This window comes from Spiroplasma floricola 23-6, from assembly GCF_002813555.1.
GTDB classification, from domain to species: Bacteria; Bacillota_I; Bacilli_A; order Mycoplasmatales; family Mycoplasmataceae; genus Spiroplasma_A; species Spiroplasma_A floricola.
The window spans coordinates 1-115,343 of the sequence record NZ_CP025057.1; the positions used below are offsets into that span (position 1 = coordinate 1).

Annotated in this window: 109 protein-coding genes, 2 other RNA genes, 1 pseudogene and 1 other annotated feature (1 of these 113 running past the window's edge); of the genes and pseudogenes, 104 read left to right on the top strand and 8 right to left on the bottom strand. The window is 25.7% G+C overall.

Annotation, left to right across the window (positions count from 1 at the left end):
• From dnaA to rpoC, 48 genes and pseudogenes are all read left to right on the top strand, one after another.
• Entirely contained in the window at nt 1-1,332 is a 1,332-nt protein-coding gene (dnaA, locus tag SFLOR_RS00005; protein ID WP_100916060.1) for a chromosomal replication initiator protein DnaA, read from the top strand.
• 132 nt (nt 1,333-1,464) lie between these two features.
• Entirely contained in the window at nt 1,465-2,589 is a 1,125-nt protein-coding gene (dnaN, locus tag SFLOR_RS00010; RefSeq protein ID WP_100916061.1) for a DNA polymerase III subunit beta, read from the top strand.
• A 67-nt stretch (nt 2,590-2,656) separates the two neighbouring features.
• Nucleotides 2,657-4,561, top strand: coding sequence for a DNA topoisomerase (ATP-hydrolyzing) subunit B (gene gyrB / locus SFLOR_RS00015; protein ID WP_100916062.1), 1,905 nt, complete (start codon nt 2,657-2,659; stop codon nt 4,559-4,561).
• Nucleotides 4,562-4,587: 26 nt separating this feature from the next.
• Nucleotides 4,588-7,020, top strand: coding sequence for a DNA topoisomerase (ATP-hydrolyzing) subunit A (gene gyrA, locus SFLOR_RS00020; RefSeq protein ID WP_100916063.1), 2,433 nt, complete (start codon nt 4,588-4,590; stop codon nt 7,018-7,020).
• 1 nt (nt 7,021) lies between these two features.
• On the top strand, nt 7,022-8,287 hold the full coding sequence (serS, locus tag SFLOR_RS00025; RefSeq protein ID WP_100916064.1) for a serine--tRNA ligase: 1,266 nt from the start codon (nt 7,022-7,024) through the stop codon (nt 8,285-8,287).
• A 105-nt stretch (nt 8,288-8,392) separates the two neighbouring features.
• An RNA gene (gene ffs / locus SFLOR_RS00030) (signal recognition particle sRNA small type) lies at nt 8,393-8,490 on the top strand.
• A 19-nt stretch (nt 8,491-8,509) separates the two neighbouring features.
• A complete protein-coding gene (locus tag SFLOR_RS00035; protein ID WP_100916065.1) occupies nt 8,510-8,935 on the top strand; it encodes a nucleoside deaminase in 426 nt (141 codons plus the stop codon).
• 33 nt (nt 8,936-8,968) lie between these two features.
• Nucleotides 8,969-10,957: a DNA polymerase III subunit gamma/tau gene (gene dnaX, locus SFLOR_RS00040; RefSeq protein WP_100916066.1), complete on the top strand. Its 1,989-nt coding sequence runs from the start codon at nt 8,969-8,971 to the stop codon at nt 10,955-10,957.
• Nucleotides 10,957-11,529 carry a toprim domain-containing protein gene (locus tag SFLOR_RS00045; protein ID WP_100916067.1) on the top strand — a complete coding sequence of 191 codons (573 nt, stop codon included), beginning with the start codon at nt 10,957-10,959 and terminating at the stop codon, nt 11,527-11,529. Before dnaX ends, SFLOR_RS00045 begins: the two co-directional genes overlap by 1 nt.
• Before the next feature lie 12 nt (nt 11,530-11,541).
• Nucleotides 11,542-12,171, top strand: a complete 630-nt coding sequence (gene tmk, locus SFLOR_RS00050) for a dTMP kinase (RefSeq protein ID WP_100916068.1) — start codon at nt 11,542-11,544, stop codon at nt 12,169-12,171.
• Nucleotides 12,171-12,917, top strand: a complete 747-nt coding sequence (locus tag SFLOR_RS00055) for a hypothetical protein (RefSeq protein WP_100916069.1) — start codon at nt 12,171-12,173, stop codon at nt 12,915-12,917. The genes tmk and SFLOR_RS00055 overlap by 1 nt, the downstream gene beginning before the upstream one ends.
• Nucleotides 12,917-13,639, top strand: coding sequence for a tRNA1(Val) (adenine(37)-N6)-methyltransferase (locus tag SFLOR_RS00060; RefSeq protein ID WP_100916070.1), 723 nt, complete (start codon nt 12,917-12,919; stop codon nt 13,637-13,639). The genes SFLOR_RS00055 and SFLOR_RS00060 overlap by 1 nt, the downstream gene beginning before the upstream one ends.
• A complete protein-coding gene (gene tilS / locus SFLOR_RS00065; RefSeq protein WP_169919174.1) occupies nt 13,632-14,777 on the top strand; it encodes a tRNA lysidine(34) synthetase TilS in 1,146 nt (381 codons plus the stop codon). Before SFLOR_RS00060 ends, tilS begins: the two co-directional genes overlap by 8 nt.
• 39 nt (nt 14,778-14,816) lie before the next feature.
• Nucleotides 14,817-16,736 carry an ATP-dependent zinc metalloprotease FtsH gene (ftsH, locus tag SFLOR_RS00070; protein ID WP_100916072.1) on the top strand — a complete coding sequence of 640 codons (1,920 nt, stop codon included), beginning with the start codon at nt 14,817-14,819 and terminating at the stop codon, nt 16,734-16,736.
• Nucleotides 16,737-16,812: 76 nt separating this feature from the next.
• On the top strand, nt 16,813-17,664 hold the full coding sequence (locus SFLOR_RS00075) for an Hsp33 family molecular chaperone HslO (RefSeq protein WP_100916073.1): 852 nt from the start codon (nt 16,813-16,815) through the stop codon (nt 17,662-17,664).
• 52 nt (nt 17,665-17,716) lie between these two features.
• A complete protein-coding gene (locus tag SFLOR_RS00080) occupies nt 17,717-18,682 on the top strand; it encodes an ATP-binding cassette domain-containing protein (RefSeq protein ID WP_100916074.1) in 966 nt (321 codons plus the stop codon).
• Nucleotides 18,683-18,780: 98 nt separating this feature from the next.
• Nucleotides 18,781-19,095, top strand: coding sequence for a DUF1904 family protein (locus SFLOR_RS00085; protein WP_100916075.1), 315 nt, complete (start codon nt 18,781-18,783; stop codon nt 19,093-19,095).
• Complete coding sequence (dusB, locus tag SFLOR_RS00090; RefSeq protein ID WP_100916076.1) at nt 19,095-20,081, top strand: tRNA dihydrouridine synthase DusB; 987 nt, start codon at nt 19,095-19,097, stop codon at nt 20,079-20,081. The genes SFLOR_RS00085 and dusB overlap by 1 nt, the downstream gene beginning before the upstream one ends.
• Nucleotides 20,082-20,085: 4 nt before the next feature.
• The gene (gene lysS, locus SFLOR_RS00095) at nt 20,086-21,594 is read left to right on the top strand and encodes a lysine--tRNA ligase (RefSeq protein ID WP_100916077.1); all 1,509 of its coding nucleotides are present in this window, start codon (nt 20,086-20,088) and stop codon (nt 21,592-21,594) included.
• Nucleotides 21,594-22,601: a class-II aminoacyl-tRNA synthetase family protein gene (locus SFLOR_RS00100; protein ID WP_100916078.1), complete on the top strand. Its 1,008-nt coding sequence runs from the start codon at nt 21,594-21,596 to the stop codon at nt 22,599-22,601. The genes lysS and SFLOR_RS00100 overlap by 1 nt, the downstream gene beginning before the upstream one ends.
• 46 nt (nt 22,602-22,647) lie before the next feature.
• Nucleotides 22,648-23,247: an IspD/TarI family cytidylyltransferase gene (locus SFLOR_RS00105; RefSeq protein WP_100916079.1), complete on the top strand. Its 600-nt coding sequence runs from the start codon at nt 22,648-22,650 to the stop codon at nt 23,245-23,247.
• 124 nt (nt 23,248-23,371) lie between these two features.
• The gene (gene rpsF / locus SFLOR_RS00110; protein ID WP_100916080.1) at nt 23,372-23,839 is read left to right on the top strand and encodes a 30S ribosomal protein S6; all 468 of its coding nucleotides are present in this window, start codon (nt 23,372-23,374) and stop codon (nt 23,837-23,839) included.
• A gap of 21 nt (nt 23,840-23,860) precedes the next feature.
• A complete protein-coding gene (locus SFLOR_RS00115) occupies nt 23,861-24,307 on the top strand; it encodes a single-stranded DNA-binding protein (protein WP_100916081.1) in 447 nt (148 codons plus the stop codon).
• 18 nt (nt 24,308-24,325) lie between these two features.
• Nucleotides 24,326-24,547 carry a 30S ribosomal protein S18 gene (gene rpsR, locus SFLOR_RS00120; RefSeq protein WP_100916082.1) on the top strand — a complete coding sequence of 74 codons (222 nt, stop codon included), beginning with the start codon at nt 24,326-24,328 and terminating at the stop codon, nt 24,545-24,547.
• Nucleotides 24,548-24,609: 62 nt separating this feature from the next.
• Complete coding sequence (rplI, locus tag SFLOR_RS00125; RefSeq protein ID WP_100916083.1) at nt 24,610-25,056, top strand: 50S ribosomal protein L9; 447 nt, start codon at nt 24,610-24,612, stop codon at nt 25,054-25,056.
• Nucleotides 25,056-26,402 carry a replicative DNA helicase gene (gene dnaB / locus SFLOR_RS00130; protein WP_100916084.1) on the top strand — a complete coding sequence of 449 codons (1,347 nt, stop codon included), beginning with the start codon at nt 25,056-25,058 and terminating at the stop codon, nt 26,400-26,402. The genes rplI and dnaB overlap by 1 nt, the downstream gene beginning before the upstream one ends.
• 58 nt (nt 26,403-26,460) lie before the next feature.
• Nucleotides 26,461-27,798, top strand: a complete 1,338-nt coding sequence (locus tag SFLOR_RS00135; RefSeq protein ID WP_100916085.1) for a hypothetical protein — start codon at nt 26,461-26,463, stop codon at nt 27,796-27,798.
• Between the two features lie 42 nt (nt 27,799-27,840).
• Nucleotides 27,841-29,700, top strand: a complete 1,860-nt coding sequence (locus tag SFLOR_RS00140) for a hypothetical protein (protein WP_100916086.1) — start codon at nt 27,841-27,843, stop codon at nt 29,698-29,700.
• Nucleotides 29,701-29,719: 19 nt separating this feature from the next.
• Complete coding sequence (locus SFLOR_RS00145; protein ID WP_425443401.1) at nt 29,720-30,379, top strand: uracil-DNA glycosylase; 660 nt, start codon at nt 29,720-29,722, stop codon at nt 30,377-30,379.
• An 11-nt stretch (nt 30,380-30,390) separates the two neighbouring features.
• Nucleotides 30,391-31,296, top strand: coding sequence for a hypothetical protein (locus SFLOR_RS00150; protein ID WP_100916088.1), 906 nt, complete (start codon nt 30,391-30,393; stop codon nt 31,294-31,296).
• 15 nt (nt 31,297-31,311) lie between these two features.
• Nucleotides 31,312-32,643: a cysteine--tRNA ligase gene (cysS, locus tag SFLOR_RS00155; protein WP_100916089.1), complete on the top strand. Its 1,332-nt coding sequence runs from the start codon at nt 31,312-31,314 to the stop codon at nt 32,641-32,643.
• Nucleotides 32,643-33,362 (top strand): 23S rRNA (guanosine(2251)-2'-O)-methyltransferase RlmB, encoded by a 720-nt coding sequence (rlmB, locus tag SFLOR_RS00160; RefSeq protein ID WP_100916090.1) that lies wholly within the window; start codon nt 32,643-32,645, stop codon nt 33,360-33,362. Before cysS ends, rlmB begins: the two co-directional genes overlap by 1 nt.
• A 22-nt stretch (nt 33,363-33,384) precedes the next feature.
• Nucleotides 33,385-33,999, top strand: coding sequence for a hypothetical protein (locus SFLOR_RS00165; RefSeq protein WP_100916091.1), 615 nt, complete (start codon nt 33,385-33,387; stop codon nt 33,997-33,999).
• Nucleotides 34,000-34,026: 27 nt separating this feature from the next.
• The gene (gene rpmG, locus SFLOR_RS00170) at nt 34,027-34,188 is read left to right on the top strand and encodes a 50S ribosomal protein L33 (protein WP_100916092.1); all 162 of its coding nucleotides are present in this window, start codon (nt 34,027-34,029) and stop codon (nt 34,186-34,188) included.
• Between the two features lies 1 nt (nt 34,189).
• On the top strand, nt 34,190-34,600 hold the full coding sequence (gene secE / locus SFLOR_RS00175; protein WP_100916093.1) for a preprotein translocase subunit SecE: 411 nt from the start codon (nt 34,190-34,192) through the stop codon (nt 34,598-34,600).
• A 12-nt stretch (nt 34,601-34,612) separates the two neighbouring features.
• Entirely contained in the window at nt 34,613-35,242 is a 630-nt protein-coding gene (nusG, locus tag SFLOR_RS00180) for a transcription termination/antitermination protein NusG (protein WP_245858720.1), read from the top strand.
• 90 nt (nt 35,243-35,332) lie between these two features.
• Nucleotides 35,333-35,845: a peptidylprolyl isomerase gene (locus tag SFLOR_RS00185; RefSeq protein ID WP_100916095.1), complete on the top strand. Its 513-nt coding sequence runs from the start codon at nt 35,333-35,335 to the stop codon at nt 35,843-35,845.
• Nucleotides 35,846-35,970: 125 nt separating this feature from the next.
• A complete protein-coding gene (gene rplK / locus SFLOR_RS00190) occupies nt 35,971-36,408 on the top strand; it encodes a 50S ribosomal protein L11 (RefSeq protein WP_100916096.1) in 438 nt (145 codons plus the stop codon).
• Nucleotides 36,408-37,094 carry a 50S ribosomal protein L1 gene (gene rplA / locus SFLOR_RS00195; RefSeq protein ID WP_100916097.1) on the top strand — a complete coding sequence of 229 codons (687 nt, stop codon included), beginning with the start codon at nt 36,408-36,410 and terminating at the stop codon, nt 37,092-37,094. The genes rplK and rplA overlap by 1 nt, the downstream gene beginning before the upstream one ends.
• Before the next feature lie 67 nt (nt 37,095-37,161).
• Complete coding sequence (locus tag SFLOR_RS00200) at nt 37,162-37,959, top strand: Cof-type HAD-IIB family hydrolase (RefSeq protein ID WP_100916098.1); 798 nt, start codon at nt 37,162-37,164, stop codon at nt 37,957-37,959.
• Between the two features lie 77 nt (nt 37,960-38,036).
• On the top strand, nt 38,037-38,405 hold the full coding sequence (locus SFLOR_RS00205) for a MerR family transcriptional regulator (protein ID WP_100916099.1): 369 nt from the start codon (nt 38,037-38,039) through the stop codon (nt 38,403-38,405).
• A gap of 12 nt (nt 38,406-38,417) precedes the next feature.
• Nucleotides 38,418-39,409: pseudogene (locus tag SFLOR_RS00210) on the top strand (aldo/keto reductase).
• Between the two features lie 80 nt (nt 39,410-39,489).
• Nucleotides 39,490-40,722 (top strand): serine hydroxymethyltransferase, encoded by a 1,233-nt coding sequence (locus SFLOR_RS00215; protein WP_211282850.1) that lies wholly within the window; start codon nt 39,490-39,492, stop codon nt 40,720-40,722.
• A 69-nt stretch (nt 40,723-40,791) separates the two neighbouring features.
• Nucleotides 40,792-40,945: a sequence feature (ribosomal protein L10 leader region), on the top strand.
• A 36-nt stretch (nt 40,946-40,981) separates the two neighbouring features.
• Nucleotides 40,982-41,482 (top strand): 50S ribosomal protein L10, encoded by a 501-nt coding sequence (gene rplJ / locus SFLOR_RS00220; RefSeq protein ID WP_100916100.1) that lies wholly within the window; start codon nt 40,982-40,984, stop codon nt 41,480-41,482.
• A 61-nt stretch (nt 41,483-41,543) separates the two neighbouring features.
• Nucleotides 41,544-41,909, top strand: coding sequence for a 50S ribosomal protein L7/L12 (gene rplL, locus SFLOR_RS00225; protein WP_100916101.1), 366 nt, complete (start codon nt 41,544-41,546; stop codon nt 41,907-41,909).
• 54 nt (nt 41,910-41,963) lie between these two features.
• Nucleotides 41,964-42,545: a CatB-related O-acetyltransferase gene (locus SFLOR_RS00230; RefSeq protein WP_100916102.1), complete on the top strand. Its 582-nt coding sequence runs from the start codon at nt 41,964-41,966 to the stop codon at nt 42,543-42,545.
• 123 nt (nt 42,546-42,668) lie between these two features.
• On the top strand, nt 42,669-46,484 hold the full coding sequence (gene rpoB, locus SFLOR_RS00235) for a DNA-directed RNA polymerase subunit beta (protein WP_100916103.1): 3,816 nt from the start codon (nt 42,669-42,671) through the stop codon (nt 46,482-46,484).
• 17 nt (nt 46,485-46,501) lie between these two features.
• Nucleotides 46,502-50,251: a DNA-directed RNA polymerase subunit beta' gene (gene rpoC, locus SFLOR_RS00240; protein WP_100916104.1), complete on the top strand. Its 3,750-nt coding sequence runs from the start codon at nt 46,502-46,504 to the stop codon at nt 50,249-50,251.
• 55 nt (nt 50,252-50,306) lie between these two features.
• Here rpoC and SFLOR_RS00245 read toward each other — a convergent pair whose 3' ends face one another.
• Nucleotides 50,307-50,660, bottom strand: a complete 354-nt coding sequence (locus SFLOR_RS00245) for a hypothetical protein (RefSeq protein WP_100916105.1) — start codon at nt 50,658-50,660, stop codon at nt 50,307-50,309.
• A gap of 144 nt (nt 50,661-50,804) precedes the next feature.
• Between SFLOR_RS00245 and rpiB the strand changes: the two genes are divergently transcribed.
• The 11 genes from rpiB to SFLOR_RS00300 all read left to right on the top strand — a co-directional run bounded on the left by rpiB (nt 50,805) and on the right by SFLOR_RS00300 (nt 58,720).
• A complete protein-coding gene (gene rpiB, locus SFLOR_RS00250; RefSeq protein WP_100916106.1) occupies nt 50,805-51,230 on the top strand; it encodes a ribose 5-phosphate isomerase B in 426 nt (141 codons plus the stop codon).
• 14 nt (nt 51,231-51,244) lie between these two features.
• Nucleotides 51,245-51,868, top strand: a complete 624-nt coding sequence (gene upp / locus SFLOR_RS00255; RefSeq protein ID WP_100916107.1) for a uracil phosphoribosyltransferase — start codon at nt 51,245-51,247, stop codon at nt 51,866-51,868.
• Nucleotides 51,869-51,974: 106 nt separating this feature from the next.
• A complete protein-coding gene (locus SFLOR_RS06135; protein ID WP_100916108.1) occupies nt 51,975-52,328 on the top strand; it encodes an MG406 family protein in 354 nt (117 codons plus the stop codon).
• Between the two features lie 45 nt (nt 52,329-52,373).
• Nucleotides 52,374-53,150 carry a F0F1 ATP synthase subunit A gene (locus SFLOR_RS00265; protein WP_100916109.1) on the top strand — a complete coding sequence of 259 codons (777 nt, stop codon included), beginning with the start codon at nt 52,374-52,376 and terminating at the stop codon, nt 53,148-53,150.
• 81 nt (nt 53,151-53,231) lie between these two features.
• Nucleotides 53,232-53,501 carry an ATP synthase subunit c family protein gene (locus tag SFLOR_RS00270; protein ID WP_100917127.1) on the top strand — a complete coding sequence of 90 codons (270 nt, stop codon included), beginning with the start codon at nt 53,232-53,234 and terminating at the stop codon, nt 53,499-53,501.
• Nucleotides 53,502-53,517: 16 nt separating this feature from the next.
• The gene (gene atpF / locus SFLOR_RS00275) at nt 53,518-54,036 is read left to right on the top strand and encodes a F0F1 ATP synthase subunit B (RefSeq protein ID WP_100916110.1); all 519 of its coding nucleotides are present in this window, start codon (nt 53,518-53,520) and stop codon (nt 54,034-54,036) included.
• A 4-nt stretch (nt 54,037-54,040) separates the two neighbouring features.
• Nucleotides 54,041-54,586, top strand: a complete 546-nt coding sequence (locus tag SFLOR_RS00280; protein ID WP_100916111.1) for a F0F1 ATP synthase subunit delta — start codon at nt 54,041-54,043, stop codon at nt 54,584-54,586.
• Between the two features lie 10 nt (nt 54,587-54,596).
• Entirely contained in the window at nt 54,597-56,171 is a 1,575-nt protein-coding gene (atpA, locus tag SFLOR_RS00285) for a F0F1 ATP synthase subunit alpha (protein ID WP_100916112.1), read from the top strand.
• A gap of 1 nt (nt 56,172) precedes the next feature.
• Nucleotides 56,173-57,024: an ATP synthase F1 subunit gamma gene (gene atpG / locus SFLOR_RS00290; protein ID WP_100916113.1), complete on the top strand. Its 852-nt coding sequence runs from the start codon at nt 56,173-56,175 to the stop codon at nt 57,022-57,024.
• Nucleotides 57,025-57,038: 14 nt separating this feature from the next.
• Entirely contained in the window at nt 57,039-58,433 is a 1,395-nt protein-coding gene (atpD, locus tag SFLOR_RS00295; RefSeq protein WP_100916114.1) for a F0F1 ATP synthase subunit beta, read from the top strand.
• On the top strand, nt 58,433-58,720 hold the full coding sequence (locus tag SFLOR_RS00300; protein ID WP_100916115.1) for a hypothetical protein: 288 nt from the start codon (nt 58,433-58,435) through the stop codon (nt 58,718-58,720). Before atpD ends, SFLOR_RS00300 begins: the two co-directional genes overlap by 1 nt.
• A 41-nt stretch (nt 58,721-58,761) precedes the next feature.
• Here SFLOR_RS00300 and SFLOR_RS00305 read toward each other — a convergent pair whose 3' ends face one another.
• The gene (locus SFLOR_RS00305) at nt 58,762-59,691 is read right to left on the bottom strand and encodes a 5'-3' exonuclease (RefSeq protein WP_100916116.1); all 930 of its coding nucleotides are present in this window, start codon (nt 59,689-59,691) and stop codon (nt 58,762-58,764) included.
• Between the two features lie 13 nt (nt 59,692-59,704).
• Nucleotides 59,705-60,301: an IMPACT family protein gene (locus SFLOR_RS00310; RefSeq protein WP_157806906.1), complete on the bottom strand. Its 597-nt coding sequence runs from the start codon at nt 60,299-60,301 to the stop codon at nt 59,705-59,707.
• 159 nt (nt 60,302-60,460) lie between these two features.
• On the opposite strand from SFLOR_RS00310, the gene secA reads away from it, so the two are divergent.
• The 12 genes from secA to SFLOR_RS00370 all read left to right on the top strand — a co-directional run bounded on the left by secA (nt 60,461) and on the right by SFLOR_RS00370 (nt 77,101).
• A complete protein-coding gene (gene secA / locus SFLOR_RS00315) occupies nt 60,461-63,361 on the top strand; it encodes a preprotein translocase subunit SecA (RefSeq protein WP_100916118.1) in 2,901 nt (966 codons plus the stop codon).
• Nucleotides 63,362-63,512: 151 nt separating this feature from the next.
• Nucleotides 63,513-65,498, top strand: coding sequence for an excinuclease ABC subunit UvrB (uvrB, locus tag SFLOR_RS00320; protein WP_100916119.1), 1,986 nt, complete (start codon nt 63,513-63,515; stop codon nt 65,496-65,498).
• A gap of 8 nt (nt 65,499-65,506) precedes the next feature.
• Nucleotides 65,507-68,350 carry an excinuclease ABC subunit UvrA gene (uvrA, locus tag SFLOR_RS00325; RefSeq protein WP_425443402.1) on the top strand — a complete coding sequence of 948 codons (2,844 nt, stop codon included), beginning with the start codon at nt 65,507-65,509 and terminating at the stop codon, nt 68,348-68,350.
• Nucleotides 68,343-69,440, top strand: a complete 1,098-nt coding sequence (locus tag SFLOR_RS00330; protein WP_100916121.1) for a bifunctional folylpolyglutamate synthase/dihydrofolate synthase — start codon at nt 68,343-68,345, stop codon at nt 69,438-69,440. The genes uvrA and SFLOR_RS00330 overlap by 8 nt, the downstream gene beginning before the upstream one ends.
• A gap of 1 nt (nt 69,441) precedes the next feature.
• Nucleotides 69,442-70,107, top strand: a complete 666-nt coding sequence (locus tag SFLOR_RS00335; RefSeq protein ID WP_100916122.1) for a folate family ECF transporter S component — start codon at nt 69,442-69,444, stop codon at nt 70,105-70,107.
• Nucleotides 70,108-70,160: 53 nt separating this feature from the next.
• Complete coding sequence (hprK, locus tag SFLOR_RS00340; protein WP_100916123.1) at nt 70,161-71,090, top strand: HPr(Ser) kinase/phosphatase; 930 nt, start codon at nt 70,161-70,163, stop codon at nt 71,088-71,090.
• Nucleotides 71,080-72,483 carry a prolipoprotein diacylglyceryl transferase gene (locus tag SFLOR_RS00345; RefSeq protein ID WP_100916124.1) on the top strand — a complete coding sequence of 468 codons (1,404 nt, stop codon included), beginning with the start codon at nt 71,080-71,082 and terminating at the stop codon, nt 72,481-72,483. The genes hprK and SFLOR_RS00345 overlap by 11 nt, the downstream gene beginning before the upstream one ends.
• The gene (gene trxB / locus SFLOR_RS00350; protein WP_100916125.1) at nt 72,467-73,399 is read left to right on the top strand and encodes a thioredoxin-disulfide reductase; all 933 of its coding nucleotides are present in this window, start codon (nt 72,467-72,469) and stop codon (nt 73,397-73,399) included. The genes SFLOR_RS00345 and trxB overlap by 17 nt, the downstream gene beginning before the upstream one ends.
• Before the next feature lie 65 nt (nt 73,400-73,464).
• Nucleotides 73,465-74,763: a prolipoprotein diacylglyceryl transferase family protein gene (locus tag SFLOR_RS00355; RefSeq protein WP_100916126.1), complete on the top strand. Its 1,299-nt coding sequence runs from the start codon at nt 73,465-73,467 to the stop codon at nt 74,761-74,763.
• 9 nt (nt 74,764-74,772) lie between these two features.
• Nucleotides 74,773-75,720 (top strand): DNA-binding protein WhiA, encoded by a 948-nt coding sequence (whiA, locus tag SFLOR_RS00360; RefSeq protein WP_100916127.1) that lies wholly within the window; start codon nt 74,773-74,775, stop codon nt 75,718-75,720.
• Nucleotides 75,721-75,723: 3 nt separating this feature from the next.
• On the top strand, nt 75,724-75,945 hold the full coding sequence (locus SFLOR_RS00365; RefSeq protein WP_100916128.1) for a helix-turn-helix domain-containing protein: 222 nt from the start codon (nt 75,724-75,726) through the stop codon (nt 75,943-75,945).
• A gap of 121 nt (nt 75,946-76,066) precedes the next feature.
• Nucleotides 76,067-77,101 carry a hypothetical protein gene (locus tag SFLOR_RS00370; RefSeq protein ID WP_100916129.1) on the top strand — a complete coding sequence of 345 codons (1,035 nt, stop codon included), beginning with the start codon at nt 76,067-76,069 and terminating at the stop codon, nt 77,099-77,101.
• 66 nt (nt 77,102-77,167) lie between these two features.
• Here SFLOR_RS00370 and SFLOR_RS00375 read toward each other — a convergent pair whose 3' ends face one another.
• A complete protein-coding gene (locus SFLOR_RS00375) occupies nt 77,168-77,563 on the bottom strand; it encodes a rhodanese-like domain-containing protein (protein WP_100916130.1) in 396 nt (131 codons plus the stop codon).
• 272 nt (nt 77,564-77,835) lie between these two features.
• Here SFLOR_RS00375 and SFLOR_RS00380 point away from each other — a divergent pair, with 272 nt between their 5' ends.
• The 5 genes from SFLOR_RS00380 (at nt 77,836) to SFLOR_RS05830 (ending at nt 82,011) form a co-directional block, all read left to right on the top strand.
• Nucleotides 77,836-78,873: a hypothetical protein gene (locus tag SFLOR_RS00380; RefSeq protein ID WP_100916131.1), complete on the top strand. Its 1,038-nt coding sequence runs from the start codon at nt 77,836-77,838 to the stop codon at nt 78,871-78,873.
• Between the two features lie 68 nt (nt 78,874-78,941).
• Nucleotides 78,942-79,235 carry a preprotein translocase subunit SecG gene (gene secG / locus SFLOR_RS00385; RefSeq protein ID WP_100916132.1) on the top strand — a complete coding sequence of 98 codons (294 nt, stop codon included), beginning with the start codon at nt 78,942-78,944 and terminating at the stop codon, nt 79,233-79,235.
• A gap of 27 nt (nt 79,236-79,262) precedes the next feature.
• On the top strand, nt 79,263-81,359 hold the full coding sequence (gene rnr / locus SFLOR_RS00390; protein ID WP_100916133.1) for a ribonuclease R: 2,097 nt from the start codon (nt 79,263-79,265) through the stop codon (nt 81,357-81,359).
• A 15-nt stretch (nt 81,360-81,374) separates the two neighbouring features.
• Complete coding sequence (gene smpB / locus SFLOR_RS00395) at nt 81,375-81,818, top strand: SsrA-binding protein SmpB (RefSeq protein ID WP_100916134.1); 444 nt, start codon at nt 81,375-81,377, stop codon at nt 81,816-81,818.
• Between the two features lie 55 nt (nt 81,819-81,873).
• The gene (locus tag SFLOR_RS05830; protein ID WP_157806907.1) at nt 81,874-82,011 is read left to right on the top strand and encodes a hypothetical protein; all 138 of its coding nucleotides are present in this window, start codon (nt 81,874-81,876) and stop codon (nt 82,009-82,011) included.
• A 39-nt stretch (nt 82,012-82,050) separates the two neighbouring features.
• Here SFLOR_RS05830 and SFLOR_RS00400 read toward each other — a convergent pair whose 3' ends face one another.
• From SFLOR_RS00400 to SFLOR_RS00410, 3 genes are all read right to left on the bottom strand, one after another.
• A complete protein-coding gene (locus SFLOR_RS00400; RefSeq protein WP_100916135.1) occupies nt 82,051-82,419 on the bottom strand; it encodes a hypothetical protein in 369 nt (122 codons plus the stop codon).
• Between the two features lie 68 nt (nt 82,420-82,487).
• Nucleotides 82,488-82,892: a hypothetical protein gene (locus SFLOR_RS00405; RefSeq protein WP_100916136.1), complete on the bottom strand. Its 405-nt coding sequence runs from the start codon at nt 82,890-82,892 to the stop codon at nt 82,488-82,490.
• A gap of 82 nt (nt 82,893-82,974) precedes the next feature.
• A complete protein-coding gene (locus SFLOR_RS00410; RefSeq protein WP_100916137.1) occupies nt 82,975-83,229 on the bottom strand; it encodes a hypothetical protein in 255 nt (84 codons plus the stop codon).
• 88 nt (nt 83,230-83,317) lie between these two features.
• Here SFLOR_RS00410 and ssrA point away from each other — a divergent pair.
• The 4 genes from ssrA to trmB all read left to right on the top strand — a co-directional run bounded on the left by ssrA (nt 83,318) and on the right by trmB (nt 87,852).
• Nucleotides 83,318-83,730: a transfer-messenger RNA gene (gene ssrA, locus SFLOR_RS00415) on the top strand.
• A gap of 43 nt (nt 83,731-83,773) precedes the next feature.
• Entirely contained in the window at nt 83,774-85,720 is a 1,947-nt protein-coding gene (locus SFLOR_RS00420) for an EAL domain-containing protein (RefSeq protein ID WP_100916138.1), read from the top strand.
• 14 nt (nt 85,721-85,734) lie between these two features.
• Entirely contained in the window at nt 85,735-87,186 is a 1,452-nt protein-coding gene (gene mgtE / locus SFLOR_RS00425; RefSeq protein WP_100916139.1) for a magnesium transporter, read from the top strand.
• 15 nt (nt 87,187-87,201) lie between these two features.
• Nucleotides 87,202-87,852 (top strand): tRNA (guanosine(46)-N7)-methyltransferase TrmB, encoded by a 651-nt coding sequence (gene trmB, locus SFLOR_RS00430; RefSeq protein ID WP_100916140.1) that lies wholly within the window; start codon nt 87,202-87,204, stop codon nt 87,850-87,852.
• On the opposite strand, the gene SFLOR_RS00435 is transcribed toward trmB, so the two are convergent.
• Entirely contained in the window at nt 87,849-88,400 is a 552-nt protein-coding gene (locus tag SFLOR_RS00435; RefSeq protein ID WP_100916141.1) for a hypothetical protein, read from the bottom strand. The genes trmB and SFLOR_RS00435 overlap by 4 nt on opposite strands.
• A 370-nt stretch (nt 88,401-88,770) precedes the next feature.
• Here SFLOR_RS00435 and deoD point away from each other — a divergent pair, with 370 nt between their 5' ends.
• The 24 genes from deoD to SFLOR_RS00550 form a co-directional block, all read left to right on the top strand.
• Nucleotides 88,771-89,490 (top strand): purine-nucleoside phosphorylase, encoded by a 720-nt coding sequence (deoD, locus tag SFLOR_RS00440; protein ID WP_100916142.1) that lies wholly within the window; start codon nt 88,771-88,773, stop codon nt 89,488-89,490.
• 147 nt (nt 89,491-89,637) lie between these two features.
• Nucleotides 89,638-90,603, top strand: a complete 966-nt coding sequence (gene tsaD / locus SFLOR_RS00445) for a tRNA (adenosine(37)-N6)-threonylcarbamoyltransferase complex transferase subunit TsaD (protein WP_100916143.1) — start codon at nt 89,638-89,640, stop codon at nt 90,601-90,603.
• Between the two features lie 3 nt (nt 90,604-90,606).
• Entirely contained in the window at nt 90,607-91,386 is a 780-nt protein-coding gene (locus tag SFLOR_RS00450; RefSeq protein ID WP_100916144.1) for a MurR/RpiR family transcriptional regulator, read from the top strand.
• Nucleotides 91,387-91,410: 24 nt separating this feature from the next.
• The gene (locus SFLOR_RS00455; protein ID WP_100916145.1) at nt 91,411-92,520 is read left to right on the top strand and encodes an alpha/beta hydrolase; all 1,110 of its coding nucleotides are present in this window, start codon (nt 91,411-91,413) and stop codon (nt 92,518-92,520) included.
• 64 nt (nt 92,521-92,584) lie between these two features.
• The gene (gene asnS / locus SFLOR_RS00460; protein WP_100916146.1) at nt 92,585-93,946 is read left to right on the top strand and encodes an asparagine--tRNA ligase; all 1,362 of its coding nucleotides are present in this window, start codon (nt 92,585-92,587) and stop codon (nt 93,944-93,946) included.
• A gap of 99 nt (nt 93,947-94,045) precedes the next feature.
• Nucleotides 94,046-95,011, top strand: a complete 966-nt coding sequence (locus SFLOR_RS00465; protein WP_100916147.1) for a glycosyltransferase family 2 protein — start codon at nt 94,046-94,048, stop codon at nt 95,009-95,011.
• A 12-nt stretch (nt 95,012-95,023) separates the two neighbouring features.
• Nucleotides 95,024-95,704, top strand: coding sequence for an RDD family protein (locus SFLOR_RS00470; protein WP_100916148.1), 681 nt, complete (start codon nt 95,024-95,026; stop codon nt 95,702-95,704).
• Entirely contained in the window at nt 95,697-96,899 is a 1,203-nt protein-coding gene (locus tag SFLOR_RS00475) for a serine hydrolase domain-containing protein (protein ID WP_100916149.1), read from the top strand. The genes SFLOR_RS00470 and SFLOR_RS00475 overlap by 8 nt, the downstream gene beginning before the upstream one ends.
• A 12-nt stretch (nt 96,900-96,911) precedes the next feature.
• Entirely contained in the window at nt 96,912-99,086 is a 2,175-nt protein-coding gene (locus tag SFLOR_RS00480; RefSeq protein WP_100916150.1) for an ATP-dependent helicase, read from the top strand.
• Nucleotides 99,087-99,163: 77 nt separating this feature from the next.
• Entirely contained in the window at nt 99,164-99,427 is a 264-nt protein-coding gene (locus tag SFLOR_RS00485) for an HPr family phosphocarrier protein (protein ID WP_100916151.1), read from the top strand.
• A 511-nt stretch (nt 99,428-99,938) separates the two neighbouring features.
• Entirely contained in the window at nt 99,939-100,961 is a 1,023-nt protein-coding gene (gene nrdF / locus SFLOR_RS00490; RefSeq protein WP_100916152.1) for a class 1b ribonucleoside-diphosphate reductase subunit beta, read from the top strand.
• 3 nt (nt 100,962-100,964) lie between these two features.
• On the top strand, nt 100,965-101,432 hold the full coding sequence (nrdI, locus tag SFLOR_RS00495) for a class Ib ribonucleoside-diphosphate reductase assembly flavoprotein NrdI (protein ID WP_100916153.1): 468 nt from the start codon (nt 100,965-100,967) through the stop codon (nt 101,430-101,432).
• Nucleotides 101,425-103,590 carry a class 1b ribonucleoside-diphosphate reductase subunit alpha gene (gene nrdE / locus SFLOR_RS00500; RefSeq protein WP_100916154.1) on the top strand — a complete coding sequence of 722 codons (2,166 nt, stop codon included), beginning with the start codon at nt 101,425-101,427 and terminating at the stop codon, nt 103,588-103,590. Before nrdI ends, nrdE begins: the two co-directional genes overlap by 8 nt.
• Nucleotides 103,591-103,695: 105 nt before the next feature.
• Nucleotides 103,696-104,442, top strand: a complete 747-nt coding sequence (locus tag SFLOR_RS00505) for an ABC transporter ATP-binding protein (protein WP_100916155.1) — start codon at nt 103,696-103,698, stop codon at nt 104,440-104,442.
• Nucleotides 104,442-106,505: a hypothetical protein gene (locus tag SFLOR_RS00510; protein WP_100916156.1), complete on the top strand. Its 2,064-nt coding sequence runs from the start codon at nt 104,442-104,444 to the stop codon at nt 106,503-106,505. The genes SFLOR_RS00505 and SFLOR_RS00510 overlap by 1 nt, the downstream gene beginning before the upstream one ends.
• A gap of 17 nt (nt 106,506-106,522) precedes the next feature.
• Nucleotides 106,523-107,275: an ABC transporter ATP-binding protein gene (locus tag SFLOR_RS00515; RefSeq protein WP_100916157.1), complete on the top strand. Its 753-nt coding sequence runs from the start codon at nt 106,523-106,525 to the stop codon at nt 107,273-107,275.
• A 1-nt stretch (nt 107,276) separates the two neighbouring features.
• On the top strand, nt 107,277-109,184 hold the full coding sequence (locus SFLOR_RS00520; RefSeq protein WP_100916158.1) for a hypothetical protein: 1,908 nt from the start codon (nt 107,277-107,279) through the stop codon (nt 109,182-109,184).
• 220 nt (nt 109,185-109,404) lie between these two features.
• On the top strand, nt 109,405-111,123 hold the full coding sequence (ptsP, locus tag SFLOR_RS00525; protein WP_100916159.1) for a phosphoenolpyruvate--protein phosphotransferase: 1,719 nt from the start codon (nt 109,405-109,407) through the stop codon (nt 111,121-111,123).
• Between the two features lie 57 nt (nt 111,124-111,180).
• Complete coding sequence (locus SFLOR_RS06070; protein ID WP_211282851.1) at nt 111,181-111,387, top strand: DNA-3-methyladenine glycosylase I; 207 nt, start codon at nt 111,181-111,183, stop codon at nt 111,385-111,387.
• A gap of 71 nt (nt 111,388-111,458) precedes the next feature.
• Nucleotides 111,459-111,740: a DNA-3-methyladenine glycosylase I gene (locus SFLOR_RS06075; protein WP_281253776.1), complete on the top strand. Its 282-nt coding sequence runs from the start codon at nt 111,459-111,461 to the stop codon at nt 111,738-111,740.
• Between the two features lie 58 nt (nt 111,741-111,798).
• A complete protein-coding gene (locus SFLOR_RS00535) occupies nt 111,799-112,275 on the top strand; it encodes a PTS sugar transporter subunit IIA (RefSeq protein WP_100916160.1) in 477 nt (158 codons plus the stop codon).
• A gap of 85 nt (nt 112,276-112,360) precedes the next feature.
• On the top strand, nt 112,361-113,362 hold the full coding sequence (locus SFLOR_RS00540) for a CPBP family intramembrane glutamic endopeptidase (protein WP_100916161.1): 1,002 nt from the start codon (nt 112,361-112,363) through the stop codon (nt 113,360-113,362).
• Between the two features lie 24 nt (nt 113,363-113,386).
• On the top strand, nt 113,387-114,280 hold the full coding sequence (locus SFLOR_RS00545; protein ID WP_100916162.1) for a pseudouridine synthase: 894 nt from the start codon (nt 113,387-113,389) through the stop codon (nt 114,278-114,280).
• Between the two features lie 39 nt (nt 114,281-114,319).
• On the top strand, nt 114,320-115,343 hold the 5' portion of the coding sequence (locus SFLOR_RS00550) for a hypothetical protein (RefSeq protein ID WP_100916163.1). The gene runs 881 nt beyond the window's last position; 1,024 of the gene's 1,905 nt are visible here — the first part of the coding sequence; its start codon is at nt 114,320-114,322; its stop codon lies beyond the right edge, outside the window.

Consider the following 115,343-nt stretch of genomic DNA (forward strand, 5'->3'; position numbering starts at 1 on the left):
ATGACTAACACAATCTTATGAAAAGAAATTAAAAAATGACTAATTTCTTCGGACTTAATAGAGCCAAATGTATATGAAGAGTATGTTAAAAACGCTTCAATTGAAGATCTTTCTGATAATCAAAAGGCTATTGTTGTCAACAAAGATCTTTCAAAATATTATTTAGAAAATATTGGTAATGAACTTAAACAAAAAATAAGTAGTATTTTGGAAAAAGATACTACAATTGTCTTTTTATCAAAAGAAGAATATAAAAAAGAAAAAAAAATAAATGAAATTATTACCAATAAAAAGAAAAATAATAATGGAAAAGAGTTTATATTTGATAGTTTTATTTCAGGAAAAAGTAACAGTGAAGCTTATAATGCTTCAAAAGCAGTTATTAATAATTTAGGAAATAAATGAAATCCTTTATTTATTTACGGAGATTCAGGGCTAGGAAAAACTCATTTGCTTAAGGCTATAAGCAATGAATTGAGCAATATAAACAGTGATCTAATTGTTAAATATTATGCTTCAAATGACTTTAGAAGAGAAATATTAGATTCATTATTAGGTGGTTTTAAAGAAATAGAACAAACTAAAAGTGAAATGACTGAAATAGATGTGTTATTAATTGATGATATTCAATTTTTGGCAAACAGCGGTAAAACAAATGAAATTTTCTTTAATATATTTAATACTTTCATAGAAGAAGGAAAACAAATAGTAATTTCCTCAGATAAATTCCCTGAACTTTTAAATGGTTTTGATAAAAGACTTGTTTCAAGATTTAATCAGGGTTTAAGTGTAAAAATTGAAACTCCAGATTTAGATACTGCATTAAAAATAATTGAATATAAAATGCAAGTAGCAAATTTAAAACTTGGAGAAGATTCAAAAAAGTATATCGCATCTCATTTTGGATCAGATGTTAGGAAAATCGAAGGAATTATTAATAAAATTGAGTTTAAATTAATTCAAGAAAAGGAAACTATTAATGAAATTATTGAATTAGATACAATTCAAAAGTTACTTGAAGATTATTCATATGCTCCTGGAGGAGAAATAACTGTACAAAAGATTAAAAATGTTGTTGCTCAAAACTATGGTGTTAATGTTAAATCAATTGATGCTAAAAATAAAGTATCAAGTGTTGTTCTTGCAAGACATGTTTCAATGTATTTAACAAATGAATTAATGAAAAAAAACTACTCAGAAGTTGGTATTTTATTTGGTGGTAAAGACCATACAACTGTAATTAATGCATGTAATAAAATTAAAAAGATAGTTGCTGAAGATAAAATTTTTAAAGCTACTATAAATAAAATTAAAAAGGAAATAACTTCTTAATTTTATTAAGAGTTAATAAGTGATAAGATTAATTTATATTTCTCTTTATTTGTTTAGCTTATTTAAAGTTATCCACAATTTAAGAGCATAATAATAATATAAATAATTATTAATAAATATGGAGGTATTTAAATGTTTTTTAGTATAAATAGATTAGTGTTTATAGAAGAAATCAATAAATGTAATAGAATTATTGATGCAAAAACACCAACACCTAGTTTATCTGGAATTTTATTAGAAGTTGAAGCTGACAAAGTATCGTTAATATCTTCTAATACTTCTATGTCTATTAAAACAATTATAGATATAGGAACTAGTGATTTATTAATTAAAGAAACTGGTTCAATTTTAATAAGAGGAAAATACTTTATTGAAATTTTAAGAAGAATGGATGATGAAACTATTAATATTTCAAGTGTTGAAGATAATCTTGTTTTTTTATCAGGAGAAAAATCAGAATTCTCACTTAATATTTTAAATTATACTGATTATCCTTTAATTGCTTTTAGAGAAAAAGGAAACACTGTAGTTGTTAATAATATGGATCTTAAAAAGAGTCTTAATCAAACAATCATCTCGGTTAATGAATGAAATCAGAAAATAGTATTAGCTGGATTAAATTTTTCATTAGATGATTCAATGTTTTATATTACAGGAACAGATGGTTTTAGAGTTTCAAGAAAAAGAACTAATATATTAGATAAAATTCCTGAAAAATTTGAAACAAATATTCCTCACAAAAGTATTTTAGAAATTATTAAGTTACTTCCTGAAAAAGGTGAATGTAAAATTGTTTCAACAGAAAGTCATGTTACTTTTATAATTAATAATACAATCTTTCAAACTATAATATTAGAAGGACAATTTCCAAATGTGAATGCAGTGTTTCCAACTGATTTTAATACAACATTATATATGGAAAATAAGAAATTCTTTAAATTAATCTCTAGAGCAGATATTCCAAGTGAAGATAATGCTTCAACAGTTGTAAATTTAATTTTAAACAATGATAGTATTTTTATTAAATCTAATATTCATCAAATAGGAAGTTTTGAAGAAGTTTTTAAAGACTTTGAATTAAAGGGATTGGATGAACAAAATATTTGTTTTAACTCGAAATATTTAATTGACTCTTTAAAAACTTTTGAAACAAAAAATATAGAAATTAATTTAATTGATTCTAAAAAGCCAATAGTAATTTCTTCATCAGAAGATATTAACCTAAGTCAAATAATATTACCTATGTTTTCAAATTAACTCATAACTAGACTACATTTTTGACTGACTTAAATGATATAATTAAGTTTGTGAGAGGTATTTTATTATGGAAAATAATAAGTATGGAGCTGGCCAAATTCAAGTTCTTGAAGGGCTGGAAGCTGTTAGAAAAAGACCTGGTATGTATATTGGAAATACAAATAAAGCAGGTCTTCATCATATGATTTGAGAAGTATTAGATAACTCTGTTGATGAAGCATTAGCAGGTTTTTGTAATGAAATATCTATTTTTATAACTGAAGATAATGAAATTATAATTCAAGATAATGGTAGAGGTATTCCAGTTGATATACATCCTAAAACTGGAAAAACAACTTTAGAAACAATTTTTAATGTTTTACATGCTGGTGGTAAATTTGATGAGTCTACTTATAAAGTTTCAGGTGGACTGCATGGAGTTGGAGCATCAGTAGTTAATGCACTTTCTTTGTATGTTGAAGCAATGATTTTGAGAGATGGAAAAATTTATTATCAAAAATTTTCAGAAGGTGGAACTAAAGCAACTGAAATTGAAGTGATAGGAATTTCGGACTCAAATGGTTCAATTATTAAATTTAAACCAGATCCAGAAATTTTTAAAGAAACTACAGAATTTGATTTTAAAGTAGTTCAAGGAAAAATTAGACAATTAGCTTTTTTAAATAAAAAACTTAAATTAAATTTATATGATCAAAGAACAGATAAATATATAAGCTATATTTTTGAAGATGGAATTAAAGATTATATAAAAGAAATTAATAGTGGAAAAGAAAAAGTACATGATGAAATTTTTTATGTGTCTAGTAGTTCAAATGACATTGAAGTTGAAGTATCAATTCAATATAATGAAACATACGATGAAAATGTATTTTCATTTTGTAATAATATTTTTACATCTGAAGGTGGTTCACATGAGGAAGGATTTAAAAGTTCACTTATAAAATCAATTAACTCATATGTAAATGACTCAAAAAGTTTTAAAGGTAATAAATTTACTTGAGATGATTTAAAAGAAGGAATTGTTTCTGTTATTTCTATAAAACACAGAGATCCATTATATGAAGGACAAACAAAAGCTAAACTTTCTAATAATGATGCTAAAGATGCAGTCTCAGATGTTTTAAATGAAGCATTTAAAGAATTTTTATTAAAAAATCCTAATGATGCCAAAAAAATAATAGAAAAAGTTTTAATTTCTCAAAAAGCAAGAAAAGCAGCACAAAGAGCTAGAGAAGATACAAGAAGAAAATCTGCAATCGATAATTTTTCACTTCCAGGAAAATTAGCTGATTGTGAATCTAAAGACATAGAAGAATGTGAACTATATTTGGTTGAGGGAGATTCAGCTGGTGGAAGTGCAAAAACAGGTAGAAATAGAAAAACTCAAGCTATACTTTCTCTAAGAGGAAAAGTTTTAAACGTAGAAAAAGTAAAACAATCAAAAGTATTTGATAATAATGAAATTCAATCAATTATAGCAGCAGTTGGTATTGGTGTTAAAAAAGATATTAATCTTAAAAAACTAAGATATGGAAAAATAATAATTATGACTGATGCAGATGTAGATGGAGCTCATATTAGAGTTTTACTATTAACATTCTTTTATAGATATATGAAAGAATTAATTTTAAATGGAAATGTATATATTGCTCAACCTCCTCTTTATAAAATTGATGCTGGAAAAAATAATATGGATTATGCATATAACGATATGGAATTAGAACAACTAAAAGTAGAAAAATATAAAGATTTAAAATATACAATTCAAAGATATAAAGGACTTGGAGAAATGGATCCAATTCAATTGTGAGAAACAACAATGGATCCAAATAGAAGAACAATGATACAAATTAAAGTAGAAGATGCTTTTCTTGCAAATGAAGTTTTCTCAAGTTTAATGGGAGAAAATGTTGATTTAAGAAAACAATTTATTACTGAAAATGCTCAATTTGTAGAAAATATAGATATTTAAAAAAAAAAAAAAAAGAAGGTGAAAAAATGAGCGATATTAAGCATGGCCGTATTTTGGAAATGGATATTAAAAATGAAGTAGAAAAAGATTTTTTAGAATATTCAATGAGCGTTATTGTTAGTCGTGCTCTTCCTGATTTAAAAGATGGTTTAAAGCCAGTTCATAGAAGAATTATTTACGCTATGAATGATTTAAAAATAACATCAGATACACCTCATAAAAAGTCTGCACGTATTGTTGGAGAAGTTATAGGTAAATATCATCCACATGGAGATACTTCAGTTTATGAAGCTATGGTAAGAATGTCGCAAGATTTTTCATATAGATATCCTCTTGTTGAAGGACATGGTAACTTTGGGTCAATTGATGGTGATGGAGCTGCTGCTATGCGTTATACTGAAGCAAGACTTGCAAAAATTGCATCAGTTTTATTAAAAGATATTGATATGGATACTGTTCCATTTGTTGACAACTATGATGCCTCTGAAAAAGAGCCAAAATATCTTACAGGTTATTTTCCAAATCTTTTAGTAAATGGAGCAACTGGTATTGCAGTTGGTATGGCAACAAATATACCACCTCATAATTTAAGAGAAGTTATTCAAGCAATTGTTGCTTATATTAAAGATGATCAAATTACTATTGATGATATTTTAAAATACATTAAAGGACCAGATTTTCCAACAGGAGCTTTAATGACAAATGGAAAAAGCATGATTGATGGTTATAAAACTGGTAGAGGTAATTTAATTATTAGATCTAAAATTGATATTGAAGAAACTAATAAAGGTCAAAGAATTGTTATTAGTGAAATCCCATATCAAACTAATAAATTAAAAATTGTTGAAAAAATAGCAGAACTTTATAAAAATAAATTGATAAGTGGAATATCAGATATTAGAGATGAATCAAACTATGAAGGTATTAGAATTGTAGTTGAACTTCAAAAGAATTCTAATCCACAATTAATTATTAAAAAGCTATATAAGTATACGAATTTGCAATCAAGTTTTGCAATTAATATGTTGTCTTTAAATAATGGAATCCCTGTTGTTTTGAACATAAAAGATATAATTAAATTTTATGTTAAATATCAAATCGAAATTATTGTTAAAAGAAGTATTTTTGAAAAAAATAAATTAAATGCAAGATTACATATTTTGAATGCAATTAGAATTACTTTGGATAATATAGATAAAATTATAAAAATAATTAAAGAATCTAAAACAACTGAAATAGCACATCAAAGATTATTTGAAGAATTTGGTTTTGATGAAAAACAATCAAAAGCAATATTAGATATGAGACTTCAAAGATTAGTTGGATTAGAAAGAGAAAAAATTGAACTAGATATTAAAAATATTGAAATAAGAATTTCTGAGTTAGAAGAAATTTTAGCATCAAAAGAAAAACAAAATAATCTTTTAATTGAACAACTTGAAGATATTGCTCAAAAATTTGGAGATGAAAGAAGAACAAAAATTATTGAAGAAGATGAAACTCAAATTGATGAGGAAGAGTTAATTCAAGACTCACAAATGTTAATTACTCTATCTGAACAAGGTTATATTAGAAGATTATCTAATGAGGAGTTCAAAACGCAAAAACGTGGTGGTAAAGGTATTATCATTAACAACAACCAAGATGATAATCTTGTTATAGCTAAAATTGGTAAAACTAAAGATGATGTTTTATTTTTTACAGACGAAGGAAAAATTTATAGAATCAAAGGTTATAATATCACTCAATTCTCAAGAAATGCTAGAGGTGTACCAGTAATTAACTTTATTGGAATAAACTCTTCTGAAAAAGTAACATCGATACTCTCACTAAAAGATAAAAAAAATGTTTATAAATATTTATTATTTGTAACTCAAAATGGAGTAGCAAAAAAAGTTGAAATTAACGAATTTAGCAGAATTAATAATTTTGGAAAAATTGCAATTAACTTAGATGAGGGAGATAAACTTGTTTCAGTTATTCCTACTGTTGGAGAAACTGAAATTTTAATCGCATCTCAAAATGGAAAAATAGTTAAGATAAATGAAAATGTATTTAGACCAATGTCGAGATCCTCAAGAGGAGTTAAGGGTATGGGACTAGATAAAAATGATATTGTTGTATCAGCATGCTCTAATTATAAAAATGAGTGTATAGCAACAATATCGGAAAAGGGTATTGTAAAGAAAACACTTATAAGTGATTATAACATTTTTGGTCGTGGTACTAAAGGTGTTGTTGGAATGAAATTAAGCAATAAAACTGGTAAATTTAAATCAATTCTTCCTATTAGAGAAACTGATGAAATTTTAATGGTATCTTCAAAAGGTAAAATTATAAAAATTGGAGCTCAAGATATTAATCTTCAATCTAGAAATTCTACAGGAGTTATTGGGTTTAGTTTAGAACATGATGAAAAAATTACAGCAGCAACATTAGAATGAAATAAAGGTGAGTAAAATGTTAGACATAAATAAAATAGAAAATGATTTTGAAAAAATATGTTTAGATCTATCTAAAAGAAATAAAAATTTTAAAAAAGAAATGGATGAAATTTTAAAATTAAATCAACTTAGAAAAAAAATAACTTTTGAAGTTGAGGAATTAAAATCTCAAAAAAATAAAATCTCAAAAGATATTGGAGTTTTTATAAAGGACAATAATCAAAAAGAAGTAGAAAAATTAAAAAATACTATTTCAGAAATTAGCATTAAGATTGAAAAATTAGATGCAAATTTAAAAGAAGTCAAAGATGATTTAAATTTAAAATTAAGTTATATTCCAAATATTCCAAATGAAAACATTCCATTAGGAAAAGATGATGAAGAAAATGTTGAAATTAAAAAATGAAGTTCAAAAGAATTAAAAGTTGGGGGAGAAGCTCATTGGGAAATAGCTTCAAAACTGGGCTTAGTAGATTTTGAATTAGGTTCAAAGTTATCTGGATCAAGATTTGTTGTTTATACAGATAAGGGAGCAAAAATGATTAGAGCTCTTACAGATGTATTAATTACAAGACACACACAAAATGGATATAAAGAAATGTGACTTCCATTAATTGTTAATAAAGAGAATATGTATGGAACAGGACAACTTCCAAAATTTGAAGAAGATGCGTATAAAATAGAAGAACAATATTTAATACCAACATCAGAAGTTCCTTTAACAAATACTGTAAGAGATAAAATTTTGGATAAAAAAGATCTACCACTTTACTTAACTTCTTTTACACAATGTTTTAGAAAAGAAGCAGGTAGTGCAGGAAGAGATACAAAAGGAATGATAAGACTACACCAATTCAACAAAGTTGAAATGGTTAAAATAACAGATAGTAACTCTTCATATGAAGAATTAGAAAAAATGCTATTAGATGCAGAAAACTGTTTACAATTATTCAATTTACCATATAGAGTTGTTGAATTGTGTGGTGGAGATATAGGCTTTTCATCTGCAAAAACTTATGATTTAGAAGTTTGATTCCCTAATCAAAATAAGTATAGAGAAATATCATCATGTTCAAATTGTTTAGATTTTCAAGCAAGAAGAATTATGGCAAGATATAAAACTGATGAAGGAAAAAATGAATATGTTCATACATTAAATGGTTCTGGATTAGCAGTAGATAGATTATTTGCAGCTATTATAGAAAACTATTATGATGGAGAAAAGCTAATTATTCCAGATATTTTAAGACCGTATTTTAATAATTTGGAGTTTATTAAATAATGTTTCACGTGAAACATTATTTTTATTTTTTTTATAAAATTGTTTCACGTGAAACAATTTTATAAAAAAAATAAAAGGTTCAATTTTACTTAAAAAATGTTATTATATATTTGTCATTGTAAGGGTGACGTTCGAATTTGGTCAGGACCGGAAGGTAGCAGCCATAAGAATCTAGTGCCCTGTACAGTGACTTTTTTATTTTTTGGGAGAAAAACAATTTATATGGAATTAATTTTTAATACGCTTTTAAAAGAGCTAAAAAAATGCAGTAAAAGTCAAGATGTACCTGTATCTGCATTATTAATAGATAAAAATAATAAAATAGTAACTAAATGTTTTAATAGTAGACAAAAAAAATACAATTTTACTAACCATGCAGAAATAAGAGTTTTAAATAAAATGTTTAAAAAAACAAAAAATAAAAATTTATCTGATTATACATTGGTAACCACATTAAAACCTTGTTTAATGTGTATTACAGTTATTGAGCAATCTAATATAACAAAAGTACTATATTATCTTGAAAATATAAAATGCAATTATAGTAGATTAGAAACAGATTTAAATTTTAAAAAAATTGGTAGTGATGATGAGGCAAGAACTTTTGAAAAAGAATTAAAAGATTTTTTTTCAAATTTGAGAAAATAACTATGTAAAATATTTATACAGAGGTATAGAATTATGGAAAACAAAAAATCACTTTATAGAGAATATAGACCCAAAAATTTTGATCAAGTAGCAGGACATGAAGGAATAAAAGAAATATTAATATCTCAAATAAACTCAAACTCATTTGGTCATGCTTTATTATTTTCTGGTCAAAGAGGAACAGGGAAAACATCTGTAGCAAAGATTTTTTCTAAGATTGTTAATTGCCAAAATCTAAATGGTTATAATCCTTGTGATGAATGTTTAAGTTGTAATGAGTTTAATAATAATTCACATGCTGATATTTTTGAAATTGATGCGGCTTCAAATAATGGTGTAGAAGAAATTAGAAACATTAAAGCAAATGTATCATTGATGCCTAATTTTTCTAAATATAAAGTTTACATTATAGATGAAGTTCATATGTTATCTAATTCTGCTTTTAATGCTTTGTTAAAAACTTTAGAGGAACCGCCTAAACATGTAATTTTTGTTTTAGCTACAACAGAGTTTTCAAAAATTCCCTCTACAATAATTTCAAGATGTCAATTATTTAATTTTAAAAAAATTGATCAAAAATCTTTAGAAAATAAAATTGAAGAAATTTGTAATAAAGAAGGTAAAAAAATAACAAAAGAAGCTCTTGATGAAATATATTATATGTCTGATGGTTCATTAAGAGATGCATTAAATTACTTAGAACAATCTTTAATAATTTCAGGAGATGAAGTATCCACTGAAATCATAAAAAAAATATTTTATATTGCAACTAAAAATGAAAAAATTAGTATTATTAAAAACGTTATTGATGGAAACTCTAAAGAAATAATTGATTATTTTGAAACATCAAATAATCAAGGAATAGATTTTCAAACTATGACTTTAAGCTTACTTGATATTTTAAAAGAAATAATTGAAGTTAAATTAACAGATGATTATCAGTTTTTATTAAATTTAACTCAAAAGGATTTTGAATATTTTAAAGATAAAGATATAAAAATACTGTTTGAGTTATCAGACAATATTGCTGATTCCTATACAAAGTCAAAAAACTCAAATATAAGTTTTCAATATATTTTAATTAATATATTGAAAACTATATCTAAAAATAAACTTATAAGTGTTGAAAAACAAATTGGTGAACTTTCTATTAATCAATTAAAAAATCAGGTAAATTATGCTGAAAAATTACAAAATAATGAAAATATAAATACAACTGAGAAAATAAATCATATAGAAGAAGCAAATCATATAGAAGAAGCAAATCATATAGAAGAAGCAAATCATATAGAAGAAGCAAATCATATAGAAGAAGCAAATCATATAGAAGAAGCAAATCATATAGAAGAAGCAAATCATATAGAAGAAGCAAATCATATAGAAGAAGCAAATCATATAGAAGAAGCAAATCATATAGAAGAAGCAAATCATATAGAAGAATTTTTTAGTTCTGAAGATGAATCTAAATTTTTAAAACTGCAAATGAAGTTATTAATTTCAGAATCTATTCTTTACAAAAAAAATATTAATTTTTCAAATGATCAAATAATAAATGTTCTTGTTGGTGCAAATAAGCAAATTAGAAGTTATTATGATGAAAAGTTAAGTTTAATTTTAAGTAAAGAGTCTATAAATCAAAATTCAGATTTAATTAAAAATTTTATAATGTTTTTCGGATCAAAAATTACTGCTGCAAGTAATGACTCAATAATTTTAGTTTGTGAAGAAAGAACTATTTCAAAATGAATAAATAATAGATTGCAAAATGAAAAAATTCGAAACTCAGTTTTTAAATATTTTGGAAAAGAGCTAAAAATTATCTCAATAGATAAAAAAAGATGATCAGAAATTAAAATTGATTTTATGGAAAGAAAACAAAATAATAAACTTGAGCCTTATAAAGAAATAAATGTGAACGACTTTTATAATAATTTAATTTTAGAGATTGATGAAAAAGAAAATGAATATTTGAAAAGAGCTAAAGAACTTTTGGGCTCTAAAAATATTAAGGTTGTGAATTAATGGAAAAAATAATAGAGGAATTAAAAAAAATTAATGGAATTAGCAAAAAAGCTGCTGAAAAAATAGTTTTTGATTTAATAATTGATAAAGAAAAAATTAACTCTCTTGAAGAACTACTTGAACAAATTAAAAACACTTATACTGAATGTGAAAAATGTTTCTTTTTTAAAGAAAACAATAAATGTGGTTTCTGTGATAATAAAAATAGAAATGCAAATATTATCTGTGTAGTTTCTACAAAAATGGATGCAATTAAAATTTTGGACAGTAGTTACAATGGATTAATTCATATTTTAAATGGAGAAATAAATTTAAATAAAAATATAGGTCCAGAAAAATTAAAATTGAGTGAATTATTTGTTAGAATTAATAAAGAAATTGAACTATTGTTAGCGTTAAATCTAACCTTTGAAGGAGAAGTTACTTCAAATTATATTGCAACTAAGGCTAAAAGTATAACTGAGAAAATTTCTAGAATAGCAAGAGGTATTCCTTTAGGAGGAGTTATTGATTATATTGATCAAGAAACTCTTAATGATGCTATTCTTAATAGAAAAAAATTAGAGAGTTAAGAGGATAATATTATGATATTTATTTCATTAGAAGGAATTGACGGTTCTGGTAAAACAACAATTGCAAAAATGATAAAAGATAATTTAATTCAAAAAGGATATGATGTTTTACTAACTAGAGAACCTGGTGGAGAACCATTAGCAGAAGAAATTAGAAGAATTATTCTTGATGAAAAAAATAAAATAAATCCATGAGCAGAAACTTTACTATATGTTGCAGCTAGAAAACAACATTTAGATTCAATAATCTTGCCTGCTCTAAAAGAAGGAACAATTGTTATCTGTGATAGATTTATGGATTCTACTTCAGCTTACCAAGGTTATGCAAGAAATATAGGTATGGCAGATGTTACTGAATTACAAAATATAGTTTTAGGTTCAACAAAACCTGATCTAACAATTTTTTTTGATATAACACCAAAGGAATCTCAAATAAGATTAATGAATAGAAAAAGAAGTGCTGATAGAATTGAACAAGAAAATCAAAAATTTCATGAAGCAGTTTATGAAGCATATCAAATTTTAATATCTGAAAATTCAGATAGAATTAAAGTTGTAGATTCTAGAAAACCAATAAGTGAAGTTTTACAACAAGTAGATTTCTTAATTGAAAATGCAATTAATGAAAGAATAAAAAAATAATGAAGAAAAAGGAAGTATTTAAAATTGTTAATGAGATGATAAAAAATAATAATTTTTATCATTCAATAATAATTTCAAGCGAAAATCAAAAAGATTTAGAAAATGTATCATTAGAAATTGTAAGGCAAATATATTGTTCTAATAAATCAATTGAAAATGATAAATGTAACTGATGTTTAAAAGTTATTAATCAAAACAATCTAAATACTCTTTTTATTGGAAATGGTGTAAATAAAATTTCTAAAGAAGAAATTAAAGAACTAATAATAAAGTTTTCTTCAACAGGAATTGAAGATAATAAAAATAAAGTTTATGTTCTAACTAACGGTGAAAATTTAAGTGAAGGTGCATCAAATGCAATTTTAAAATTTTTAGAAGAACCACCTAATAATACTTATGCAATAATTTTAACAAACGATAAAAATCAAATATTGCCAACAATTAGATCAAGATGTAAATTGTTCTCTTTAGAAAATGAAATATTTGAAGAATCTGAGGAGTCTAAAATTCTAAATCTTATATCTAAAAAAGATAGAAATGGTCTTTTTGAATATTTAATAGAGTTTAAGAAAATGAATAAAATTGATATATTGAAAACTCTTAATAGTACATTTGAAAAATCAGTTAAATTGGATTTAAAATATTTACAAGAAATTATTTTAGATACAATAAATGAAATAAAAATATCAAATTATATAAATCTTATTTTAGAGAATTTATTTATAAAAATATATGAGGTAATTTAATGAATGTAGAGAATAGTGTTTTAAATTATAAAGATCTGAAAATAATTCAAAATAATGAAATGTTTAATTTTTGTATTGATTCAGTTCTTCTTGCTAGATTTTGAAAACCTTCAAAAAAGTTTCAAAGTATTATTGATTTTGGAACTAATAATGCAATTATACCTTTGCTTTTATCTAAATATACAAAAGCAAAAATTGTGGGAGTAGAGATTCAAAATGAAGCTTGTGAAATAGCTATAAAAAATATTGAGTTAAATAAACTTTCAGATCAAATTCAAATTATTAATGACGATATTAAAAATTTTGCTAAAAATAAGAATAATGAATTTGATTTATTATTTTGTAATCCACCTTTTTTTAAGGTTGCAAAAAACTCTAATTTAAATAAAAGAAGTGAACTATTAACTCCTGCAAGACATGAAGTTTTTATAAAATTAGAAGAAATAATAGAAAGTGCAAAAATTGCACTTAAAAATGGTGGGCGACTGTTAATGATTCACTTAAGCGAAAGACTTGATGAAATAATATATATACTTAAAAAAAATAATTTTGCTATTAAAAGAATGCAGTTTGTATATTCAAAGAAAAATCAAGATGCTAAAAGAGTTTTAATTGAAGCTATAAATGATGGAAATGATGGTATGAAAATTTTAACTCCACTTTATATTCATAATAGTGATGGAAGTTACAAAAAAGATATTTTGGAAAAGTTCGGTGATTAAATTGTTAGAACAAAATAAAAAATATATTTTGGGACTATCGGGAGGACCAGATAGTGTTTTTCTTTTTTATTATCTTCTTGATAGAGGAATAAAAAACTTTATTGCTTGTCATGTTAATTATAATTTTAGAACTGACTCTAATAAAGACTTAGCTCTTGTAAAAAAAATGTGTGAAAAAAATAATATTAAATTAATATTCAAAAATATTAATCAAAATTATTCTGAATTAAATCAGAATTTTGAATCTTGAGCTAGAAAAATAAGATATGATTTTTTTTGCAAGGAATTAGAAAAAAATGGTGCACAAGCAATTTTAATTGCTCACAATTTGAATGATCATATAGAAACATATTTAATGCAAACTCAAAATAATAAAAAGGTTTCTTTTTATGGTATTAGAGCTGAATCCATTTATGAAAATAAAAAAATTATAAGGCCAATTATTTCATATAAAAAGTCTTTTATCTTGAAATATCTCAAAAGTCAAAATATTTCTTACATAATTGATAGCACTAATTCGGATATAAAATATGAAAGAAATAAAATTAGAAAGAATTTAAGTGAAAAGAGTTTTGATAATTTTATAAAAGAGATTGATTTAAAAAACGAGAAGATTAAAGAATATAACATTAAAATTGACTTACTGCTAAATTCTAAAGAGTTAGATCTATTAAATTTAAATAATAATGAAGAGTGAAACGAGTATTTAATTTTTAGGTTTCTAGAATATAATGGATTAAATGTAGAAATATATTGTTCTAAAAAATCCTTTATTAAAGAAATTATAAAACAATTAAAGTCTAATAAAAGTTTTATAGAAATCTCAAAAGGAAATTTTATTTTAATGAAGGATTATAATAAATTTAAAATAATAAATAAAAAAGAAATAAATATCTTTGAACTTAGTGATTTTGAAGATGAAAACTTTAAAAAATTTCTAATTGATAATAATATTAATGAAAATTCAAATATAATTATTACAAATAATTGAAAGAAATATCAATCTAAACTCTATGTAAATGATAAACTGCTTTCAAAGATTTATAAAAATAAAAAAGTAAATTATTTTGAAAGATACAAAAATGTTTTAATTTTTAATAAAACAAGCAAAATAGTTTTAAATAAAATAGACATATAATGTTAAAATTATTTATGATATTAGAAAAACGGTGAAATAATGAAAAAGAAAAAATCTGCATGATTATGACTTTTATTTATAGCGATGATAATAGTAATAGGAATTGTAATATGACAATTTATTGCTGCAACATCAGATAGACTAAGTTATAGTGATTTTCAGGATTTGATTAATAATAATAGAATAGAAGCTTCAAAAACGAGTGAAAAAATTTATAACTCTTTACATGTTATTTCAGGAGTATATACAAATTCTCAAGGAAATTCACGTAAATTTATAATTACTTTAAATAGTACACAATACAATGATTTATGAAATTCTTCAGAAGCTTTCAAAGTATTGGCACAATCTATTACTACACTAGAACAAGTAAATTCACCATATATGACACTTTTATTTAATTTATTACCAGTGGCAATATTAATGGGATTCTTTATTTGAACATTCTCTTCTATGTCTAAAGGTGGAATGGGCGGAGGAATGTTTGGCCCAGGTAAATCTACAAGACCTAGAGAAATTAAATCAGATGTTAAATTTACAGATGTTGCGGGAATAAATGAAGAAAAAACTGAATTAGTTGAATTAGTGGATTATTTAAAAAATCCAAATAAATATGCACAAATGGGTGCAAGAGTTCCTAAAGGAGTTCTAATGGAAGGTCCACCAGGAACAGGAAAAACTTTACTTGCTAAAGCTGTCGCTGGAGAAGCTGGAGTTGCATTTTTCTCAATGGCAGGTTCAGAATTTGAAGAAATGTTTGTTGGGTTAGGTGCAAGTAGAGTTAGAGATCTATTTAGTGACGCAAAAAAAGCAGCACCTTGTATTATTTTTATTGATGAAATTGATGCTGTTGGTAGAAAACGTAGTGGTGGAATGGGTTCATCAACAAATGAACAAACTTTAAACCAATTACTTGTTGAAATGGATGGGTTTGGATCAAACTCTGGTGTTATAGTTATGGCTGCAACAAACAGAGTAGATGTGCTTGATAGTGCATTATTAAGACCTGGAAGATTTGACAGAACTATCCAAATATCATTGCCAGATATTCGTGAAAGAGAAGATATATTAAAACTTCATGCAAGAAATAAATCAGTTTCACCTGAAATCAATTGAAAACGTATTGCTGAAAGAACTCCTGGTTTCTCTGGAGCTCAATTAGAAAACGTTCTTAACGAAGCTGCTATTCTTGTTGTTAGAGATAAAAGAAAAATGATTACAATAAATGATATTGATGAAGCAATCGATAGAGTTGTTGGTGGTCCTGCTAAAAAATCTAGGGCTATGACTTTACAAGATAAACAAATTGTTTCATATCACGAAGCTGGACATGCATTAATGGGATTAAAATTAGATTCTGCATCAAAAGTTCAAAAAGTAACAATTATACCTAGAGGTAATGCTGGAGGTTATACAATAATGACTCCAAAAGATGAATCAAATTTCTCATCTAAAGAAGATTTATTTGCATCAATAGCTGGTTATCTTGGAGGTAGAGCGGCTGAAGAAATTATGTTTGGTAAAAACAAAGTTACAACAGGAGCACATGATGATTTAGATAAAGCTACAAATATTGCTAGAAGAATGGTTACACAATTTGGTATGTCTTCATTAGGACTTACAAAATATTTGACTATGCAAGAAGAATCATATGGACAAACAAAAGGTGTATATTCAGATGAGGTTGCTTATAAAATTGATACTGAGATAAACATTATTTTAGAACAATGTTATGAAACTGCAATTGAAGTTATTAATAAACATAAAGATGTTTTGGAATTAATTGCAGAATCATTGAGAGTATTAGAAACACTTACAGCTGAGCAAATTGACTATATTGATAAACATAATCAATTACCAAAAGAAGTTATTGAAGAAAAAAATAGAAAAGCAATTGAAACTAAGAAAAAAGAATCAGGAGAAATATTAGAATTTGAACCTGATGAAGAAGTAAAATAAACACTTTAGTAAAAAGTGTTTTTTTATTGTTAAACAAGTATAATAAAATAGTTAAAATTATAAGGAGAATAAATATATGGACATGCAAATTAGAGCTTTAAGTGAAAAAAATAATGTGAAGATTTCAATAGTTGATATTACAGAAGGATTTAATGAAATAGTTAAACTTCAACAAACTAATCCTTTAGCATCTGTTGCTTTAGGAAGAACTATAATTAATAATTCTTTATTAAGTTTATCTTTAAAAGATGGAGAAAAAATGACATCAAATATAAATGGAATGGGATTAGGGGGTACAATTATTGCTGAATTTCAAGATAAAAATTTCAGAGGTTATATTCAAATACCCAATTTTGAAGTTGAGAAAATAGAAAAAGACAATGGTAGTCCCTTATCACAAGTTATAGGAACACAAGGTTTTTTGCAAGTCTCAAGAGATAATGGTGAAAAACAACCATATGTTTCAAGAGTAGAATTAGTTTCTGGAGAAGTAAATTTGGATTTTATGTATTATTTACAAAAAAGTGATCAAATACATTCATTAATAAGTTCAACAGTAAAAGTTGCAGATGATGGAACAATTGAAAAAGCATGTGGAATAATAATTCAAATGTTACCAGGATTTGTTGATGAGAATATTGACTTTATAGAAGAAAAAGTAGGTTCTCTTGATCACTTAGTAAAAACTTTAGTGGGTACAACAAATTATGAAGCTTTAATAAAAGATATTTGTGATGATGCGCAAATTTTAAATGTTGGAGAATTAAAATTCCAATGTACTTGTAATATTGAAAAAGTAATGGATTCTATAAAAATGTTAGGAGAAGAAGAAATTAAAAAAATTATTGAAGAAGGTGAAATGGTAGAAGTAGTTTGTGACTTTTGTAAAAAACAATATAATGTAAAATCCGAAGAAATTAGTAAATAATCTATGATAAAATTAGTTTGGTGTATTTAAGTTCTATATTAGGGAGATTAATATGGAAGATAAAAATTTAAAGCAACCTTCATCAAAAAAAGAAAAAGTTGCTAAAAAGGCTAAAGACACTGCAAGTTTAGAAAAGCCTCGTTTAAGAGAATTTGAACATATTCAGTTACCAGTTGTAACTGAAGAAGGTGTTAAAGGATTAAAACAAAAAAATAAAATCCAAAAGCAAAATACTGCAAAGTATTCAAAACAAATTTTAGAGGGTAAAATAGTTTCTACAACAGGCAATAAACCTGAAATAGAAAAAAATGTTATTGAGTTATACAACGTAAAAAGATGATATGTAACTGGAGATATGTTAACTCCTGTGTTGCGTGGTGTGGACTTGAAACTTGAAAAGGGTAAATTTATTGTAATTCTAGGACCATCTGGTTCAGGAAAAACAACTTTATTAAATACAATCTCAGGATTGGATAAAACATCTGAGGGTGATGTTTTTGTTCTAGGTAATAACTTGTCTTTATTAAAAGACTCACATTTAACAAAGTTCCGTAGAGAAAATGTTGGATTTATTTTTCAACAATATAATCTACTTTCAAACTTAACTGCAAAAGAAAATGCAGAAGTTGGAGAAAATCTAAGTAAATCAAAAGATAATAAAATGTCAATTGAAGAGATCTTTAAAACAATTGGTATGGAAGAACAAATGAATAAATATCCACACCAAATGTCAGGAGGGCAACAACAAAGGGTTTCAATTGCTAGAGCACTAGCTAAAAACCCAGAAATTCTATTTGGTGATGAACCAACTGGAGCTCTTGACGAAGAAATGGGTAGAAAAGTACTAGAAATTTTAGTTGATGTTAAAGAAAAATATAACACAACTGTAATTATTGTTACTCACAATCCAAATATTAGTGAAATTGGAGACACCGTAATTCATGTTAGAAATGGTTTAATTGATGAAATTAAACATAATGCTAAACCAAAAAGACCTTCAGATATTGATTGATCTTAAAAATTTAACTATAAAGCAACTCAATTGCTTTGTAGTTTTTTTATCTTAAAAGGTTTTAAAAAAGTATATAATTATATTTGTTAAAGGTGGGAAAAAATATGCCAATTTTTACTTTCAAAGGTGTAAGCCAAAATGAAGTTAATAAATATTTTGAAAAAATAGAAGAGCTAGCATCAATTATTGATACTGATATTAAAAAAATTGTATTTTGACATGATCCAAGCATATTGATTGCAAATGGTTATGAAAAAAATGCAATTGAAATAAGCATAAAGTGAATAGCAAGACCATCAAAACAAGAAGCAGTTGCTAAACATATTCAAAGTTTCTTTGCAAATATATCTAAAAATATCTATGTAACATTTCGTGAACTTAATAGTTTTTTATATTTAAATGGAGAATGTGTAGGTTAATGAAAATTAAAAATATTGATATTAAAGGTCAAGTCTTTTTAGGTCCTATGGCAGGAACTACTAATGCTGCCTTTAGAATTATTTGCAAAGAAAAGGGAGCATCTTTAGTTTATGCTGAAATGGTTAGTACAGAAGGTTTAGTTCATAATAATCAAAAAACTAAAACTATGATAGAAGTATCTGAATTAGAACATCCTATTACTCTACAAATTTTTGGTTTTGATGTTAACTCATTTGTTGAAGGTGCAAAAATAGTTGAAGAATTTTCAGAATGTGATGTTATTGATATAAATATGGGCTGTCCTGCACCAAAAGTAGCTCTAAGAAGTCAAGCTGGAGCAAATTTATTGAAATATCCAGAAAGAGTTGGAGAAGTAATAAAAGCTGTTGTGAAGAATACATCAAAACCAGTTACTGTTAAAATGAGAATTGGTTGAGATGAAGATAATAAAAATGTTGTTGAACTTGCAAAAATAGCAGAAGCAAATGGAGCAAGTGCAATTGCAGTTCATGGTAGAACTAGAAATCAATTTTATAATGGTAAAGCAGATTGAAGCTGAATTAAAAAAGTAAAGCAAGCAGTTAAAATCCCAGTTATTGGCAATGGTGATGTAACTGATGGACCATCAGCAAAAGCAATGATTGAAGAAACTGGATGTGATGGAATAATGATAGCAAGAGCTGCACAAGGTAATCCATGAGTCTTTAGAGAAATTCAACATTATTTGGATACTGGAGAATTTTTAGAAAAACCAACATATAAAGAGTGAAAAGAAACTGTTCTAAGACATGCAAATCTTTTAATTGAGATGCGTGGAGAAGAGTTTGCAATTAGAGAAATGAGAAAGCAACTTCTTTGATACTTAGGAACATTAGGTAGTGATTTGTTAATAAAAGAAATGAAACAAAAAGCTACTGCTATTGAGTCTTTAGAAGATATTAATAATATATTTGCAATTTATGAAAATAAGAATTTAGGAGAATAAAAAAATGAGTACTAATTTTGAACGAAATTTTTCAGAACAAGAAAACATTAGAAGAAATAAATTAAAAAAGCTAATTGAAAATAATAGAGATCCTTTTATTGAAAATCAATTTAATAGAACTCATTCATTAATAGAATTAAATGAAAAATTTAGTACTTTTTCAAAAGAAGAGTTACAAAAACAAGATAATAAAGTTTTAATAGCTGGAAGAATTAGATTATTTAGAGAAGCTGGTAAAAAAGCTCTTTTTCTAAATATTCAAGATCAAAATTCTTCAATTCAAGTTTATGCAAGACAAGATGAATTAGGAGAAACAGAGTTTGAATACTTTAGAGATTTAGATCTTGGAGATATTATAGGTATTGAAGGAATCATGATGAAAACAGATCATGGTGAACTAACAGTAAGAGTTAAAAATGCAAAACTACTTACTAAAGCTTTGAAACCACTACCAGATAAACATTCGGGAATGACAGACATAGAAGAAAAGTATAGAAGAAGGTATGTTGATTTAATAGTTAACCCTGAATCAAAACAAGTTTTTATTGATAGAACAAAAATTATAAGAACTATGCAAAATATTTTGGATTCTAAAGGATATATGGAAGTTGAAACTCCAATTTTACAATCTGTTAGAGGAGGAGCAAGTGCTAAACCTTTTGTAACACACTATAATGCATTGGGCAATGATTTCTTTTTGAGAATTGCAACAGAATTACACTTAAAAAGATGTATAGTAGGTGGTTTTGATGGAGTTTATGAAATTGGTAGAATTTTTAGAAATGAAGGAATTAGTACAAGACATAATCCTGAATTCACTTCAGTAGAACTATATGTTGCTTACAAGAATATGGATTTTTTAATGCAATTGTGTGAAGAATTATTCAGACAATGTTCTATTGCAGTAAGAAATACAACAAAAATTAATTATGCAGGTCATGATTTGGATTTAGCAAAACCTTTTAAAAGATGACACATGGTAGATGCAATTAAAGAAATTTGTGGAATAGATTTTTGAAAAGAAATGTCTTATGAAGAGGCATGTAAAATTGCAAAAGAACATAAAATAAAAGTTGAAAAACATCATTTTTCTGTTGGTCATATAATTAATTTATTTTTCGAAGAATTTGTGGAAGAAAAAATTATAGAACCAACATTTATTTGAGGACATCCAAGAGAAATATCACCACTTTCAAAATTAAATGAAAAAGATTCAAGATTCACAGATAGATTTGAATTATTCATTATAAACAGAGAATATGCAAATGCTTTTGCTGAATTAAATAATCCAATTGATCAGTATGAAAGATTTGTAGATCAAATTAAAGAAGCAAATGCAGGAAATGATGAAGCAAATGATATGGATATAGACTTTATTGAAGCTTTAGAATATGGTATGCCTCCAACTGCAGGTATTGGAATTGGTATTGATAGAATGGTTATGCTATTAACAAACTCAGAATCAATTAAAGATGTTTTATTATTTCCTCAAATGAAACCGAGAGCTAATTAATGAAATATGGTATAGGTTTAGGTTATGTTTCTAAATTAAATTTTCAAGAAACTATTGAAGGAATAGAATACATTAAAGAAAATATATTCTCATCTTTAAAAAAGAAATTCAATTTAATAAATATATCTAGTGGTTTAATAACAAATAAATATATATGGTTAAACGATGATTTTCAGCAAACAAAAAGATCAATTGATTTTGATATTTTAAGTCAAAATGAATATGGGGAAATAATTCAAGCAAATAATAAATGAAGAAGATATTTTTTAAAAAATTTTGAAGAAACTAATGAAAATATAAAAGGAATAATTACAACATTTATTTCAGTTAATAGAGATAATATTTTGGATAATGTTAATTCTTTAATATTTGAAGAAATAGGTTTAGAAATTCTTTGCAATGAAGTTAATATGGAAGAATTAAATAAAAGTTTAATTGATATTTATAAAATAATTTGCACAATAGATTCTAAAATAAGTGCTCAGTTTGAATCTTTAAATGAGTTTCATTTTTCCAAAACTCTTACATTTATCACTTATAAAAAATTAAAAGAACTTTATCCTTTTTTAACATTTTCAGAGAGATTAAATAAGTTTGGTAAAGATAATGGAAGCTTTGTAATTCAAGATTATGCTGAAAAAATATTTAATCAAAAAAATGTTGTTCAATTCTCAGAAGATGTTTTTAATCTAAAGACTTATTCAAAATTATATGTATATAATGGAGAATGTGAAAAAGCTATTTCTATAGCTTATGCAGGATTTCAAGTTGATAGAAAAACTCTTAAAAATCAAAATCTTATCCTTAAAGAAAACAGTAAAATTAATAATGAATATAATCACTTGATAAAGTCAAATGAATTGCCTCTAACTTTATCTATGGGTATTTTTACAAATAGAGTAGTTATGACAATTCTTGAAAAACAACATATCGGAGAGGTTCACTCATCTATATGAGGTAATGATTTTATAGAATATTGCAAAATAAATAATATTAAAATACTTTAATCACATTTAGCTGTGATTTTTTATTTATAATTAAGATGGTGATAAAATGGTATCTTTAATAATTGTAGCTAATGGAGCAAGCCAAAGATTTGGTGAAAATAAAATGTTAATAAAAATAGAAAATGATTTTTTAATAAATAAAACAATTAAATGTTTTGAACAAATTAAAGAAATTAAAGAAATTATTTTAGTTTCTAATGAAGAAATTTTTAATAGAGTAAAAAATAAAAAAACTCTTTTTGTAAATGGAGGTTTAACACGAACTGAATCAGTTAAAAAAGGATTGGAAAAAGTAAGTCAAGATTTTGTTTTAATTCATGATGGTGCAAGACCTTATGTTTCAAAAAAAATTATAGACTCTATAATAAGTAATTTAAAAGAAAATGATTGTGTAGTTCCTGTTTTAAAAGTTACAAATTGTTTAAAAAAAATTACTAATAATAAAGTTGAAACAGTTAATCGAGACAACTATGTACAATCACAAACACCTCAGGGATTTAAAACTGCAATTATTAAAAAAGCATTAAAAAATAATTTTTCTGACTTCTATGATGATTGTCAAATTATTGAAAATATGGAATATAAAATTAAATTTATTGAAGGAGATGAAAAAAACAAAAAAATCACCTTTATAAATGATTTATAGTTAAAATACTGTTTAAATAAGATTGCAAATATTGTTACTTTTACTATATAATAAATAAGCGAGTTAATTTTTTAATTAACTCCTTGCCTTTAAATAGGCCAAAAGACCATAAGGAGATAGAAATATGATTAGAAAATACGAAGTAATGTACATTATCGATCAAGATACAACAGATGTAAAAGCTGTTCAAAAAAAATTACATGATGTTCTTATTGCTAATGGTGGAAAAATATTAGAATCAGAAGACTGAGGACTAAAAGATTTCGCTTATTTAATTAAGAAAAAAAGAAAAGGTTATTACTCAGTGGTAATTGTTGAAACTGATTCAGCAAATATTAATGAATTTGAACGTATATCAAGAATTGATAAAAATGTTGTTAGGTATCAAGTAATTAACACAGAAAATGAAAAAAAATACATTCAATCAACAAAATTATCTAAAACAGATATGTCAAAATTTAAAGAAGAGAAAAAACCTTCAAGAGGATTCGATAAAAGAATGCCAAGAAGAGAAGATAATAATTCAGAAGAAACAAAATCAACTACTTTTAAAAAGCCAGCAGCTAAAAAAGTTGAAGAAAAAGAAGCTTAATAGCTTCAAGGGAGAAGTCAAATGAATTCAGTAAACCTAATTGGAAGAATAACAAAAGATCCAGAATTAAGAAGTTCATCAAATAGTAAATCATTTGTTGCATTTACATTAGCTGTAAATGAATTTTCTGGAGGGAATCAATTTACACAATTTATTCCTTGTTTTGCTTGAGAAAAAACTGCAGAAAATCTTGCAAAATTTGTTAAAAAAGGTGCTCAAATTTCTGTAGAGGGAGCAATTAATGTTAGACAAGAAAATAATAATGGACAATTTTCACAAATTGTTACAGTTAGAGCTAACAGAATTGAATTTTTGGGTGGTACTGGAAATAATCAAACAATGACAAACAATTCATTTGATTCAACTCAACCAAAACAATCAACTCAGGGGCCATCAAATAACTTTGATTTTGATTTAATAGATGATGCAAAACCAAATGATGATGATTCAATTTTATGAGAAGACTAATATAGGAGGAAAAAAATAATGAAAAAATTTGTAAGAAGAAAAAAAGTTAATTTTTTTGCTAAAAATAAAATAGATTATATTGATTATAAAGATGTAGATTTATTGAAAAAATTTATTTCAGCTAATGGACAAATCTTGCCAAAAAGAATTACTGGTACATCTCCAAAACATCAAAGAATGTTAGCTGTAGCAATTAAAAGAGCAAGAAGCATGGGATTATTACCTTTTGTAATTCAATAATAAATTATTCAAACACCAACAAGGTGTTTTTTTATTTGTTATAATTATAAAGGTGAAAAAAAATGAAAGTAATTCTATTAGCTGATGTAAAAAATTATGGTAAAAAAGATGAAGTAGTAAATGTATCTGATGGATATGGAGCAAATTATTTAATTCCAAAGGGTTTAGCAATTCTTGCAACAAAAGATGATCTAAGTCATTTAAATGTTAGAAAAAGAAAAGAAGAAGAATTAACTAATGAAAGAAAAGAAGAAATAAATTCTTTAAAAGAAAAAATTGAATCAATAACTTTAAATTTTAAAATAAAAACAATGAATAATAAACCATTTGGATCAGTTTCTCTTTCACAAATTACAGATAGATTAAAAAAGGAATTTTCAGTTGATATAGATAAAAGAAAATTTGAAAAGCATGAAAATATTAATAAATTGGGTTTATTTTATTTAAAAATTAAACTTGAGTTTAAAATAATAGCAACTTTAAAAGTATTCGTAGAAGGTACAGAATAATGAATGATAATTTAGATTTAAATACTGTTTTAATAGATTCAGAAAAAGCAATACTAGCAATTGCTATGCACTCACCAAAAGCAAGTTTTGATATTTTAACTCAACTTAACTCTGAAGATTTTAGTTTAGAAAAACATCAAATAATTTTTGAAGCTATAAATGAGGTTTCTCAAAATAGTCAAAATATTACTATTACAAAACTTGCCGAATTTTTAGAAGATAAAAAAACTCTAGAAAAAATTGGAGGAGTTTCTTATTTATCTGATGTTTCAGGTTATTTCTATACAGATGAAGGATTTGAAGATTATGTTGAAATAGTTTTTAAAAACTCAATAGGAAGACAATTAGATAGAGCTTTAATACACATTAAGCAATTAAGAGATAGTAAATCTCCAATTGATGAGGTTTTTGTAATTGCTCAACAAAAAATTTTAAATATTAAAACTGATATCAAAAAAGATGATGCAACTGCTGTAAAAGAAACTATTGTTGATGTTATTAAAAAAATTGAAGCATTAGAAAAAAATGGTGGACTTGTTAATGGGGTACCATCAGGATTTTCAGATTTGGATCAAATTACAAATGGTTGACAAAAAGGGGATTTTATAATTTTAGCTGCACGTCCTTCAATGGGGAAAACTGCATTTGCACTTAATTTAGCAGTTAATGCTGCTGAAAGACAAAAAGGGGTTGCTTTTTTCTCATTAGAAATGCCAAAAGAGCAATTAGTTCAACGTATTTTAAGTTCTGTTTCAGGAATAGATTCAAGTTCACTTAGAAATGCGCAAGGATTAACAACAGAAAAATGAACTAGAATTACAGCAGGTGGAGAACAAATCAAAAATATGAATATTGTTATTGATGACACTCCAGGAATTAATGTTTTACAATTACAGTCAAAATTAAGAAAAATGAAAAGAGACTTTGGCGTAGAAATTTGTTTTATTGATTACTTGCAATTAATATCATCAATGACAAACAGATTTGATAGTAGACAAAATGAAGTGGCAGCTATTTCTAGACATTTAAAAAAAATTGCACGTGAATTAAATATGCCAATAGTTTGTCTTTCACAACTATCACGTAGTGTTGAAAAAAGAGAAGAAAAAACACCATTAATGTCTGACTTAAGAGATTCAGGAGCAATTGAGCAAGATGCAGATATTATTATTTTCTTATATAGAGATGCGTATTACAAAACAAAAGAATATAGTGTAGCAAGTGATGATCCCACTGATGAAACAGATATTATTATTTCAAAGCATCGTAATGGAGCAACAGGACTTGTAAAAGTTAATTTCCTTAGAAGTTATGGTAAATTTATAGATCAGTCAAAAAATTCTTAGGGTTTTTTGATATTTTAATGTAGAATAAAGAATAGAGATTTTTAAAAGAGGTTATATTATGAAGAAATTATTTTCAGTTTTAGGAGCATTTGCTATTGTCACAACAAGTATTTCAGTTGTAACTTCATGTTCAATAGCAACAACTAATATTGAAGTATTAGTAGATGGAAATAATAATTTTAAAATTGGTGATGATAAAGTAGGTATAGAAAAAGTTTTAGGAAATAAAACTGTTCTTTCAGTTTTAGGATATCAAATTCTTGATGCTATTTCATTTACTGAAAGTAAATATCAAAATCAAGAAAAACTAGAAAAACAAAAAAGTGTTTTGGGAGCAAAAGGACAAGCTTTATCCTTAGATAATTTAAAAAAAGAAAATCCTAATTCATTAGGTATTGAGTTTAAAGGCGATATAGCAAAGTTTTCAAATGCTTATGATTCGCCTACAGATTCTAGATTCACTCAATTGGATTTTAAATTAGGTATTAATCATGAAATAGCAAAAAATCAAATATGAACTTCTGATAAAGTAACTACTTTTACTGCTAATAAAGCAAAAGTTTTAACAACTGAAATAAATTATGTTGATAATAAAGCTAGCAGTATTGAAAAAATAAGTGCAAATGAAAAAACATTGCAAGACTATTTTGATCTTACTTGAGAAAATAAATTAAACGATAAAGAATTAAATGATAAATATAAAACTTATGGATTCTACTCAATGGAAAATGACCATGCAAATTCACTATATGATGAAATTTCACGTTCTAATAACCAATCAGATAAAGATACATTTATTAAATATTTATCAAAAGAAGAATTTAGAATTTTACATACACAATTAAGAACTAAAAAAGAAGCTTTAAAAAATGGTATTGTTATGCCTGGAAAATTTGATAATAATTTCAATAATCAAGATGATACTAAACTTGAGGATGTTATTAAAGGTGGAAGTCACGATATCTCTACAGGAAGTACATTTTTTAGAGCAGAAGATAAAAAAACTTTACAATCACAAGTTGTTGGAGGTTCAAATAATAAGCAAAGAACTTTTGTTTATGGAAAAAGTGACTCAAATGCTCCTTTAGAAATTGATTTTACTTTTGTTATACCTGCTAGTAAAGCAGATGGAACTTCAGAAGAAAAATATAATATTAATTTAAAATTAAATAATATTGTAGTTAGTTATCAATTAACTGGAGTAGTTTTAGATAAGGGAAAAGAAGAAGATAAAAAAAGAACTGATAAAGCTATATATTGATATGAACCAGTATTTTATCAATTTACAACACAAGAAATGTTTAAAGTTAATTCAAGTAATAAAAATGATGATGGGACTAAGGATGTTTTTAAAGACTTGAATGGGGCAACAATTAATATTACTAAAAAACAATAATAAATATGAGATAATTATTTAAGGAAAAAAGGGGCGTTTCTTATGAATTATTACATTAAATTTGAAAATAATTTTTACAATGTAATTGATGTTAATACAGGTCAAATGATTGCATCTTTCATTAGTGATATAGAAGCTAATGAATTTGTTCAATCACTTTTTGACATGTCAAATGATTCATATGGATTAGGAAAAACTAATCCTTTTAACCCTTACAATAATATTAATTATCAAAGTTTGACTCCTAAAATGGGGCCACCTTTAGGACCTTTGCAAAATCAATTTGATTTTGGACAGCAACCACAACCTTGAATCGCTAATCCTCCTTTGCAAAATCAACCTCAAACTCCTAGTTCACAAAATGGGGGACAAACAACAGTTTTTAATAATTATTGACAAGCACCAAGTCCACAAAACTCTTTTGTACAAACAAGTCCTTCTTTACCAAATCCTTTAAATCAAAATCAATATTTTGATCAACAAAACACTAATCAAATAAGAGTTCCTAACAACGGGAATCAAATGTATCAAAATCAAAATTCTTATCCATTGGAAAACCAGTATGATATGAATTTAAATAATCCAAATTTAACAAATAATTTAAATTTACAAAAAAATAAAATTAATGAAAATGTTTCATTAGATAATAACAGGAATTTCTTAAATTCTGGTCAAACCAATTTTAATCCACCAGAATCTCACTCTGGTGGGGATTTTACAAGAAATTCATTTGATAATACAAATAATTTAAGCTCTAATTCAGGTCAGGGTCAGAATCAAAGATTAAATGAAAACTTATCAAACTCTAAAAATTTATATCAAGAATCTTTTAATGGTCAAAACTTATCTGTTAATGGTAATCAAAAACAAAAAATGTATGAGCAAAATAATTCTAATCAAATTAATTCTGTTGAACCAGATTTACATTTAACTAATAGTTCAAATGAAAACTTATCAAATAATTTAGCTCATAATCAAATGTTGAATGAAAATCAAAAAATGTATGAGCAAAATAATTCTAATCAAATTAATTCTGTTGAATCAGATTTACATTTAAATAATAGTTCAAATGAAAGCTTATCAAATAATTTAGATTCTAATTTAGCTCATAATCAAATGTTGAATGAAAATCAAAAAGGATATGAGCAAAATAATTCTAATCAAAATAATTTTGTTCAACCAAATTCACAACTGCATAAGGATTTGAATAAAGATTCATACAATGAAAATCATTCTTTAAACTCTGATAATAAAATAAACTCATCAGAATTTCAAAATAAAGATCAGATTATTAATAATCAAAATAATCGCTTATTTGAAGAGTCTAGAAATAGTGAAATTGAAATTGTTGAAAAAAACATTTTTGAAGAAGTTGAAAATGATTTCAAATTTGATTTTAATGATAATACACTTTCAGTTGACTCTAGTTTATTTGAAGAAGATAAAATGGGAGCAATAATTTATGTATCTAAAAACTTCATTAATAACACTGATGATGACAGTTTAGGTGAGGTTGCAGCTTATCAAGATATAAAACATATCCCTAGAAATGAAAGACAAACAGAAGAAGTAAAAGAACAAAAGATTCATTATAGTGAACCATTAGTATCAGATTTAGAATATGATGATTTTGAAGATTCTATTGAAGAAATTGAAAATAAAGAAAAAACTATTTCAGAAATATATGAAAACGATTTAGTTTCTGACACTTATTTATCTCCAAAAAGAGATGTAGATGTTATTGATTTGGGACCAATTAATGAATATGATGAAGTATATTCAACTCCAAGAAAAGATACGGAGAATGATGATTTAGAAAATATCATTTTATCTAAAAAAGAAAAAAATATATTGAAAAAGGCTAGAAAACTAGAAAAACGATCTAGAAAAAAAGAAAAGTAGTATTAAAGTAATGAATATGATAGAACAATTACCAAAAGAATGGATAGAATTATTTTTACAAGATAATATTTATAATGAAATTGAAGTAGTTCTTAAAAAAATTGAAAATTTCGAGAATATATACCCTTTAAAAGAAGATATTTTCAAAGTATTTAAATTAATTAAACCAAAAGATATTAAAGTAATAATAATTGGTCAAGATCCATATCATGGTCCAAATCAAGCTAATGGTATTGCATTTAGTGTTTCAAATAATGTTAAAACACCTCCAAGTTTAAAAAATATATTTAAAGAGCTTAAAAGTGATTTAAATATTGATCATTTTAAAAACAATGATTTATCGAATTGAGTAAGTCAAGGAGTATTTTTAATTAATTCGTGTTTAACAGTAGAAAAAGGAAATCCAAACTCACACAAAGATCTAGGTTGAGATAAAATAATTCTAAAAATATTGAATAAAATAAATGAAATTAATAAGGATATTATTTATTGTTTGTGGGGAAATTATGCAAAAAAACTATATAATAGTCTTGTATATAAAGATGAAAGAAAAATTATTTATTCTCCACATCCATCACCATTTAGTTTTAAAAAAGGTTTTGAAGACAGTAAACCATTTTCAAAAATAAACTTAATGCTAAAAAATATTAATAAAAAAATAATTAACTGAGAAAATTAAGGAGCAAAAGCATGAATAATATTAGTAAGTGGTTGCTTGAAGGAAATAATATGGCCTATGCTATGGCAGGGTTTATAGGTTTCTTTATAATTCTATATTTCTTGTATAATGCTATGTCTTTTTGAATTTTAAAAGAAAGATATCATGGAATTAGATTTACAACTAAAAATATTGCTTATATAACTATGTTTACAGCTATTAATGTTAGTGTAACTGTTGTGATTTCCTTGACTGTTCCAATTACGGTTTTTCCTCCAATTAGAATTGCTTTTGAAGGAGTAATGGTTAAAATAACTGGGTTTATTTTTGGACCAATAATTGGAGTTTTAGTTGCTTTAATTACAGAAGTATTAGTTATGATTTTTGTTCCATCATTTATTCACCCAGCATTTATAATTGTAATTATTTGTTATGGATTTATTGCAGGTATTGGTTCAAGTTTTTTAAGACTTGGAAAAGGTTATAATTGAGTACCAGTTCTTTTAATTAATTTATTCTTAATTGTATTTGCTGCATTTATGGTTTTTATTATTGATGCGTATCCAGATGATCAAAAAATAAGTGTATTAAGTTTCCAAGTTGACAAAGATACTTATAAATGAATTTTTTTAGGTTCAATTATTGCATGTCTAGGAATATTTTGAATAATTTATTCAGTGTTATTATTTAAGGGCCAAAGGAAGATTTTACATGTATTACTTCCTGTTATTTTATTTGCAACCGCGTCAGAGTATCTCGTAACAGCAGTAATTTCTGCTTGAGGAGATGCAGGATTCTTAGGAATACCTTCTGAGGGTGGATATACAGCTATGTTTATTGGTAGACTTGTTCAAGCACCTTTAAAAATTATATTTAATTCGGCTGTTTTATTCTTAACATATAAAGCTGTGGCACCATTAATCAAAAGAGATAGATAATGGAGGACTTTTTAAATGAAACTATATGATTCATTAACAAGTGATTTTAAGGAAATAGATTTATCCAAAGTTCGTATTTATACTTGTGGACCAACAGTTTATGATTATATTCACATTGGTAATGCAAGACCTTTAATTTTAACTGATATTATAGTTAGATATTTAGAAAGTATGGAAATAAAATATAAATACCTTTTAAATATCACAGATATTGATGACAAAATTATTAATAAAGCTTTAGAAAAAAAAATTAGTGAAGATGAATATGCTAAAAAATTTACAAAAGCATTTTTAGAGGATATAGATTCTTTAAATATAAAAAGACCATCATCAGTTATTCCTATATCTACAAAAATAAATGAAATTTTATCTTTTATTTATGATTTAGTAGATAAGGATTATGCATATGAGATCTCAGGAAATGTTTATTTTGATATAAGCAAATGAGAAAATGAATATGGTGCTCTTTCCAATCAAAATATTAAAAATTTAAATATTGGAGAAAGAATAGAAAAAGATGAAAATAAAAAAAATCCTCAGGATTTTATTTTGTGAAAAAAAACTAAAGTAGGTAAAAAGTGATTATCTAAATGAGGTTTGGGAAGACCTGGATGACATACTGAGTGTGCACTTTTGATTGATGATTTCTTTAAAACATCAATTGATATTCATATTGGTGGAATTGATTTAAAATTTCCACATCATGAAAATGAAAGAATTCAGTATATGGCTAAGAACTCAAGAGAGATTTCAGACGTTTGATTGCACAATGGTCATTTATCATTGGAAAATATTAAAATGTCAAAATCTCTTAAAAATACTATTTTAGTTAGAGATTATGTAAAGGAATATGGAAGTAACTCGTTGAGATTCATATTTTTAAACTCTAATTATAAGCAACCTTTAAATATTACTAAAGAATTAATTAAACATTCAAGAGAGTGATTATTGAAAATAGAATCTATGCTTAAAACAGTTAATTGATCAACAAAAGTTGGAGAGATAATTTTAACAAATAATACTCCAATAGATGATGATTTTAATTCGTATAAATATATCACGAAGTTTAGAGAAATTCTCAAAGATGACTTAAATACTCCTTTAGCAATCTCTTTAATTGATGAAATGAGTAAAAGTATTAACAAACAGATTAAAACTAGAATGTTAGATCGTACTTATTCAAAATTAATAGACATACTAAAAATTCTTGGTTTTTCTTTTAATATTAAAAATTTATCAGATAAAGATATTGAAAAAATCAAAAAATGAAGAGAAATGATACACAAAAAGAATTTTCAAAAAGCTGATAGATTAAGAAATGAACTTAAGCAGGAGAATATTATTTAATGAAGAACTATATTTATGGTAAAAATGCAGTTGAAAATACTATTAAAAATTTTAGTTATGAAATAAAACAAGTATTTATTTTAAAAGGTCATTCATTTGATCCAGATGTTTATAGTTTAATAAAAAAAAATAAAATTGAGTGAAAATCTTTAGAGAAACAAGAATTTAATCTATTAATAAAAGAAGGTGTAAATCATCAAGGTTTAATAGCACAAGTTAGAGATTTTAAATATTTAGAAATGAAAGATTTTTATAATGACTCTAAATTAAATCAAACAGTTCTTATTTTAGATAAAATACAAGATCCACAAAATTTTGGTTCGATAATTAGAACAGCAAGTTTATTTGGAGTAGATGCAATTATAATTCAAGAAACTAATCAAGTTCAAGTAACACCTGCAGTTATGAAAGCATCTGCAGGAACAATATATAATGTACCAATTATTAAAGTTAGTAATTTGAAATCTGCAATAAGCAATTTAAAAGATAGGGGATTTTGGATATACAGTTCTTATTTAGGAGAAAAAAGTATATCTATAAAAGATGTTGATTTTGACAAAAAATCAGTAGTTATTATAGGGAATGAGGGCAAAGGAATTGGAAATAAAATCTTGGAGTTATCAGATTTTATGTTTCAAATAGATACTAACAATGTAATTGATTCATTAAATGTTTCAGTAGCAACAGGAATTATTCTTTTTAAACTATTTAATAGGTAAAATATTGAAAGGAAAAAAGAAAATGAAGACTATAATTGCTGAAATTATAAAAAGCGAATTTCAAAATGAAGTTACACCAGATGTATTAGTGCATCTTCAAAGATCTACAATAAAAATTATAAACACAGAAGATCAGAAAATTAGCTATTTAAGATTAGATAAAGAAGATTTAATTACTAATGTTTATCTTGCACTTAAAGAAGTTAAACAAAAGTATGATGTTGATAAAAAGGTTCCATTGGTAGCCTATGCTAATTTTATTATTAAACGAAGAATACTAGACTATGCAAAATTTTTAAGAAGAGATAAAAGAAAGTTAACCCTTAAAATGATTAACTCTTATAGAAGTAATCTGACAGAGGATGGGCAAACTTTTTTGGAGCGAGATATAGATCGCTATTCTTATGAAAACGAAAGAGAAAACAATCAAATAAAAGCAATAAGAGAACTTGTAATACATTTCTTAGAAAACGAAGCAACTGAGCTAGAAGCAAAAATTATTAAAATGTTGTATAAGGGTTTTTCTCAAAAAGAGATAATAGAAACTCTTAAAATTAAGAGGAAAGATTTTTTACAATGTAAAGAAAAGTTAAAAAAAGTTTTTAACTATTTTAATAAAGATATATCTAATATATAATATCTATGAAAAGAAAAGAGTGTTTTTATGCCCACAAAATCCAATAAAAAGGTTATACTTGTTTGTAGTGAATGTTTATCAAGAAATTATACAATTCAAAAAAGTACAATTTCTCAAAGAGAAAGATTACAAATTAAAAAGCACTGTATAACATGTAATGCGCATGTACTTCATAAGGAGACAAGATAGAATGTCTAAGAATAATGATATCAAAGAGCAAAAAGCTCAAGAAAAACTAAAAAAAATTCAAGAGAAACAAGCTCAAAAGCAAAACAAGAAATTAAATAAACAAAATAAAAAAGAAGAATTTAATAAGCTTTTTAATGAGTTTCAAGGGCATGATGGAACTCAAGAGGGTAAACTTAAAGCTGCAAAAAAGAAAAAAATTAAAAAAGAGAAAAGCAAAATTGATTATAAATTAGCATTTAAAGAGGCACCAATTAAGTTTCTTAAAGAAGTTAATAAAATACAATGATCTTCAAGAAAAAATTTGGGAACTAAATTTTTGTGAGTTATAATATTTATTGCTATCTTTGGTGTGTTCTTTTTCTGTGTGGATTGAGCTTTCCAAGCTTTATTTGAAGTTATGAAAATTATTTAAAAGGAGATTATCATGGAACAAAATTTATTTGAATTAGAAGATGAACTAGCCTCATATAAAGGTCAATGATTCGTTATTAACTGTAATAGTGGTCATGAAGATAGAGTAAGAGGAGACTTACTTCAAAAAATTGAAACTTCAGGTTTAGAAGATAGAATATTCAATATTAGAATTTCAAAAGCACCTGTAATGGGAAAAAATAATAAAATTAATGAAAAAAACAAGTTTCCTGGATATTTATTTATTAATATGAATATGACAGATGAAACTTGATTTATAGTTAGAAATACTCCTGGGGTTACAGGATTTATTGGTTCTTCTGGTAAAGGTGCCAAACCCTTACCATTAACTATTGAAGAAGTTTCAAGAATGCTTGAGCAAAGTGAAAATCAACAATCAAAAAATGATAAAACTTCAAAAGGTAATGCAAATCAACCTAAAAAAGAAAAAGTTTTATTTACAGCTAATTATGACACAAAAGATGTAGTTCTTGTTAAAGATGGTCCTTTTGCAGGTACAGAAGGTCAAGTTATGGAAATGGATTTTGAAAAAGGAATTGCAATAGTTAATATTGAATTATTTGGAAGAATTACTCCAACAGAATTTGAATTTTCAAATTTAGAAAAAGCATATAAAAACTAATTTTTTATATTAAATTAAACTTTGTAGATATTTTTAGGATTTACAAAGTTCTTTTTTTTCTTGTATTATTACTTATAAAGGAGATAAATTATGAAAACTATTGCAATTGAAATTATTTTAGAAGATGAAAGAAAGATGAGAGCTGATTTATATCCAGAATTAGCTCCTATTTCAGTTCAAAACTTTGTTAATCTAATTAAAAAAAATTATTATAATGGATTAATATTTCATAGAGTAATTAAAGGCTTTATGATTCAAGGTGGAGGAATGTTTTCTGATCTTAGTGAGAAAGAAACTTTAGAACCAATTAAGGGTGAATTCTCAATTAATGGTTGAAATAAAAATACATCAACTTTGTCACATGTTCCTGGGGTTTTATCAATGGCAAGAACAAATGTCATGGATAGTGCAACTAGTCAATTTTTTATTGTTACAGGAGAGGCTAAATTTTTAGATGGGCAATATGCATCTTTTGGTAAACTTTCAGATGAAGAAAGTTTAAAAGTTGCTCTTTCAATTGAAAATGTAAAAACAGCTATTAAAGATTTTTATGAAGATGTGCCAATAGATCCGATCATTATAAAAACTATTAATCTTATTTAATATAAGATTTTTTTTATTTTAAAAATATGTTATTATTAATTATGGCAGATTTTAATTGTGGAAGTATGATAAACAAATGTTTATGATTACGTTAGGACCACAGCGAAAACAGGGAGGTGTTGTTCGTGGCAAAAAGAATCACACGTATAGCAAAATTAGAATTTATGGCAATGCAAGCAAAACCTGGTGCAGAATTAGCTTCATTAGGAATTAACATGCCTCAATTCACACAACAATTTAATGACGCCACTAAAGATAGAGCAGGAGAGGTAGTGCCTGTAGTTATTACAGCTTATGACGATAAATCATTTGATTTCGTTTTAAAAACTACTCCAGCAGCATTTATGCTTAAAAAAGCAGCAGGTATTCAAAAAGGATCATCTAAATCAGGAACTGAAGTAGTTGCAACTATTACAGCTGATGAAGTGAAAAAAATAGCTGAATATAAAATGCCTGATTTAAATGCAAATACAATTGAAGCAGCTATGAGAATTATTGAAGGATCAGCAAGAAATATGGGTATTAAAGTTACTGGAATGCCAGAAAAAGAAGGTCAAAAATAATGGCAAAATTAAGTAAAAAATTAAAAGTTGCTAATGAAAAAGTTGACAAAACAAAATTATACCCAATTGCAGAAGCTATAAAATTAGCAAAAGAAACTTCAATTACAAAATTCGATTCAACTGTAGAAATAGCTTTCAATTTAAATGTAGATCCAAGACATGCAGATCAACAAATTAGAGGAGCAATCGTAATGCCTGGAGGAACTGGAAAAACTCAAAGAGTTTTAGTTCTAACAAAAACTAAAGTAAAAGAAGCTGAGGAAGCAAAAGCAGACTTTATTGGAGCAGAAGATTTAATCCAAAAAATTGCAAAAGAAAACTGATTTGATTTTGACGTTATTGTTGCAACTCCAGAAATGATGGCAGAATTAGGAAAAATTGGTAAAGTTTTAGGACCAAAAGGATTAATGCCTAACCCAAAAACTGGAACAGTTACAATGGATGTAGCAAAAGCTTTAGATGAAATTAAAAAAGGTAAAGTTGAATACAGAACTGACAAAGAAGGAAATGTTCATTCAATTCTAGGAAAAGTATCATTTAAAGAAGATAACTTAATGAAAAATTATTCAGCTCTTCTAGATGTAATTAGAAAAGCAAAACCAGCAGCAGTTAAAGGTACATATATTAAAAATATATCTGTATCAACAACTATGGGTCCTGGAATAAAAGTTTTAATTGAAAACTAATTTTAAATCTCACATAGGTGAGATTTTTTATTTTATAATTATTAAGAAAGATTAAGAGGCAATCCAAATGAAGTGGTGATTTTCTGATTATGATGGAACAATCAATTTAAAGCATAATGACTATATTGATTCAAGAGATTTAGAATTTATAAAAAGATGAATTGCAAAAGGTAATAAATTTGCAATTGCAACTGGTAGAATGGAACACGAAATCAAACCTGTTTTGCAAAAGGCACAAATTCCATATGATTATATGATTTGTAATAATGGTGCTGTTGTTTATGAAAAAGAATATGGAGTTATTGCAAATGCTTCTATTCCTATGGAATCAAGAAAAGAAATAATTGAATTATTTGATACTTTAAAAGAAAAATATATTTTAGGATATTGTTTAAAAGATAAAAGGATGTCTTATTCAAAAATTGAGGAACCTGAAATTTACACAAATCCCTTTTTAAAAAAATATGCCCCAAGTGAGAATAATTTTGAACAAGGTAATGAAGATATTTCTAACTCTCCTGATTTAAATTTGCTTTATTTCTATGTTCCTGATTCTAAAGTTTTACAAGTAAAGGAAATGTTAAACGGAAAAATAAAAGGATGTAAAGCTGTTAGAACTCATAAAAATGTAATTGAAATTATGAGAGAAGATGTCTCAAAAGCATATGGCATAAAAGTTATTCAACAATTAAAAGGTTTTGATACTAAAGATATTTATACAAGCGGAGATGGAGAAAATGATATTGAAATGTTGAAATATACAAAGAACTCTTTTGCAATGAAAGATCATCAACCTAACGTTGATAAAGCAGCGAGTTATATAATTAAAAATGTTTTTGAAATTGAAGGCTTTGAAAAAAATTAAATTAGCTATTGCATTAAAGTTACTTTAATGCAATATACTTTAAATTGAGGAATATCCTTATAGAAAAGTAAAAGTATATGAAAAAAGTTTATATGAATGAGTTGGCAAATATTTTAAATATTAATGAATCTGCTTTAAGATATTATGATTCAAAAGGTATCTTACCAAAGGTACAAAGAGATGAAAATAATTATAGATTTATTGATTTTGAAGATTTAGATTACCCAAAAACAGTTATTTGTTTAAAAAAAACAGGTATGTCTTTAAAAGATATAAAAAAATATCTTTACTATGTTGAACAAGGTGATTCCTCTATAAAAGTTAGATATGAAATGATATTGAATCAAGAGAAAATGGTTTTAAATAAACTAAAAAATATTCAAGAAGAGATAGAATTTATAGAATATAAAAAAAGTTTTTATAAAAATAAACTTGAGAAAAAATAAAAAGAGGTAAACATGAAAAAAAGAATATTAGGAAAAGATCTAGAAGTCTCTGAAATAGGTTTAGGATGCATGGGTTTGAGTTTTTCTTTTCCACCTTTTCCAACAAAACAAGAAGCTATTTCTTTTATTAAAAAAGCCTATGAAATGGGAGTAACATTTTTTGATACTGCTGAGGTTTATGACCTTTTGATAATGAAGAGATCTTAGGAGAAGCTTTACAAGATGTTAGAGATAAAGTAGTCATTGCTACAAAATTTGGTTTTAGTTTTACAAAAGATGGAGAACGAGATGGTGTTGATAGTAGCGAAAAGAATATAAGAAGAGCAATTGAAGGTTCTTTAAAAAGATTAAAAACAAATTATATTGATTTATATTATCAACATAGAATTGATCCAAATATACCAATTGAGCAAGTGGCAAAATTAATGAAGGAATTTTATGATGAAGGTAAAATAAGACATTGAGGTTTGAGTGAAGCTTCATCAAAAACAATCAGAAAGGCACATGCAATTTTTCCAGTGACTGCACTTCAAAGTGAATACTCAATGTTTTGAAGAGATCCGGAAAAAGAAATTATTCCTAAATTGCAAGAATTAGGAATAGGATTTGTACCTTTCTCACCTTTAGGAAAAGGATTTTTGACAGGTGCAATTAATTTAGATACTTCTTTAGAACCAGGAGATTTTAGATTAACTATACCAAGATTTCAAAATAAAGAATATATGAAAGAAAATTTAAAATTAGTAGATTTCGTGAAAGAATTAACTCAAAGAAAAAAAACTACTCCAGCTGCAATTGCGTTAGGATGAGTATTAGCTCAAAAAAATTGATTTGTTCCAATACCTGGTACAAAAAAAATTGATAGATTACAAGAAAATTTATCTGGAGCTGAGGTTATTTTCACAACACAAGAATTAAAAGAGATTAAAGATAGGTTAGATAAGATTGAACTTATTGGCGAGAGATATAATCAGGATGCAAATAAAATGATTGATAAAAGTTAAAAATATTTTTTTAAATCTAAAATTATTATTTAATTAAATTTAGTATTATTTTTATGTATTGAAAGTAGGTAAACTTTAAAATGAAAATGAGTCAAGTAATTAAAGATTCTTTAGAGAAAGAATTAAAACGTCAACAAGAACATATTGAATTAATTGCTTCTGAAAACTATGTTTCAGAAGCAATTTTGGAACTTAATGGTTCTATACTAACAAATAAATATGCTGAAGGTTATCCTGGTAAAAGATATTATGGAGGATGCAAATATATTGATGAAATTGAATCTTATGGAATAGAGCTTGCTAAGACTTTATTCAAAGCTGATCATGCAAATATTCAACCTCATTCCGGAAGTCAAGCAAATGAAGCAGCGTATAGAACTCTTATAAAACCTGGAGATACTGTTTTATCAATGAGTCTTGATGCTGGAGGACACTTAACACATGGTTATCCAATTAATTTTTCAGGACAGCTTTATAATTTTGTATTTTACAAAGTTAATAAAGAAACTGAAGAAATGGATTTTGAAGAAATAAGAGATTTAGCATTAAAAAATAAACCTAAACTAATATTGACTGGAGCAAGCAGTTATACAAAAATAATTGATTTTAAAAAGTTTAAAGAAATCGCAGATGAAGTAAATGCATATTTTATGGTAGACATGGCACATATTGCAGGTTTAGTGGCAGGAGGAGTTCACCCTAATCCTTGTGAATATGCAGATGTTGTTACAACAACAACTCATAAAACTTTAAGAGGATCAAGAGGTGGTATGGTTCTTTGCAAACAAAAATTTGCAAAGGAGTTGGATTCAGCTATTTTTCCTGGAATACAAGGTGGACCATTAGAAAATCAAATTGCAGGAAAAACTCAAGCGTTATATGAAGCTTCAACACCTGAGTTTAAAGTTTATGCAAAGCAAATAGTTATAAATGCTAAGGCTTTGGCAAATTCACTTAAAAATAATGGTCTTAGATTAATTGCAAATGGTACAGAAAACCACACTGTAATAGTTGAAGTTAAAGATTCTATAGGTATAACAGGAAAACAAGCAGAAACAATTTTAGAATCAATAGGAATAATTTCAAATAAAAATATGATACCTTTTGATAAAGAAAAACCAGTTCACACATCAGGTATTAGATTAGGAACACCAGCAATGACAACTAGAGGTTTTAAAGAAAACGAATTTGAAGAAGTGGGAAATATTATAGCAAGTGTATTAAAGAATCAAAGTGAAGAAAATTTAAAAAAAGCAAAACTTTCTGTATTAAACTTATGTCAAAAATTTCCAATATATAAAAATTTAAAATAGAATATAGTTTTATATTAGATTTGAAATTTGTAAAAAATATCTATTTATACAATAAATAATTATGTTATTATATTAATGCTATTCGTACCGAAGAAAGTAACTGGGATTTATCCCTTAATTTGTTACCGAGGAATGAAATTACATATATAAATTGTAAGTTTTTACAATATTTATTGTATTTTTAATTGACCTCGGAAATTATCTGAGGTTTTTATTTTGATTTAAAAAAGCGAAAAGTAAAAAAAGGAGGTCGTTACGAGTGTCAAACGCAAGACCAGCTCATGCTAAAAAGAATGAGATAGTTAAAGATATTGCAAACAGAATCAAAAACTGTAAAGGTATGGTGATTGCTGAATACAAAAATTTAACTGTAGCACAAATGACAGAATTAAGAAACAAAGCTCGTGAACAAGGAATTTTTATTAAAGTTTATAAAGATTCTTTAGTTAGAAGAGCAGTTGAAGAATTAAAAATTAGTGGATTAGATGCTTACTTAATACAACAAAATATTTATATTTTTTCAGATGAAGAAGCTTTATATCCTGCAAAATTAGTTTCAGATTTTGCAAAAATAAATAAAGATTTAGTGCTTAAAGCAGGAATCTATGAAGGAAATATTATGGATACAGCAGCAATTAATGAAATTGCTTCTCTACCATCAAAAGATGAATTATACTCAATGTTTGCTTCATCACTTATTTACCCATTACGTCAATTTATGTTGACTGTAAAAGAAATAGCAAAAACAAAATCAGAATAAAATAACAATTAAGCGTACAAATAGCAAATAATAAAAAAGAAAATATAAGGAGAAAAAAATTATGGCAATTACAAAAGATGATATTATCAAAGCTTTAGAAGAAATGAAATTAACAGAATTAAATGATTTAGTTAAAGCAATAGAAGATCACTTCGGAGTTGTTGCAGCGGCAGCAGTTGCAGCACCTGCAGCTGGAGCAGCATCAGCAGCACCTACAGAAGTTTCAGTTATGTTAACAAACCCAGGAGGAAACAAAGTTTCAGTAATTAAATTAGTTAAAGAAATGACTGGTTTAGGATTAATGGATGCTAAAAAATTAGTTGATGGAACATTACCTGTTGCAATTAAAGAAAACGTAAAAGTTGAAGATGCAGAAGAAATGAAAAAACAATTAATGGAAGCTGGAGCATCAGTAGATTTAAAATAATAAATTATTTATAATAACCTTAAAGGTTATTTTTTATTTGAAGGGATTTTAATTATGTCTAAATCATCAAAAATATATCTATTAAAAGATTACATTACTAATGAAGGTATAGAAGTTGGTGAATATACTTATTTTTATAGTTTTAAAAATGAACAAGGTATAAAAGAATTTCAAAATAGAAATGTACTCTATCATTTTCCAAAGATACATAAAGATAAATTAATAATAGGAAAATTTTGTGCAATAGCAGATGAAGTTAAATTTTTAATGAATGGTGCAAATCACAGAATTGATTTAGTATCTACTTTTCCTTTTGCTATGTTTGATGAATTTAAAGCAGATAAAAAGACTTTATTTCCTTCTAAAACAAAAGGTGATACTGTTGTTGAAAATGATGTTTGAATTGGTTATGGTGCAACAATCATGCCAGGAGTTAAAATTGGAAATGGATCAATAATTGCAGCAAAAGCTGTTGTAACTAAAGATGTAAAACCATATTCAATAGTTGGAGGTAATCCAGCAAAACTTATAAGAATGAGATTTGATGAAAATAAAATTAAAGAGTTAGAAGACTTGAAATGATGAGATGAAAGTATAGAATCAATACGTAGCATGTTAGACAAATTAACTAAATAATCTAAAAAATGCAAAAAGATAAACAAGAAAAGTTTATTTTTTTGCTATTTCTTATTGAATTTAGTTCAAAAATAATATAGAATTTGTTTGCGTATGTTTTATTTGAACGGGGGACAATAATAAATGAATTACAAAATTAAGAAAATTAATGCGCTTGTGGAAAGACGTGATTATGCAAAAGTATCTGGTGACTTAGAATTGCCAAATCTTATAGAATTACAAACAGACACATTCGATTGATTTAAAAACAAAGGAATCAATGAAGTATTTGAAGAAGTTTTTCCAGTTGTTTCAGCTGATGGAGACATTGTTCTTTCCATGACAGATTGAGAGTTTAGAGAACCAAGAATGTCAATCACTAAAGCGAAAGAAGAGTCAAAAATATTTGAAGCTCCAATTTATGCAAACTTATCATTAACTATTCATATGGAAGATGTAGAAGTTTTTAAAGAAGAAATTTCAGGTTCAATGGAAACATTTTTAAAAGGATGATTACAAGAAAAATTGGAATCAACAGGTGTTGATTTTAAAGATAGTAAAGGACAACTTTACTTTTTTGAGTTTAAAGGTAAAACAGGTGAAAAAGATACTATTCAAATTGAAATTAAAGAAGAAAAAGAAGAAATGTATCTAGCAAATATTGACGTTTATAAAACAGGAGAAGTATTTTTCGGTGAATTCCCATTAATGACAGATAGAGGAACATTTATAATCAATGGAAGTGAAAAAGTAGTTGTTTCACAATTAGTTCGTTCTCCAGGAAGTTATTTTAAAGAAGAAATGAATCGTAAAAATGGTGAAATGATTTATTTTGCTGACATAATTCCATCAAGAGGAACATGATTAGAATTTGAATTAGATTCTAAAAAGTCATTAGATAATAAAGTTTCAAATGTTTTTTATGTAAAAATTGATAAATCAAGAAAAACAACAGCAACAAGTTTATTAACTTCTTTTAAAATTCAAAAAGAAGAAATTCTAGAATTATTTGATAATAATGAAGTAATTCAATCAAGTTATGAATTAGATACACTAACTGGTGATATTGAAATCGATTATGAAAATCAAGTTCAAGAAATTTATAAAAAAATTCGTCAAGGAGAAACTGCAACAGCTGATGGAGCAAGCAAATATTTATACGGATTACTATTTGATAAAAGAAAATATGATTTAACAAAAGCAGGAAGATTTAAATTACAACAAAAATTATCTGTTAAAAATAGATTAATTGGTCATGTTCTTGCAGAAGATATTGTTGATGTTAAAGGAAAAGTTGCTTTTGCAAAAGGAACTGAAATAACAAAAGATATTTTAGATGATTTAGACAAAGTGCTAGAAGCTGGAGCAATGGTACAAAAAATTAACTTTAATAAAGCAATTTCATCTGGTGATGAAATTCAAAAAGTTAAAGTTTTTAAAGACAATGATTTAAGAGATGAAACAGCAACAATTATTGGTATTACAAAAAAATCAAATGATGAATTTGTTAATTTACCAGATATTATTGCAACAATTTCATATGCAATTAACTTAATGGATGGAATAGGTGAAATCGATGATATTGATCACTTAGGAAACAGAAGAGTTAGAACTGTAGGGGAGTTATTACAAAACCAATTTAGAATTGGTATGATGCGTATTGAGAAAAATGTAAGAGAAAAACTTGCAACATCAAATCCATTCAAAATGAAACCATCAAGTATTATTAATAACAAACCATTAACTGCTATAATAGGAGAATTCTTTAATCTTTCTCAATTATCACAATTTATGGATCAAACAAATCCTTTAGCAGAATTAACAAATAAACGTAGATTAACAGCTTTAGGACCTGGTGGTTTAAGTAGAGATAGAGCTGCACTTGAAGTTCGTGACGTTCACCCTTCTCACTATGGAAGAATTTGTCCAATTGAAACACCAGAAGGTCCAAACATTGGGTTGATTAACAACTTATCAACTTATGCAAAAATTAATGAATATGGATTTATTGAAACTCCATATAGAAAAGTAAAAAATACAAAAGTTATGTCAGGAGAATATGAATATCTAACTGCTGACAAAGAGAAAGATTATGTAGTTGCTCAGGCAAATATTAATCTTGCAGAAGATGGAACAATTTTAGATGATCAAGTTATTGCTCGTTATAGAGGAGATGACATCATGGTTTCTCCTCAAGATATTGATTATGTTGACGTTTCTCCAAAACAAATAGTTTCAATAGCTACATCATGTATTCCATTTTTAGAAAATGATGATGCAAACCGTGCTCTTATGGGTGCTAACATGCAACGTCAAGCAGTGCCATTAATTAATCCAGAATCACCAATTGTTGGAACTGGTGTTGAACATGAAGCTGCTAGAGACTCAGGAGATGCTGTTGTTGCTACTGAATCTGGTATTGTAAAATATGTTGACTCTAAAAAAATTGTTATTGAACAAAAAGATGGAATTAAAACTTATGATTTAAATGATTTTAGTCGTTCAAATAATGGAACTGCTATAACTCATTTACCAATTGTAAAAATTGGAGACAAAGTAAAAGCAAAAGATATTTTAGCTGATGGACCTTCAATGGAAAAAGGAGAATTAGCTTTAGGACAAAATGTAGTTGTAGCATTTACAACATGAAATGGTTATAACTATGAAGATGCTGTTATTGTTTCAGAACGTATTGTAATTGAAGATAGATTTACTTCTATTCATATTGATGAATATACAATTGAAAGAAGACAAACAAAACAAGGTCCTGAAGAAATTACAAGAGATATTCCAAATATTTCTGAAGTAAGTAAAAAATATTTAGATGAAGATGGAATTGTTGCAATTGGATCAGAAGTTAAAGTTGGAGATATTTTAGTTGGAAAAGTTACTCCAAAATCTCAAACACAATTATCACCTGAAGATAAATTGCTACATGCAATCTTTGGTGAAAAATCAAGAAATGTTAAAGATAATTCATTAAGAGTTCCTAATGGTGGAGAAGGAATTATTAAATCAATTAAACGTTTCTCAAGAGCTGATGGGCATGATTTACCAGCAGATATTTTAGAAATAATTAAAGTTTATATTGTTCAAAAACGTAAAATTCAAGAGGGAGATAAAATGGCTGGACGTCATGGTAATAAAGGTGTTATTTCAAAAATCTTACCTATTGAAGATATGCCACATATGGAAGATGGAACACCAGTTGATATTATGTTAAATCCACAAGGGGTTCCTTCACGTATGAATATTGGACAAGTATTAGAAATACATTTAGGTATGGCTGCTAAAAAACTTGGAATTAAAGTTAATACTCCTGTTTTTGAAGGAGTAAGAGAACAAGAATTACAAGACATTATGCACGAAGCTGGAATGGATAACTATGGAAAAGTTAAATTAATTGATGGAAGAACAGGAGAAGCATTTGATAAACCAATTTCTGTTGGAGTTATGTATATGTTAAAACTTTCTCACATGGTTGATGATAAATTACATACAAGAAATATAGGTCCGTACTCATTAATCACACAACAACCATTAGGAGGAAAAGCTCAAAATGGGGGACAAAGATTTGGGGAAATGGAAGTTTGAGCTCTAGAAGCTTATGGAGCTGCTTACACATTACGTGAAATTTTAACAATTAAATCAGATGATATTAAAGGACGTATTAAAACTTATGAATCAATTGTTAGATCTAAAGCAATTCCTAAACCAGGAATTCCAGAATCATTTAATGTTCTTACAAAAGAAATTATGGGATTAGGATTTGATATGCATATGATTGATGATGAAGGAAACAAAGTACAAATTAATGCATATGATGATGACGATGAGTTTGACATTGATACAGAGTTTTTAGATGAAGAAGCAGCATTTAATGACGCTGATATCAAAGATTATGTTGAAACAAGTGAAGATGATGAAATAACTTTTGATAGCGAAAGTATAGAAGACTAATAAGGAGAAGTTTTAATATGGGAAATTCAAATAAAAGAATGATTAAAATTGAACTAGCTTCTCCAGATGTGATCAGAAGTTGATCACGTGGTGAAGTTACTAAACCAGAAACAATTAACTACAAAACATTAAAAACTGAAAAAGAAGGTTTATTTGATGAAAGAATCTTTGGACCAACAAGAAATTATGAATGTACTTGTGGTAAATATAAAAAAGTAAAAAATAAAGGAAAAATTTGTGAACGTTGTGGAGTAGAAATTACTGAATCAATTGTTAGACGTGAAAGAATGGGTCACATTGAGTTAGAAGAACCAGTTACTCATATTTGAATGTTAAAAGTTGCTCCTTCAAGAATTGCTTCAATTTTAGATTTAAAAACTAAAGAAGTTGAAGAAGTAGTTTACTTTGTAAGTTATATAGTTTTAGATCCAGGAAATTCAAAACACCTTAAAAAAGGTATGGTTTTAGATTTAGGAAATGCTAAAGCAAGTTTAAAAACTAGAGAAAAATTATTAAAAACTTTAGAAGATATTAGAGTTAATATTGAACCAGATACATTTGCTTGAAAAAGAGCAGATAATTTAATAAATCAATTAAGAACTCCAAATGTGCCTTTCTCAATGGATGAGGCATCTACTTTTATTTCAAGATATATTAATGCTAAATTTGGTATTGGAGCAAGTGCTATTGAAGACTTACTTAAAAATATTAATTTAGATAAAGAAATTGAAAGAATTAGAGAAGATTTAAAAGATAAAAAAGGTTCATCAGAACAAAATAAATTAATGAAACGTCTTGAAGTTTTAGATTCATTAAAAAAATCAAAATCAAGACCAGAGTGAATGGTTTTACATGTAATTCCAGTTATTCCTCCAGACATTAGACCAATTATTCAATTGGATGGTGGTAGATTTACTACTTCTGAAATTAATGACTTATATAGAAGAATTATCATTAGAAATGAACGTTTAAAAAAAGTTAAATCAATGGGAGCACCAAGTATTATTGTTAACAACGAAAAACGTATGTTACAAGAAGCTGTTGATGCTTTATTAGATAATGAACGTAAACCAAGACCAGTTACAGGTAAAGATAAAAGACCATTAAAATCTTTAACATCAATTTTAAAAGGAAAACAAGGAAGATTCCGTCAAAACCTTTTAGGAAAACGTGTTGACTATTCAGGTCGTTCAGTTATTGCTATTGGACCAGATTTAAAAATGTATCAAGCAGGTATTCCAAGAGATATGGCTATTACATTATTTAAACCCTTTATCATTAGAAGATTGCAAGAAAGAGACTTTGCTGAAAATGTAAAAGTTGCAGAAAAAATGATATTAACAAATGATTCAAAAGTTTGAGATATCTTAGAAGAAGTAATTAAAGATAGACCGGTATTATTAAACCGTGCTCCTACTCTTCACCGTTTAGGAATTCAAGCATTTGAACCGAAACTAGTTAAAGGTAAAGCAATTAGACTTCACCCTCTAGTTACAACAGCTTTTAACGCCGACTTTGACGGGGACCAAATGGCTGTTCACTTACCAATAAGTGATGAAGCAGTTGCTGAAGCTAGAGCACTTATGTTAGGATCAAAAGCAATTCTTGGACCAAAAGATGGTAAACCAATTGTTACTCCTACTCAGGATATGATTTTGGGAAATTACTATATAACAACTGAAGAAAAAGATGTTAAAGGTCAAGGAACATTATTTACAAGTTATGAAGAAGTAAAAATAGCTTACGAAACTGATTCAGTTTCACTAAATGCTATTGTTGCAATTCCAGTTAGTGAATTAAAAAATAAAAAAATATCTGATGAACATAAAAATAAATTTTTAATTACAACAGTTGGGAAAATCTTTTTCAACCAAATGTTTGTAGAGGAATTCCCATGAATTGTTAATTCAAATATTAATAATGCTGAAATGGAAATTGAGAAATTTATTGTTGATGAAAATACAGATATCAGAAGTTTTATTGAAAATGAATATGTAATCCAACAACCAATTAAGAAAAAAGAATTATCTTTAATTATTGAAAGATACTTTAAATTATTTGGGGCTCAAAAAACAGCTCAAATGTTAGATAATATGAAGGATTTAGGATTTAAATTCTCATCTAAATCAGGAACAACAATCAGTGCTGCTGACGTTGTTGCTTATACAGAAAAATTTGATGAATTTAAAGTAGCAGATGAAAAAGTTTCACAAATCACTGAATTCTATAATATGGGTATGTTAACAAAAACAGAAAAAAAACGTAGAGTTATTAATGTTTGATCAAATGTAAAAGATAAAATTCAAAATAGACTTGAAGAAGTTCTTAAAAAAGATCCAAAAAACCCAGTATTTGTTATGGCCGATTCTGGAGCTCGTGGTAACGTATCTAACTTTACACAATTAGTAGGTATGAGGGGTCTTATGAACGACCCTAAAGGTGATATTAAAGAAATTCCAATTAAATCATCATTCCGTGAAGGTTTAACAGTGTCAGAATACTTTATTTCTACTCACGGAGCAAGAAAAGGGATGGCCGACGTTGCCTTGAAAACTGCTGACTCAGGTTATTTAACAAGAAGACTTGTTGATATTTCACAAGAAATTATTGTTACAGAAGATGATTGCAAAACTTCAAAAGGTTTTGATGTTCACTCAATTATTGAAACAAAACACGACAATATTATTGTTCCATTGAAAGATAGACTTGTTGGAAGATTTACTTTCAGCGATGTAATTGATTCAAATGGAAATTTAATTGTTGAAGAAAATTCATTAATTACATTATCATTAGCTGATGAAATTATTAATGCAGGTATTGAAGAAGTTCAAATTAGAACTGTATTAACATGTGATACAAACCGTGGTGTATGTAGAAAATGTTATGGTGTAAATTTAGCAACTGGTGAAGTTGTTACAATTGGTGAACCAGTTGGAGTTATTGCAGCTCAATCAATTGGTGAACCTGGTACTCAGCTAACTATGCGTACTTTCCATACCGGAGGGGTTGCTGGGGGAGCAGATATTACACAAGGGCTACCTCGTATTAAAGAATTACTTGACGTTACAAATCCAAAAGGTTCAATTGCTATAATTTCACAAATTGATGGAGTTATTAAAGAAGCAACTGAAGAAGATGGAATTATAACAATTGTTGTTTCATCAGATCAAGATGAAAGAAAATACAAATCACAATATGGAGCTATTTTAAGAGTAACAAAAGGTGAAACTGTAACTCGTGGTCAAAAATTAACTGAAGGGGCAATAAACATAAAAGAATTATTGGAAGTTGCAAGAATTGAAGATGTTCAAAACTATATCTTGAAAGAGGTACAAAAAGTTTATCGTCTACAAGGGATTGAAATTTCAGATAAATATATTGAAATTATTGTTAAACAAATGTTGAATAAAGTTAAAATTATTGATTCAGGAGAAACTGAATTACTTCCAGGAGAAGTTATCTCATCAAGAGCATTCAGAAATGAAGTTAAAAATGCTATTGTTGCAGGTAAAAAACCACCTCTTGCAAAACACGTAATCTTTGGTATTAAAAAAGCACCACTTGAATCAGATTCATGATTGTCTAGTGCATCATTCCAAGATACAGCAAGAGTTCTTGTTAAAGCTGTTATCAAAGGAAAAGTTGATAAACTTGAAGGATTAAAAGAAAACATTATGTTAGGAAATTTAATTCCTGCAGGAACTGGATTAACTGGTAGTGCAGATATTATCAAAAAAGGTAAGGAAACTTACAATTCAGAATATTAGAAATCTTAAATTTCTAATTAAGAAAATAAAAAAATACCATTAGTTTGGTATTTTTTTATTTTATCTCATTTTTTAGATCACATTCAAATTCATACAATGATGAAGCTACTATAAATAATATTCCTGATATAGGATTGAATAGTATAAGTGTAAATATTGAAAGTGTAAGATGAGCAGTTTCATTTTCAGTACCCACATTTTTTAAAGCTTTTTTTCCCATAATATACATAGGAATTAATCAAGCAAGTGGTATTAACATAACAATAAAAAAAAGTAAAAATCCAAAAAAATTTGATCTCATAGCAATTCCTAAAATTATAGCTGTAATAGCTAAAGATACTGCCATTAAAATAAGTACTATCAGATTTAAAATATTTCCTACTTTATAAAGTTTTGTTCTTGTTTTCATTTTTCTCCTTAAATATAAATACATTTTTTTAACTTAGTGAGTTTTAAATTAATAAAACCCACGTATATTATACTTTTTAAATTAAAATAATAACTCTTTTTTTAATATAATAGTGTATATTATTTTTTAAGGGGGATTGGAAATTTGAAAATTTTTATAGGAAATGATCACACAGCAACTGAAATGAAAAATAAAATAGTAGAATATTTAAAAACAAACGGACATGAAGTTGTAAATATTGGAACAAATTCTAATGATTCAGTAGATTATCCAGATTTTGGTAAAGAAGTTGCAACAAAAGTTGTAGAAGAAAAAGCAATGGGAATAGTAATATGTGGAACAGGTATTGGAATATCAATATCTGCAAATAAAGTTAAAGGAGCAAGAGCAGCTCTTTGTTATGAAGATCAAACAGCAATTCTTGCAAGAGAACACAATGACGCAAATATATTAGCACTTGGTGCAAGAATGATAGCAATTGAAAAAGCAGTTAGATTAGTAGATATTTTTTTAAATGCGAAATTTGAAGAAAGACATTCTTGTAGAGTAAACAAACTTAACAATCAATAAAAGGGAGAAAAAAAATGGCATTTACAATAATCAAACATCCTCTTATTTTAGATAAATTAACTAGAATGAGAAAAGAAGAGACATCTTCAAAAGATTTTAGAGAGAATTTAAATGAGATAGGACAGTTAATGGTTTATGAAATATTTAGAGATGTGCCCTTGGCAGAAATAGATATTAATACTCCAGTAACTAAAACAAAAGGATATACTATTGATATTCCAGTAGTTTTAGTACCAATCATTAGAGCCGGACTTGGAATGACAGAAGGAATTCAAAGATTAGTTCCAACTTCAAGAATAGCACATATAGGACTTTATAGAGATGAAGAAACTTTAGAACCTGTTCAATACTATGCAAAAACTACAAAAGATATTGAAACAAGTTATGTAATTGTTGTTGACCCAATGTTAGCAACTGGAGGTAGTGCATCAAAGGCAATTGAAATTGCTAAAGCATGAGGAGCTAAACAAATAAAATTTGTTTGTTTAGTTGCTGTACAAGAAGGTGTTAACAGAATAGTTAAAGATCATCCAGACGTTGATATTTATACAGCTAGTTTAGATCCAATTCTAAATGATCATGGTTATATTGAACCTGGTCTTGGAGATGCTGGAGATAGAATATTTGGAACAAAATAATTATTAAAAGATAATTATTTTTTTTAATTATGAATAAAATTTTCATAGATTTTGCAAATTAATAGGAGTATTATTAACTAGATGGAACTTGATAAAGGTGATTATAATGTTGTTTAAAAATAAAAGAACAATTATATTTCTCACATTTATTTCAATAATTCTAGTTTTAATATCAATTCTTACTTTGTTTAAAGTTGTTGATTATACATTTATTACAGGGTATATTTTAGGGTCAATTTTTTTGTATATTTCTTTTATATTTATGAAATTATCAATAAAAGATTTAACTGCTAATTTAAACCCTTATAATTTCATGTTTTTTTCCACTTTAAGAGTTGGTTTTTACATTGTTCCATTCCTTATAAGTTTTTATTTACCGATTATATTCAATATATATGGACTATTAACGGCATTTTTAATAAATTGAATTCCTTTAATTTTTATAAATAAGCAAAAGTAAGTAAATTTTTATATGGTACCAAAAAAATAAAAAAAGGAGGTTTTTATGTTCCTTTCAGAAAAAAGTGAAAGTATGTTGGGCGTTTGAAGCTCAATAACACCTCAGCTTTTATCTATTCTATTAACTTGTATTATTATTTGTACATTTTGTATAGTTTATAATGTCAAAATCAGAAATTATAAAGAAGATAAAAAATTAACTGGTTTTTTAGTTTTAACAGAAATGTTTATTACTAAAGTTGAAAATATGGTAGTTACAATTATGGGAAAAGCTCATAGAAAATTAACACCATATGTTATGTATCTATTTATGTATATTATGGTTTCTTCAATAGTGGCAATTTTAGGTATAGAACCTTTAACTAGCTCATATACTGTAACATTCTCAATGGGAATGGTAACATTTATAGGTATTTATTACTATGGATTAAGATATCAAAAATTAGCTTTCTTTAAAAGATATTATAATCCAATTGAAATTATTGGGCAATTCGTACCTCTAGTTTCAATTTCCTTTAGGTTATTTGGAAATATTCTTGGGGGAAGTATTTTACTAGGATTACTTTATGCTAGTTTAATAAAACTTCAAGGAAATATATTTTGACCAAGTGGTCCTGGAATGGTGTGAGAAGATAAATTAAGCTACTGATGAGCGGGATTTAATATCTTCTCAGTTATTTCACTTCCTTGATTACATTTATACTTTGACTTATTTGACGGAGCAATTCAATCGATAGTTTTCTCAATGTTAACTTTATCATATTGATCTGGAGCAAAAAATGGTGAAGGTGGAAATGAAGGAAAAGAAAAATTAGAAAGATAGTTTATAAAAGGAGAAAAAATTATGTTTGTAGAAACACTTACAACACTTACAACAACAATGGGAGGTAACATTATTTCAGTTATGCCTCTTTATACAACTTTGTTAATGTTTTTAGCTGAAAAAACAACTGGTGATGGATTAAAATTAATGGGTGCAGGTCTTACTGGAATAGGTATGATCGGAGCATCAATAGGACAAGGACTAGTTGGATATGGTGCATGTATTGCAATTGGAAGAAATCCTGAAACTGCACCAAAAATCACTTCAACATTAATTATTACTGCTGGTTTTGCTGAATCAGGAGCAATTTATGCATTAGTTATTGCAATTTTATTAATTTTCGTAGCATAAGAAAGGTGTGAGAATTATGCTTTTAGTAACTGCAGGAATTCCTAACGTCATTGAAGGATTATTTCCTAATTTAGCTAATTTTATTGCACATATCTTATCCACAATAGTTATTTTGATATTACTTACAAAATTAGTTTATAAACCATTTAGAGAAATGATAAAAGAACGTAGAAAAAAAATTAATGAGCTATTAGATGATGCTGCAGCAAAGCTAGCAAAAGCTAATAGAAATAATAAAGAAGCTTCTAAGTTTTTAGATTCTGCAAAAGAAGAGTCTAAACAAATTATTAATTCAGCTAAATTATCAGCAGATAATTTGAAATTAGAAATAATTGAAAATGCTAGAAATGAAGCTACAAATATTCAAACACATGCTAAACAAGCAATTGATTTTGAAAGAAATGAGATGCAAGAACAAATGAGACAAGAAGTAATTGATCTTGCATTCGTAGCAGCTGAAAAAATAATGAAAGAAAATATTAGTAAAGAAAAAAATGAAAAAATGATTAAAGATTTTATAAAAAGTTTGGACTAATTAAATGATAAAACAAGGTCTAATTAATAATTGAGCAACAGCAATTTGTGAATTGGCAATTGAGGAAAATAAAGTTAAATCATTTATAGAAACATTGGAAAATCTAAAAAATATTTTTGAAGAAAATGAAGAAGCTATAGTTTTTTTATCAAACAAATTTGTTCCTTTAAAAAGGAGAATAAATTTTATTAATGAGATTTTTAAAAAAGAAATAGATATATTACTTTTAAATTGTTTAAAACTAATAATTGAAAGAGAAAATTTCTCATCTGTGAATTATATTTTTAAAGCTTCAATAGATAAACTTTGAAAAACTTTGAAAATTGAAAAGGGAATTGTTTATTCAACAATTGAAATAGATAAAAAATCTATTTCAGAAATAGAAGAAAAAATTCATAAAAAAATAAATCAACAAATAAAATTGGAAAATAAAATTGACAATTCATTAATTGCTGGAATCAGAATTGAAGTTGCCAATAATATTTTTGACTATTCATTAAAAGGAAAAGTTGAAAATATGAAAAACAGTATTTTAGAAAATAGAAAATAGAGGTGATTACATGTCACTTAAGATAAATGAAATATCTGAAGTCATAAAAAAACAAATAAAAGAATATGGTAAAGAAATTATTGAATCTCAAGAAGGTACTGTAGCAAGTATTGGTGATGGAGTTGCTTTACTCTTTGGATTAGATAACGTTATGATGGGTGAACTTTTAATTTTCTCAAACAATATTTACGGAATGGCTCTTAACTTAGAAGATGGAGCTGTTGGTGCAGTTATTATGGGAGATGATTCAAAAATTCGCCAAGGTGATAAAGTTATAAGAACAGAAAAAGTTGTTGAAACACCTGTTGGAGATCAATTACTTGGAAGAGTTTTGAATGGTATAGGATTACCAATTGATGGAAATGGACCACTAAATAATGATAAATTTGCTCCTGTTGAAAAAATGGCATCAGGAGTTATGTCAAGAAAATCAGTTAATGAACCAATGGAAACTGGAATACTTGCAATTGATTCAATTATCCCAATTGGAAAAGGACAAAGAGAGTTAATTATTGGAGATAGACAAACAGGTAAAACTGCTATTGCAATTGACTCAATCATTAACCAAAAAGGGAAAAATGTTAAATGTATTTATGTAGCTATCGGTCAAAAAGAATCAACAGTTGCACAAGTTGTGGAAAAATTAAAACAAGCAGGTTCAATGGAATATACAACAGTAATTTCAGCATCAGCTAGTGAATCAGCACCAATGCAATATATTTCACCTTATACTGGTGTTTCAATTGCAGAAGAGTGAATGTCAAAAGGTGATGATGTTTTAATTATTTATGATGATTTATCAAAACACGCTATTGCTTACAGAACATTAGCTTTACTTTTAAGAAGACCACCAGGTCGTGAAGCTTATCCTGGAGATGTTTTTTACCTACACTCAAGATTGTTAGAGAGAGCTGCTAGAGTAAATGAAAATTATGGAGGAGGAAGTATTACTGCTCTTCCAATTATTGAGACTCAAGCTGGTGATATTTCAGCATATATTCCAACAAATGTTATTTCAATTACAGATGGACAAATTTTCTTATCAGAACAATTGTTTAATTCAGGAATAAGACCTGCAGTAGACACAGGTTTATCAGTATCAAGAGTTGGTTCATCAGCTCAAATTAAAGCTGTAAAACAAGTTGCAGGTACTTTAAAATTAGAATTAGCTCAATATTATGAACTTCAATCATTTGCAAAATTTGGAAGTGATTTAGATGAAACAACAAAAGAAACTTTGAATCATGGTCAAAAAATTGTTGAGTTATTAAAACAAAGACAATATAAACCTATATCTCAAATAGAACAATCAATTATATTATTAGCTATTAAAGAAAGATTAATAAGATGATTACCATTGAATGAAATGATTAATTTTAAAGAATCAATTATAAATCATTTTGAAAGTAATAAGGAAGCAAAAGCACTTAGAAAATTGCTAGCAACAGAAAAAGATTTCTCAAATGAACTTTATGAAAAAATAAAATCTCATGTTGTTTTAGTTTTAAAAGATATGACTTCAAAAATAAAAGGTTATGAAGCATCTGATTTTGGTAAAGAAGAAGAGTTTAAAAAATTAAGCTAGTATGCCAAATCTTAGTGAATTAAAAAATGAAATAAGTAATATAAAAGATATTAGAAAAATTACAGGGGCAATGGAGTTAGTTGCCACTTCAAAATTAAAAAAAATATCTAAAAGAATGGGTAACATTCAAACTTATTTAGATGAAGTTTACGAAGTTTTTAACTATATTATTTCTCACTCTGAGGACTCAATATATTTAAAAAAACCAAATCAGAAATTATCAAGTACTTTATGAATAGTTATTGGATCAAATTTAGGACTGTGTGGAGGATATAATTCAAATATTGTTAAAGTATTAAAACCTTTAATAAATAAAAAAACAGATAGTGTATTTGCTATTGGAACAAAAGTTATAAATTTTTGTAAAGCAAATGGTATAAATATGAAAGAGCAATTTACAGATATTGATGTAGATTTTTCAAATGAGTACTCAAGAGAAATGTCTGTTAACTTATTAAACTATTTTGTTCAAAAAGAATTTGATCAAATTAAAATAGTTTACACAAAATTTATTAATAATGTTACTTTCGAACCAAAAGTTTTAGATATGTTTCCAATAGAAAAAAAAGTGGACAATTCTGATACATATGAAGATGTAATATTAGAACCAGATCCAGAAACAGTATTAACAACAAGCGTTTCAATGTATTTGAATACAATTTTATTTGGAACAATAATTGAATCGCAAGTATCAGAACAAGCAAGTAGAAGAATGACTATGGAAGCTGCAAATAAAAATGGAAAAGAACTTTCAGAAAGTTTAAGAGTAATGCTTAATCGAAAAAGACAAGAAAATATTACTCAAGAAATTAGTGAAATCATTGCTGGAGTTAACGCTCAAAATGAAGATTAGAGGTAATAAAAATTATGGAAAAAATTACACAAGGTAAAGTTGTTCAAGTCATGGGTCCTGTTGTTGACGTTAAATTTAAACAAGAGGATATGCCAAAACTTTACAACACAATAGAATTAGATAATAACGGAGTTAAATTAGTTCTTGAAGTTGTTCAACATATAGGTGATGATTTAGTTAGAACTATTGCTATGGGTCCAACTGAAGGATTAGTAAGAGGAATACTGGGTACAAATACTGGAGGACCAATTAGTGTTCCTGTTGGAGAAAAAGTTCTTGGAAGAATGTTTAATGTGCTTGGAGATCCTATTGATGACAAGCCTGAAGTTGAAAGTGAAAGAATGTCTATTCATAGATTAGCTCCAAGTTATGATGAGCTTGCTACTTCTGCTGAAATTTTAGAAACAGGAATCAAAGTTATTGATTTAATGATGCCTTTTGCAAAAGGTGGAAAAATTGGATTATTTGGTGGAGCTGGAGTTGGTAAAACAGTTTTAGTTCAGGAATTGATTAACAATATTGCCAAAGCACATGGTGGAATTTCTGTTTTTGCAGGAGTTGGAGAAAGAACAAGAGAAGGTAATGACCTTTATTATGAAATGATTGATGCAGGTGTTATTGATAAAACATCTCTAGTTTTTGGACAAATGAACGAACCACCAGGAGCAAGAATGAGAGTTGCGCTTACTGGATTGACAATAGCTGAATATTTTAGAGATTTTAAAAATCAAGATGTGTTGCTATTTATTGATAATATATTTAGATTTACACAAGCAGGTTCAGAAGTTTCTGCCTTACTTGGAAGAATGCCTTCAGCTGTTGGTTATCAACCAACACTGGCAACAGAAATGGGAGCACTTCAAGAAAGAATTACTTCTACTCAAAAAGGATCAATTACTTCAGTTCAAGCAGTTTATGTTCCTGCAGATGACTTAACAGATCCAGCACCTGCAACAACATTTACTCATTTAGATGCTCGTGTTGTTTTAGACAGAACGATAGCATCTCTTGGAATATATCCAGCTATTGATCCATTAAACTCAAGTTCAAGAATGTTAGATCCTGAAATAGTTGGTGAAAATCATTATCAAATTGCTTTAAAAGTTCAAGAAATATTACAAAAGTATAAAGAACTACAATCAATTATTGCAATTCTTGGTATGGAAGAACTATCAGAAGAAGACAAAATAGTTGTTAATAGAGCAAGAAAAATCAGAAACTTTATGTCACAACCATTTACTGTTGGTGAAAAATTTACAGGAAGAAGTGGTAAATACGTTCCTGTTGCTGAAACAATAAACTCTTTTGATTCAATTTTAAAAGGGGATGTAGATAATATTCCTGAAATTTTATTTATGTATGCAGGATCAATTCAAGAAGTTATTGAAAGATTTAAAAGTAAAAAATAATGCAATTAACTAAATTGAAAATAATTACTCCTGATGGTATATATATAAATGATTTAGAAGTTGAAAATGTTAGTGTAAGAACAGCAGATGGACAAATTACAATTTATGCAAATCACTCAGCTATAGTTTCTACTTTATTAATTGGAGATATGAGATATGAAATAAATGGTACTGTAAAGTATATTCATTTACATAGAGGAATATTGAGAGTTTCAAAAGAACAAATTAAAATATTAACTCAAAGATTATATGAAGTAGATGAAAAAGGTCAAAGATTAAAAAAATAAAATAGTTATTTTATATAAATTTTAATAATAAAAAAGCAGATTTAAGATTTCAACTCTTCCTCTGCTTTTCTTTTTTCTCTAATTGCTAATTGTTTTTGTACTTTATCTTCAATCATTTTTGTGAATGCTCACATTTTTTCTCTTTTTAAAAATCCCATAAATCTAATATAGTTAACTTTTAAAGGTTTAAAATTTATTCTTCCAATTTCAACATTTTTTAAAATACGAGCAATTTGCTTATTCATTAAAACTTGATCTTTACATTGTTCAAGTTTTTTTCTTTGTTCTTCTGGAAAATCGTTTAGATTCTTATAAACATTTTCAATACAACCATATTTTGAAATAAGTTTTGTAGCAGTACTATAATGCATACCTCTAACACCTTTTATATTATCGGATTGATCTCCCAATAGAGATTTAATATCTGGTATTTGACATGGCTTACATCCAAATTTTTCAATTACCTCTTTTGTTGTTATTATTTCTTGTTTACATTTCTTTGATTGTTGTGAAACAATTCTTACATCTTCTGATACTAATTGATATGTATCTTTATCATTTGATACTATATCTACTTGATATCCTAGTTTTACTGCTATTCTAGCAATTGTTCCCATGATATCATCACCTTCAAATTTCACTTTTTCATATCATGGAATATTTGCTGAGGTTAAAAAATCTCTTACCAATTGCATTTGAGGAATCAAATCAGATGGTGTTTCTTTTCTTGTAGCTTTATATTCTGGATAGATTTCTCTTCTTCAACATTCTTTACCAACATCAAATGTTACTATAACTGTATGATATTCATTTGATTGAATTAATTGAAAAATATTTGCAACAAATACATATACGGCATTTATTAAATAACCTTCTCTATTTATTGCAATTTTTTTTCTTTTTAAACTTCCATAATAACCCTTATGAAGAAGGTGATATCCATCTATGATTACCACTTTTTTCTTATTCATTTTTATTCTCCTTCTAGTAATATCCTTGTTCTTTTTTTGTTATTTTAATTTTATTTTTAATTGAATCCAATTCTTCTAATTCTTTTAGTTTAAAATTGGCATAAACAGTTTCATTTACAAATTTATAGTTAATTTCATTTCATATATTTTTTAAAAATAGATTAATACTTTTAATATCAGAGATATTAAAACAGATTTCTATATTATAAAGAAATTCTAATTTTTTAAAATTAATTTCTTTTATCATTTTAATAGCACTAGCACTATAAGCTTTTTGCAAGCCCCCAGTTCCTAATTTAATACCTCTATAATATCTTTTTACGAAAATAATTAAATTAGTTAAATTATTTACTTCAATTAACTTTAGCAATGGTTCACCTGCTGTTCCGTTAGGTTCTCCATCATTATTGTATCCATAAGTTAATTTTTCATCACCATATCTATATGCATAGCAATTATGGGTTGCGCTTTTATCTCTATTATTTTTTAAGAAAATATCTAATTCTTCTTTACTTTTAATTTTTGAAATATAGGTAATGAATTTTGATTTTTTAACTGTGTAATCTGATTCAACAACTTTTTCATTGTTTAATATTTTTAAAAATATCATAACTTTTACCACTTATTATTTTACCTTTAATAAGAATAAAATATAATAAAATTTGCATTTATTATAAATTCTTTCAAATATTAATACTATAACTTTATATTTCTTAATAATAATTGTATAATTATTAAGATTTTGACTTAATAAAAAGGAGTAGTTTTAATGGCAAGAGATAAATCGATAATTAAAAAGCACGGAAAAATAGCTGATGAAATTATCTCACTAGAATCAGTTTATGAAAAATTAAGTGATTCAGATTTAGCAAAAAAAACCCAAGAATTTAGAGAAAGATTAGAAAAAGGAGAAACTTTAGACGATCTATTAGTTGAAGCTTTTGCAGTTGTAAGAGAAGCTGCATTTAGAGTTTTAAAATTAAAAGCATATAAGGTTCAACTTATTGGAGCAATTATCTTACATCAAGGAGATATTGCAGAAATGAGAACTGGGGAAGGTAAAACTTTAACAGGTCTTTTTCCTGCCTATTTAAATGCTCTCTCAGGTTTAGGAGTTCACGTTGTAACAGTTAACGAATATCTTTCTCAAAGAGATAGTGAAATAAATGGAAGTGTTTATAATATTTTAGGTTTAACTGTTGGTTTAAATGGAAGAGATCTTTCAAAAGAACAAAAAAGATTTGCCTATGCACAAGACATTACTTATACAACAAACTCAGAATTGGGATTTGATTATTTAAGAGATAATATGGTTTATCGTTTAGATCAAAAAGTTCAAAGAAAATTAAATTTTGCAATTATTGACGAAGCTGATTCAATTCTTATAGATGAGGCAAGAACTCCATTAATTATTTCTGGAGGTAGTCAAAATAGAATTAATTTATATAAAGCAGCTGATTCTTTTGCAAAAACTTTAGATCAAAAAACTGATATAGAAATGGACTTGGAATCAAAACAGGTTTATTTAACAGAATCAGGAATAAAAAAAGCTCATAAATTCTTTAGTATTGAGAATTTATTTGATTTTAGAAATACTGAACTATTCCACTTAATTATGAATGCTTTAAAAGCTTTATTTACATTTAAATTAGAAGTTGAATATACTGTTCAAGATAGTGAAATTATTTTAATTGATCAATTTACAGGAAGAACTATGCCAGGTAGAGCATACAGTGATGGATTACAACAAGCACTTCAAGCAAAAGAAGGTGTTGAAATAGAAGATGAAACTACAACACTTGCAACTATTACTTATCAAAATTTTTACAGGCTTTATAGTAAACTTTCTGGTATGACAGGTACTGCAAAAACTGAAGAAGAGGAATTCTTAAAAATTTATAATACAAGAGTAATTGTTTGTCCTACAAATAAACCAATTATTAGAGTGGATGAACCAGATTTAACTTTTGGAACAATAAATGCAAAATTAAAACATTTAGTAAGAGATCTAGAAGAAGTTACACAAGCTGGAAGACCTGTACTTATTGGTACAACTTCAGTTGAATCTTCAGAACAAGTAGCTCATTATTTACAAAAAGCTAATTTAAAGTTTGAAATGATTAATGCTAAAAATCACCATAGAGAAGCAGAAATTGTTGAAAAAGCAGGACAAGTAGGATCAATTACTTTAGCAACTAACATGGCAGGTCGTGGAACTGATATTAAACTTTCTGATGAAGCAAAAGCAAATGGTGGATTGTTTGTTATGGGTATTGAACGTAACGAAGCAAGACGTATTGATAATCAGTTGCGTGGTAGAGCAGGAAGACAAGGAGATCCAGGAACTTCAAGATTTTATATTTCAATGGAAGATGAACTTATGGTTCGTTTCTCTTCTCCAAAATTAAGACAAATGTTTTTAAAACTTGGAGATGATCATATTAAATCTAAATTATTTACAAGAGCAATTACAAATGCTCAAAAAAAATTAGAAGGTTTAAATTTTGATCAACGTAAAAATGTTCTTGACTATGATAATATTCTTTCACAACAACGTGAAGCTATTTATGCACAAAGAGATTCAATTTTAGAACAAGAATCTTTAAAAGTTGTTCTTTCAAGATTCCATTATACAATTGCATTTGAAATTGTAGAAAGAAACTCTGAGTTGGTTCGTGGAGAAAGAACAATTAATATTCCATTGCTAATTCAAGAAATAGATGGAAAATTTGTCTTTGAAGGAAGTTTAACAGAAGTAGATTTTATAGGTTTAGAAAAACAAGAAATAGCTAAAAAAATATCAGAAAAAATGATGGAACATTATTTAAATAAATCTAGCTCAGTTCCTCATGAAGTAATTTCTGAAATGGAAAGAAGAACAATTCTTCAAACCTTAGATTATCATTGACAGAAACACATTAATTTAACTCAAAAATTAAGAAGTGGTATTTACTTACAACAATATGCACAAAATAACCCATTACATGAATATGTAGAAGAATCTGCAAAATTATTTAATAAAATGAAAGTTATGATTGCAGAAGAAACAATTATAAAATTAAATGGTTCATTTGTTAGAGAAATGAAAATGGATGAAGATATTAATTTTGTAGATTTACAACCTAAAACTGTAAATATAACAGATAAAGATATTGATGATATTCTAAAAGAATGAGATATTCCAAAAGAAAACTTTGGAAGAACAGCTGTTGAAAAAAGACTTAAAGAATTGCAAAAACAATTCAAAAAAGATAAAGATCAATTAGAAAAAGTAAATTTCCAATTTGCAGTTCTTGATGGTTTAATGAAAAAACTTGACGAGATGTTTGCTCAGCAAAATAAACAAGCAGCTGAGTTATCATTTGAAGCAGTAGAAAAAATAACTAAGAAATTTAATCTTGATAAAACATTCACAAAAGAACAAGTTAAAGAAAGCTTTGATAAATTGATAAAAGAAGCTGAAAAAGATGAAGAAAAAACTAGTCTTTTAATAGAAACTCAAATATTAATGGCAATAGCAACTCAATTTGAATCTAACCAAAAAGAATTCACAATAACTGATGAAGAGGGAAATGTGAAAAAAGTTTTCAAAACAAATCCTGATGGTTCAATTTCAGAAGATGATATTGAAGATACAGAGCAAGTTCAAACAAAAACAAAATTAGGATAAAAAAAAATTTTATAATTACTTTATATAAACAAGAACTATATATTTTTCTTGTTTTTTTCATTTATCTATGTAAAATAATTGCTAGGAAATGACATCTCTAGGGGCTAAGCTCTAGATTTTTTAGTTCCTGTAATGGAGATGAGTATGAGATATGGAAAATTTAAAACAAAAATTTGAATTGGTCACTGATTATAAACCCAGTGGGGATCAACCAAATGCAATTATAAAATTAATTGATGGCTTAAAAAATAATGTTAAAAACCAAGTATTAATGGGTGCAACAGGTACAGGAAAAACTTTTACAATGGCAAATGTTATTAAAGAAATAAATAAGCCAACCTTAGTTTTAGCACACAATAAAACTTTGGCAATGCAATTGTATATAGAATTAAAAGAACTATTTCCAAATAATAGAGTAGAATATTATGTTTCAAATTTTGATTTTTATCAGCCTGAAGCATATATTCCCTCAAGAGATTTATATATTGATAAAGATGCAAAAAGAAATAATGATTTGGAAATGATGAGATTAAGTGCTATGAATGCATTAATGATTAGAAAAGATACAATAGTTGTCGCATCAGTTGCTTGTATTTATGCAACTCAAGATCCAAAGGAATATGGAGATGTATTTTTTGAACTACAAGTTGGTCAAGTTTTATCTAAAAAAGATTTATTAACTTTTTTAGTTCAAACAGGATATACAAGAGATGAAAATGATCTTGCAATGGGATATTTTAGTGCAAAAGGTGATGTAATTAGAATTGCACCTAGCTGAACTGATAAATATCATATTAGAATTTCTATGTTTGGTGAGGAAATAGAATCTATAGAAATGATAGATATTTTAAACAATCATGTTTTAGAAAAATTAAGAATGTTTACAGTTTATCCTGCTGCAGCTTATGTGACTAATTTTGACAAAATGAAATTAGTTGTGGAAAATATTGGAAAAGAACTTGAACAAAGAGTTATATGATTTCAAGATCAGAAAAAATTTATTGAAGCAGATAGATTAATGAAAAGAACAAAATATGATATGGAAACAATGAGCGAGTTTGGAATCTGTAGTGGAATAGAAAATTACTCTCCTCATTTGGATTTTAGAGCTCCAGGTGTTCCTCCTTTTACATTAATAGATTATTTTGGAGATGATTTTTTAACAATTATTGATGAATCACATATGATGATTCCTCAATTGAATGCAATGTACAATACAGATAGAAGTAGAAAAGAAACTTTAATTGAGCATGGATTTAGATTACCAAGTGCAATTGATAATAGACCACTTAAATTTGAAGAATTTGTAGGAAAATTAAAAAATGTAATTTATACTTCAGCTACACCTGGACCCTATGAATTAGAGTTAACAGAAAATAAAGTTATTGAACAAATAATTAGACCTACTGGTTTAGTTGATCCACAAATTGAAATTCGCTCGACTATAAATCAAATGAATGATATAGTTGATGAAATAAATAATGTTGTAAAAAAAGGACAAAAAGTTTTTATAACTGCTATTACAATTAGAATTTCTGAAGATATTACAACTTATTTACAATCAAGAAATATAAAAGTTGCTTACCTTCATTCTGAATTAAAAACTTTAGAAAGAAATCAAGTTTTAACAGATTTAAGAAAAGGAGTTTATGATGTTATTGTTGGAGTTAACTTATTAAGAGAAGGTTTAGATGTACCTGAAGTAAGTCTTGTCTGTATTTTGGATGCAGATAAACAAGGTTTTTTAAGAAATACTAGAAGTTTAATTCAAACAATTGGTAGAGCTGCAAGAAACTCAGAGGGTAGAGTTATATTTTATGCAGATTCAACTTCTCAAGCTATGAAAGAAGCTATTGAAGAAACTGACAGAAGAAGAAAAATTCAAGAAGAATATAATGCAGTTCATGGAATAACTCCAAAGACAATTATCAAAAAAATATCAGATATTATTTCTGATTCAGCAATTAGAAATAAAGTTGATGAGTTAAAAAAATTAAAAAGAAAAGACAAGGAAAAGAAAAAAGAAGATTTTATTTCAGATTTAAGAAAACAAATGTTAACTGCGGCAAAAGAACAAAATTATGAAAAAGCTGCAGAACTTAGAGATCTTATTTTAGAACTACAAGCAGAAAGTTAGAAGGTATAATTATGAATAAAAAAATTATTGTAAAAGGTGCAAGAGAACATAATCTAAAAAATATAGATATTGAAATTCCCAAAGAAAAACTTGTTGTATTTACGGGTCTTTCAGGAAGTGGAAAATCTTCATTAGCATTTAATACAATTTATGCAGAAGGTGAAAGAAGATATATTGAGTCATTATCTTCATTCTCAAGACAGTTTTTAAAATCTGTAGAAAAACCAGATGTAGATGAAATAGAAGGTTTAAGTCCAGCAATTTCAATTGATCAAAAAACTACAAGTCATAATCCAAGATCAACTGTTGGTACTACAACAGAAATTCATGATCACTTAAGATTATTATTTGCAAATATAGGAACACCATTTTGTATAAATGGTCATGGTCCTATTAAAACTTCTTCACTAAAAGAAATAATTGAAACAATTAAAAAAGAAACAAAAGAAGATGATCAAATTTTTATTTTAGCACCAGTTGTAAGAGATAAAAAAGGGACTCACAAAGATCTATTATTAAAATTAAAAAAAGAAAATTTTTTAAGAGTTCAGATTAATGGAGAAATAAAAAATTTAGAAGAGGAAATTGAATTAGAACAAAATAAAAGACATAATATTGATATTGTTGTTGATAGATTAATATACAAATCAGAAGATGAGGATCTGCAATCAAGAATTTATTCTGCTATTGAAGTAGGTTTAGGATATTCAAATGGTTTAATAAAAATTAACTATCCTAAAAGAAATGACTTTACAAAATTATTCTCAACAAAATATTCTTGTAGTGAATGTGGTTTTTCAATTCCAAATTTGGAAGCAAATTTATTTTCCTTTAATAAAAAAAATGGAGCATGTGAAACTTGTTCAGGTTTAGGTGTAAATTTAGAAGCTGACCCAAGTTTAATAATTCCTGATTCATTACTTTCAATTAGAGAAGGTGGAATTTTATATTATAAAAATATTATTGATACAACAAATATTGAATGACAAAGATTTAAGCTACTTTGTGATTATTATCTAATTGATTTGAATTCACAAATAAATCAATTAAATGAAAAACAAATTAATGTAATTCTTTATGGAAGTGAAGAACCCATTGAAACAAAAATTGTAACAGTCAGTGGTAATGTTTTAAGAGCTTTTGATTATATTGAAGGTGTAGCAAATTTAATTGAAAGAAAATATATAGAAACAAAATCAGAAGAGAACAGAAAATATTATGGCAAATATATGATGTCTAAAATCTGTAAAACTTGTAATGGTAAAAGATTAAATGATGTGGCTCTTAGTGTAAAAATTAATGATTTATCAATTGCTGAATTTGTGGAAATGACAATTGAAGAAGAGTTAGAATTTTTATTAAATTTAAACTTAACAGAGCAGCAAGAAAAAATTGCAAACTTAGTTTTGAATCAATTAGTATCAAGAATTAGTTTTTTAAATGAAGTAGGATTAAATTATTTAACTTTATCAAGAAGTGCAACAACTCTATCAGGGGGAGAAGCACAAAGAATTAGATTAGCTAAACAGCTAGGTTCAAAATTATCTGGTGTACTTTATGTTTTAGATGAGCCATCAATTGGATTACATCAAAGAGATAATGATAAATTAATTAGTACTTTAAAAAAATTGAGAGATTTAGGAAATACATTAATCGTTGTTGAACATGATGAAGATACAATGAAAGCTTCTGATTGAATTGTTGATATTGGTCCTGGAGCTGGAGTCGAAGGAGGATATATTACAGCTCAAGGTACTTATGAAGAAATATGTAAAAATCCAAATTCTTTAACAGGAAAATATTTATCAAAACAGCTATCAATACCAACTCCAAAAAAACGTAGAGGTGGTAATGGATTAAAAATTGAAATTAAAGGTGCTACAGAAAATAACTTAAAAAATATTGATGTAACAATTCCTTTAGGTAAATTCATCTCTATTACAGGAGTTAGTGGAAGTGGAAAATCAACTTTAGTAGAAGAAGTTATTTACAAAGGTTTAAAAAAAGAACTGAACAAAGAATTAATTCGTCCTGGAAAATATAAATCAATGAAGGGGTGAGAAAATATAGATAAAATAATTTATGTTTCTCAAGATCCTATTGGTAAAACTCCAAGGTCAAATCCAGCAACCTATACATCAGTTTTTGATGATATAAGAGATCTTTATACTGAAATACCTGAATCTAAAATTAGAGGTTACAAAAAAGGAAGATTTAGTTTTAATGTTCCTGGTGGAAGATGTGATGCATGTTGAGGTGATGGTGTTGTTCGTGTAGATATGCAATTCTTAGGTTTTGTTGAAGTTGTTTGTGAGATTTGTGATGGAAAAAGATATAATGAAGAGACATTACAAATAAAATATAGAGGAAAAAATATTTGAAATGTATTAAATATGACAGTTCAAGAAGCTCATGATTTTTTTGAAAATATTCCTAAAATAAGAGAGAAGCTAGAAACAATTTTAGCAGTTGGTTTAGGATATATTAAACTTGGTCAAAATGCAACAACTCTATCAGGGGGAGAAGCGCAAAGAGTTAAGTTATCAACATTTTTATTAAAAAAACAAACTGGAAAAACTTTATTTTTATTAGATGAACCAACAACAGGGCTACACATTGATGATGTAAAAAGATTAATTGAAGTTTTAAATATTTTAGTAAATCAAGGAAATACTGTTTTAACTATTGAACATAACTTAGATTTTATAAAAGTTTCAGATTATGTAATAGATTTAGGTCCTGAAGGTGGAAGTGGTGGAGGAACTATTCTTGCTACAGGAACACCTGAACAAATAATTGAAAGTAAAGAAAGTTTTACTGCAAAATATTTGAAGGAGTATTTAAATGATTAATGTAGAAGAAGAGTTAATTTCATCAGATATAATTTTTAAAAAGAATTATAATTTAAAAAAACTTTTAAAAGATTTAGGAAATCCTCAAAATAACTTTAATATAATTAGTATTGTAGGTACAAACGGAAAAGGATCTACTTCTCAATTTATTTTTAGTGGACTTAAAAAAAAGTTTAAAAAAGTAGGCTTATTCATCTCACCTGCTTTTATATATCAAAATGAAAGAATCCAATTTAATACAGAAATGATATCTGATAATGACTTAAAAAGATTGTTATTAGAAAATGAAGAATTAATTAAAAAATACGAACTTACTTTTTTTGAAATATGAACTTTTATTGCAATACTTTATTTTAATGAAAAAAAAGTTGATATAGCAGTTATTGAAGCTGGTATTGGAGGAGTTAAAGACTCTACAAATGTTTTTGAAAAACAACTTGCTGTTTGTGTTACATCTCTAGGTTTAGATCATCAAGAAATACTTGGTTCTTCTATAGAAGAAATAATTCAACAAAAGTTGCTAATTGCAAAAGAAAATGTAAAAATTTTTATAAGTGCTGATAACTTAAAATATAAAGAGATTATTGATAAAGTTAATAATAATGCAAAAGTTTATACAAAACAAATAAATGATCCAATATATTTTCAAAGTTTTAATAAGGGACTTGCTTTAGAATTATTACAATACTTAAATATATCTGTCACACATTTTGATATATCTCCACTTGGTAGATATACTATATTAAAAAAAGATCCCTTATTTATTTTAGATGGCTGTCATAATTATGATGGAGCTTTAAAACTTTCTAAACAAATAAAAGATATAGATAATTTGATAATTTTATTTGGTTCTAGTGAAGGAAAAGATCAAATAGAAATGTTAAAAGTTTTTAAAGAACTAAAAAAGGAAATATTTCTAACAGAGTTTGTTCATAAAAAAGCTTGAAAAATAGATAAGAGTAAATTTGCTGAATTCAAGATTATAGATAATTGAGAGATATTTTTAGCAAATAATAAAGATAAAAATATTTTAGTTTGTGGAAGTTTATATTTTATTCCACTAGTTTATAAATGATTTGAGGGACAATAACATGAACTTTTATTTATATACAAATATAGGAGCTGGAATTTTAATTATGATAATTTTTGTTTCAGCTCTTGCCTTAGAGAATTTTACATTTAAAAAGATTAGTTTAAAGCACTTAACAGTTATATCTTTATTTGCTGCATGTAGTGCTATATTAACAGGACTTACATATAAAATACCTCCAATATTTGGAAACATTCATATTGCTTTGGGAGACTGAATAATATTTTTATTAGGACTTATTTTTGGTCCTTTGTGTGGAGTTATTTCAGCAATTTGTACAGATACCTTAATGGCAATTGTATTGCCAAGCAATTATGGTTATCATGCTGGATATATGTTTGGAAAGTGTGTTTTAGCGTTTTTTGGTTCGCTTGTATTTTTAACAAGAGGAGAAAAACGAATTTTATTAAAAGTAATTGTTTTGTATACTGTGGCCTATATTCTTCAAAGTCTATTTTTAAATCAAATATGAATGATGTCTTGGAAAGGAATGGCAGCGTGATTGGATTTTATAAGTAAACTTATTAAGTTGCCTATATCTCTGCCAATATACATATCAATAACTTATTTATCTTATTTGCCAATAAGAAAATTATTGGAAAATTGAAATAATGAATTTGTTTGGTGTTTTAAATCCGAGTATTTAAATAAAAATCTAGATTACTAAATCTAGGTTTTTATTTCATTTATTAGTTATAATTACTAAAGAGGTAGTTAAAAATGAGTAAACTTTATGCAAAAAAAATAATTGAATCCTTTAAATTAGAAGTGGTTTCTGGAGAAAATAAATTAAATAATATAATAGAAGTTTATGGTATAAATAGAGCTGGACTTGAATTAACTGGCTATTTTGAAGAGGGTGAAAAATCACATAGAGTAATTGTTATGTCAACAAAAGAATACTCATATATTATGAATTTCGAAGAAAGTGAAAGAGAAAAAAGATATGAAAAGCTATTTTCAAGAAATATTCCAATGATTATTCTTACTGACAAATTTGAAGATAATATAGCAATTGAAGTTGGTAAAAAAACTAACTCATTAGTTGTTAGAACAAATACTGAATCAACTAGTGATTTTACTCAAAATGTTTTGGAGTTTATGGATGATTATTTTGCTCCTTTAACAGAAGTACATGCCTCTTGTATAAATATTTTTGGTAAGGGTGTTTTATTAATTGGTGAATCAGGAATTGGTAAATCAGAGATTACACTAGACCTAGTTAAAACAAATCACTTATTTGTAGGTGATGATAGAATAGTTATTACAAAAAAATCAAATGAATTATATGGTAAAAGTCATGAAATTTTAAAGAACCTAGTAGAAGTTAGAGGAATTGGAATTGTTGACGTTTCTCAAACAAATGGATATCAAGTTATTTTAGAGAAAACTAAAATAGATTTAGTAATTGAATTAACTCAATTTAAAAAAAATGGAATAGATGATTCAGAAAGATTAGGAAATGCTTTTGTTGGATATAATATTCTGGGTGTTGATGTTCCATATATAAAAATTCCTGTTTCTTCAGGAAGAAATATACCAAATATTATTGAAGCTGCGGTTGCTAAACTAAAAATTAAACAAAGTGGTTTATATCAAGATGAAGCTCAAATTTTAAGCGAAAGAGCAATGAAATTTAATGATGATTAATTTTTTATCAAATATTATTTGAGATAATGGTCAACCAATACCTTCTGATTATTATGATTCTTTAAAATTTATGTATCCTGTTTTAGTAGGAATTGGTGTTTTTTCTGTAATTGGTGTATCTGCTTTTAAAATTTGAAAAAGGGGAATCCCATTAAAAGAATTTGTAAATGCAATTTATATTTCTTTGCCTGTGGGAATTCTTGGTGCAAGTATTTTTGGTAAGTTGGGATCATATGGAGATCAATGAAAAATATATATGCTACTTTTCTTTTGACATGGAGGTATGAGTATTTTTGGAGGACTCTTGTGTGGTGGAACTGTAGCTTTTTTATGGTTTTGACACAAAAGTAAAGTTACAAGAGTTTCTGTATATGTATATGCTGATTGTATAGTTCCAAATATTTTATTAGGTCAAGCAATTGGTAGATGAGGGAATTTATTCAATCACGAAATTTTGGGAAGAAGAGTTGATGATGTAAGCAAAATAAATTGATTACCTGATTTTATTTGACATAGACTTTTTTATCTTCATGATTTGTCTCAACCAGGTCAACCTGAAATGACAGAAATGCAATTTTGTGAACCCTTATTTTTATATGAATCTATGGCAACATTAGCTTTGTTTATTTTAATAACTTTTGTTTTTTCAAATATAGGAAAATGAATTAGTAAAAAACCATGAAAAATAGATCCAATAAACTTTCCTTGTAAAGCTAATAAAACTTATAAATCTGTTGAAAGAGATAGTTTAGATGAATATCCTACTCAAATACCAGTTAAATATTTAATTGACAAAGATGGAAAAGTTTATTTATCAAAAAGTTGAGTTTGAAAAAAAGCATATCTTTTGTATGAACCAAAAAAAGCTTTAGTTGAAGCAGAACAAGTAAAAATAAATAATCAAAAATCTATTGCTTTAAAAGCCAGAGAAAAATATAATAATATGGTAAGCAAAATAAAACAAGAAATAAATAGTCAAAAAGCAAAATTAGATAAAAATAAAATAACAAAAAATCAATTTAAATCAGCTAAAAAAGACATTAAAAATAATTATAAAAATGATATTAAGATGTTAAAAAAACAAAAAAGTCCTTTAATGAATTTTATTAAGAGAGATTCAAAAGAACTTTATAATTTAAATAATCCAAATAATTATAATGTAGTACATTGTGGAGTTTTAACTAGTATTTATATTTGTGGATATACTTTTATAAGATTTATATTAGATCCACTAAGAAATCCATATGAATTAACTGTAAAAGAAAATTCAATTTTAAACTATTTATTCTTAACAGCATTTTTACTTTTTGGAATAGTGTTGTTTATTTGCTCACAGTTTATAGCTCCAAAAAAATGAAGAGAAGAGGGTTGATTATATGAAAAATCATATTAATACAGATTATGATTTAATAATTGCAGGTGCAGGACCAGCTGGATTAAGTGCTGCAATTTATGCTGGAAGAGCAGGACTTAATGTTTTAGTTTTGGAAAAGGAAGCACCTGGTGGAAAAGTTATTAAAACTGGAGAAATTGAAAATTATCCAGGTTTTACAAATATACAAGGACCGGATTTAGCAATGCACTTTTTTGAACAAGCAAATGCAATGGGAGCGAAATTTGAATTTTCAGGACTTAAAGATTTTGAAAAAAAAGAAATATTTGAAATTGAATTAGAGAATGGAAAAGTTTTAACTGCAAAAGCATTAATAATAGCAACAGGAACAAAAGAAAATTTACTAGGTGTTCCTGGAGAAATTGATCTATATGGAAAAGGTGTTTCATACTGTGCAGTTTGTGATGGAAGTTTCTATAAAGATATGCCTGTAGCTGTTGTTGGAGGGGGATATAGTGCTATTGAAGAGTCACTATTTTTGACAAGATTTGCATCAAAAGTTTATCTAATTCACAGAAGTCAAAAATTTAGAGTTGATCAAAAATCATTGCAAAAAGCTAAAACAAATGAAAAAATAGAATTTATTTTAGATACAATTGTTGAAAAAATAGAGGGAAAAGATAAAGTTTCATCAATTAAGATTAAAAATACAATTAAAAATGAAGAAAGTGAATTAAAAGTTAATGCAATATTTCCATTTATTGGGCACTATCCAGTAACAAGTTTTATTAAGCAAATTGAAGTATTGGATGAAGAAAAGCACATAATCGGGGATGAAAGAATGAGAACCAAAATTGAGGGCTTATTTGTTGCTGGAGATGTTAGAAATACTCCTTTTAGACAAATAGCAACAGCAACAGCTGATGGGGCATTAGCTGGTCAAAATGCTGTAAACTATATTGAAAATAAGTATTAAAATATCAAAGTGTTTTTATTCTTTGCTATGTTAAAATATACAAAGTTAAAAGGTGTTGATTATAGATGTTATTTAGTTGAATACAAGGCGATAACTGAAAAAGCCCTACAGATAGTCAATGGTGAACAGTAAGAGACGACTATGGTTTTTTTCATGTATATGCTTTTACTATGACATTAGGTGTAATATTTGCTATTGCTATATCTGCAATTAAATTATATAGAAGAGGAATATCCTTAACAGAACTTTGAATTGGAGCAGCAATAATTGTTCCTGTAAGTTTATTAGGAGCAAGTTTTTTTGGAAAATTAAATGCTGAGGGAATTGGAATGAATGCTAATGGAGCAGGCTTTTTTGGTCTATTTGCTTTTTGAGAAGGTGGAATGGCAATTCACGGAGGAGTTTATGCAGGAGCTTTTGTTGGATTAATAGTATTTTACTTTCTTGGTAGAAGAACAAAAGTATCTCTATGAGTTTATTCAGATTGTATAATTCCAAATATTCTTGTTGGACAAGGAATTGGAAGATGGGGTAATTTCTTCAATCATGAAGTAATAGGTGGGCCAGTTGCACAATGACATGGAAAAGACACAGATGCTTTAAATTGGTTACCTTACTTTATTAAAAGAAATATGGTTTGAGAATATAAAGGTGCAAATGATAGTTTAAATGGAGTAGATTTAGTAAAAGGACAAGAATATCTTATGTCACCGATTTTCCTCTATGAATCAATAAGTTTAATTGCTGCTTGAGCAATAATTACATTTATTATTCCAAATATTGGAAAATGATTTGGCAAAAAACCTTGAAAATTACATCCAGATAAATACGATATAAAATATCCTAAATATAAAATTTGAAGAAATGAAGTTTTTGCAAATCATAATAATAAAGAAATAGAAAAATATAAAAGTGAAATAAATAATATTAATGATAAAAATTACATTGTAAAAAAATGAAAACAAGGAAAATTATTATCAGATTGTAATAACCCCGAAAAATATATGCTCGTAAGAACGGGGGTGCAAGCTGGAGCTTATTTCTTTGCATGGAATTTAGTTAGATTTATTTTAGAATTAGGACGGCCAGATGATCATTTATTCTTAATGTATAGAAAAGAATTATCACTAGTTATAATTGGTTTATCGATGGCAGCAGGTTTAATAGTTGCGCTATTAGCTCAATTTGTTATTCCATATTTATTTAGAACTACTGGATTTATATATGAGCAAGAATATTTCTATTTAGAAGATAACAATAAAACAAAAAACAAAGATAAACTAGTAATTAGTAAAATTGAAAAAAATAAAATTAAAGAAGAAAAAATTAAAGAAAAATTAAATAAGAAGCTTGGTAAGAAATAAGGTGAGAGTATGTCTTTTGCAATGGAAGTTAAAGAAGAAATTTTAAATCATACATTCACTAAAGAGCAAAAAATTATGCTCTTATCTGGTTTTATTAAATATAACGGAGAATTAATTTACACAAGTAAAGGTGCTGTTTTAAAATTAACAAATAATAGTAATAATGTTATTAGAAATATTTTCTCAATGCTAAAAACAATTTATGATGGAAATATTGAAATATCAATTATTCAAATTCAAAAACTTAGAAAAAATAAAATTTATCAATTAATGTTAACAGATGAAGTTATTTTTTTCTTAAAAAGATATAATATTTATGATATTAATTCAAGCACCAAAATTATTGAAATAGATTTAGAAAATTATGACAAAAAAATAAAACAAGAATTAATACGAGCATATATTTCAGGAATTTTTATAGCTATTGGAAGTGTAAACTCTCCAGAGACTACAAATTATCATTTAGAATTGCAATTCAAAGAAAATGAATCTTCAACTTATATTACAAAAATTCTTAAGAAATATAATTTTACTTTTAAAACAACAAGTAAAAAAAATAAATTTGTTTGTTATATTAAAAAATCTATAGCAGTTTCTGACTTTCTAAAATTCATGGATGCCTCAATTTCTGTTATGAAATTTGAGAATACAAGAATTAATAGAGATGTTAGCAATAACATAAACAGAATGATAAATATTGATATTTATAATCAACAAAAATCTTCTGTAACAGGTTCTAGACAAGTTGAAGTAATAGAACTAATTAAAAAAAATAATCTAATGTCAGAGTTATCGCCAAAGGCGCAATTACTTTCACAAATAAGATTAGAGAATCCAGACGCATCATTTTCTGAATTAGAACAATTAATGAATGAAAAAAATGTATCAATTACAAAGTCTGGAATAAGCAACTTATTTAAAATTATAGATAAGATTGCAAATACAATTGGAGACTAAAAAATGAAAAAAGACATTATTATAACATTTAGTAAAAACATGAAAAGAATAAGGGTAAATGCGCAACTAACTCAGGAAGAATTAAGTTTCAGATCTCAATTACATAGAAATTATATTTCAGATTCTGAAAGAGGTAAGAGAAATATATCACTTAAATCTGTTGAGAAAATTGCAAAAGCTTTAAATGTTGAACCAATTGAATTTTTTAGGGAAATAGAAGAATAAAAAAAATAGAACTTAGGTTCTATTTTTTTATAACTTGCACAAATTTAAAAAAACAACTTATAGTATTTAATTTTTTTATAAATATAGTATAAATATTATTAAGAATTAGGGGTAATTAATTATGAGAGATGAGAGCATACTTCAAGATATTGGAAGTTTAATTAGATATGATAGAAAAATAAAAGCTACTTTAAGACATATACTTTTTTTAAGAGTTTTTTGAAAATTTCTGTTTATGTTTTCTCTAATATTTTTTATTATTTTTGTATTATCAATTTATTTTTTAAAGACAGCAAGTATAGAAAATTTTATTATTAAAGCCAGTCTTGGTTTGCTTTTTTCTCTTTCTATTGGTCTTTCTTTTATTTTTTTATTCTTAGATACATTTTATTCACCAAATCTAAGTAAAAATATTAATAAAATTATTCATAAAAAAGAGAAGATTGAATTAATTTACTCTAAATTTTTAAACTCTAGAACAGATTTACAAGATATTACGGATTTCAAATTAAGTATTGTAAATTTTAAATCTGAACCAAAAAGAAAAAGAAAGTCATATGCAAATTATATGAGTACTTTACTTAATAGAGAAACACCAATAAAAAAGAATAATGAAAACTCACTTGATTTCAAATTTAAAAATTATCAAGCTAGTTTTGTAATTGAACATCCACTTGAATTTACTAGATGAACACTAAAATACTCATGAAAAGAATCTAGATCAACAATAGGATCAAAGAAACTTTCAATGAGTGTTTTATACATTGAAAATAAAGAATTTAGAAAAATGTATTATAATTTAAAAATTAAAAAGAGCGGTGAACTATCAGGAGATTATAGAACTGAATCTATAGCATTCAATAATAAATACTCAACTAATTTAGAATCAAACGACCTCGAGGGTGCTAAATTTTTAAACCCTACTGTTGTAAATAATTTAGTAAATTTTAACGATATTAATTTTTTTGCATTAGGAGTTTATAAACAATTATATGTTGAAAGATATGAAACTAAAAGAGAAAATTGTCAAATAGGTATATTTAACTTTTTATTATTGAAAAATAGAAATAAAGTCATAGAATATATCTACGATAAAATAGTTAAGGATATAGATTTTCTTAAAAAATCTTATGATTATATTAATTTTATTCTTTAATTAAATAAAAGAGTTTTATATCAAAAATGATATAAAACTCTTTATAATTATTTGTACTTTTAATTTTTAATATAAAACTACTTTTGTTAATTCATCAAATTCTGGATTATTTCTTATTTTTTTGTATCCCTCATAAAAAATATAAGCTTTAAATCCTTTACTTTTTAAATTTTTATAAATAGAAAGGTGACTTCTAGAATCTTCATCAATTATAAGAATTTTGCTTTTTTTATCTAGAACTTTAAAATATTTAAAATTGAAATTTATAACTGGAATATTAATTGTCTCTTTAAGATGATTTTCATTATAAGATAATGAGTTTCTTATATCTATAACTTGTCATTTTTTGCTCTTTAAAATATGAGTAAGTTTTTTACTACCCTTTGTTTTATACTTTGCTTTAAAAGCATTTGTTTTAAAGATTTTTTCTAAAAATTTAAATACATATTCTAGTCATTGCATTTTTATCACCAAAATTATTATATATTGAAATACAAAATAATATACTTCTAGATTAGAATATAGTATATAAAAATATTAAGCAAATAATTTAAAGATTTATAAAATAATACTTATGGAGATTCTTTAAAAAATACTATTTTCTTAGAATAAAATAGATAAGCAAATTTTAATAAGAGAGCTATTTTTTTATAATTTAAAGTATACTATAATATTTAAAGTGAAAAAATAAGTTTAAAAGTCAAATTATTTTGAGATAGAATGGAATTTATTATATGATTGATGAAAAATTATATAGTGATATAAAAGAAGTTGTTAACAAACGACCAGAAATTAATAAAATCTGAAAGCAGTTTAAAAATGAAAGAAAAACTAAAATTATACTTTACACTTTTCTTTCTGTATTTTTTGGAGCTTTTGTATTTTTAGCTTTTATGTCAAATATTATTGATATGAATAATGAAATAATATTTTTTCTAATTGGTATGTTTTTGTTTCTAGGATTTTTAGCATTTTTAATAGCTTCAATAGTAGTTTATTTTAAGCTAAAAAATATAAATGTAAGATTAAATAAAATTGTAAATGAAAAATTAGATTTAGAATTAATTTATTTCAATTTTTTTAATTCATCAGCTAATTTAAAAAATTGTTCAGATTTTAAAATGAATATTATAAGTTATTATCCAAAAATTGTAGATATTGATGGAAGCTATAAAGTTTATTTAGCTCATAGAAAAGTTCCCATTAAAGAAGATCATTATAATTCACTAGAATTTACATATAAAAATAGAAAAGTTACTTTTATAATTGAACATCCTAAGAATTTTATAGAACGTCACTATTATACTTCTAATGGACGTTCAGGTTGTAGTAGAACAGTTACTCCTCTTTCTATGACTGTTTTGTATGTTACAGATGATAAATATGTGAAAGATTTTAAAAGTTTGAGAATTGAAAGGAAAAAGGGCAATCTTAAAGGGGATTATAAATCTGAATCAATTGTTTTTAATGATAGATATTCAACTAATTTGACTATGAATAATATTGTGGCTGCAAAATTTTTAACACCTTATGTTTTAGACAATTTAGCTAATTTAAATCAAAAAGATTTTTTCTCATTAGGAGTCAATAAGGATATATATGTGGAAAAAGCTACAACAAAGTACCATATTCTTCCATTTGGCATTTTTGATTTTTATTCATATTTAAATGAAAAAAATTTAGCTACAGTTATATGCAAAGAAATGATAAGTCAATTAAATTTAGTTAAAAATTCTTTGGAATATGTCTCTTTTCTAGAAAAAATTAAATAATATTGCAACAAAAGTACTTTTTACTCTTAAATGTAGTATTATATATTTAAATGAATGGAGGGCCTTGTATGAATTTACTTGCCGGAACTGCATCGCAGCAAACACTTGCAAACCAAATAATCCTAGGTTTTGAAATTCTATCTTTAATTGTCGCAATATTGATGATAATTGTAGGTTTAGTGCAAAATAAAAGTTCACAAACAGGATTAAGTGCTTTAAATGGTGGGAATGATGAATTATTTTCTAACTCAAAAGAGAGAGGAATGGACAAAACAACATCAATTTGAATGTTTAGTTTAGGAGTTTCACTCTTTATAATTACAATTGTAATAGGAATAATTACAAACACTGTACTAAACTAATGATGTTTTTTAGTAGAAAGAAATGTTATGAAAAATACAATACTATCACGGGTAAAAGAAAAGGAAAAAATGCATCTAAATGATTTAATTAAAAGTATTAAATCAGATTATGAAAGTGTAACAACTATATTAAAAGAATTTCAAGAAGAACATTTAATTGGTTGAACAAAAGAAAACGTTATATACTTCATTGGAAAAACATATAAAATAGGGTCTATAAAAATTAATGATAAAGGCTTTGGATTTGTAAAAGAGTTTAATATTGAAGGAGAAGATTTTTTTGTTCCTCCAAATGGATTAAATGGAGCAATTTCATCTGATGAAGTTGTTTTTACAGTTCAAAAAGAAAAAGACGATAGAATGAAAGCTATGGTTGAAGATATAGTTTTGAGAACAAAAATATCATTGGTTGGAGAAATTGTAAAAAGTAAGGATGGAAGATTTTTAGATTTTGTAGCAAATGAACCTGGTTTTAAAAATTATCGAATTGTAATGATAAACTCAAAAGATTATTCATTAAAAGAAGATTTAATTTTAAAGGTAAAAATTCTAAATGTTAGAGATAAAAAGCTATTTGTAAGAATTCAAAAAATTATTGGTGATGCTAATAAAGCTGTTGATAGAATTTTTTCAATTGCTTATGAATATGAAATTAAACCAGAATTTAATAAACTAACAATTGATAATGCAAATGAGGTTGCCAAACCTATTGATTATGATGATCCAAAAATTAAAAGAAGACTTTCAAACTCAATAGTAAATAAAAATTTAGTAACTATTGATGGATCAGATTCTAAAGATTTAGATGATGCAATTTATGTTGAAAAAACATCTAATGGATATAAATTGATAGTAGCTATTGCTGATGTTAGTTATTATGTCACTCCATTTTCACCTTTAGATAGTACTGCCTTATTTAGAGGTAATTCAGTTTATCTTGCCAACAAAGTTATACCAATGCTTCCAGAAAAATTGTCAAATGGTGTTTGTAGTTTAAATCCAGATGAAGAAAAGCTTTGCATGGTAGCTGAAATGGATTTTGATTTACAAGGAAATGTAATAAAGAAAAAAGTTTATGAATCAATTATGATTTCAAAAGCAAGATTAACTTATAAAGAAGTAAATGAACTTTATGAAAGTGGCAAATCAAATAGATCAAAAGAAATAATAGATATGTTAAGGCTCTCAAAAGAACTTCACGACATTATAGATTTATCAAGAAATAAAAAAGGATCAATTGAATTTGATGTTGCAGAGCCAAAAATTATTTTAGATGCTGATTCTAATGTTATTGAAATAGCAAAACGTGATAGAGGAATTAGTGAGAAATTAATAGAAAACTTTATGGTTAGTGCAAATGAATGTGTAGCAACAATAATTTATGAAAAAAAGCTTCCTTTTATTTATAGAAATCATGATGTTCCAAAAGAAGAAAATTTAATTGAATGACATTCAATTTTAAGAGCACTTGGTATAAATGTAAAGTTAACTGATTTGGATAAAATTAATCCAAAAGCAATTAAAAACGCACTTCTTCAAATTGAAGAACAAATAAAAGATCCAACAGAAAGAGATGTAATTAATGTAACTCTTTTAAAATTTATGGAAAAAGCAGCTTATGAATTAGAAAATATAGGTCACTTTGGTTTAGCAAGTGAATGTTATACTCACTTTACAAGTCCAATAAGAAGATATAGTGATTTAATAGTTCATAGATTCTTAAAACAATATTTAGTTGATAAAGACATAAGAGAATTTAAATTAGAACAAAATGAAAAGTTTGTTTTAAAAGCATGTAGTATTATTAATGATACTGAAAAACAAGCTGTGTCTGCTGAAAGAGAAGTTAATAAGGTTTGTATGGCAGAATATATGCAATCAAAAATTAATCAAGAATTTGAAGGCATTATTGCAGCTGTATTAAAATTTGGGATATTTGTTCAGTTAGATAATTGTGTTGAGGGTTTAATTCATATATCAGAACTGCCTGATTTTAGTTTTGATGAAAAAACAAGTATTATGGTAAATAAACAAAACAAGATTTTTAGACTAGGTCAAAAAATAAAAATTAAAGTTAAAAATGCAGATGTTAAAAAAAGAATTATAGATTTTGTGCTTGCTTAATGGTGGTGAATAAAAATGGGAGAGCATCTTTTATTAAAAAATAAAAAAGCTTATTTTAATTATGAAATATTAGACACATGAGAAGCGGGTATAGTTTTAACTGGTCCAGAAATTAAATCTATAAGAAATAAAGATGTTTCAATTAATGAAGCTTTTATTCTTATAAGAAAAGGACAAGTTGAAATATTAAATATGAATATAAAAAATTATGAGTTTGCAAATCATATTAAGCATGATCCAACTAGAAATAGAATATTGCTTTTGCATAAAAACGAAATAAAAAAAATTTTAAAAAGAATTCAATTGGAAAATCTTACTTTGATACCATTAAAATTATATTTGAAAGGTAATTATGCGAAATTAGAAATTGCTTTAGGAAAAGGAAAAAGAACAGTTGATAAGAGAGAAACAATTAAACAACGAGATATTGAAAGAAGATTAAACAAAATTAGAAAATAAAAATAACTTTTATATATGTTAAAAAAATGATAATATTACTTGGGAGGAAAATGAAATGAGAAATGCAGCATATATACTTTGTATAATATCAACAGTTTTATGTTCTTGAATGTTAATACCAATGGCTTGAATGATTCCAATGACATTGGCAGCAAAAAAAGTATTGGTGATGGTCAACAACATATTGCTTTAGGAGTATGTAATATATTATTTATGGCTATACCATTTGGAATTATATCTGGAATTTTAATATTAATTCCAGAAGAATAAAAAAGAAATTTATTAAGTAAATAGAACCTGCAAAAGCTCCTAATAATGAAAGTCCTGCAATAACAATTGAAATTATTCCAGCAGCAAGTATTTTTTTATTACTTTTATTTTTAGAAGTTAAGAATACTAAAATAATAATTGGAAATATTAATGTTATAGCCATAATTATAATTGATATTATTACTGCAATAGTTCCAGCAGCTATGTTAGTGCTTCCACCTGCTGCTATTAGAGTAAAGCCAGCTAATATTGTTATAATTGAAGCAATTGCTGTTGTTACAATCATAACTATTGAACCAGCAACACCTAAACCTTTTGATGTCTTAGTCATTTTTTACCTCCTTCCCAAAATATTTTATATTAAAAATAAAAATCTTATAAGTTTATTAAAAAAATAATTTAATATTCACTATCATCTTCTTCAATTTCTTTTACTTTTCTATCTTTTTTTTCTTTTTCTTGATTATCTACTGGCGTTGACATTAATATTATTCCGCTTGCTAATGTCAGTCCACCTGATATTAATTGCCCAAATAATAGTGATAGTCCTCCAATTACTATTTGAAATACGCCTAATCCTGCATAGTTATCCTTATCTTTCTTAGATAACATAACTAAAATTGCAATATTTAAACCTAAAGAAACTCCAAAACCAATTATAAGTATAATCATCATTGTAAAAATTAAAAATCTTGCTCCTGGATTTGCGTCTTGATTACCTACTGCTAATATTATAAGAGTAATTATCAAACCTAATGATACAATTGCTCCTGCTAATCCCAGACTTTTTGCTGTTTTATTCATATCTATTCCTCCTTAAATTTATTTTATACTAATAAGTAAAACTAAAAAACCTATTAGTAAATTCACTAATAGGTTTTTTTATTTATTTTCAAATATAGACTAAAATATTTGCAGGTTTTCCACAACCACAAATTCCACAATTTTCTTTTTCTTCTTTTAACTCTATATATGCATTTAAGTAATCAGAAAATCCCTTTGCTAAACTATTGCTTACATGTTCACCTTTTTCTAATGCCATTAGAATAGTTTGTCCTTTATCCAAAATTTCTTTTATATCTTTTAATTCAAATTTAGACATATCAGAAATTTCAAAAACATTATTTAAGTTTTTGCTCATTTTTTCACTCCCTAATTAAATTATATTCTTAAATATAAAATATAATAGAAACTTTATTTATTAAAATATTGTTTTATAATATATGTATGGGGGTGTCCCGGTTTCGACAGGATACATCTGATCCATAACTGCAGTGGTTTGGTAAACCTTAATACTACTAGGTTTGATAAAATGCAAACGAAGAAAAAAATGAATTTGAAATGCCAGCATTCATGATCAATAATGCATCAGCTGGAGTTGCTTTAGCAGCTTAATAAACTCTCGAAGTTTATAGCAATTCAACGTTATGAAATGTGTTTGTGCTTCATTGATTAACGTATTACCTAGCACAATAGAATAAATGATTTTAATGATAAATTTATTTGAAATATAATCATTAACGCTATAAAATTGAATCTTGTTGAATCTGTTGTTTTATAGTGTAAGTTAGATACAACTAAACTGTAGATGTTATGGGTTGGAGTATTTTGGACGCGGGTTCGATTCCCGCCATCTCCACCATTTTTTATTTTTAATTGTTTTATAAGAAAGGAATGTAATTTATATGAATATTGTGTCAATATTAATTGCATGTTTTTCTTATACAACAATTATAGCTATGTGTTATACAATATTTTGAGGTTTAACAAGACATTTATTTACTAAGTTAAAAATTTATTATGAAATTTTTTTGGGATTTGTTCTAGGATTTATTTCAACATTCTCAATTATTTTAATAAACTTACTTAGTGGAAATAGTAGTAATTTGGGTCTTACTATTTTAATGCCAACTTTTTTATATTGAGTTGCTATTATTTTTATTTCAACATTCTCAAGTATTGGAATATTAACTTGTAATATATTAAATTTAGTTTTATTTTCTTCATTATTTGGTGAATACTTTGGAAAGCCAACAGATACTTGAACAATTACAATGTTAACAATAGCTTATACAGTTCCTCTTTTAAATTATTTAATATCAACATTTTGAAAAAAAATATCAAATTGATCTAATTGATCAATAACAACAATTATTTTACTTCTTGTGGGTCTAATCTGAAATTTATTTAGAATAAAAACACCACAAGATCTTCCAAATTTAGCTAATTTATTATTTTGATTAGGTAGTGGGTACTTAGCATATGCATATATTACACTTATTAATCAGATATATCTTCATGCTCTGAAATTACAAAATATTGTTAGATATGATAACTTATATTATTTAAATTTTTCATCAGCTCACGAGCAAATTCTAAATAAAATTCAAGAAGATAAAATAAAATATGGAATATATTTAACATATTTTATTTCTGATTTTGAGAATTTTGAATTAAAAGTAAATCGAGAAATAAAAGATATAATTGTAAATTCAGTTTCTGAAGAAAGTTATACATTAATAAAAAATAGTTTCTCAAATGCTATATTTTTTAAACCTAATTACAAAACTTTTGGTACTTTTATTCCCTTTGAATTTAATGAAAATTTTAATGAAAAGGAAAATAATTATTTAGAAAGAATAAAAAATATATTTAAAAAAATAAATGTAACTTTTAAAATTGAAAATTATAAAATATCTGTAAAATTAAAATCAGTTTGATCATATTATGGTTTACATTCTAATAATTTAGATACTTTATTAGAATATAATAGACACGTTGCCAATGATTTTTTATTAACTTATCATGATAAAAATATTATTGTAAATCCTATGGAAATTTTAAAAGAAAAAAATCAAAATAAAAAAATGCTTTCATTGAATGAGGTAGCTAATTTAAATCAATTTGTAACTTTATTTGAACCAATATTTTCTATAGAACAAAAGGATTTTACTTCATATTTTTTAAATGGTATGATTGATGGAATTGAAATAGATTCTGAATTATTTGATAAAAAAAATCAACTTATTTCAGATATGGGATTATCAACTTTATTTTTAAGATACACTTCATTTCAATCTTTAAAAAAGTTATCAAAGCAAAATAATCTTGTTAAGGAAAAATCTATTTTTATAGATTATGATAGCAATTATTTGTCAAATGAAAACTTTGATACAAATGAATTTTTATTAAAACTAAAAAACTTAAAAATAGACTTATCAAAATTAATATTAAACTTTAATTTAAATAAAGAAATTGATAATCAAAAGTTATTGGAGAAAAATATTCAAAAATTAAAAAAACATTTAATTAGAATATCTGTTTCAAACTTTGGCTCATTAAAAACAGACTTTTCTTTAATTAGTTTATATAAGCCTGAATTTATTTTTTTAGAAAAAGAAATTTCAAAAAAAATAAATTATATTAAAGAAAATGAAAATATAGTATTGGAAAGTATTAAAATTGCGAATAAAATAGAAGCAAAGTTAATTGCAACTTCTGTAAATAGTTATATAGTTTATAAACATCTAAGATTTTTAGGAATTAAAATGTTTACAGGAGAACTTATTGGTAGTTCAATTGAACCTAAAGAAATAATTTCAGAGGAATTAAAATATTTATTAAATAAATAGAAGGAAACTTATAAATGTTAGAAAAAAGCGAAAATATAAAGCACTTAAGTGAAGAAATTGAAAGATTAGTAATTGATAATGATATTAAAAAACTTAGAGAATTTGAAGAAACACATTATCCTCAAGATATTGCAGAAGCACTTGAAAAATTAGATGAGAAAATTATTATTATTGCTTTGAGATTATTTACAAATGATACAAGCAGTGAGATTTTTCCACATCTTGATGCGGATATACAAGAAGAAATTATAAATAAAATGTCTTCTAAACAAATATCTGAATTATTTTCAGATTTATATACAGATGATATTGTAGACATTTTAGAAGAAATGCCATCAAATATTGTTAAAAAGGTTTTGCGTTCATCAACTCCAGAGGCAAGAGCACAAATAAACAATATTTTAAAATATAATGATGATACTGCAGGAAGTATTATGAGTGTTGATTATACAAGATTTAAAGTAGACTGAACAGTAACTGAAGCGATTGAAAAAATTAGAGAGCGTAATGAAGAATCAGAAGATCATAATACATTTTATGTAGTGGATGATTTAAATAATTTAAAGGGAACTGTAGAATTAAAAGATTTAGTTTTTTCTAAAGGGAATTTAAAATTATCTGAAATTATGGATGAGCGTGTTCTTTTTGCTTTTACAAAAGATGATCAAGAAACTGTTATAGATAAGTTTAAAAAGTATGACATAACAACTTTACCAGTTATTAATATTCAACAAAAATTAGTAGGGATTGTTACAGTAGATGATGTTCTTGATGTTATTGAAGAAGAAGTAACAGAAGATATTCATAAAATGGCAGGTATTAGCCCAACAGATGATGAATATTTCAAAACAAGTATTTGAAAAATGGTTAGATCAAGAAGTATTTGATTAATGTTTTTAATGATTTCTGCAACTTTGTCACAAATTATAATATCTATGTTTATGAGAATTTATAGTGTAAATCAAACAAATAATGGTCAAAGTTCAGCAAATGAAATTAGTTATATTATTACAATGTTTTTAACTCCTTTACTAACAGTTATATCAGGAACGACTGGAAATGCAGGTAGTCAATCATCAACTATGATTGTTAGAGCTTTATCTTTAAAAGAAGTAGAGACCAAAGATTTTGCAAGAGTGTTATGAAAAGAATTTAGAGTAGCTCTTATTACTGGTTTAATACTAATATCTGTTAACTTTGTAAGAATGGTTGTAATTTATTCAATTGAAACAAAAGGAAATCTTAATGACCCAAGAATTTGATATACGATAGCAACACTTTCTATTTCAATGTATTTATCTGTAATAATGGCAAAGGTAATTGGAGGAACTCTTCCAATACTTGCTAAAAAATTAAAATTAGATCCAGCTGTTATGGCAGCGCCTTTACTTACAACAATTGTTGATGCTTTATCTACTGCAATATTCTTCTCAATTGGTTTAATATTCTTTGCCCAATATATTTAAAGATGGAGGTTAAAAATGAGATTAAGAAATAAAAATTGAACTAAAAACTATATTGAAGAAAATTCAAAATATATGATAAATGCAGAGAAAAAAATTAATATTGATAAATTATTTAAAAAAAAGCAAGATACTTATTTAGAAATAGGTTGTGGAAAAGGTAAATTTATAATTGAACAAGCAATTAAAAATAAGGATAAGAATTTTATAGCAATGGAAAAAGAAACTACAGTAATAGGTGTGGCTTTAAAAAAAGCTATCACAACTGAGGATTTTGATTTAACAAATTTATTATTTTTAAATAAATATGCTGAAAATTTATTGGATTTATTTAATCTAAATTCACTTAATGGAATCTTTCTTAATTTTTCAGATCCTTGACCTAAATCAAAGAGTTTTAAAAAAAGATTAACATATATAGATTTTTTAAATATATATTGAGATTTACTTAAAGATAATGGAATTATCGAAATAAAAACAGACAATGATAAATTGTATGAATTTAGTTTAGAAGAAATTGCAAAATCAAAATTTAAATTAATTTATAATACAAATAATTTATATTCTGAAAAAGAATTATTGAAAGATAATATAGCAACTGAATATGAAGAAAAATTCCATAATTTAGGCAAAAATATAAATAAAATAGTAATAAAAAAAGAGGTTTAACTTTTAGTTTCAACCTCTTTTTTTGGTGGATTTTTAATAAAATCTAAATAAGCTTTTTTAAAATCTTCATTTAAGCTTATTAAATATTTAGTGATTTCAAAAAATAAAATTAAATATGTAAAATTTATTCAAAATAATATGAAAAATATCCATCATGTTTTTTTTGCATTTTCTGCTCAACTAATTTTGTTTATTAATGATCCACTAGTTAATTCAATAAAAAAAGCACCTACAGTAAATAAAATTATGAAAGTATAAACAAATCTATTTTTAATAATTTTTAATGTTTTTTCTTCTGTTTCAATGTTTGTTGTTACTTCCATGTTGTAAAACAGAGAAACCGATGTTTTACTTAAGTTTGTAGTCAAACAAACTAGATAAATTAAAATAAAATTAAGATTAATTTGGCAAACAAGAGTTATTTTTTCTTTAGTTGATAAAGGTATACTTAACAATATTATTGAGCAAATTACAATAAGTGATAAAGTTATTGAACCAAATCACAATATTGGTTTTCTAAGATCTGTTTTGATTAATTTAAAATCCATTTTTTTCACCTTAATTATTATATTATAAATATCTCTTTATAAGAAAAAAATCTAACTCTCTAAATATATATAATGATAAAAAACATAAAAGAAATATATTTACTTAAAGTATTGAACAGATTTTAAGAACATAAATAATTATTGATTCATAAAATTATTCAAATAAAAGTTTTTATGTAAAACTATTTGAAATGAACTAATCAAATTTTTACAATTTATTTTATTAAGTTTAGCTTATAATTTTGTCTTTACAAAAACACGTATAAGCATATTTCTTTTAACAAAACTTTAAAATAAAATAAAAAAGAGAAGTTCTATTTAAACTTTTTATTTTTTGTTTAAAATTAAAATTATAAAAGGAGATTTTAATATGTCAAATATACCTACACCCCATATTGAAGCTAAAAAAGAAGATATAGCAAGAATAGTATTAATGCCAGGAGATCCATTAAGAGCAAAAAAAATTGCAGAAACATATTTAGAAGATATAAAACTTGTAAACAGTGTTAGAAATATGTTTATGTATACAGGAAATTATAAAAATATAAAAGTAACTATAGCAGGAAGCGGTATGGGTTGTCCTAGTATTGGTATTTATTCTTATGAACTGTTTAAATTTTATGATGTTGATTATATTATTAGAGTTGGTAGTGCTGGAAGTTATAGCGAAAAAATAAATGTCTATGATATTTTCAATGTTAAAGAAGCTTTTGGTGAAAGTAATTATGCAAAAATTGCAGCAAATATTGATTCAAATATTATTCAATCAGGAGAAAAACTATTTAATAAAATTGAAGAAGTAGCTAAAAAAAATAATATAGAAATTCATTCAGGAAGATGTCATTCATCTGATGTTTTTTATAGATATGAAGACTCAATGAAATTTGCAAAAGAAAATAATCTTGATGTAGTGGAAATGGAATCGTATGCTCTATTTGCAAATGCTATTGCAACAAATAAACAAGCAGCTTGTTTATTGACAGTTTCAGATAGTTTTATTACAAAAGAAGTTACAACATCTGAAGAAAGACAAAATAATTTTTTACAAATGATTGAATTAGCTTTAGAAACTTCATTAGAACTTAAATAAAATCAATAACAGAAATAAAATCAATAAAGTCACTAAAAATTGTAATTTTTGGTGATTTTTTTCATTTGGAAAAAAATTCTACTAACTTATTACACAATTATTTAAAATGTAGTAAAATATTTATGATTTTATAAAAGGGGTATCTAAATGAAAATTTTGGCAATTGAATCAAGCTGTGATGAATTTAGTGTTTCAATCATGAATAATGGTAAAATTTTGTCAAATATTATTTCAAGTCAAATAGAGGAACATTCAAAATTCGGGGGAGTTGTACCAGAATTAGCTTCAAGATTACACGTTGAAAATTTTCATTGAGTCTTAAAAGAATCACTTTATCAAAGTAAAATACATTTGAAAGATATTAACTATATTTCTTATACTTCAAATCCTGGATTAATAGGAAGTTTAATTATTGGAAAATTAGTTGCACAAACATTAGCAATGTATTTAAATAAACCACTTATGGAAATGAATCATATTCAAGGGCACATTTATGCAGCAAATATTGAAGAAAAAATTCTATATCCAGCTCTTGCTCTTGTAATAAGTGGAGGTCATACACAAATACAATTATTAAAAAAAGCTTTAGATTTTAAAATAATTGGATCTACTCAAGATGATGCAGTTGGAGAATGCTATGATAAAGTTGCCAGAGTTTTAGGATTAAAATATCCAGGTGGTCCAAAAATTGATAAATTGGCTCAAAAAGGGGATTCAACTAAATATATATTACCTATTAGTAAAAATGATGATACTTATGATTTTTCTTTCTCAGGATTAAAAACTGCAAGTTTAAATCTTATAAGTAAATTAAATCAAAAACAAGAAAAATTAATAATTGAAGATTTTTGTGCAAGTTTTCAAAAAACTGTTTTAGAAACTCTAATGTTGAAATTTGAAAAAGCTGTTAAAGAATTTAAACCAAAATCAATAGCAGTTGTTGGTGGTGTTAGTGCTAATTCAGCAATTAGAAGTAAATTTTGTGAAGTAGGAAAGAAATATAATATAAATAAAATTATTATTCCAAAAATGGAATATTGCACAGATAATGCAGCAATGATTGCGGAATTAACTAATGAATATTTGAAAAAAGATAATCAAGGGGGATTATAATATATGAGATCATTTTTAAGTAAGTTAACAACAATTGATGATAAAGATTTGACAATTAAAGAAAAGAAAATTGTAGAATATATTAAAAATCATTTAAAAGAAATTGTTGACACAAATATGAAAATTGAAAGAATGGCACAAGAAGCTGGAACAGGTTATAGTGCCATATATGGACTTTTAAAAAAATTAAATATTAAAGGATTTAGAGATTTTGCAATTTCACTTGCAAATGATGCTGAAAATCAAGAAATTAATGTTGCGAAGAATGATGAAAATGTTGTTTCAGGATATATAAATATAATTAAACAAAATTATGCATTAATTGAAAAAAAGTCAATTTTTGAAACTCTAAATATAATTAAAAACTCAAAAAGAATTTTCTTTTGTTATTGAGAAAATTTACTTTGAGGACCAGCACATGAATTATCAAACTTTTTTTATAAAATAGGATTTAATGTTTATTTATTAGACAGTGATCAAGAAACTATAAAAGATAGAATAAAATTCTCAAATGAGGATGATGTATTTATTTTCTTAACAAGATATGGTAATTCTTCAAGATTAGATAATGTTATTAAAGAACTTGGAGAAAAGAAAAGAAAAATTATTTATATATCAGGTAAAATTGCTTCTTATGATGTTACAAAATATTTAAACTCAATACATACATTAATAGTTGATAATCCAGATGAAAGTATTTATAAAGGACATATTTCTCACTCAGTTCCTTTTAATTACTTTAATGATTTATTAATTTATCATTTTTTAAATTCTGAAAATTAGTTTTTTATAAGTTATAATTAATTTATGAAAAAGAAGAAGAGAGTTAAGAAAAATAAGCTTATAAATGCTATTAAAAAAAGTTTTAAAGCTTTTTATGGAGTTATGGAAAAGCCATTTTGTGCACCTAATTTTGAGGTATCTAAAAAAATTAAACAATTTGAAAAAACAAAAGAAGACAGAAAATGAATGAAAGAAATTTTAACTACTAATAGAATAGTTAGAAAATTTTACAAAAGATCTGAACTTGAAATAAAAGATCTTGAAAATGTCTCTCTTTTTTCATTTAAATCAAGAGATAATCTTGATCTTGTTGGTTTGATTTATGAACCAAATAAAAATTCAAATAAATGGGTTATAGCATCTCATTGATTTGCAGGACATAAAACATGAGCTTTACATCATGCTATGATATTTGCCAAAATGGGTTATAACATTATTGCATATGATTTTAGAGGTCATGGCCAATCACAAGATTACTCAACTACAATGGGTGGTAAAGAACATTTGGATTTAATGGGGGCTGTTGACTGATTAAAAGAAAATAAACAAATTGATCAACTTGCGTTTATGGGTACAAGTATGGGAGGTTTTGTTTCAAATTATTGCTCAATATTTTATCAAGAAGAACTGCAAAAACTAAATTTTAAATTTGTTATTTCTGATGTTGCATATGCAAGTATATTTACTTTATTTTTACACATAAAAAAAGTTTATTTATGAATAATTCCTAAGAAAAGAACTAAAAAATTTATTAATAAAATTATTGAAAAACAAAATAAACAGGAATCTAATATAAATCTTCATGAAATAAATATTTTCACATTATTAGAAGAACAAGAAAAGAAGAATTTATTCCCAACTTTATTTTTTCACTCAACTGATGATAAGGTTACAAGTCCTACAGATACTTATGAACTTATGATTAAAAGAAATTTTGAAGAAGATGATTATGTAATGTTTAATTTTTCAATGCATACACAATCCATTAGATATCATTTTAAAAATTTTAATTATAAAATAGCAGAATTTATTTCCAAATTTGAACAGGATAATACTTCATTTGAAAATATTGTAGAGGAATGAAAATTAATAGAGTTTGAAAAAAGAGATGAAATTTCTATTCTACTAAAATAAAAATAAAGAGGGTGTAAACTTTCTTTTTTTGTATAATATTAATATATAAAAAGGAAGTATTGGCATGAAAGATATTAAAACATTATTTTTGGAATTTAAAAATACTAAAGAGATTACTTTAATAGCAAGAGTAAGAAGTAACAGACAAGGAAAAGTAGTAAGTTTTTTAGTTTTAACAGATGGAACAACAGTAAAAGATGTACAAGTTGTTTATAAATCTGATGTTAAGGGATATAAAGATGCAGTGCAAGCAAGAGTAAGTTCAATTGTTGAAGTAAAAGGAATTGTTGTTTTAACACCAGATAAACAACAAGATTTTGAAATACAAGCTCAAGAAATTATTTTATTAGATCAATCTATTGAAGAATATCCACTTCAAAAAAAAGAACATTCACCAGAATTTTTGAGAGAAATTTCTCACTTGAGAGCTAGAACAAAAACATTTCAATCAATTTTTAAAATTAGATCAGTTACTGCATTTGCGATACATAAATTTTTTCAAGAAAAAAATTATGTATATATCAATACACCAATAATTACAGAAAATGATGCAGAAGGAGCTGGAGAAGCTTTTATAGTTACAACAAGACAAGATGGAAAATATGAAGAAGACTTTTTTGGGAAAAAAGCAAATCTAACTGTTTCAGGTCAATTAAATGCAGAAGCTTATGCTCAAGCATTTAAAAATGTTTATACATTTGGCCCAACATTTAGAGCTGAAAATTCTAATACATCAAAACATGCAGCTGAGTTTTGAATGATAGAACCTGAAATGGCGTTTTGTGATTTAAAAGAAAATATGCAAATAATTGAAGATCTTGTAAAATACTCAATTAATTATGTTTTTGAAAATGCAAGAGAGGAATTAGAATTCTGTAATGAAAACTTAGAAGAAGGTCTAATTGATAAATTAAATAATGTTAGAAATTCTAAATTTGTTATTAATAAATATGAAGAAGTTATAAAAATTCTTCAAAAAGCAGTTTTGGATGGACATAAATTTGAAGAATCATCTATTGAATTTGGATTAGATTTAGCAACTGAACATGAAAGATATATTTGTGAAGTTGTAAATAAATGCCCTACTTTTGTAACTGACTATCCTAAAGAAATTAAAGCTTTTTACATGAAACAAAATGATGATAACAGAACTGTTGCTGCAACAGATTTATTAGTGCCAGGAATTGGTGAATTAGTTGGTGGAAGTCAAAGAGAAGATGACTATGATAAAATAACTGATAGATGTAAAAAAATGGGTATTAATATTGAAGAATTAAGTTGATATAATGATCTAAGAAAATTTGGTTATTATAAATCTTCAGGTTTTGGATTAGGTTTTGAAAGACTTATAATGTATATTACAGGGGCTTCAAATATAAGAGATGTTATTTCATTTCCAAGAACTCCTAGAAATCTACTATTTTAAAAGCAATTTATTTGCTTTTTTATTTTCAAATTACTTGAAAACATTATTTTGTATTTATAATTTAGTGTAAAATTAATATGATACAGGGGGCGAATAGATATGTTAGTTTCATTTGTTATTACATGGCAAGAAATTGAAGAAAATATTAATGCCACATTACAAAGTGTTCTTGATCAAACTGATAAGGATTATGAAATAATTTTAATTTCAGATAAAATGCTAGAAGATAATGATGAATTATCTATATTGAGAAATTATTTTTGAGATATTGATAATGTAAAAATTGTTATAAATAGTTCAATTCAAGGAGCAGCAGTTTGTTGAAATACAGCAATTGATTTAGCTGAAGGAGAATATATTAAGTTTATTTCTCAAGGTGATACTATTAATTCTAATTTTGTAAAAACTATTAGAGAAAACTTAAATAAATTTAAAAATAAAGAAATTGATTTAATTGAGTATAATGTTCAACTAAGTGGATTATCAAATAAATGCATAGATACTTATTTAGAAAAAGGTAAAATTTATAATTTAAATGAAAATTATGACCCACTTGCTCAAAGTGCTGCAACTATTTCAAATAAATTATTTAGAACAAATTTATTAAAAAAATTTGGTTTTAAATTTAGAAGATTTGTAAGATTTGATATGTTATTTGTATACAAAGTTTTAGGTCAAACAGAATCATATTTATTTTTGGATTCAGAACCATTAGAAATAATGTTTTTAGGTCCAATTCAATATTCAGCATTTGATTTAGTAAATCAATGAACACATATTTTAAATTATTATAGAAGAATTGGAAAATTTAAAGATTTAAAAGATTATTTAAATTATGCTTATTATAAAACACTAATTCATACATGATTGTGAAATATTAGAAAATATAATAATAAATTATTAATTAAAAAAGCTGGAAATTTTGCAAATAGAAAATTTGAAGATAAAAGAGAAGATTTTTTAAAAAATAATAAAGCTTTTAAAAAATCAAAAGATACTAAATTTATTGAAATAGTTGAAGATTTCCCTAATTATATTAAAAAATTATTAAAGCTTGCAAAATAAAAGGTAAATTTTATGGAGAAACAAAATGACAAAAAACCTTTAGAAAAATCTTCTCATAAATTGGTAAAGCCACATTTGGGAAGAATTTTTTTATCTAGACTTTTTGATATTATTATTTGCTCGATACCAACAATAGTTTTATCATTTTTAAATCCAATTCATGATTGAAAAACATTTCTGATAAATATTCCAATAAGTCAAACTATATTGTTTTTATATTTTATTTTAATTCCTTATTTTTTAAAAGGAAATACACTTGGAAAATTAATTTTCAATTTAAGATTAAAAAAAGAAGATGAATCAAAAATTAAATTAAAAGATATTTTTTTTAGAGAGTTTTATTTTCTGTATATTCCTTTATTATTCCAAATTGTAGTTCAAATAATTATGGGAATTATAATTTTTACTAATTCTAAAGATACAGATTTGAATTTTGTATTAAAAATTATAAATAGTATTGGTTATACATTTTTGGCTATGTGATTTATATATATACCTTTAACAATATATTTACAAAAAGAAAATATATCTTCTATAGATTTAAAATTAAATACAAGAGTATACTATTTAGAGAAAATATTAGTATTTGAAAAAAAAGAAGTTAATAAAAAACATGTTCATTTAGAAAATGAGAAACCAGGAAAAATAGATATATCTGAAATTGATAAAATAATAGGAGAAGAAAATGAATAAGTTTGATAATGTCATAAATAAAATTCAAGAGTTTGTGGAAAAAAAATATTTTACAGGAGCTGTTTTAAAAATTAATCAAAATAAAGAAAATATATTTTCTTATTCTTTTGGAATAAATGACTTAGAAAAAAATACTTTAATGAATGAAGAATTAATTTTTAGAGCTTATTCGATGACAAAAACTATAACTGTTGCAGCATTTTTAACTTTAGTAGATGAGAATAAAATTTCTTTAAAAGATCCTTTATCAAAATTTTATCCTGAATTTAAAAATATGAAAGTTCTAGATAAAAAAAATTTAAACGAAGTAGTAGAATGCAAAAATGAAATTCTAATGAGTCATTTACTTACAATGACATCTGGTTTTACCTATTTTGGAAACAAAAATAAAACTCAAAAAGAAACTACAGTTTTACTTTCTCAATTTGCTAAAAAACAGAATAATAAATTTATGAATTACGAATCTTTTATGAAAGAACTAAGTAAAATACCTTTGGAGTTTGAACCAGGAACTAATTGAAGATATGGTTTATCTTTAGATGTCATTGCAGCTGTTATAGAAAAAGTAACTAAAAAATCTTTCCGAGACTTTGTTAAAGAAAAAATTTTTGAACCTTTGAAAATGAATAGTAGTGATTTCTTTTTAGTAGATAAAAGTCGTGAGGCCAAAGTTTACGAATGAAGTTTAAATGATGATAAACCTAATTTAAAAAAGATTGAAAACTTTAATTTTTTTATTCAAGAACTTGATAAAGTTCCAAATATGCCAATGGGTGGAGCAGGTTTATTCACAACAGCACCAGATTATTTAAAATTTTTAGATTTTCTTTTAGATGGAAAAGATTCAAAAAAAAATGAATTGCTAAGTTCTAAAATTCTTAAAGAAATGACAAAAGATCAATTGAACGAACTTAGAAAAAATTTTATATGAACTTTAAATAAAGACTATAGCTATGGTTTTGGTGTCAGAGTAAGAATAAAAAATGAAAGCTATCCCTTAACAGCAATTAATGAATTTGGTTGAGATGGTCTTTTAGGTTCAACAGGTCTTGTAGATCCAAAAAATAAAATTACAATGTGTTTAATGTTAAGTTCAAAACCAGGACATAATAAATTAGTAGAATCAGAATTTTTTGAAGCTCTTTATAAAGATTTAAAAAATAATGAAATAATTAGTAATGTAGATAAATTATAAGGAGTATTTTGTATGATAGAAAATTTATTAAAAGAATTAAATGATGAGCAGTTAGATTCTGTAATTACAACAGATGTTCCTTTAAGAATTATAGCTGGAGCAGGAAGTGGTAAAACAAGAGTTATTACAACTAAAGTTGCATATTTAATAGAAAAAGAAGGAATGAATCCTTCTAAAATACTGGCTGTAACGTTTACTAATAAAGCAGCTCAGGAAATGAAAGATAGAGTAAAAAAAATACTACCTAGTTTAGATAGAAATCCTATCATTACAACTTTTCATTCTTTTTGTGTTAGAGTTTTGAGAGAGGATTGTGAATATATTGGTTTATCAAAGGATTTTACAATAATTGATAATTCTGATCAAAATAAAATAATTAGAGATATAGTAAAAAAATTAGATATTAGTGATGATAAAAATAAACCAGAAAAAAAGATTCTATCAAAAATTAGTAATTGAAAAACAAAGCAATTATCTTGAGAAGAGGCTTATGAAGAAACATATAATATAGTTGAAAAAAAATGAGCAAAAGCTTATAGAGATTATGAACAACATTTAAGTAATAAAAATTATTTAGATTTTGATGACTTAATTTTAAAAGTACATAAATTGTTTAACGAAAACATAGATATTAGAGAAAAATGAAAATCACGTTTTGACTATGTTATGGTTGATGAGTTTCAAGACACAAATTATACTCAATTTGATTTGATTAAATGATTAACAAAATCAAAAAATAATCTAACTGTTGTTGGAGATCCTGACCAAACAATTTACTCATGAAGAGGAGCAAAAGTTAATATAATTTTAAATTTTAAAAATGAGTTTCAAAATGCAAGAACAATTATGTTAACTGAAAATTATAGATCTACAAAACCAATTTTGGATATTGCAAATCATTTTATTGATAATAATAAAAATAGAGAAAAAAAAGATATCTTTACACAAAAAAAAGAGGGAGAGATAGTTCATGTAAAAGAAGTTGCTTCAAGAAATTTTGAAGCTAAATTTGTTTCAAAAAAAATTAAAGAATTAATTGAAACAAAGGAATATAAATACTCAGATATATATGTTTTATATCGAACTAACGCTTGATCTCAGGAATTTGAAAAAGAGTTTCAAAATCAAAAAATACCTTTTCAGTTAATTGGTGGATTTAAATTTAGAGATAGAAAAGTTATTAAAGATATTACTGCATTATTAAGAACTGTAGCTTTTAAAGACGATTTAGCAATAGATAGAGTTTTTAGTTTTACACCAAAAGTTGGAGTAGTGACAGCTTCAAAATTAAAACAAGCAGCTTTTGATTTAAATGTTAGTTTATTTGATTTCTTAACAAAGTATAAAGAGGAAGTTTATTCAATTTCAAAAAATTTAAATGAGTTAATAAATTGTTTAATAAAAGCTAGAGAGCTTTTCAAAGAAAATAAAAGTTTATTAGAATTAACAGAATTACTTGTTAAAGAGTCAGGTTACAGAGATAGATTGGATTTAAAAGATAAAGAAGATGTCGAATCTTTGCAAAATTTAGAAGTCTATTATGATCAAATGGAAAAATATGATTTTGACTATAATCAATCAGAAAATGAAATTAATAGAACTGTAAATTTTTTACAAGAAGAGGCATTATCAAGTGATGAAGATAACTTGAAGGAAATTAATAAAGTAACTTTATTAACAATTCATTCAGCAAAAGGATTAGAAAATAAAGTTGTTTTTATTGTTGGATTAAATAAAGATGTTTTTCCATCAAAAATGAGTTTTTATTCAATAGAAAGTTTAGAAGAAGAAAGAAGAGCATTTTATGTTGCAATAACAAGAGCTCAAGAAAAACTTTTTATTTCTTATGTTTCTGGAGAATATTCTTACATTTCAAGTGGGGAGTTGGGACCTTCTAGATTTATTCAAGAGTTAAATCCAGAATTATACGAAATTGAAAAGAGTATTTATTTCCATTCAAATAATGACATATCGAGCAGTTACAGAGGTAGTGCTAAAAATTTAGATGTTAAACCAATAAAATTAGAAGCTGGTGTTATTAAGGGAGATAAAATTAAACATATGATCTTTGGAAAAGGAAATGTGATTAAAGTTATAGAAAAGCATATTTCTGTTGCTTTTGATGACCCTAAACAAGGAGTTAAAATGATACCTATAAACTCGAGCTCATGAGAAAAAGTAGACTAATTTATACAAGAAAAAAAATCTTTTTCTTGTATAAAGAACTTTTTTATATAAAATAATATTGTTAAGGAGGATAATACATGACTTCATTCACAGCTAAAGTAATTGATCCAGTAGGATTACATGCAAGGCCTGCATCAGTTTTAACTAAAGAAGCTTCAAAATTTGCTTCAGAAATTAAAATTAAATGTGGAGACAAAGAAGGTAACTTAAAATCAATTATGAACGTTATGGCACTTGCTGTTAAAACTGGTGCTGAAATTACAATTGAAGCAAATGGCGAAGACGAAAAAGAAGCTATTGAAGCAATTGAAAAAGCAATGAAAGATAACTCAATTATCTAGTAATAACAAAACCCTTCAAAAGGGTTTTTTGTTTAAAAAAATAGTAACTTATAAAAGACTAATTTTAATATAATTTTTTTATATTAATTTTTTTTAAAAAATGGGGTACCTTTTTTCCTTTTTTTTAGATATAACAATATTGAAATTAAAAACACAATTTCACAAAAAAAGACCTTGCAAATTTGGTGAAAGTCCAAAACTGTACCAGCATCTCTAATAAGAACATAAATTAAACTTATAGTTTATAACAATTTGAGTCAGATAATTTGGTCTTTTTATTAAATCTTTTACTGGCTATAAAAGAGAATATTTATTTGATAATATTTTAGCCACGATACAAATATCGTGTTTTTGTTTCACTAAAAATGTATTTTATGACGTATTTTGTGAAATGATTAATTTTTAAAATAAATCATTTTTAGCAACTTTATTTTAGGTATTAATTTAAGGTGTCTTTGAGGCACACAATTCTATAAAAATATAGAAATTTTAAGAAAGGTAACACAAGATTATGGCAAAGAAAAAAAATCAATATTACTACGATTCTCTTTCTCCAATTGAGTTTGCAATGAATAAATTTAGTGGAAGAATGAGATCAGTAAATTGAAATGTTATGAATGATGATAAAGATTTAGAAGTTTGAAATAGAGCAACTCAAAACTTCTGATTACCTGAAAAAGTTCCAGTTTCAAATGATTTAGTGTCTTGAAAGACTTTAACTCCAGAATGACAACAATTAGTTACAAGAACTTTTACAGGATTAACATTGCTAGATACAATACAAGCAACTGTTGGAGATGTGGCACAAGTGCCAAATTCATTAACAGATCATGAACAAGTTATTTATACTAATTTTGCATTTATGGTAGCTGTTCATGCAAGATCATATGGAACAATATTTTCTACTTTATGTTCAAGTGAACAAATTGAAGAAGCACATGAATGAGTTATTAATTGTAATAGTTTACAAGAAAGAGCTAAGGCTCTAATTCCTTACTATGTGGGAAATGATCCTTTAAAATCTAAAGTAGCAGCAGCACTTATGCCAGGATTTTTATTGTACGGAGGATTTTATCTACCATTTTATTTATCAGCACGTGGTAAATTACCAAATACTTCAGATATAATAAGATTAATTTTAAGAGATAAAGTTATTCATAACTATTACAGTGGATATAAATATCAAAGAAAAGTTGAAAAATTACCTCCTAAAGAACAAGCTGAAATGAAAAAATTTGTTTTCGATTTATTATATGAATTAATTGATTTAGAAAATAAATTTTTATATGAATTATATGATGGATTTGGAATTGCAGAAGATGCAGTAAGATTTAGTTTATATAATGCTGGAAAGTTTTTACAAAATTTAGGTTATGAGTCTCCATTCTCAGAAGAAGAGACAAGAATTGAACCTGAAATATTTACTCAATTATCAGCTAGAGCTGATGAGAATCATGATTTCTTTTCTGGAAACGGTTCATCTTATGTTATGGGTGTTACAGAAGAAACTTCAGATGAAGATTGAGAATTTTAAAAAATGCACGAAGATGTAATTAGAATATCCAAGAAATATATTAAAAAACCAAAGGGAGAAATATTTGTTGTATATTTTTCTTCAATATCAAATAACACACATAGATTTATGGAAAAGTTAGATGTAAATGATTCAAGAATTCCTTACGATTTAGATGAAGAATTAATTGTAGAAAAGGAATATGTTTTAATAACTCCAACATATGCTGGTGGTGGAGGAGATACAAAAGGAGCTGTACCAGCTCAAGTTGTAAAATTTTTAAATAAAGAAGTTAATAGAAATTTATGCAGAGGTGTAATAGCATCAGGAAATACAAATTTTGGTGACACATTTGCCATAGCAGGACCTATAATTTCTAGAAAATTAAAAGTGCCTTTTTTGTATCAATTTGAACTTTTAGGAACAAAACATGATGTTAATACAGTTAGAAAAATCTTAAATGATTTATGAGAGGGAAAAGAAAATGACTAAAGATAATATTAAAAGCCTTTCTGGAACAAATGAATCTGAAGAGTATATAAAATTAAATGCTAGAGCAAAATTATTTGTTCCAGGACAAGATAATTTTAAATTAGATATTCAAGCAGCTGATCTATATATGAAAGAACATATTGAACCTAATATGATGAAATTTTCATCAGTGAAGGAAAGAATTGATTATTTAATAAAAAATGAATATTATGATGAAGAAGTTATTAAAAAATATTCTTTGAAAGAAATAGAAGAGTTAACAGAATATGCATACTCATTTAATTTTAAATTTCCAAGTTTTATGGGAGCATTAAAATTCTTTAATGCTTACGGATTAAAATCATTTGATGGAAAAAAATATTTGGAAAGCTATGAAGATAGAGTAATTTCAAATTCTTTATTTTTAGCTGGAGGTAATTTTCAAAAAGCTAAAAATATTTTAAAACAAATAATTTTGGGACGATTTCAACCTGCAACACCAACATTTTTAAATGCTGGTAAAAAGCAAAGAGGAGAATATGTTTCTTGTTACTTATTAAGAGTAGAAGATAATATGGAATCAATTGCAAGAGCAGTTACAACTTCATTACAATTATCAAAAAGAGGTGGAGGAGTTGCTTTATGTTTAACTAACTTAAGAGAGTTTGGAGCACCAATTAAAAATATTGAAAATCAAGCAACAGGTGTTATTCCAGTAATGAAAATTTTGGAAGACTCATTTTCATATGCAAATCAATTAGGACAAAGACAAGGTGCTGGAGCAGTTTACTTGAATGTTCATCATCCTGATATTTTATCTTTCTTAGATACAAAACGTGAAAATGCTGATGAAAAAATTAGAATTAAATCATTATCATTGGGAGTAGTTGTTCCAGATATTACTTTTGAATTAGCAAAAGAAAATAAGGAAATGGCTTTGTTCAGTCCTTATGATGTTGAAAAAGTTTATAAAAAACCATTCTCAGATATTTCTATAACAAAAGAATATGAAAGTATGTTAAAAAATACACAAATAAAAAAAACCTATATTAATGCAAGAAAATTATTCCAAGCAATTGCTGAATTACATTTTGAAAGTGGATATCCTTATTTATTATTTGACGATACTGTAAATAATAGAAACGCACATCCAATAGCTGGAAGAATTGTTATGAGTAACTTATGTAGTGAGATTGTTCAAGTCTCTACACCAAGTGAATTTAACTCAGATTTATCTTTCTCAAAAGTTGGTGAAGATATTTGTTGTAATTTAGGAAGTATGAATATTGCAAAAACTATGGAAAGTGGAGAAGAATTTTCAGAAGTAATATATAACTCAATTGTTGCTCTAGATCACGTTTCTAGAAATAGTGATATATCAAGTGCTCCTTCAATTGAAAATGGGAATAAAAATAATCATGCAGTTGGTTTAGGTGCTATGAATTTACATGGATTTTTAGCAACAAATCATATTTACTATAATTCTCCAGAAGCAATTGATTTTACAAATATTTTCTTTTATACAATGGCTTTTCATGCATTTAAAGCTTCAAATAAATTAGCAAAAGAGTTTGGTTCATTCTCAGGATTTAAAATTTCTAAATTTGCTGATGGATCATATTTTGATAAATATACAAAGTGTGAAAAAGATAAATGAACTCCAGAATCAGATACAGTAAAAAAATTATTTGAGAAATACAAAGTTGCAATTCCAACTCAAGAAGAATGAATTGAATTATCAAATGAAATTAAAAAATCAGGATTGGCTAATTCTCACTTAATGGCTGTAGCTCCAACAGGATCAATTAGTTATTTATCTTCATGTACACCAAGTTTACAACCTGTAGTTGCACCAGTTGAAGTAAGAAAAGAAGGATTACTTGGAAGAGTTTATGTTCCTGCATATAAAATTGATTTTGATAATATGGGTTACTACTCATTAGGAGCATACGAAGTTGGACCAAATCCAATTATTGATATTGCAGCTGCAGCTCAACAACACGTTGATCAAGCAATATCACTAACCTTATTTATGACAGATCAAGTAACAACAAGAGATTTAAATAAAGCATACATTAGAGCATTTAAAAAAGGATGTTCTTCAATTTACTATGTAAGAGTTCGTCAAGAAGTACTTGAAAATAGTGAAAATTACGAATGTGATGCTTGTGTTATATAAAAATAAAATAAATGTTATATAAAAATAAAATAAAAACAGTAAAATGTTTTTATTTTTTTTTAAAAAATTATGAGTAGGGTATAATAGTTTTTAAAGGAGTTAATTATGATTGAAATAAAAAATATATCGAGGAAGTTGGGAAACTTTGGATTAGAAAATGTAAGTTTTAACATTGAAAAAGGTTCCGTAGTAGCATTCGTTGGAGATAATGGAGCTGGAAAAACTACAACTATTAAAGCTCTTTTTGGAGAACTTAAATTAGATAGTGGAGAAATATTAATAGATGGAGAAGACTTATTTAAAAATAATAATTTATCTAAGGTAGCTTTTTTTCCTGACTCAAATAATGTCCCTTTAGATATTAAAGTACATGAATATTTACACTATATTTGTGCAGCAAATAACATGAATAAAGAAAGAACAGAATTAAGCATTGATAATGTTTATAGATTATTAGAACTTAGACCTTATAAAGATAAAAGAATTAAGGAATTATCTTCTGGTTGAAAAAAGAAAGCAATTATGGCAAGCGTTTTGGTTAGATCACCAGAATATATTATTTTTGACGAACCAACAGCAAATGTTGATGTTGAATCAAAATTATATTTTATGGATATTTTTAAATTATTATCAAAAGTTGGTATAACAATTTTAATTACTAGTCATATTATTGAAGAACTTCAAGAATTAGCAAATTATTTAGTTTTAATTAAAAAAGGACAAATAGTTTATTCAAATAATTTTGATAAAAGTAAAGAGCATATTATGGATGTTTATAAGAGACATATGAATGAACCGATTAAAGATTTGCATATTTTAAGGGATTTATATAGTAAAAAGGATAAAAAATAATGGAAAAATTAATAAAAGAAAATAAAATAAAAAAGGAAAATAAATCAAAAGAGTTTAAAAACTTTAGTTTACTTTACTTAATTAATTTAAAATTGAGTCTTAAAAATGTAGGTTCAATTATTAGTGGAATTATTTTTTCCTTAATAACAATCATTTTTTTTATAATCGAATATACAAAAGTTATTGAAGCATCTTCTTTAAGCAGTTATGGTGTTTATAAATATTTAACATTTTTACTTGGAGGAATGGCTTTAATATTTCATATACTTTTAAACTCTCTATATTTATTTAAAAAACAAGTAAAAGATGGTATATCTTCAATTGAATTAAGAGCTGGTTATAAAACTTGAAAGTCTTATTTAATTAGAGTCCTTATTATCTTTACAGTTGCAACTATTTACATAACATCAACATTAGTAATAGCTTTAATTTTAAACTTTTCTAGTTTGAGTAATACTGCATTTTTCTTTAATCTGCATTATTCACAAGTTTTCTTTTTCTACTTTTTAGCTTACTTTTCAACAATAGTATTAGTTACTATTATGGTACTTTTTAAAACATCATTAGCAACAGCATTTGGGATGTTATTTATGGTAGTACTTACAATGGCTCCAATGTTTGCTTCATTTAAATATATGTTAGGATATAGCGTTACAGAAAATTATAAAACAAATATTAAAATGATTGGTGCACAAGATTTTTATAAAACTACAAAATCAAATCAAGAGTGATTCAATGATAATGATGGCAGTGATAATTCTAAATCTTTAAAAGGTATTAATTCATACTTAAAAGAAGTTTTAGATCCTCTAAAAGTATATGAAAAAACAGGAAATGAAAATGAAGGAAAATATAATCAAAAAATAATTCCTGAAGAGATGCTTCCAAGCTGAAACTTAAAAAAATATATTAAAAAAAATGAATTTATTAGTGGTGGTTTATATGACTATGAAAAAGCAATTAGTATAATTATGAAAAATATGGCTTTTGGTCAAGTTTATTATAATTATGATGTATTTAAAAGTGAAAGTAGTGGAGACTCAAAAAAACTTACAAATAATTATTTACTAGAAACTACTCCAATATGAAATTTATTAAAAGATATAAATAAAACTGTATTGGATAATCAAAATAATATAAAGAATACTAACCAAGATTTAATTCCTTCAATTTTTGTTAAAAACTTAGATTGAACAGGAAAAACTATTGATACAGTAGATATGAATATTGATAGTTTTTCAAAAGAAATGTCTTCATTACTTCCTCAGTACTCAATAGTGTTTGATTTTATAAACGATTATTATAATAAATATAAAACTGCTATTATTGCAGAAAGTAAAAATAACTCTGGTAGTTTTAATTCAAGCACTGCAATATATCATGGAATAATGGATACTCCTTTAGCATATGAATACAATAAACAAAATAAAAATAAAATACAGTTTTATTCTTGAAAGAAATTTTATGAATCTCGAAATCAAAGTTCAAATAATTATGGAGATGATGATTTTTGTTATTTAACTTTGAATAATAGTAGAGAACCTAAAAATGTTTGTGATACAACTTCAAAAAATATAAAAAGTAATGACGAAATGGCTGAGGTTTATAAAAAATTTCCTGAATTAACAATTATTAATCAATTAATAATTAATTTATGAAGGGATTCAATGGAATTTAGTATAGGAGATTCTATAGAGGATGGTTTGTACAGTTATCATGAATCTACTATTAAATCAAATACTTTAAAAACAGATTTATTTAGACACTTTGCTGCAATGTCAACTGGATTATTTTCACCAGTACTGTTAAATGATTCATATAATACTCAAAGTTCAATATTCTATCAAGGTCAGTTTTTAAATATATCAAATATATTTGACTTTGAAAATTATAGTTCTGAAAATAAAAGTGCTAAATCACCAATGGCACCAGTATATGAAAAAGTACAAATTAAAAAAAGAGTTGTATTTATGATACCTTTAGCATATGCAATGTATTTTATATTAATAACTCCATTAGCGTATGTTGGATATATTTTCTTTAACAAGAAAGCTAAATTATAGAAAGGAGCTTTAAGAATATGATTGAAATTAAAAATATAACTAGAGATTTAGGTGGTTTTGTTATAAATCAAGTAAGTTTTAAAATTAAAAAAGGTTCAGTAGTAGCATTTGTTGGAGATAATGGTGCTGGAAAAACTACAACTATTAAAGCTCTTTTTGGAGAACTTAAATTGGAACAAGGTGAAATACTAATGGATGGGAAAAATATTTTTGAAGAAGAGAATCTTCAAAGAATCGCTTTTTTCCCTGATTCAAATAGTGTTCCTTTAAATATGAAACTTAAAGATTATGTATCATACATTTGTGCTGTTAATAATATTCCAAAAAAAGAAGCTAAAGAAACAGCTGATAAAATATTTAAAATGCTTTCTTTAGAACCGTATATTAATAAAAAAATTAAAAGTCTAAGTGCGGGTTGAAAAAAAAGAGCTATAATGGCAAGCGTTTTGGTAAGAACTCCTGAGTATATAGTTTTTGATGAACCAACAGCTAACGTTGACGTAGAAGCAAAATTATCATTTATGAATATTCTTCATGAACTATCAAATATTGGAGTTACAATTTTGATTACAAGTCATATTCTTGAAGAACTTCAAGAAGTTGCAAATTATGTAGTGTTAATTCGTGATGGAGAAGTTGTTTTAGAAAAAGATTTTGATAATAAAAAAGAATCAATAGCACAAATTTATAAAGATGTAATGGCAGAAAAAAATAATGGAGAAAAACTTTTAAAAGAAATTTACAGTTTAAATGAAGGGGTGGTTAGTTAATATGGAACAAGCAACATTAAAACTTGTTAAAACTCAAAAACCTAAAAAAGAAAAAAAATTTAATGGTTTTAAAACTTTGTATCTAATTAATTTAAAGAGACTAATTAGAAATAAGGGTATATTAGCCACTTCAATTATATCAATGATAATTACATTAATTTTCTCACTAACTGTTGCTAATACTATGAAAAGTCCAGAAACTGCTATGGAAATTGGATTGATAATGTTATCTATTGGATTTATTATTCAAATATTTTTCTTTATATTATTTATGATAATTATGTCAACAGAATTAATTAAAAAACAAATGTTAGATGGTATTCAAAATATTGAAACCAGATCTGGAATGAAATTTAAAACCTCTTTTTTATTAAGATGATTAGTATTTATTACATTTGTTGGAGGAGTATGGGCTATAAATACACTAATTACTATTTTAACCTCATCTTCAGTTTTGTTTAAATTCGATTTAATTTCTGGAATAATATTTGGAACATGTATTTTCTATTTATTCTTAGTATTTTTTTGAACACCAATAATATTTTTTATAACTATTATTTGTTCTATTGCTTGAAGTGTTATGTTAAATATATTTATTACATTAGTTTTAGTTTTTTCAGGAATGATATCATCAATACCTATGCTATTTAGTAATGATCAAATACGAAATAATACAATGGTAATGAATTTAAATTTAAGATTAGAAATTGCAAATTCTTTTTATAACACATTTAAAGATGATGAAAATATAAATTTTATTTTTAATGATAATGAAATGAATAATCAAACATCAAAGTTCTCAGCTGCAATCAATTCAAATAAGTCATTAAAGACACAAAATATTAATGTGACAGATCTTTATTATTACAATTTAATATCTAATGATAATATAAAAGATAAAAGAGATGTTCAAATATTGGAAAGATCTTTATATGGGGGAAAGCCAAATTTAAAATATTCTTATAATAGTGAAGATGCATCAGTTACACCTAAAAATGTATTAAGTGGAACAGATATTTTTGAAAAGATATTAAATCCAATTTATGAGGAAGTTTTAAAAGGGATGAAATCTGACAATAATAAACCTCCAGTATCAAAACCAGCTTACATGGGTGGTTTTATAAATAAAAGAGAAACTTCACAGGGATTTCATGATTTAGCTCCTTTATCTAAATGATTATCAAAACAAGAAGATACAAAGAAATATGCATCTCTTCTTAAATGAGTGGAGAAAATTTATTCTAATTATTCATTTACATTAACTGCTACTAGACCTTATGGAAGTTATTCTTCTGGCAGCGGAACTTATGAGCCATATATTTTTGCAAGTAAATTTATCTCAAATAATAATCAAGAAAATTTTGATGATGAAATAAATACAGAAGCTAATAGAGTTTACAAGAGATATCCAGAATTAATGATAATAAATGATATTATTACTGAAACTTGATTAAATACAATGATGTCAAGAACTGAACTTTATAGAAATACAATGTATGGTTCTTCAAGTGGATCTTCATTTAAACAAGATGAAGTTTATTCAACTTATCAAGAATGAGTTAATAAATCTATTTTAAAAAATAATTTAAATATATTTCAACATTTTTCTATAATGTATGGACAATTATTTGGTAAAGCAATGAATAAAGATTTAATTTTTTCAAATTCAATACTTGCTTATTCAGGAATAACAACTGGATATTCAAATTATCAAGATTTAAATAAAGTAGATATAAGAAATCGTAGTTCTCAAGATCAAAACAAACCTTTAGAACCAATTTTCAAAGATGTAAAATTAAAGAAAAAATTTGGATTTAGTGCACCATTAGCTTATTTAATGTATTTATTAGTAAGTTTTGCAATGATGTATCTTGTTTATCTATTATGATCTAGAAGATCAAAAATTTAAAAAAAATAATAAAAAACTACTAAATAACTTTTAAGTAGTTTTTTATTTATAATTTTCAAAGAAAGAATAAAAAGAAAAAAAGTATTCAAAAAAATGAAGAGAATTTAAAAATTTTAAAAATTAAGTATGAAATAAATTTTTAGATATTTTTTATACTTAGTTTCAATTATTAAGTCTAATAAATTGTGTATAATATATTTGTTTAGCAGGAGGATTCTTAATGTCTAAAAAATTATCAGGAATTGGAGCAAGTAATGGTATATCTTTTGCAAAAGTATACGTACTTGATGAAAAACCAATTATTATATCAAAAGAAGCAACTAAAAATGTTGATTCAGAATTGTCAATTATAACTTCATCAATAGAGAAGGCAAAAAATGATTTAATAAAGCTACAATCTATTGCAAAAGAAAAACTAGGTGAAGAAAAAGCAGCTATTTTTGAAGCGCACGCTTCAATTTTAGAAGATCCAGCAATGGCAGAAGAATTTACAAATTTAGTAAAAGAAAAAAATTACAATGCAGCAAGAGCTATTAAAGAAGTAGCTGATAAATATGTCTCAATGTTTGAAGCAATGGATGATGATTATTTTAAAGAAAGAGCTGCAGATGTTAAAGATGTAACAGAAAGATTAATTAGATATGTTTTAAATCTACCAGTTGCAGATTTAGCAACAATAAATGAAGAAGTTATTATTGTTGCAGAAGATTTAACACCATCACAAACAGCACAATTAAATCCAAAATTTGTAAAGGGTTTTGCATGTAATATTGGAGGAAGAACTAGTCATGCTGCAATTATGGCAAGAAGTTTAGAAATTCCAGCAGTTTTAGGATTGAAAACAATTGTACATGATGTAAAAGAAAATGATATTCTAGCATTGAATGGTGAAACAGGAGATGTTGAAATAAATCCTAAAAATAAAGAAGAATGAGAAAAACTTGTAAAAGAATTTGCAAAAGAAAAAGCAGAATTACAAAAATTAAAAGATCAACCAACTTTAACTAAAGATGGATTTGATGGTTTTATATTGGAAGGAAATATTGGAAGTCCAAAAGATGTAGCTTCAGTTTTAGAAAATGGTGGAGAGGCAATTGGATTATTCAGAAGTGAATTCTTATATATGGACAATGATCATTTCCCAACTGAAGAAGAGCAATTTATTTCATACAAAAAAGTTGTAGAAGAAATGAATGGTAAAATTACAGTTATTAGAACTTTAGATATTGGGGGAGATAAAAAATTATCATATTTTGCATTTCCAGATGAAATGAATCCATTTTTAGGATATAGAGCTATTAGATTTACTTTAGATAGAAAAGATATTTTCAAAGATCAAATTAGAGCTTTATTAAGAGCCAGTGCATTTGGCCCAGTAGGAATTATGTTTCCAATGATAGCAACTGTTGACGAATTTTTAGCAGCAAAAAAATTTACATTGGATTGTAAAGCTGAATTAGAAAAAGAAGGTCAAAAAATTGGTTCAGATTTAGAAATAGGTATGATGGTTGAAATACCTGCAGCTGCAGTTAATGCAGAAAACTTTGCAAAACATGCTGATTTCTTTTCAGTAGGAACAAACGATTTAATTCAATATACAATGGCTGCAGATAGAATGAGTGAAAATGTAACTTACTTATATCAACCATATAATCCTTCAATTTTAAGATTATTAAAAATGACAATTGATGGAGCACATAAACATGGAAAATGAGCTGGTATGTGTGGAGAAATGGCAGGAGAACCAGATGCAATTCCATTATTAATGGGATTAGGTCTTGATGCTTATTCAATGTCAGCTACAAGTATTTTAAAAGCAAGAAGTATTATGTCAAAACTTACTTTAAAAGAAACACAAGAATTAGCTAATAAAGCACTTGAATGTGAAACTTCAGATCAAGTATTAAAATTAGTTAAAGAATTAATGAAAAATAAATAATTAAGGGCCATTAGGCTCTTTTTATTTATTTAGCAAAATTTAAAAGGAATAAATAAAATGGAAAACAAAAGATGTAATTGAAATAGTCAAAATGAACAGTTAATTAAATATCATGATAATGAATGGGCAAAAATCGTACATGATGATAAAACTCTTTTTGAAACTCTTATACTAGAAACTATGCAAGCAGGATTAAGTTGATTGACAGTTCTTTTAAAAAGAGAAGAATTTAGAAAAGATTCGATAATTTTGATTTTATTTTAATCTCACAATGAAATCAAAATAAAATAGAAGAGTTATTAACAAATAAAAATATTATAAGAAATAAGTTAAAAATTCAATCAGTTTTATCAAACTCTCAAAGCTTTATTAGTATTCAAAAGGAATTTGGAACATTTGATAAATATATTTGAAATTTTATTCAAAATAAACAAATAATAAATAACTGAGATAAAGAATCACAAATACCTTCTCAAACTGATCTTTCACTTAAAATTTCAAAAAATTTAAAGAAGAGAGGTTTTAAGTTTTTAGGTCCTGTAACTGTTTATTCCTTTTTACAAGCTGTTGGAATGATAAATGATCATATAAATGATTGTTTTGTTAAATATTTATAATTTAAAAAGTAAAGAAATTGAGTTTTTATTGTAAAATTAATTTTGAGGAGAAGTTAATATGGGATTATTTACAAAAAATAAAAGTTTAGATGTATTTGCACCAGTTGATGGTGAAATAATAGATCTTTCAAAAGTTGAAGATGAAGTTTTTTCAGAAAAAATGTTAGGGGACGGAATAGCTTTCATTCCTGAAAATGGAGAATTTGTAGCACCAATAGATGGTAAGTTAGTAACAGTTTTTCCAAGTGGTCATGCTTATGGAATAGCAAACTCAAATGGAGTTGAAATTTTATTGCACATTGGTTTAGATACTGTTTCATTAAATGGTGAAGGATTTGACATAAATGTGAAACAAGGTCAAAGTGTAAAAAAAGGTGATTTATTAGTAAACGTTGACATTAAAAGCGTGTTTGCTAAAGTTCCTTCAATGCATACACCATTGATATTTACAAGTGATTCAATGAACGGAAAAAATTTTGAGATTCTTAAAACTGGAAAAGTTAAAAAAGGTGATTTAATAGCTCAAGTAAAATAGTTTAATAATTATCTAAAACCTCTAAATGAGGTTTTTTATTTATTTATATTACTATTTAGTAGTAAAATAAATAAAGGTGATTTTTATGAAAGAAAATTCAAATAACTTTTGAACGAATTTAAAAAATAAGAACAATAACTTTAGATCTAAACATTTTGATTTAAGTGAAGAAGCAAGATTTAGATTTGATATTTTAAATTATAAAATTGATGGAATGATTTTTGTTACATCAGTTTTAATTGTGCCTTTAATTCTTTCACTATTTATTCCACTTGTAGCTGATTCTAATTCAGCTATTTCTCGTGCTTCAGCATTTTCAATTTTATATATTATATCTGTTTCTATTGGAATGATATTCAATTGTATTAGAAATCGGGCAGGATTTTTTAAAGGGGGCTATTTATGAATTTATATGTTCATATTAGGTCCACAAATTGTCTCTATAATTATTTTTCCTTTATTAAGGGTTTTTTTAAAGGGAAATGTTGAACTTACTAATTCTTTTGCTTCTTTAATAACAATGATAGTAACAGAAGTAATTATTATTACTCTTGCTTTAATTTATGATAGAAAAATATTTAAAAGAGTAAAAGAAACAATCAAAAATAAATGAAAAGAAATAATTTTAGTAACAATTATCTGTACTGCTTTAATGTTTATTTTTGTTACTTTCATAATTCAAAATTTAATTGAAACTAAGTTAATAGGAGTAGGGGAAAGCAATAATCAAGGTTCCTTAGTGAGTATATTAAAAGAGGACAAATATGGATTAAATGTAAAAATAGTTTATGCCATTATGTTATTTATATTAACTGTAATAGTTGCATCATTTTGTGAAGAATTATGTTTAAGAAATAGTTTTAATTTAAATGCCTCAAATAGATGACTTGGCTTTGTTTCAAGTTCACTGTTTTTTGGTTTTATTCATTGAGGTCCAAATTTTGACTTTGGTCATATAATGAGTTATAGTGCAGCAGGCTTTATTTTATCAGGAATATTTTTATACACAAAAGGTAATATGACATTTTCATGATTTGTTCATATGTTAAATAATTTAATAGCCTTTATATTAATATTTGCTATATAAAAAATAGAAAAAAAGAGGTTATTTATGACAATAATTAAAGTTAATCAAAATGATGTAGATCAAACAGTTTTTAATTTTATTAAGAAAAACTTTAAATCAACAAACTTATCTATTATTTATAAATGATTTCGAAAAGGAAAAATAAAAATAAATGATGTAAAAGTTAAAGATGGTAAAGTAAAAATTAAATTGGATGATGAAATTAAAATATATGACAGTAGTCAAACAGAAAAGAGAGATCAATTTGTTGAAGTTGATTTCTCAAATTTAGAAATTATATATGAAGATGAAAATATATTAATTGTTGACAAACAACCAAATTTAGAAGTTCATTCACCAATTAATATTAATTTAGATCAAATGGTTAAAAGTTATTTGAAAGATAAGGGAGAATATAATCCTGAACAAGAAAATAGTTTTGTTATAAGTCATGTTCATAGAATTGATAAATTAACAAAAGGTTTAGTGATATATGCTAAAAATAAAGTTACTTTAGATATTCTTTTAAAAGAATTAAACAATAAAGATAAACTTATTAAGCTATATTTAGCAAAAACAGAAAATAATAATTTACAAATAGGTAAAATAAATGGTTATATAAAATATGACAATGATAATCAAAAAGCAAGATTTAGAGTTGAAAAATTTAACAATACTAAAAAAGTTGAACAAATAAATACTTTAATTGATGATAAAAATAATATTTATGAAATTCAAATATTGACAGGAAGAAAGCATCAAATTAGAGCTGTATGTAGTTTTTACAAATCACCAATATGCAAGGATTTCAGATATGGTGCCAAAAGAAGTGAATTAAAAGAAATTGATTTGATTGCATATAAAATAATTTTTAAAAATTTTGAAGGTCATTTAGCTTATCTAAATGAAAATGAATATAAATCAAAATATAATTTTTAATGTTAAAATTAATGTAATGTTTTTTCTAGGAGGTTGCCAATGTTATCTACAAAACAAGGTATATTCAGTGTAATTGTTGGTACAACAATTTCCACACTTAATGCTATAATTCAGTTTTTAACTATGTACTGAGTTTTAGAAAAATTTGGTACAGAGTTTAACGGGTTTGTACGTTTAGTAACCTCTTTTTCTGCAATAATCTCAACTGCAGAAGGAGCTTTAGGTATTGCAGCTTCTATTTTACTTGTTAAACCCTTAGTTAATAATGATTGAATAAGTGCAAATGAAATTTATTCAACAACTAAAAAAAGCTTCAAAAGATCAGCAATTACTGGATTAATTTTAGTTTCTTTAACTGCTATTGCTTATCCACTTTATGCTGGAGTTAAATCTGGGGGAGGAAATATAATAGATCCTACTTCTTGAACAGATATATCAATGGGTTTAGTTGATAAAGATGGTACTATTTATGCCAATGCACAATATTGAATGTTAATGTTAGTTGCATTAATCTTTGGAACAAAAAATTTTATTTCAGCTTATTGATTTAGTGTTTATGAAACAATAATTATTGCTAATAATAAAAATGTTATTAGAAGAATAATAATTTTATTTACAGATGTTTTAGTAAGTGGTTTGACTTTCTTTTTACTTGCAAAAACTAAAAATCCTGTAATTCCTTTTATTCCAACCTTCTTTTATTCTCCTATTAAAGGTCTATTAATTTATATGTATGTCAAAAGAAAATATTTATGATTGAAATATTATAAAGATTTTAATAGTTTTAAACTTAATACTACACAAAGTAAAATTTCATGATCAACATTAGGTTCATCACTATTGTTAAATTCAGATATAGCAATAGTTTCAGTTATTTTGGGGTTGAATGTTTCGTCAACTTTATCACTTTATTTAGTTGTTGCATTAAATGTTAGATTAATTATGACAAATTTTGTAGTCTCCTTTAGAGAATTTTTTGTAACATTAGTTGCAAAAAAAGGAAGAATAAATTGAGAAAGTTATACAAAATATGAATTATATACTTATTTAATAGCTGCCTTTA